Source organism: Burkholderia sp. AU18528 (genome assembly GCF_002223215.2).
GTDB classification, from domain to species: Bacteria; Pseudomonadota; Gammaproteobacteria; order Burkholderiales; family Burkholderiaceae; genus Burkholderia; species Burkholderia semiarida.
Window position 1 is genome coordinate 1141899 of record NZ_NKFC02000006.1, and the last position, 115343, is coordinate 1257241.

98 protein-coding genes and 1 pseudogene (2 of these 99 cut by a window edge) are annotated in these 115343 nt (G+C 66.5%); 71 read left to right on the forward strand and 28 right to left on the reverse strand.

The window, feature by feature from the left end:
• From CFB52_RS22010 to CFB52_RS22035, 6 genes are all read left to right on the forward strand, one after another.
• A protein-coding gene (locus CFB52_RS22010; protein ID WP_059574436.1) for an amino acid permease crosses the window boundary here: on the forward strand, window positions 1–843 show its 3' portion. 543 nt of this gene lie to the left of the window's left edge; the window shows 843 of its 1386 coding nt (coding positions 544–1386); its start codon lies off the left edge, out of view; its stop codon occupies window positions 841–843.
• A gap of 46 nt (window positions 844–889) precedes the next feature.
• On the forward strand, window positions 890–2092 hold the full coding sequence (locus tag CFB52_RS22015) for an amino acid aminotransferase (RefSeq protein ID WP_059574435.1): 1203 nt from the start codon (window positions 890–892) through the stop codon (window positions 2090–2092).
• A gap of 167 nt (window positions 2093–2259) precedes the next feature.
• Window positions 2260–2658 carry a DUF488 domain-containing protein gene (locus CFB52_RS22020; RefSeq protein ID WP_059574665.1) on the forward strand — a complete coding sequence of 133 codons (399 nt, stop codon included), beginning with the start codon at window positions 2260–2262 and terminating at the stop codon, window positions 2656–2658.
• A 118-nt stretch (window positions 2659–2776) separates the two neighbouring features.
• Window positions 2777–3067, forward strand: coding sequence for a DUF1488 domain-containing protein (locus CFB52_RS22025; RefSeq protein WP_059574434.1), 291 nt, complete (start codon window positions 2777–2779; stop codon window positions 3065–3067).
• 16 nt (window positions 3068–3083) lie between these two features.
• Window positions 3084–3323, forward strand: coding sequence for a hypothetical protein (locus CFB52_RS22030; protein ID WP_006479066.1), 240 nt, complete (start codon window positions 3084–3086; stop codon window positions 3321–3323).
• Between the two features lie 152 nt (window positions 3324–3475).
• Window positions 3476–3817 carry a metal ABC transporter ATPase gene (locus CFB52_RS22035; protein WP_099317427.1) on the forward strand — a complete coding sequence of 114 codons (342 nt, stop codon included), beginning with the start codon at window positions 3476–3478 and terminating at the stop codon, window positions 3815–3817.
• A gap of 28 nt (window positions 3818–3845) precedes the next feature.
• Here the strand turns inward: CFB52_RS22035 and CFB52_RS22040 are convergent, their stop codons facing one another.
• The 3 genes from CFB52_RS22040 to lhpI form a co-directional block, all read right to left on the reverse strand.
• Entirely contained in the window at window positions 3846–4625 is a 780-nt protein-coding gene (locus tag CFB52_RS22040) for a helix-turn-helix domain-containing protein (protein WP_059574432.1), read from the reverse strand.
• A 16-nt stretch (window positions 4626–4641) separates the two neighbouring features.
• Window positions 4642–5046, reverse strand: coding sequence for a response regulator transcription factor (locus CFB52_RS22045; protein ID WP_099317428.1), 405 nt, complete (start codon window positions 5044–5046; stop codon window positions 4642–4644).
• A 169-nt stretch (window positions 5047–5215) separates the two neighbouring features.
• On the reverse strand, window positions 5216–6151 hold the full coding sequence (lhpI, locus tag CFB52_RS22050) for a bifunctional Delta(1)-pyrroline-2-carboxylate/Delta(1)-piperideine-2-carboxylate reductase (RefSeq protein ID WP_099317909.1): 936 nt from the start codon (window positions 6149–6151) through the stop codon (window positions 5216–5218).
• Window positions 6152–6413: 262 nt separating this feature from the next.
• Here lhpI and CFB52_RS22055 point away from each other — a divergent pair, with 262 nt between their 5' ends.
• The 8 genes from CFB52_RS22055 (at window position 6414) to CFB52_RS22090 (ending at window position 15835) form a co-directional block, all read left to right on the forward strand.
• Window positions 6414–7151 (forward strand): FadR/GntR family transcriptional regulator, encoded by a 738-nt coding sequence (locus CFB52_RS22055; protein ID WP_099317429.1) that lies wholly within the window; start codon window positions 6414–6416, stop codon window positions 7149–7151.
• A gap of 127 nt (window positions 7152–7278) precedes the next feature.
• On the forward strand, window positions 7279–8400 hold the full coding sequence (locus tag CFB52_RS22060; protein WP_099317430.1) for a branched-chain amino acid ABC transporter substrate-binding protein: 1122 nt from the start codon (window positions 7279–7281) through the stop codon (window positions 8398–8400).
• Between the two features lie 58 nt (window positions 8401–8458).
• Window positions 8459–9466 (forward strand): trans-3-hydroxy-L-proline dehydratase, encoded by a 1008-nt coding sequence (lhpH, locus tag CFB52_RS22065; protein ID WP_099317431.1) that lies wholly within the window; start codon window positions 8459–8461, stop codon window positions 9464–9466.
• Window positions 9467–9660: 194 nt separating this feature from the next.
• Window positions 9661–12252: a penicillin-binding protein 1A gene (locus CFB52_RS22070; RefSeq protein WP_099317432.1), complete on the forward strand. Its 2592-nt coding sequence runs from the start codon at window positions 9661–9663 to the stop codon at window positions 12250–12252.
• A gap of 80 nt (window positions 12253–12332) precedes the next feature.
• Window positions 12333–13211, forward strand: a complete 879-nt coding sequence (locus tag CFB52_RS22075) for a PilZ domain-containing protein (protein WP_099317433.1) — start codon at window positions 12333–12335, stop codon at window positions 13209–13211.
• Window positions 13212–13435: 224 nt separating this feature from the next.
• Entirely contained in the window at window positions 13436–13765 is a 330-nt protein-coding gene (locus tag CFB52_RS22080) for a DUF4148 domain-containing protein (protein ID WP_027783001.1), read from the forward strand.
• Window positions 13766–14077: 312 nt separating this feature from the next.
• Complete coding sequence (locus CFB52_RS22085; protein ID WP_099317434.1) at window positions 14078–15286, forward strand: DUF4919 domain-containing protein; 1209 nt, start codon at window positions 14078–14080, stop codon at window positions 15284–15286.
• Between the two features lie 144 nt (window positions 15287–15430).
• Entirely contained in the window at window positions 15431–15835 is a 405-nt protein-coding gene (locus CFB52_RS22090; protein WP_099317435.1) for a lysozyme inhibitor LprI family protein, read from the forward strand.
• 66 nt (window positions 15836–15901) lie between these two features.
• Here CFB52_RS22090 and CFB52_RS22095 read toward each other — a convergent pair whose 3' ends face one another.
• Together CFB52_RS22095 and CFB52_RS22100 are read right to left on the reverse strand one after the other, a co-directional pair.
• Complete coding sequence (locus CFB52_RS22095; protein ID WP_006483707.1) at window positions 15902–16549, reverse strand: response regulator transcription factor; 648 nt, start codon at window positions 16547–16549, stop codon at window positions 15902–15904.
• Window positions 16546–18648: a PAS domain S-box protein gene (locus tag CFB52_RS22100; RefSeq protein WP_099317436.1), complete on the reverse strand. Its 2103-nt coding sequence runs from the start codon at window positions 18646–18648 to the stop codon at window positions 16546–16548. Before CFB52_RS22100 ends, CFB52_RS22095 begins: the two co-directional genes overlap by 4 nt.
• Before the next feature lie 318 nt (window positions 18649–18966).
• Between CFB52_RS22100 and CFB52_RS22105 the strand changes: the two genes are divergently transcribed.
• The 11 genes from CFB52_RS22105 to CFB52_RS22160 all read left to right on the forward strand — a co-directional run bounded on the left by CFB52_RS22105 (window position 18967) and on the right by CFB52_RS22160 (window position 39813).
• Window positions 18967–19437 (forward strand): universal stress protein, encoded by a 471-nt coding sequence (locus tag CFB52_RS22105; RefSeq protein WP_099317437.1) that lies wholly within the window; start codon window positions 18967–18969, stop codon window positions 19435–19437.
• A gap of 306 nt (window positions 19438–19743) precedes the next feature.
• Window positions 19744–20250 (forward strand): cupin domain-containing protein, encoded by a 507-nt coding sequence (locus CFB52_RS22110; RefSeq protein WP_059574422.1) that lies wholly within the window; start codon window positions 19744–19746, stop codon window positions 20248–20250.
• A 185-nt stretch (window positions 20251–20435) separates the two neighbouring features.
• Window positions 20436–21461, forward strand: a complete 1026-nt coding sequence (locus CFB52_RS22115) for a DedA family protein/thiosulfate sulfurtransferase GlpE (RefSeq protein WP_059639459.1) — start codon at window positions 20436–20438, stop codon at window positions 21459–21461.
• A 536-nt stretch (window positions 21462–21997) separates the two neighbouring features.
• Complete coding sequence (locus CFB52_RS22120; RefSeq protein WP_099317438.1) at window positions 21998–31303, forward strand: hemagglutinin repeat-containing protein; 9306 nt, start codon at window positions 21998–22000, stop codon at window positions 31301–31303.
• Between the two features lie 2 nt (window positions 31304–31305).
• Window positions 31306–31776, forward strand: coding sequence for an immunity 42 family protein (locus CFB52_RS22125; protein ID WP_099317439.1), 471 nt, complete (start codon window positions 31306–31308; stop codon window positions 31774–31776).
• 304 nt (window positions 31777–32080) lie between these two features.
• Window positions 32081–33520: a UbiA family prenyltransferase gene (locus CFB52_RS22130; RefSeq protein ID WP_099317440.1), complete on the forward strand. Its 1440-nt coding sequence runs from the start codon at window positions 32081–32083 to the stop codon at window positions 33518–33520.
• Window positions 33517–34725 carry a hypothetical protein gene (locus tag CFB52_RS22135; protein ID WP_306532420.1) on the forward strand — a complete coding sequence of 403 codons (1209 nt, stop codon included), beginning with the start codon at window positions 33517–33519 and terminating at the stop codon, window positions 34723–34725. Before CFB52_RS22130 ends, CFB52_RS22135 begins: the two co-directional genes overlap by 4 nt.
• Before the next feature lie 5 nt (window positions 34726–34730).
• Window positions 34731–35060, forward strand: a complete 330-nt coding sequence (locus tag CFB52_RS22140) for a small multidrug resistance protein (RefSeq protein WP_257220652.1) — start codon at window positions 34731–34733, stop codon at window positions 35058–35060.
• Window positions 35061–35140: 80 nt separating this feature from the next.
• Window positions 35141–36808, forward strand: coding sequence for a ShlB/FhaC/HecB family hemolysin secretion/activation protein (locus CFB52_RS22145; protein WP_373680975.1), 1668 nt, complete (start codon window positions 35141–35143; stop codon window positions 36806–36808).
• A gap of 463 nt (window positions 36809–37271) precedes the next feature.
• Complete coding sequence (locus CFB52_RS22155) at window positions 37272–38654, forward strand: amino acid permease (RefSeq protein ID WP_099317444.1); 1383 nt, start codon at window positions 37272–37274, stop codon at window positions 38652–38654.
• Between the two features lie 223 nt (window positions 38655–38877).
• Entirely contained in the window at window positions 38878–39813 is a 936-nt protein-coding gene (locus CFB52_RS22160) for a universal stress protein (RefSeq protein ID WP_099317445.1), read from the forward strand.
• A gap of 492 nt (window positions 39814–40305) precedes the next feature.
• Here CFB52_RS22160 and CFB52_RS22165 read toward each other — a convergent pair whose 3' ends face one another.
• Window positions 40306–40740: a hypothetical protein gene (locus tag CFB52_RS22165; RefSeq protein WP_059639465.1), complete on the reverse strand. Its 435-nt coding sequence runs from the start codon at window positions 40738–40740 to the stop codon at window positions 40306–40308.
• A gap of 545 nt (window positions 40741–41285) precedes the next feature.
• On the opposite strand from CFB52_RS22165, the gene CFB52_RS22170 reads away from it, so the two are divergent.
• Window positions 41286–41540, forward strand: a complete 255-nt coding sequence (locus CFB52_RS22170; protein WP_099317446.1) for a DUF3562 domain-containing protein — start codon at window positions 41286–41288, stop codon at window positions 41538–41540.
• Window positions 41541–41739: 199 nt separating this feature from the next.
• Complete coding sequence (locus tag CFB52_RS22175) at window positions 41740–43539, forward strand: methyl-accepting chemotaxis protein (protein WP_059639466.1); 1800 nt, start codon at window positions 41740–41742, stop codon at window positions 43537–43539.
• A gap of 51 nt (window positions 43540–43590) precedes the next feature.
• On the opposite strand, the gene CFB52_RS22180 is transcribed toward CFB52_RS22175, so the two are convergent.
• Entirely contained in the window at window positions 43591–44568 is a 978-nt protein-coding gene (locus CFB52_RS22180; RefSeq protein ID WP_099317447.1) for a sigma-54-dependent Fis family transcriptional regulator, read from the reverse strand.
• Between the two features lie 6 nt (window positions 44569–44574).
• Window positions 44575–44874 carry a hypothetical protein gene (locus CFB52_RS34310; protein ID WP_144029751.1) on the reverse strand — a complete coding sequence of 100 codons (300 nt, stop codon included), beginning with the start codon at window positions 44872–44874 and terminating at the stop codon, window positions 44575–44577.
• A 149-nt stretch (window positions 44875–45023) separates the two neighbouring features.
• On the opposite strand from CFB52_RS34310, the gene CFB52_RS22185 reads away from it, so the two are divergent.
• From CFB52_RS22185 to CFB52_RS22200, 4 genes are all read left to right on the forward strand, one after another.
• Window positions 45024–47006, forward strand: a complete 1983-nt coding sequence (locus CFB52_RS22185; RefSeq protein WP_099317448.1) for an ATP-binding protein — start codon at window positions 45024–45026, stop codon at window positions 47004–47006.
• A gap of 68 nt (window positions 47007–47074) precedes the next feature.
• A complete protein-coding gene (locus CFB52_RS22190; RefSeq protein ID WP_099317449.1) occupies window positions 47075–47485 on the forward strand; it encodes a BON domain-containing protein in 411 nt (136 codons plus the stop codon).
• An 80-nt stretch (window positions 47486–47565) separates the two neighbouring features.
• Window positions 47566–48111 (forward strand): hypothetical protein, encoded by a 546-nt coding sequence (locus CFB52_RS22195; RefSeq protein ID WP_059574409.1) that lies wholly within the window; start codon window positions 47566–47568, stop codon window positions 48109–48111.
• A 102-nt stretch (window positions 48112–48213) separates the two neighbouring features.
• Entirely contained in the window at window positions 48214–48789 is a 576-nt protein-coding gene (locus CFB52_RS22200) for a DUF4142 domain-containing protein (protein WP_306532422.1), read from the forward strand.
• Window positions 48790–48811: 22 nt separating this feature from the next.
• Here CFB52_RS22200 and CFB52_RS22205 read toward each other — a convergent pair whose 3' ends face one another.
• From CFB52_RS22205 to CFB52_RS22215, 3 genes are all read right to left on the reverse strand, one after another.
• Window positions 48812–49315, reverse strand: a complete 504-nt coding sequence (locus CFB52_RS22205) for a PRC-barrel domain-containing protein (protein WP_099317450.1) — start codon at window positions 49313–49315, stop codon at window positions 48812–48814.
• Window positions 49316–49415: 100 nt separating this feature from the next.
• On the reverse strand, window positions 49416–49847 hold the full coding sequence (locus CFB52_RS22210) for a CBS domain-containing protein (RefSeq protein WP_059574406.1): 432 nt from the start codon (window positions 49845–49847) through the stop codon (window positions 49416–49418).
• Window positions 49848–50193: 346 nt separating this feature from the next.
• Window positions 50194–50442, reverse strand: a complete 249-nt coding sequence (locus tag CFB52_RS22215; RefSeq protein WP_059574405.1) for a hypothetical protein — start codon at window positions 50440–50442, stop codon at window positions 50194–50196.
• Window positions 50443–50562: 120 nt separating this feature from the next.
• On the opposite strand from CFB52_RS22215, the gene CFB52_RS22220 reads away from it, so the two are divergent.
• The 6 genes from CFB52_RS22220 to CFB52_RS22245 all read left to right on the forward strand — a co-directional run bounded on the left by CFB52_RS22220 (window position 50563) and on the right by CFB52_RS22245 (window position 56641).
• Complete coding sequence (locus CFB52_RS22220; protein WP_059574404.1) at window positions 50563–50862, forward strand: hypothetical protein; 300 nt, start codon at window positions 50563–50565, stop codon at window positions 50860–50862.
• 81 nt (window positions 50863–50943) lie between these two features.
• Window positions 50944–51141: a hypothetical protein gene (locus tag CFB52_RS22225; protein WP_059574403.1), complete on the forward strand. Its 198-nt coding sequence runs from the start codon at window positions 50944–50946 to the stop codon at window positions 51139–51141.
• Between the two features lie 14 nt (window positions 51142–51155).
• Window positions 51156–51467: a hypothetical protein gene (locus tag CFB52_RS22230; protein WP_059574402.1), complete on the forward strand. Its 312-nt coding sequence runs from the start codon at window positions 51156–51158 to the stop codon at window positions 51465–51467.
• Window positions 51468–51649: 182 nt separating this feature from the next.
• Window positions 51650–52552, forward strand: a complete 903-nt coding sequence (locus tag CFB52_RS22235) for a MipA/OmpV family protein (RefSeq protein ID WP_180278238.1) — start codon at window positions 51650–51652, stop codon at window positions 52550–52552.
• Between the two features lie 97 nt (window positions 52553–52649).
• The gene (locus tag CFB52_RS22240) at window positions 52650–54344 is read left to right on the forward strand and encodes a VRR-NUC domain-containing protein (RefSeq protein WP_099317451.1); all 1695 of its coding nucleotides are present in this window, start codon (window positions 52650–52652) and stop codon (window positions 54342–54344) included.
• Complete coding sequence (locus CFB52_RS22245; protein WP_099317452.1) at window positions 54341–56641, forward strand: ATP-dependent DNA helicase; 2301 nt, start codon at window positions 54341–54343, stop codon at window positions 56639–56641. The genes CFB52_RS22240 and CFB52_RS22245 overlap by 4 nt, the downstream gene beginning before the upstream one ends.
• Before the next feature lie 18 nt (window positions 56642–56659).
• On the opposite strand, the gene CFB52_RS22250 is transcribed toward CFB52_RS22245, so the two are convergent.
• Complete coding sequence (locus CFB52_RS22250) at window positions 56660–57433, reverse strand: IclR family transcriptional regulator C-terminal domain-containing protein (RefSeq protein WP_059574399.1); 774 nt, start codon at window positions 57431–57433, stop codon at window positions 56660–56662.
• Between the two features lie 148 nt (window positions 57434–57581).
• Between CFB52_RS22250 and CFB52_RS22255 the strand changes: the two genes are divergently transcribed.
• Both CFB52_RS22255 and CFB52_RS34715 read left to right on the forward strand, forming a co-directional pair.
• Window positions 57582–57815, forward strand: a complete 234-nt coding sequence (locus tag CFB52_RS22255; RefSeq protein ID WP_099317453.1) for an AbrB/MazE/SpoVT family DNA-binding domain-containing protein — start codon at window positions 57582–57584, stop codon at window positions 57813–57815.
• A gap of 51 nt (window positions 57816–57866) precedes the next feature.
• Window positions 57867–58529 carry a hypothetical protein gene (locus CFB52_RS34715; protein WP_257220611.1) on the forward strand — a complete coding sequence of 221 codons (663 nt, stop codon included), beginning with the start codon at window positions 57867–57869 and terminating at the stop codon, window positions 58527–58529.
• A 56-nt stretch (window positions 58530–58585) separates the two neighbouring features.
• On the opposite strand, the gene CFB52_RS22265 is transcribed toward CFB52_RS34715, so the two are convergent.
• Together CFB52_RS22265 and shiA are read right to left on the reverse strand one after the other, a co-directional pair.
• The gene (locus CFB52_RS22265; RefSeq protein ID WP_060310952.1) at window positions 58586–59887 is read right to left on the reverse strand and encodes a UDP-N-acetylglucosamine 1-carboxyvinyltransferase; all 1302 of its coding nucleotides are present in this window, start codon (window positions 59885–59887) and stop codon (window positions 58586–58588) included.
• 216 nt (window positions 59888–60103) lie between these two features.
• The gene (shiA, locus tag CFB52_RS22270) at window positions 60104–61411 is read right to left on the reverse strand and encodes a shikimate transporter (RefSeq protein ID WP_099317454.1); all 1308 of its coding nucleotides are present in this window, start codon (window positions 61409–61411) and stop codon (window positions 60104–60106) included.
• Between the two features lie 357 nt (window positions 61412–61768).
• Here shiA and CFB52_RS22280 point away from each other — a divergent pair, with 357 nt between their 5' ends.
• Complete coding sequence (locus tag CFB52_RS22280) at window positions 61769–62896, forward strand: 4-hydroxyphenylpyruvate dioxygenase family protein (RefSeq protein WP_059574395.1); 1128 nt, start codon at window positions 61769–61771, stop codon at window positions 62894–62896.
• Window positions 62897–63054: 158 nt separating this feature from the next.
• On the opposite strand, the gene CFB52_RS22285 is transcribed toward CFB52_RS22280, so the two are convergent.
• The 3 genes from CFB52_RS22285 to CFB52_RS22295 all read right to left on the reverse strand — a co-directional run bounded on the left by CFB52_RS22285 (window position 63055) and on the right by CFB52_RS22295 (window position 65648).
• The gene (locus CFB52_RS22285) at window positions 63055–64395 is read right to left on the reverse strand and encodes a type II toxin-antitoxin system HipA family toxin (protein ID WP_099317455.1); all 1341 of its coding nucleotides are present in this window, start codon (window positions 64393–64395) and stop codon (window positions 63055–63057) included.
• A 2-nt stretch (window positions 64396–64397) separates the two neighbouring features.
• Window positions 64398–64805, reverse strand: a complete 408-nt coding sequence (locus tag CFB52_RS22290) for a helix-turn-helix domain-containing protein (protein WP_059574393.1) — start codon at window positions 64803–64805, stop codon at window positions 64398–64400.
• A 177-nt stretch (window positions 64806–64982) separates the two neighbouring features.
• Window positions 64983–65648, reverse strand: a complete 666-nt coding sequence (locus CFB52_RS22295; RefSeq protein ID WP_099317456.1) for a cation diffusion facilitator family transporter — start codon at window positions 65646–65648, stop codon at window positions 64983–64985.
• A 240-nt stretch (window positions 65649–65888) separates the two neighbouring features.
• Between CFB52_RS22295 and CFB52_RS22300 the strand changes: the two genes are divergently transcribed.
• From CFB52_RS22300 to CFB52_RS22335, 8 genes are all read left to right on the forward strand, one after another.
• Window positions 65889–66908, forward strand: a complete 1020-nt coding sequence (locus CFB52_RS22300; RefSeq protein WP_099317457.1) for a DNA-binding protein — start codon at window positions 65889–65891, stop codon at window positions 66906–66908.
• 169 nt (window positions 66909–67077) lie between these two features.
• Complete coding sequence (locus CFB52_RS22305) at window positions 67078–67698, forward strand: TetR/AcrR family transcriptional regulator (protein WP_060310946.1); 621 nt, start codon at window positions 67078–67080, stop codon at window positions 67696–67698.
• A gap of 233 nt (window positions 67699–67931) precedes the next feature.
• A complete protein-coding gene (locus CFB52_RS22310; RefSeq protein WP_099317458.1) occupies window positions 67932–68990 on the forward strand; it encodes an NADP-dependent oxidoreductase in 1059 nt (352 codons plus the stop codon).
• 90 nt (window positions 68991–69080) lie between these two features.
• Window positions 69081–69380 (forward strand): putative quinol monooxygenase, encoded by a 300-nt coding sequence (locus CFB52_RS22315; protein WP_060310945.1) that lies wholly within the window; start codon window positions 69081–69083, stop codon window positions 69378–69380.
• A 150-nt stretch (window positions 69381–69530) separates the two neighbouring features.
• Window positions 69531–69986 carry a (2Fe-2S)-binding protein gene (locus CFB52_RS22320; protein ID WP_099317459.1) on the forward strand — a complete coding sequence of 152 codons (456 nt, stop codon included), beginning with the start codon at window positions 69531–69533 and terminating at the stop codon, window positions 69984–69986.
• Window position 69987: 1 nt separating this feature from the next.
• Window positions 69988–72207, forward strand: a complete 2220-nt coding sequence (locus tag CFB52_RS22325; protein WP_099317460.1) for a xanthine dehydrogenase family protein molybdopterin-binding subunit — start codon at window positions 69988–69990, stop codon at window positions 72205–72207.
• Between the two features lie 14 nt (window positions 72208–72221).
• Complete coding sequence (locus CFB52_RS22330; protein ID WP_099317461.1) at window positions 72222–73526, forward strand: cytochrome c; 1305 nt, start codon at window positions 72222–72224, stop codon at window positions 73524–73526.
• A 153-nt stretch (window positions 73527–73679) separates the two neighbouring features.
• On the forward strand, window positions 73680–75125 hold the full coding sequence (locus CFB52_RS22335) for an NAD-dependent succinate-semialdehyde dehydrogenase (RefSeq protein ID WP_059574384.1): 1446 nt from the start codon (window positions 73680–73682) through the stop codon (window positions 75123–75125).
• A 167-nt stretch (window positions 75126–75292) separates the two neighbouring features.
• Here CFB52_RS22335 and CFB52_RS22340 read toward each other — a convergent pair whose 3' ends face one another.
• Both CFB52_RS22340 and CFB52_RS22345 read right to left on the reverse strand, forming a co-directional pair.
• Window positions 75293–76303 (reverse strand): patatin-like phospholipase family protein, encoded by a 1011-nt coding sequence (locus tag CFB52_RS22340; protein ID WP_059574383.1) that lies wholly within the window; start codon window positions 76301–76303, stop codon window positions 75293–75295.
• 138 nt (window positions 76304–76441) lie between these two features.
• Window positions 76442–76882 carry a hypothetical protein gene (locus CFB52_RS22345; protein WP_012340013.1) on the reverse strand — a complete coding sequence of 147 codons (441 nt, stop codon included), beginning with the start codon at window positions 76880–76882 and terminating at the stop codon, window positions 76442–76444.
• Between the two features lie 517 nt (window positions 76883–77399).
• Here CFB52_RS22345 and CFB52_RS22350 point away from each other — a divergent pair.
• From CFB52_RS22350 to CFB52_RS34720, 6 genes and pseudogenes are all read left to right on the forward strand, one after another.
• Window positions 77400–77978 (forward strand): DUF4337 domain-containing protein, encoded by a 579-nt coding sequence (locus tag CFB52_RS22350; RefSeq protein ID WP_099317462.1) that lies wholly within the window; start codon window positions 77400–77402, stop codon window positions 77976–77978.
• 212 nt (window positions 77979–78190) lie between these two features.
• Complete coding sequence (locus tag CFB52_RS22360; RefSeq protein ID WP_059578342.1) at window positions 78191–79591, forward strand: ISNCY family transposase; 1401 nt, start codon at window positions 78191–78193, stop codon at window positions 79589–79591.
• Between the two features lie 245 nt (window positions 79592–79836).
• A pseudogene (locus tag CFB52_RS22365) lies at window positions 79837–80298 on the forward strand (helix-turn-helix domain-containing protein); the annotation flags it as partial.
• Window positions 80299–80486: 188 nt separating this feature from the next.
• Window positions 80487–81683 carry a porin gene (locus CFB52_RS22370; protein WP_373680969.1) on the forward strand — a complete coding sequence of 399 codons (1197 nt, stop codon included), beginning with the start codon at window positions 80487–80489 and terminating at the stop codon, window positions 81681–81683.
• 417 nt (window positions 81684–82100) lie between these two features.
• Entirely contained in the window at window positions 82101–82592 is a 492-nt protein-coding gene (gene pal / locus CFB52_RS22380) for a peptidoglycan-associated lipoprotein Pal (RefSeq protein WP_099317464.1), read from the forward strand.
• Between the two features lie 133 nt (window positions 82593–82725).
• Complete coding sequence (locus CFB52_RS34720) at window positions 82726–82881, forward strand: hypothetical protein (protein WP_180278239.1); 156 nt, start codon at window positions 82726–82728, stop codon at window positions 82879–82881.
• A gap of 92 nt (window positions 82882–82973) precedes the next feature.
• Here the strand turns inward: CFB52_RS34720 and CFB52_RS22385 are convergent, their stop codons facing one another.
• Genes CFB52_RS22385 through CFB52_RS22395 form a run of 3 tightly spaced genes read right to left on the reverse strand, consistent with a single transcriptional unit; the run spans window position 82974 to window position 87804 of the window.
• A complete protein-coding gene (locus CFB52_RS22385) occupies window positions 82974–84236 on the reverse strand; it encodes a cytochrome c (RefSeq protein ID WP_099317465.1) in 1263 nt (420 codons plus the stop codon).
• Complete coding sequence (locus CFB52_RS22390; RefSeq protein WP_099317466.1) at window positions 84233–84931, reverse strand: (2Fe-2S)-binding protein; 699 nt, start codon at window positions 84929–84931, stop codon at window positions 84233–84235. The genes CFB52_RS22385 and CFB52_RS22390 overlap by 4 nt, the downstream gene beginning before the upstream one ends.
• A complete protein-coding gene (locus tag CFB52_RS22395; protein WP_099317467.1) occupies window positions 84928–87804 on the reverse strand; it encodes a xanthine dehydrogenase family protein molybdopterin-binding subunit in 2877 nt (958 codons plus the stop codon). The genes CFB52_RS22390 and CFB52_RS22395 overlap by 4 nt, the downstream gene beginning before the upstream one ends.
• Before the next feature lie 466 nt (window positions 87805–88270).
• On the opposite strand from CFB52_RS22395, the gene CFB52_RS22405 reads away from it, so the two are divergent.
• From CFB52_RS22405 to CFB52_RS22415, 3 genes are all read left to right on the forward strand, one after another.
• Window positions 88271–89821: a sensor domain-containing diguanylate cyclase gene (locus CFB52_RS22405; protein ID WP_060011379.1), complete on the forward strand. Its 1551-nt coding sequence runs from the start codon at window positions 88271–88273 to the stop codon at window positions 89819–89821.
• A 254-nt stretch (window positions 89822–90075) separates the two neighbouring features.
• Complete coding sequence (locus CFB52_RS22410) at window positions 90076–90351, forward strand: hypothetical protein (RefSeq protein ID WP_060310933.1); 276 nt, start codon at window positions 90076–90078, stop codon at window positions 90349–90351.
• Between the two features lie 243 nt (window positions 90352–90594).
• Window positions 90595–91629: a succinylglutamate desuccinylase/aspartoacylase family protein gene (locus tag CFB52_RS22415; protein WP_099317468.1), complete on the forward strand. Its 1035-nt coding sequence runs from the start codon at window positions 90595–90597 to the stop codon at window positions 91627–91629.
• Window positions 91630–91690: 61 nt separating this feature from the next.
• Here the strand turns inward: CFB52_RS22415 and CFB52_RS22420 are convergent, their stop codons facing one another.
• Window positions 91691–92758 (reverse strand): hypothetical protein, encoded by a 1068-nt coding sequence (locus CFB52_RS22420; RefSeq protein ID WP_373680976.1) that lies wholly within the window; start codon window positions 92756–92758, stop codon window positions 91691–91693.
• A gap of 171 nt (window positions 92759–92929) precedes the next feature.
• Between CFB52_RS22420 and CFB52_RS22425 the strand changes: the two genes are divergently transcribed.
• Entirely contained in the window at window positions 92930–93853 is a 924-nt protein-coding gene (locus tag CFB52_RS22425; RefSeq protein ID WP_099317470.1) for a recombination-associated protein RdgC, read from the forward strand.
• Here CFB52_RS22425 and CFB52_RS34315 read toward each other — a convergent pair.
• A complete protein-coding gene (locus CFB52_RS34315) occupies window positions 93832–94041 on the reverse strand; it encodes a hypothetical protein (RefSeq protein WP_144029752.1) in 210 nt (69 codons plus the stop codon). The genes CFB52_RS22425 and CFB52_RS34315 overlap by 22 nt on opposite strands.
• Before the next feature lie 295 nt (window positions 94042–94336).
• On the opposite strand from CFB52_RS34315, the gene CFB52_RS22430 reads away from it, so the two are divergent.
• The 6 genes from CFB52_RS22430 (at window position 94337) to CFB52_RS22455 (ending at window position 101211) form a co-directional block, all read left to right on the forward strand.
• Window positions 94337–94897, forward strand: a complete 561-nt coding sequence (locus CFB52_RS22430) for a GNAT family N-acetyltransferase (protein WP_059574368.1) — start codon at window positions 94337–94339, stop codon at window positions 94895–94897.
• A gap of 66 nt (window positions 94898–94963) precedes the next feature.
• Complete coding sequence (locus CFB52_RS22435; RefSeq protein WP_099317471.1) at window positions 94964–95914, forward strand: ABC transporter substrate-binding protein; 951 nt, start codon at window positions 94964–94966, stop codon at window positions 95912–95914.
• Between the two features lie 53 nt (window positions 95915–95967).
• Window positions 95968–97017, forward strand: coding sequence for an LLM class flavin-dependent oxidoreductase (locus tag CFB52_RS22440; protein ID WP_099317472.1), 1050 nt, complete (start codon window positions 95968–95970; stop codon window positions 97015–97017).
• 10 nt (window positions 97018–97027) lie between these two features.
• Window positions 97028–98383, forward strand: a complete 1356-nt coding sequence (locus tag CFB52_RS22445; RefSeq protein ID WP_099317473.1) for an LLM class flavin-dependent oxidoreductase — start codon at window positions 97028–97030, stop codon at window positions 98381–98383.
• Between the two features lie 61 nt (window positions 98384–98444).
• Window positions 98445–100244, forward strand: coding sequence for an amino acid ABC transporter permease/ATP-binding protein (locus CFB52_RS22450; protein WP_099317474.1), 1800 nt, complete (start codon window positions 98445–98447; stop codon window positions 100242–100244).
• Window positions 100245–100278: 34 nt separating this feature from the next.
• Window positions 100279–101211, forward strand: a complete 933-nt coding sequence (locus tag CFB52_RS22455; protein ID WP_099317475.1) for an ABC transporter substrate-binding protein — start codon at window positions 100279–100281, stop codon at window positions 101209–101211.
• A 75-nt stretch (window positions 101212–101286) separates the two neighbouring features.
• Here the strand turns inward: CFB52_RS22455 and CFB52_RS22460 are convergent, their stop codons facing one another.
• Together CFB52_RS22460 and CFB52_RS22465 are read right to left on the reverse strand one after the other, a co-directional pair.
• On the reverse strand, window positions 101287–102381 hold the full coding sequence (locus CFB52_RS22460; RefSeq protein ID WP_060310927.1) for an LLM class flavin-dependent oxidoreductase: 1095 nt from the start codon (window positions 102379–102381) through the stop codon (window positions 101287–101289).
• Between the two features lie 70 nt (window positions 102382–102451).
• Window positions 102452–103420, reverse strand: a complete 969-nt coding sequence (locus CFB52_RS22465; RefSeq protein WP_099317476.1) for an ABC transporter substrate-binding protein — start codon at window positions 103418–103420, stop codon at window positions 102452–102454.
• Window positions 103421–103710: 290 nt separating this feature from the next.
• Here CFB52_RS22465 and CFB52_RS22470 point away from each other — a divergent pair, with 290 nt between their 5' ends.
• The 3 genes from CFB52_RS22470 (at window position 103711) to CFB52_RS22480 (ending at window position 106943) form a co-directional block, all read left to right on the forward strand.
• Entirely contained in the window at window positions 103711–104628 is a 918-nt protein-coding gene (locus CFB52_RS22470) for a serine aminopeptidase domain-containing protein (protein WP_099317477.1), read from the forward strand.
• Entirely contained in the window at window positions 104625–105056 is a 432-nt protein-coding gene (locus tag CFB52_RS22475; protein WP_059574360.1) for a MarR family winged helix-turn-helix transcriptional regulator, read from the forward strand. The genes CFB52_RS22470 and CFB52_RS22475 overlap by 4 nt, the downstream gene beginning before the upstream one ends.
• A gap of 453 nt (window positions 105057–105509) precedes the next feature.
• Complete coding sequence (locus CFB52_RS22480) at window positions 105510–106943, forward strand: sialidase family protein (RefSeq protein ID WP_099317478.1); 1434 nt, start codon at window positions 105510–105512, stop codon at window positions 106941–106943.
• 60 nt (window positions 106944–107003) lie between these two features.
• On the opposite strand, the gene adhP is transcribed toward CFB52_RS22480, so the two are convergent.
• Window positions 107004–108032, reverse strand: a complete 1029-nt coding sequence (gene adhP / locus CFB52_RS22485; RefSeq protein ID WP_059574358.1) for an alcohol dehydrogenase AdhP — start codon at window positions 108030–108032, stop codon at window positions 107004–107006.
• 413 nt (window positions 108033–108445) lie between these two features.
• Between adhP and CFB52_RS22490 the strand changes: the two genes are divergently transcribed.
• The 3 genes from CFB52_RS22490 (at window position 108446) to otsA (ending at window position 112401) form a co-directional block, all read left to right on the forward strand.
• Window positions 108446–110530 (forward strand): TonB-dependent receptor, encoded by a 2085-nt coding sequence (locus CFB52_RS22490; RefSeq protein WP_257220612.1) that lies wholly within the window; start codon window positions 108446–108448, stop codon window positions 110528–110530.
• Between the two features lie 72 nt (window positions 110531–110602).
• Window positions 110603–110812: a hypothetical protein gene (locus tag CFB52_RS22495; protein ID WP_099317480.1), complete on the forward strand. Its 210-nt coding sequence runs from the start codon at window positions 110603–110605 to the stop codon at window positions 110810–110812.
• A gap of 182 nt (window positions 110813–110994) precedes the next feature.
• Window positions 110995–112401 (forward strand): alpha,alpha-trehalose-phosphate synthase (UDP-forming), encoded by a 1407-nt coding sequence (gene otsA / locus CFB52_RS22500; protein ID WP_059574355.1) that lies wholly within the window; start codon window positions 110995–110997, stop codon window positions 112399–112401.
• Window positions 112402–112526: 125 nt separating this feature from the next.
• Here the strand turns inward: otsA and ftsH are convergent, their stop codons facing one another.
• Complete coding sequence (gene ftsH / locus CFB52_RS22505) at window positions 112527–114503, reverse strand: ATP-dependent zinc metalloprotease FtsH (RefSeq protein ID WP_099317910.1); 1977 nt, start codon at window positions 114501–114503, stop codon at window positions 112527–112529.
• A 473-nt stretch (window positions 114504–114976) separates the two neighbouring features.
• On the opposite strand from ftsH, the gene CFB52_RS22515 reads away from it, so the two are divergent.
• A protein-coding gene (locus tag CFB52_RS22515; RefSeq protein WP_059574353.1) for an acid phosphatase crosses the window boundary here: on the forward strand, window positions 114977–115343 show its 5' end (the start). The gene runs 1298 nt beyond the window's last position; the window shows 367 of its 1665 coding nt (coding positions 1–367); it begins with the start codon at window positions 114977–114979; its stop codon lies beyond the right edge, outside the window.

Consider the following 115343-nt stretch of genomic DNA (forward strand, 5'->3'; position numbering starts at 1 on the left):
GAAGCGGGCATCGCGAACCTGTGGCGGCACGGCGGTTTCTTCCCGAACGGCGTATCGGGGCTCGTGATGTCGATGGCCGCGATCATGTTCTCGTTCGGCGGGCTGGAGCTGATCGGCATCACCGCGGCCGAGGCGGACGATCCGAAGCACAGCATTCCGCGCGCGACCAACCAGGTGATCTACCGGATCCTGATTTTCTACATCGGCGCGCTCGCCGTGCTGCTGTCGCTGTATCCGTGGGAAAAGGTCGTCACCGGCGGCAGCCCGTTCGTGCTGATCTTCCATGCGCTGAGCAGCAACGTGGTCGCGAACGTGCTGAACGTCGTGGTGCTGACGGCCGCGCTGTCGGTCTACAACAGCGGCGTGTACAGCAACAGCCGGATGCTGTTCGGCCTCGCGAAGCAGGGCAACGCGCCGAAGGTGCTGTGCTCGGTGAACAAGCGCGGCATTCCGCTCGCCGCGCTCGGCGCGTCGGCGCTCGCGACCGGCGTGTGCGTTCTGGTCAACTACTTCATGCCGGGCAAGGCGTTCGAGGTGCTGATGGGCCTCGTCGTGTCGGCGCTGATCATCAACTGGGCGATGATCACGCTGATCCACCTGAAGTTCCGCCAGGCCAAGCGTGCTGCCGGGGAAGAGACATCCTTCCGCAGTGTGGGCTATCCTTTCACGAATTACCTGTGCCTGGCATTCATGGCCGGCATTCTCGTCGTGATGTACCTGACGCCGGATCTCCGCCTGTCGGTGTACCTGATCCCGGTATGGCTCGCGGTGCTCGCGATCGGGTATCGCTTCCGTCAGAAGAATGCGGGCTTGGCGGTGCACGACGGCGTCTCCGCACGCTGACGCAGGCCACGACCGACCATTGTTCCAAACGAGACCGACTCAAGCCATGTTCGAACACATCGACGCGTACCCGGGCGACCCGATCCTGACGCTCAACGAGAATTTCCAGCAAGATCCGCGCGACCGGAAGGTCAACCTGAGCATCGGGATCTATTTCGACGCCGAAGGCCGGATCCCGGTGATGGGCGCCGTACGCGAAGCCGAAACCGCGCTGCAGCGCGACAGCGGCCCGAAGCCGTACCTGCCGATGGTCGGCCTGGCCGCGTATCGCGACGCCGTGCAATCGCTCGTGTTCGGCGCCGATCACCCGGCCCGCGCGGCCGGCCGCATCGCGACGCTGCAGACGCTCGGCGGCTCGGGCGCGCTGAAGGTCGGCGCCGATTTCCTGAAGCGCTATTTCCCGGATTCGCAGGTGTGGCTGAGCGATCCGAGCTGGGAAAACCACCGCTTCATCTTCGAGCGCGCCGGCTTCACGGTGAACACGTACCCGTACTACGACGAAGCGACGGGCGGCCTGAAGTTCGACGCGATGCTCGCGGCGATCGACGCGCTGCCGGCGCGCAGCATCGTGCTGCTGCACGCGTGCTGCCATAACCCGACCGGCGTCGATCTCGACGAAGGCCAGTGGGAGAAGCTGATCGACGTGATCGAGGCGCGCGGCCTGCTGCCGTTCGTCGACATGGCGTACCAGGGCTTCGGCGCGGGCCTCGATGCGGACGCGTTCGCGGTGCGCGAGCTGGCCCGCCGCGGCGTGCCGACGCTCGTCGCGAACTCGTTCTCGAAGAACTTCTCGCTGTACGGCGAGCGCGTGGGTGGCCTGAGCGTCGTCTGCGAGGACGCGGCCGCCGCCGACCGCGTGCTCGGCCAACTGGCCGGCGCCGTGCGCTCGAACTACAGCAACCCGCAGACCTACGGCGCGAAGGTCGTCGCGGCCGTGCTCGGCACGCCGGCGCTGCGCAAGCAGTGGGAAGAGGAACTGTCGGCGATGTGCCGCCGCATCGCGCGGATGCGCCAGTCGATCCACGACGGCCTGCGCGACCACGTGAGCGGCGAGGCACTCACGCGCTACGTGAAGCAGCGCGGGATGTTCACGTACACGGGCCTGACCGAGTCGCAGGTCGACGCGCTGCGCGAGGTGCACGGCGTGTACATCCTGCGCTCGGGCCGGATGTGCGTGGCGGGTCTGAACGACTCGAACGTCGGCATCGTCGCGGACGCGATCGGCAAGGTGCTGAAGAGCGGCGTCTGAACGCGGCGCGCCTCGGCGCGTCACGATGAAGAACCGGCTGTGTCCCGTCGCGGGAGCAGCCGGTTTTTCGTTGGGCGGCCGTCATGTGCGATGCCCGGCTGACGCGCGGGCGGGCGCGGCGGTACGATCACGGGATCGCATGTACGACCGAGGAGCAGAGAAACGACATGGGCATCCGGATCATCCAGCTCGGCACGCCGCGCGCGGCCGGCGAAGGCCTGCGGATCGGCACGGTGCGGCGGCCGCCGCGCGGCGTGCCGAAGGCGGAATTCGCGTCGCGCAACTACTATGATGTATGGTTGCCGACGCTGTCGCCGAGCCCCGAACTCGTCGCGCAGGCGCAGGCCGCCGAAACCGACGCCGAATGGAAGGCGTTCAAGCGCCACTTCCGCGCGGAGATGGCGCACGGCGATCCGGCGAAGGTGCTGGACCTGCTGGCCGCGCTGTCGGCGACCACCGCGTTCTCGATCGGGTGCTACTGCGACGACGAAAACCATTGCCACCGCAGCGTGCTGCGCGAGTTGCTCGCGGAGCGCGGCGCGACGATCGAGCCCGACGCGGGCTGAAGCGGGCGGAGGCGGCGTCGCGCGGCGGCGCGATCGTGCGGTGCGGCGAACCGGTTGACGTGGGTCAAGCGCGCGGCCGCGCGCGCCACTATGCTCTCGTCATGGAGCCATCACGACGATGACAGACCGACAGATGCACATTGCTTTCCCGTCCGAACCGCCGGAATACTGCGCGCGCGACCTGGTCGTCGCGTTTTCGGCGCTGGTCGACGGGCGTTGCGTCCAGTGCGCGGTCACGGCCGAGGCGCTGGAGGACCATTTCGGCGCGCGCTCGCTGCTCGAGCGCGATTTGCTGAGCGCATTCGACGCGCACCGCCCGGCCATCGAGGCGATGGCACGACGCATGCTCGAGGAAATCGGCGGCCGGCCGGTGCTGCTGCACAGCGGGCACTTCCGGCTCGAAGGCTGATACCGCAGGAGGGCGCATGACACTGCAGGGCAACATTCACGAACGCGACTGGTCGGTCGAAGTGGAGACGCGCCCGTGCGAATCGGGCGAGTTCCGCTGCCGCGTGTCGGTCGAGCACGGCGCCGGCGCCGCGCGGTTTCATCATACCTTCGAGCACAGCCACGCGTATCCGACGGAGCGCGAAGCGATGATCGAAGGGCTGCGGGCCGGCATGACGTGGATCGAGATGAAGGCGTCGCAGACCTTCAACGTATGAACGGTCCCGCGCCAGCCAGGCGCGGGCAGACTAACGGCCGGCCGCGATCGAACCATGCGCGCCGCGCCACGGGAAACACGTGCCCCCGCACGGCGATGCGGACGGCACTTGCAAGGCGGTCGACGAGCGGCGGCCCCGTCAGGAGACACGACATGGGCGTGGGCATGCAGATCGCCTGCCTGGGATTCACGGGTTCGGCGGCGGTCGAGGCCGAAGCCGGCGCGCAACTGGTGAGGCTCGAACGGTTTCGCGCATTGATCGACGGCTGCCACCTTGCGATCGAATTGCGCACGGCGGCCGATGGCGAGCGCGTGTACGACGTACGGGTTGACCTGGTGATGCACGACGCGGCGCTCAGGCCTTTGCCGCTGCCGCCATGCGTCGGCGCCGATGTGGACGATGCGCTGCGTCGCGCGTTCGCGCAGGCCGAGCACGCGCTGATCGCGTGGCAGCGGGGCGCCGCCATGGCGGCGCTGCGCGACACCATGCAATGACGTGGCGCCGGCGATCCGGCGCCCTGCGTCAGACCCGCGCGAGCGCTTGCGCGTCGATGATGCGCACGCGCTTGCCGCGCGTTTCGACGAGCGCTTCGCGATGGAACCGCGAGAACATCCGGCTGACGGTTTCGAGCTTCATCCCGAGATAGCAGCCGATTTCCTCGCGCGTCATCCGCAGGTTGAATTCGGTCGCCGAATAGCCGCGCGCCTCGAACCGCGACGACAGGTTCAGCAGGAAATGCGCGACGCGCTGCTCGGCCGACATCGTGCCGAGCAGCAGCATCTGGCTCGATTCGCGGACGATCTCGCTGCTCAGCATCTGGTAGAGAAAGTGCTGCATCGGCTTCATCTCGCGGCACGCGGCTTCGAGCGCGCCGAACGGGATGATGCACACCACGCTGTCCTCCAGCGCGATCGCGTCGCAGCAATGCTGGCCGCCGCCGATGCCGTCCATCCCGAGCGTTTCGCCGGCGATCTGGAAGCCGGTCACGTGCTCGCGGCCGTCGCGATGCATCATCACCGTCTTGAACGAACCCGCGCGCACCGCGTAGATGCTCTGGAACGGATCGTCGGTGCGAAACAGCGCGTCGCCCTGGCGGACCTGCCGCGTCGTGCAGATGATCGCGTCGAGGCGGCCGTATTCGGCGGGCGTCAGGTGCGGCGGCAGGCACATCGAGCGCATCGCGCAGGCCGAGCAGCGGGCCGCCGGATGTTTGGCGGCGTCGGCGCGCGCGGCCGGGCGCAGCGGGATCGTTGGCCGGGGTACGACGGACACGTCGGCGGCGAAGGCGGTGGCGGTGGACATGAGTCGCTCCGGCTCGTCAGGTGCGGCGCACGCGAGCGTGCACCAGGGATTCGATCACACGGCATGCGGCGTCGAATTCGACGGTCTTGTCGAAGAAGTAGTCGGCTCCCGCCGTCGCGCATGCCTCTCTGAATGCCGGTGCCGAGTGGTTCGTCAGCACGATCGTGACGATGCGCGGCGCGGCTTTCGACAGCATCCCGATCAGGTCGAGACCGCTGCCGTCCGCGAGCCGTACGTCGACGATCACCACGTCCGCGCCACTGCTGCGGATATGCGTCCACGCGTCCTGGCCGTCTTCCGCTTCGCCCACGACCGCAACCCCGCGGATCGCGCCGACGAGCAGCGCGATCCGCTGGCGAACGGCGATCGCATGATCGACGAGAAACACCCTGAGCAAGGCGGGTGACAGGCTGGCATTCATGCCGGCAGTATCGTGTTGCGCCGCCGAAATTGAAATCGGCCGAATTGGAAGTTCGTGTAGGCCGCTTCGACGCGGTGTAGGGCGTTTCCTACACCGCGTACGGGAAATCGCCGGTATGAATCCGACGAGGCGATGCCGCGCGAGCGGTGCGAACGGTCGCGCGGCCGGGTCAGCCGGCGCCGCGCGCGGCCAGTGCGTCGCGCGCGGTGCGGCAAGCGGCCAGGTCCCACGCGGCGCAGCCGACGCTCTTGAACAGCAGCGGGCCGCCGCGGGCGAAGGTGCCGTTCAGCACGTCGGCGAGCGATGCGACGTGCCGCCAGTCGACTTGCGCGACGATCAAGTCGCCGGCTTCGTGGCGCGCGCCGGCCGGATCGTCGACGACGAGCCGGCTGCCCCGCACCGTGTTCGCGTCGATCTCGGCGGCATCCGCGGTGAACGCGCCGACGCCGACCACGAGCCGGCCTTCGCGCGCGGCTTCGCGGTAGACGGGCGTGCGGCTCGTCGTCAGCGTGACGACCACGTCGATCGCGTCGGGAATCGCGTCGCCGTCGAGCGGCGCGAGGTGCGGCGCATGCGCGCGGTGGGCGGCGCAGAACGCGGCCGCGCTGTCCGCGCGCGTGCCGCGCACGTGAAGGCGCGCGTCCGGAAAGATCGCCGCGAGCGCTTCCGCATGATTGGCCGCCTGCTTGCCGGTGCCGATCAGCAGGATGTCGCGCGGCGCGGCGCCGTGCAGCGCGTGGATGCCGAGCGCGGTGATCGCCGCCGTGCGGCGGCCGGTGACGGTCGGGCCGTCGAGCGCGAAGCGCATTTCCCCGGTGGCGGCATCGTACGCGGTGACCTGGCCGAGGATCGTCGGCAACCCGCGTGCGCCGTTGCCGGGGCACACGGTCACGAGCTTGTGGCTCGCCAGGTCGTGCGCGCTCGACGGCATCGACAGCATCACGCCGCCGCCTTGTAGCGGCACGACCAGGCGTTCGGGGCTGACGATCTCGCCTGCCGCATACTCGACGACCGCTTGCCTGAGCGTGGCGAGCAGCGCCGGGTAGTCGAGCAGCGCGGCCGTGTCGGCCGCATCGAAAACGGGAATCGGGGAAAGGGCGGTCATCGTGTACATCGGGGGCGTCGGTGAGTGTGGTCGGCGGACGCATGCCGCGCCCGCCGCGGGTCTGCCGGATACCTGGGCACAGGGCAGTGGATCGAATCTATACCACTTGCTGGCGCGCCCGCAACCCAGAAAATAAAGCGCTTCGTGGATTTTGGTTCTAATATCTGGCCAGAAGGCTCGCCGATGCCGCGCTGCCCGCCCGCTCCGGTATAGTGCGAACCCATTCCAGATCCCACGCCCGCGAACGGGCAGGAGCCATACGATGATGTCCGCGCGCCCCGACTCACTCGAAGGCGGTTTCAGGCCGCTGCAGATCTACGAGCAGGTAGCCGAAAAGATCCGCGACGAGATTCGCGCCGGGCGCTACGCGGCCGAATCGCGGCTGCCGTCCGAGCGCGAGCTCGCGGCGCTGTTCCAGGTCGGCCGGCCGGCGGTGCGCGAAGCGCTCGGCGCGCTGCAGAACGAAGGTCTCGTCTTCACGAAGCGCAATTCGGGCACCTACGTCGTCGCGGCGCCGCTCGACGTGCTCGCGCGGCACGGCGACGCGCACACCGTGCTCGAGGCCGATTTCAGCCCGACGTCGACGCTCGACGTGCGGCTGATCCTGGAGCCCGCGATCGCGCGCCTCGCGGCCGCCCATGGCCGCGCCGACGCCGGCGCCGAGCGCTATCTCGCGCAGATGGAAACCATCACCGACATCGACGATCCGCACCAGCGCGCGCTGTGGAACGAGAGCGACCGGCTGTTCCACCGGCAGCTCGCGCTGATGACGGGCGACGCGCTGATCGTGAAGATCGCGGACGAGGTCGCGAAGACGATGGACCAGCCGCTGTGGAAGCGGCTGAAGGACGACGGCATCTACGACGCGGGCCGGATCCGGCTCTACGTGTCCGAACACCGGCTGATCTACGAGGCGATCGTGTCCGGCGATGCCGATGCGGCTGCGTTCTACGTCGAACAGCACATCCGCCGCGTGCGGCGCGACATCGCGCCGAAGTGACCGGCCCGCGCGCGCATCCGTTCTGGTCTTCAATATGACCAAAATGCCGACGATTATTTTTAAATTGCTTGCGATGTGACCACGCATGTCCTACATTGGTTTCACACAAAACCAATCAGGAGACATCATGCGACACCTCGTGACCGCGCTTTCGGTGGCCGTCGCCGCTGGCGCGCTGACTTCCGCGCATGCGCAGGAGGTCGTGATGATCGGCCATTCGGCGCCGCTCACGGGCCCGCAGGCCGCCAACGGCAAGGACAATGAAAACGGCGCGCGGCTGGCGGTCGACGAGCTCAACAAGGCTGGCGTGAAGGTCGGCGGAAAGACCGTGACCTTCAAACTGGTTTCCGAAGACGACCAGGCCGACCCGAAGGCTGGCGTGCAGGTCGCGCAGAACCTCGTCGACAAGGGCGTCGTCGCGGTGCTCGGGCCGTACAACTCGGGCGTCGCGATCCCCGCGTCGCGCGTGTATTCGAACGCCGGCGTGCCGATCCTGCCGGTCGCGTCGAACCCGGCGCTGACGAAGCAGGGCTTCAAGAACATCTTCCGGATCGGCGCGAGCGACGAGCAGCTCGGCGGCACGATGGCCACGTTCGCCGCGAAGACGCTGAACGCGAAAACCGCCGCCGTGATCGACGATCGCACCGCATACGGGCAGGGCGTCGCCGAGCAGTTCATGAACGTCGCGCAGGCGAACGGGATCAAGATCGTCGACCAGGAATACACGAATTCGTCGGCCACCGACTTCCTCGGCATTCTCACCAAGATCAAGGCCGCCAACCCCGACGTGATCTTCCTCGGCGGCTATGCGGCGCAGGGCGCGCCGATGGCCAAGCAGATGAAGCAGCGCGGCTTGCGGGCGAAGCTGCTCGGCGGTGACGGCATTTGTTCGGCCGACATGGGCAAGGTCGCGGGCGAGGCGGCGTCGATCGTCTACTGCGCGCAGGGCGGCGTCGCGCTCGAGAAGACGCCGGCCGGGCGCGCATTCCTGAAGAAGTACCACGACACCTATCACACCGATACGCAGGTCTACGGCGTCAATTACTACGACGGCGTGAAGCTGCTCGCCGACGCGATGGTCAAGGCCGGCACGACCACCGACAAGGCGAAGCTGAGCGCGCAGCTCGCCAAGTCGAACTACGCGGGCGTCGCCGGCACCTATTCGTTCGACGCGAACGGCGACCTGAAAGGCGCGCCGACCACCGTCTACGTGATCCGCAACGGCCTGCCGGAACCGTACGCGAAGTAATCCCGTCACCGGACGGCGGCCCGGCCGCCGTCCTTCGTTTCAACGCATCCAATTCGTCATGAAGATTTCCCGATCCCTTTCCACCGTCGAAGTGCATACCGGCGGCGAAGCGTTTCGCATCGTCACGAGCGGGCTGCCGCGGCTGCCCGGCGCGACGATCGTCCAGCGCCGCGCATGGCTCAAGGCGCATGCCGACGAAATCCGCCGCGCGCTGATGTTCGAACCGCGCGGCCATGCCGACATGTACGGCGGCTATCTGACCGAGCCCGTTTCGCCGAATGCCGATTTCGGCGTGATCTTCGTGCACAACGAAGGCTATAGCGACCATTGCGGACACGGTGTGATCGCGCTGTCGACAGCGGCCGTCGAGCTCGGCTGGGTGCAGCGCACGGTGCCCGAGACGCGGGTCGGCATCGACGCGCCGTGCGGCTTCATCGAGGCGTTCGTCCAGTGGGACGGCGAGCATGCGGGGCCGGTGCGCTTCGTCAACGTGCCGTCGTTCATCTGGCAACGCGACGTGTCGGTTCAGACGCCCTCGTTCGGCACCGTGACCGGCGACATCGCGTATGGCGGCGCGTTCTATTTCTATGTCGACGGCGCGCCATTCGACCTGCCGGTGCGCGAATCGGCGGTCGAAAAACTGATTCGCTTCGGCGCGGAAGTGAAGGCGGCCGCGAACGCGGCGTATCCGGTCGTGCATCCGGAGATCCCGGAAATCAACCATATCTACGGCACGATCATCGCGAACGCGCCGCGCCACGCGGGTTCGACGCAGGCGAACTGCTGCGTGTTCGCGGATCGTGAAGTCGACCGCTCGCCGACCGGCTCCGGCACCGGCGGGCGCGTCGCGCAGCTCTACCAGCGCGGGCTGCTCGCGGCGGGCGACACGCTCGTCAACGAATCGATCGTCGGCACGGTCTTCAAGGGGCGCGTGCTGCGCGAAACGACGGTCGGCGGCCTCCCGGCCGTGATCCCGGAAGTGGAAGGCAACGCGCATATCTGCGGGTTCGCGAACTGGATCGTCGACGAGCGCGATCCGCTCACGTACGGATTTCTCGTGCGCTGAGCCGCGGCGCCGGCCGCCCCCCATTGCGTGTCCCCGTTACGCCCCCTTCGCGCGGCGTTCAGGTCGTCGTACCAGGTTTGGCGCGTCGTTCCGGTTGCCGGGCACGCGCCTTTTTTGCGTGAGCGCCGCCGCAACACCGCGGCGCGTGTGCCGGCGCAAGGCCGCCGCGGGTCGGCCCGCGCGAGTTTGGTACGATGCAGCCTTTTCAGCCGAGCTCCACCCGCGTGAATCGCCGAAACGTGTCGTCAGTGCGTGCCTTGTGCGCCAGATGGGTCGCGCGCGCCCAACCCGTCGCAGCGGCCGCCGTCGCGCGGCTCAAGCCTCTCGCCGCCACCGCGTGGCGCCATGTCCGCCACCCGACGCGCCGTGGCGTACTGCTCTCGGCCGCCGCCGTGCCGGCGCTGTTCGCGCTGTACGTGGTCGTGCTCATCCCGTTCACGCCGGGCATCGGCGACATCCGCAAGGCGCGCGTCGACCAGCCCGCGCAGGTGCTGTCCGCCGACGGCAAGCTGCTGGCCGAATTCAAGCCGTCGAACCGCGAATGGGTGGCGCTCAAGCAGATCTCGCCGCACATGGTCGACGCGCTGATCGCGACCGAGGATCACCGCTTCTACGAACACCACGGACTCGACTGGAAGCGCACGGCGTCGGCCGCGCTCCATACGTTCTCGGGCAGCCGCCAGGGCGGCTCGACGATCACCCAGCAGCTCGCGCGCAACCTGTATCCGGACGAGATCGGCCGCGCGCCGACGCTCACGCGCAAGGTGAAGGAGGCGATCACCGCGCTGAAGATCGAGGCCGTCTACAGCAAGGACCAGATCCTCGAGACCTACCTGAACACGGTGCCGTTCCTGTACAACGCGTACGGCGTCGAGATGGCCGCGCGCACCTATTTCGACAAGTCGGCCGACGAACTCGACGTGCTCGACAGCGCGACGCTCGTCGGGATGCTGAAAGGCAACAGCTACTACAACCCGGTGCTGAACCCCGAGCGCGCGCTGCAGCGGCGCAACACGGTGCTCGGCCAGATGGTGAAGTACGGCAAGCTGTCGCCCGCGCAGTTCGCGCAGTTGCAACGCCGGCCGCTGCGCATCGACTTCGAGCGCCAGAAGGAGCCGCCGGGGCCGGCGCCGCATTTCGCGCAGCAGTTGCGCAAATGGCTGATCGCGTGGGCCGACCGCAACGACTACAACATCTACTCGGACGGGCTGATCGTCCGTACGACGATCGACTCGCGGCTCCAGCAGATGGCGACGCAGGCGCTCACGCTGCAGGGCAATCAACTGCAGGGTATCGCGAACAATGCATGGAGCGGCCGCGACGGCTGCGGCACCGACAACGAGGTGTTCCGCACCTTCATGCGCGAATCGGCCGAGTACAAGGCCGCGCAGGACGCCGGCAAGGACGACGCTGCGGCGATGAAGCTGCTCGCGTCCGACCGCGGCTTCCTGCACGCGCTGTGCAAGGCGAAGACCGACGTGCAGGCCGGCTTCCTCGCGATCGACCCGCGTGACGGGCAGATTCGCGCGTGGGTCGGCAGCCGCGACTTCACCCGCGAGCCGTTCGACCACGTCGCGCAGGCGCGGCGTCAGCCGGGCTCGACGTTCAAGCCGTTCGTCTATGGCGCCGCGTTCGCGAGCGGGATGAAGCCGGACGATACGTTCATCGACCAGCCGGTCGAGATCCCGTTGAAGGGCGGCGAGATCTGGCGGCCGAACGACGACGTGCCGCCGTCGGGCAAGCCGATGACGCTGCGCGACGCGGTTGCGCTGTCGCGCAACCGGATCACCGCGCAGGTGATGGAGAAGGTCGGGCCGGGCGCCGTCGCGCGGCTGGCGCGCGACATGGGCGTGCGCGAAAGCCCGCTCGAACGCGTGCCGTCGCTCGCGCTCGGCACGAGCCCCGTCACGCTGAAGGAAATGGTCGCGTCGTACGCGACGATCGCGAACGGCGGGCTGTACGTCGAGCCGCAGATGGTCACGCGCATCGAGAATCGCCAGGGCGACGTGCTCGCCGAGTACGCACCGGCGCCGCCCGAGCGCGCGCTCGACGCCGAAACCGACAAGATGCTGCTCGACGTGATGCGCGACGTCGTGACGCGCGGCACGGGCGGCAGCATCCGCACGCGCTTCGGGGTGCGCGGCGACGTGGCCGGCAAGACCGGCACGACGCAGGACAATGCGGACGGCTGGTTCATCCTGATGCAGCCGGGCCTCGTCGCCGGCGCGTGGGTCGGGTTCGACGACGGCCGCGTGACGCTGCGCAGCGATTACTGGGGGCAGGGCGCGCACAGCGCGCTGCCGATCGTCGGCGATTTCTTCCAGCGCGCGCAGCGCGCCCGCATCGTCGATACGAAGGCGAAATTCGATACCGAGCCGTCGCCGGGCTGGTTCGGCTCGCTGCGCGAGCGCGTGACCGACCTGTTCGATACGTGGTTCCCGTCCGAGCCGAAGAAGGCGTCCGCGCCGGTCAGGACGCCGCGCGTCGAACGCCCGGCCGAGACCGACGAAGGGGCGGCGTCGGAAGCGTCGGCCGCGTCGGCGCCGGATGCCGCGTCCGGCGGCATCGTCGAGGAATGGGTGCCGGCGTCGGAAGTAGCCGCGTCGGCCGCGGCGCTGTCGTCGGGCGCATCGCAGCCGCCGCAGCCTGCGCAGCCGCCCGCGGGCGCCAGTACGACGAGCGGAAGCGGCGCCGGTGTCGGCGCCGCCCCTTCGGCCGTGCCGGCCCCACCGCCGATCCCGGAGCCGGCGCCGGCCGCGCCTGACTCGACCGGCGCTTCGCAGTGACGAAGCCATTCAGATTCCGCGCGATGCTGCCGTAATCAAGTTGTCACGATAGCTCGCGCGGTCGCCCCCGCGCTTCTCCGATGCGACTTTCCACTGACTATGCCGCGCTCGCGCGCGACGACCTTTCCGTGGGCGTCCCGCTCGGCTTCGACCTCTACGACGCCGACGGCGCCGCGCTGCTGCCGGCCGGCACGACGCTGGCCGACCCGGCGCAGCACGCTTTCCTGTTCGACCATTTCCGCCCCGTGCGCCGACGCGACGCCGCCGACACCGATCCACGCGCGTCCGCGGCGACGGGCGCCCCCGCCACGCGCATGGGCTTGTCGGCGGGCGCCGCGATCGGCATCCGCCGGCGGGTCGGCACGACGCGCGCGCTGCAGCGGTGCCGGCTGATCGGCGTCGGCGCGTCGGGGGCGCTGTTCGTCGAGCCGCAGCCCGCCACCGCGCTCGAGTTCGCGCGCGGCGACGACGTCGAAGCGGTGGCGGTCGGCCGCGCCGCGGTGTCCCGTTTCGGCGCGACGGTCGAATCGGTGCAGGCGTCGGGCGCGGCGCCATTCATGATCCTGTCGCCGCCCGGTTTCGTCGACCGGCTGCGCACGCGCGCCGAGCCGCGCGTGCCGGTGCGCATCGCGGCCGGCTGCCGCGGCGCGGCGGACGAAGCGGAAAGCATCGGGGTGGTGCACGACATCAGCCTGAGCGGTCTGTCGATCGCCGTCGGCCGGGCGATCGCGGCACCCGGCGAGCCGTTGGGCGTGATGCTGCCGTACGAAACCGGCGGCCGTGTCGAGCGGCTGGCGCTCGCTGGCACGGTGCGGGCCGTGCATGCCGACCCGGCGGTGCCGGCGCTGACGCTGCACCATGCGGCGTTCGACGACATCGACGCCGCCGACCTGATTCGCCTCAAGGCACTGCTGTTCGACAGACAGATGGCGTCGGCGGATATCGAACGCCTGCGCTGACGCCCGGCCTGCGCATGGCCGTCACCGGATCGCGGTATTTGGTGTACGAACGTCGATAATCATCTGATGAATCGGCCTATTCCCGCGCGATTGTACGGTTTCGGTCAACAGTGAATTTGCGATTTAAGTATTTACCCTGATAGTTGAGCCTCCTAGACTTTCACTCATGCGCAACGACTCCGAGTCCGAAGCGCCTGACAAAACAATCCTGGAGGTAACGCATCATGAAATCGCTGATCAAGGCAGTTGCACTGGCCGCCCTGGTGGCCGCACCGGTCGTCTCGTTCGCCCAATCGAACCAGCAGCCGCTGACGCGCGCGCAAGTGCGCGCCGAACTGGTCCAGCTCGAAAAGGCCGGCTACAACCCGAACGACTGGATCAACTATCCGGAAAACATCCAGGCCGCCCAGGCCAAGATCGCGGCCGCGCAGAACGCCGGCGCGCAAGCCGACGCAACCGGCTATGGTTCGAACCCGGTCGCGACCTCGCAGTCGGGCCAGCGCGCGGTCGTGCCGGCCGTGAGCGACCGCTCGTCGGTGTACTTCGGTCACTGAGCCGGCTGTTGTCTCGCGGCCCTTGGGCGCCGTGGCGGAAGGCTTGTCGAGAAAGCCCGCACTCGTTTCGGTTTCGAGTGCGGGCTTTTTACATTGACTCGTCGAGACACGAAATTTAACGATGTCCGTAGCTGCATTGACGTCGACATGGGTTCGCGCGAATCCATATGCCGCACGGCCACGGCGCCGGTTTGCTTGTCCTGCCGAGGCGAATTCCCGACGACCGGCATCTCCGACAGGATCTCAGGCCAGCCGAACGATGGTAGATTCGGCCGTCGCCGATGAGAGCGGGTATGCCATTGGCGATAAAACATGAAAAACGGGGACCTCATGCGCTTGATAAGATTTTTCGTATCCGTATTGATTTGCCTTTCGGCCACGAGCGCATTTTCTCGGAATGCTTCTTCGCCTATCGATCTCCTGCAAGCGGAAAGACAACGGATCGGAAAGGACGCGCAGATCGACCTTCAGCAGTTCTCGCACGACACGCAGGCGATTGTCGCTCAGGCAAATGTACTGAACCAATCGGGAGAGAGTCAAAAGGCGCTCGAAAAATTGCTCGAGCTGAACAAGTACGCATCGCTGGACCGATACCCGGACTACACCGTCCAGGTCGTCTGTTTCAACGTTTACACAGGTTTGGCAAACGAGCGCGATGCAACTGCGTGCCGTAGGCGAGCGGCTGCCATGGCAGTGATCCTGTTGAAACTTTCAGGAGGTGGAAATACGCCCGACGATCCGGTTCGAATTGTCCGGGTTGGGGAAATCGGGGACTGGCTGCGCTTAAGATCGGCAAAGATGACCGATGTCCAGGCGATCCAGTATCAAGGTTCAAGTCTTCAAAAGGTGACCTTTACCACGCCTGCGGATAGCCACGTCGAGGTGGCCTATTTTCTGATGAATCCCCGGGAAGTCTTCGAGATCGATCAAACGGCCCGCGACATATTCCAGCCGCTGCCGGTTTCGGACACGGATGGGAAATACGCGGCGGCAATGAAGGAGGCACACGAGCGCCGGGCCAAATTCCTGTCCGATCAGAGTTTCAATTATCGTGAGTTGGTCCAGCTCGTTCAGGATTCACAGAAAGAGGCGATGCAGCTAGCGCAGCAAGGCGATGTGGAGGCTGCCTTGTCAAAGATTCGGGAAGTTGAAAGAATCCGCCCAATTCGCGATATTCCGATTTTCAGCCTCGTGTCGAATTACAGTGCCCTACTGGGAAAGGCGGGAGATGAAGGCGCACACGCAGATATGCGACTCTATCTGTTCGGCATTACGCAGGATATCGCGCACAGCGGAGACGGGTTGACGCCGGAGACCGCTATCCGCGTCATTGCGGTCAATGAAGAGTACTCGTGGTTGTCTGCAAAAAAGCTGCATGCGACCAGGCAGGCGCTGATCCGCAACGGGGACTCCCAATACGATGCGATTGAGGCAACGGACGCAAGCGGCCGGTCTCGAACCTACTACTTCGACGTGACGCCGTTCTTCGACCGTTACTTGCCGGTAGCGAACAAGCAGTAACCGCCGTCGTTGGGCGTACCCGCTGACAATCCGCCGCGCGTGCGCTAGCATCGCGGTCGATGTCGGCGCGGTGGCGCGGCCCATGCACACGGGCCGCGACAAGGCACCGGGTTCCACACTTCAACGAACAACAAAGGAGCATCCATGCGTGTCTTGACCGGTCTGCTGGGCTCGCTGGCGCTGGTGGCGGGCGTCGCCCATGCGCAGGCGAATTGCGCGGACGCGACGGATCAGGCGACGATGACGGCGTGTGCCGATCGCGCGTACAAGAAATCCGACGGGGAACTGAACCGGACGTACCGGGCCGTCACCGCGCGCCTGCGCGATGCGCAGCCGCTTGCCGACAAGCTCGTGAGCGCGCAGCGCGCGTGGATCGCGTACCGCGATGCGGAGTGCCGTTTCTCGAGCGCGAATGTCGAGGGCGGCAGTGCATACCCGATGGTCGTATCGACCTGTCTCGACGATCTGACGAAAGCGCGTACCGAAACGTTGAAGGGCTATCTCGCCTGCGAGGAGGGCGACCTCGCGTGCCCGGTGCCGGCGAAGTAACCGCCATGCGCGGGCCCGCCGAGGCCCGCGCCGCACCGGCTACACGTCGCCGTTACACGTCGTCCGTTACACGTCGTCCGTTTCGTCGAGCAGCTTGTGCCGCATCGCGTAACGCACGAGCGCCGCTTCATGCGGCATCTGCATCTTTTCGAGGATCCGGGTTTTGTAGGTGCTGACCGTCTTCGCGCTCACGCACAGCGCATTCGCGATCTCGGTCAGCGTCTGGCCCGCGGCGATTCGCCGGAACACGTCGAATTCGCGATCGGACAGCCGCTGGTGCGGCAGCGTCTCGGCCGGCTCGTTCAGGCTCTGCGCGAACTGCTCGGCCATCGCCAGGCTCACGTAGACGCCGCCCGACGCCACTTTCGTGACCGCGCCGACCAGCTCCGCGCTCGCGCTTTCCTTCGTCAGATAGCCGGACGCGCCCGCGCGGAACGCGCGCACCGCGTACTGCTGCTCCGCGTGCATCGTCAGCACGAGCACGCGCAGCGCGGGCTTCTCGTCCTTGATCTGCTTGATCAGCTCGACACCGTTGCGGCCCGGCATCGACAGGTCGAGCACGAGCACCTGCGCGGGCGTCGCACGCACCAGCGCAATCGTCGACGGGCCGTCGCAGGCCTCGCCGGCCACCTCGAATCCGGTGGCGTTCTGGAGGATGTGCCGCAGACCGTCGCGTACGAGCGTATGGTCGTCGGCGATGAGCACCTTGATCATGTGATGAGCGTGTCCTGTTGAACGGTGGCGAGCGGAAACGCGACGGTAATCGAGAAGCCGCGCGCGAGCGCGGTGTCGATCGTCACGGTGCCGCCCAGCATGTGTGCGCGTTCGCGAATGCCGATCAGGCCGAACGACTTGTCTTCGTGGGCCGCACCGCCGGGCGCCGCGCCGCGGCCGTTGTCCGCGACACGCAGCACGCAAAAGCCTTCCTCGACGTCGAGCCGCAACGCCACGCGCGTCGCATCCGCATGGCGCGCGACGTTCGTCAGCGCTTCCTGGACGATGCGGAACAGCGTGGTCGCGCCCGCGCTGGTGAACGTGAGGCCGCCCGTCTCGATGTGGCGCTCGACATCGATCCCGTAGCGGTTCGTGAAATCGTTCGCGAGCCATTCGATCGCGGGCACGAGGCCGAGATCGTCGAGCATCACCGGCCGCAGGTCGGCCGCGATGCGCCGCACCGACGCGACCGTCGCGTCGATCAGCCGCCGCATGCCTTGCAGGTGGGTCTGCACGCCATCGTCGGGGTGCGCGCGGCCGGGCGTGCGCAGTTGCTGCTCGACGACCGACAGGTCCATCTTCAGCGCGGTGAGCTGCTGCCCGAGGTCGTCGTGCAGCTCGCGCGCGATGCGCGTCTTCTCCTCTTCGCGTACGTTCTGCAGGTTCGCCGACAGTTCGCGCAATTCCTCGCGCGATCGCTTCAGCGCGTTCTCGGCCCGCAGCCGCTCGGTGATGTCGCGCAGCATCACCGTATAAAGCTTGCCCGACGCGTCGCGGATCTGCGAGATCGACGCTTCGATCGGGAATTCCTCACCGTTGGCGCGCAGCCCGAACAATACGCGCTGGCGGCCCATCTGCCGCTCGGACACGCCCGTCACGCCGAACTGGTCGACGTGTTTCGCGTGCGCGGCGCGGAACCGCTCCGGAATGAAGCGCGACAGCGGCGCACCGATCGCCTCCATCGCGGACACGCCGAACACCTGCTCGGCCATCGGATTGAAGATCACGACCGTCTGCTTCTCGTCGATCGTGATGATCGCTTCCATCGACGAGCGGATGATGCCCATCATCCGTGCCTCGTTGAGGAGGCCGCGGCTGCTCGCGCCGGCATCGGCGCGGCTGCGCAGCAGCGCATGGACGAGCGCCGCGAACCCGAACGACGCGATCAGCCCGGCGGCGAGCACGGTGCCGGCCGCACGCTGCGCGCCGGTCGCGCTCGGCCGGCCGTCCGCGGAATAGGCGAGCGTCAGCGCGGTGCCGCCGAAATTCAGCACGTCGGTGCGCCGCATCAGGTCGGGCGACGCCGACGCTTCGTCGGTCGTCGTCTCGACGCTGGCGATCGCGCGCGGATCGCCGCCGGCGCTCATCCACAGGTCGATCCCGCGTTCAGTATCGAGCGCGCGCTCGAGCAGGCGCCGCGGGCTCAACGCCGCGAACAGCACGCCGTCGGCGGCGGTTTCGCGCGCGCCGGACGGTCTGGCCGCCGCAAGCGACGAGGCCGTCGCGGGCAGGAACAGCGTCAACGTGCGGGCGTCGCGGGACGTATCGTCGTCGGCCGAATGAACGCCGAGCGCGATATCGCCGGTCCGCAGCGCATGCGCGAGCGGCGCCGCGTCGGACGCGCCGAAGCGCTCGACCGGCGCATTCGACGCGGGGGCGCTGAGCGTCGCTGCCGCGAGCGGGCCGGCCGGCGGCGGTTTCGTGCCGGCGAGGGCGCTGCGCGCCGCGGGCGTCAGCGGCGCATAGCCGATCTGCCGGACCGGCGAGCGGGCGCTGTCGAGATCGAGCGTCTCCGCATAGCGACGCCATTGCTCGGGCGTCATGGTCGGGACGAGGCCGAACGCGCCGCGCGCGCCTTCGAGCACCGCGACGCCGGTCTGCAGTTCGTGGCGCAGCATCGCGGTCACGTGCGCCGTGCGGCGTTCGAAACGCGTATGAACGGCGGCTTGCCACTGCTCGCGCACCAGCAGCGCGACGCCGAGCGACAACACCGCGCCCGCGCACAGCGCAACGACGCCGGCCGCGAGCGGCTGGCGTAACATGATCTGCAGGGGCGCGGGCCCTCGGGCGCCACGCGTCGGGGTTCCACTGGCGGTCATTCGATGGCCATTCTGTTGTTCGGGCTACCCAGGGCGCTCGGGCAGGGCGGCAAAACCGGAAAACCTCGCACCGGCTGCGTGCAACGACTATTTTGAAGATGAAATTGTGCGCGTTTTACACGTTTTTTGTAATGGGGTCGGTTGAAATCGCGGCAAACGGCGTGAAGCAGCGGCGCGCCGGCCGCGCTTGATGCGCGTCAACGCGCGTGGCGGCACGTGGGGCAGACTGTTCGGCAGGCAAGCCAGCGCTGGGCCGGCTTGCGGCAACGGCCCGTGGTCGCGCAACGCGCGATGCGTGCCCGGTCGGAGGGACGGACCATGTACAAGCGGATTTTCGTCGGGCTCGACGGCGGCCCGAGCGCGCGTCTCGCGCTGAACGAGGCGATCCGGATCGCGGCGGCGTCCGGCGGCGAAGTGACCTGTGCGTACGTCGTCGAACATCGGCCGCAGCTCGTCGACGTCGACGCAGGCTTCGCCGCCGAGCGCGACGGCGATATCGCGGCGACCGACGCCGCGACGCCGGTGCTCGACGACGCGAAAGCGGCGCTCGCGCAGCAGCATGTGCGGGGCACCGTGCGCGCGCTCGACGCGTATGGCGAGGACATCGCGGCGGTGCTGATGCGCACGGCGGCCGAAACCGACGCCGACCTGATCGTGATGGGCACGAGCGGCCGGCACGGCCTGCGCAGGCTGTTGCTCGGCAGCGTGGCGGAATCGCTGCTGCGCGCGGCCGACCGGCCCGTGCTGCTGGTGCGGCACGGCGAGGCGCGGGCGTCGGCGACCGCATAATCGACGGCGGTACGGTTGGCGATGCGGGCCGTGCATCTGCGGGCAGCGGGCTGCCTCGCGTGCCTGGCCGGATATCGGCACGATCCGCGTGCCGGGGCGGGCGGCCGGAAGTCTTGGCGGTGAGCGATTGAGCGTCGACGGTTGCGTCCCGGCACGCAGTTCTGGCAGCATCGGCCGGTGTCCGCTTGTTCGCCGCGCGCATGGCCGCGGCGATCGACGCACGGACATCCGGCGGCACCGGTCGCCTGAATCGGGACCGGACGGGCCGCCGAATGCCGGTTTCCAACCTTACCGACGTCATCCGCCATGCCGATTTCCGCGACTGACCTGATTCGCCAGTTCGACCTGCAGCCGCATCCCGAAGGCGGCTATTTCCGTGAAACCTACCGCGCGACCGATTCGGTCGTGCGCCCGGCCGATGGCGCGCGACGTGCCGCATCGACCGCGATCTACTATCTGCTGTGCGACGGCGCGTATTCGTCGTGGCATCGCATCCGCTCCGACGAGGTCTGGCATTTCTATGCGGGCGACCCGATCGAAGTGTGGGTACTCGACGCGCGCGACGGGCTGACGATCCACCGGCTCGGCAACCCGCTCACGCATCCCGGCACCGTGTTCCAGGCGGTCGTGCCGGCCGGAAGCTGGTTCGGCGCGCGCTGTGCATCGCCCGAGCATGTCGCGCTCGTCGGCTGCACGGTGGCGCCGGGGTTCGAATTCGCGGAATTCGAGCTCGCGGATGCGGCCGCGCTGGCGGCCGAGTTTCCCGACTACGCGGAACACGTCGCGCAGCTCGCGCCGCGCTCGGACGTGTGACTGTCACGGCCGAGTCACGCCGGGCGCGAAGCCCGTGCCGATGGTCGGTGTTCCGCGCGAGCGCGGCCAAACCCGTTTAGAATGCCCAGGATGCACCGGTCGGTCGCGGACATGCCGCGGCGGCCGTTGCGCCGCCGTACCGACGGCCCTGTCGCGCGGCCCGCATGTCTTCCAGGAGCGCCGCCGTGTGGCACTTTCCGATTGCTATTCCATCGTCGCTCGGCCCGTGGGCCGTCTTCGCGAGCGTGTTGATCACGCAGCTCGGCGTGCCGGTGCCGGCCGTGCCGATGCTGATTCTCGGCGGCACGATGGCGGCGATGGGGCAGGCGTCCTGGGCCAGCATGTTCGCGGCGGCGATCGGGGCGACGATGCTGGCCGATTCGCTGTGGTTCTTCATGGGCCGCACGCGCGGCCGGCGCCTGCTGAATGGCCTCGTGCGCTTCTCGCTGTCGCTCGACACGACGCTGCGCTTCGCGCGTAACGTATTCGAAAGGTACGGCGCGCCGCTGCTCGTGCTGTCGAAATTCCTGCCGGGTCTCGGCCTCGTGTCGGCGCCGCTGCTCGGCACGACCGCGATCGGCATTGGCGTGTTCCTGTTCTGGGATCTGGCCGGCGCGTCGCTGTGGGCGGCGTTCTGGCTGATCGGCGGCGCGGCCATTCACGACCAGATCGTCCAGTTCGTGCTGTGGGTACGCGCGAGCGGCGGCACGATCCTCGACGCGTTCCTCGCGATCTTCATCACGTTCCTGCTGTACCGCTGGGTGCGCCGCGTGCAGTTCCGCCGCTATCTCGCGCAGGTACGCATCTCGCCGCCGCAGCTCGTCGAGATGATGACGTCCGACGAACCGCCGCTGATCTTCGATGCGCGGCCGAAAGCGATTCGCGAACGCGAGCCGTACCGGATTGCCGGCGCGCTGCCGGTCGATCTCGATTCCCCGGACCTGCTCGACCCGGAAGTGCTGAAGCGGCCGATCGTCGTCTATTGCGTATGCCCGAACGAGGCCACGGCCAAGCGTCTGATCGCGAAGATGCAGCGCAAGAAGATGATCCACAACATCCGGGCGCTGAAGGGCGGCCTCGATGCGTGGGAAAAGCACGGTTATCCGGTCGAGCCGCTGCCCGCCGATCTGGATTCGTCGCGGTACTTCGTGCGGCCCGATCACGGTGGGCTGGAAGGCGAATATACGGTGCGGGCGACGTTGTCGAAGTGATGTAGCTGCGGTTGCATGCTTCGGCGCTCGAGAGCGCATATTGTCCTGTCTTGATTCGTGTATTTTCGACCAACGAATTTCACGGCACCATCGCCATTTATCTCGCAATGATTCGGCCGACCCTATCATGGGTATCTGGCCGCGATCGAACGATTGGCACTGTGTCTAAAATTGCGATGCGCTTATCCCAATAAAGTCGCTTCCATCTCATAATTAACACTCTGAAAACATTATAAAACATTAATTCTTGAGTGTTTTTTGAAAATTTCCAGTACTTGCAAAGAAAAAGCCGATGCTTTGCGTATCGCATTAATCATTTCTGACAATGCACGGGGATCGCTTCTGCTAGGATCGCGCAGTGGATGAGCGGGGCCATTGCGAGCGCTGTTTCTCAATCGCGACGCGCACGAGAGGCGTTGTCGCTCTGACTATCCGTTGCAAGCGCGTTAAAGATCAGACGGCGAATTAAGTTCGGTCCTATTTGCGCTGTATTCAAATAAGACTGCAAGTAGGGGCGCAGTGCGCGTCAACGAAGAATGAACAAGAAATGCTATCGGGTTGTATTCAATCGCGTGCGCGGCGTGATGATCGCCGTTCAGGAAAACGGTAGTTCACCGCGTGCGGTCGGGAATAAAGGCGTGAGCGCGCCGTCGGGCTTGGCGGGGTTGCGGATCGTTTGGCAACCGATCGCGATGGCGGCTGCATTATTGTTCGGTGTGCCGTTGTTCAGCTTTGCGCAAATCGCGCCGACTCCGGGCACGAGTACGCACGTGATTCAGACGCAGAACGGCATACCGCAAGTGAATATTGCCGCACCGTCTGGCGCCGGCGTGTCGGTGAACACGTACAACCAGTTCGATGTACAAAAACCGGGCGCGATCCTGAACAACTCGCCGACGATCGTGAACACGCAGCAGGCGGGGATGATCAACGGCAACCCGAACTTCGGTGCGGGCCAGTCTGCGCGGATCATCGTCAACCAGGTCAACAGCAATGCGCCGTCGCAACTGCGAGGGTACGTCGAGGTCGCGGGCAATCGTGCCGAAGTGATCCTGTCGAACAGTGCCGGTATTCAGGTTGACGGCGGCGGGTTCATCAATACGTCGAGAGCCGTTCTCACCACCGGCACGCCGTATTACGGCGCCGACGGCTCGCTCGGTGGCTTCAACGTGTCGCGCGGCCTGATTTCCGTCGGGGGTGCGGGACTGAATGTATCGAATGTCGATCAGGTCGACTTGATTTCGCGCGCGGTACAGGCCAATGCAGCCATTTACGCGAAGAACCTGAACGTCGTCGCGGGTGCGAACCAGGTCAACCACAGCACGCTGGCGGCGACACCAATCGTTGGCGACGGTGCGGCACCGGCGATCGCAATCGACGTGAGCCAACTTGGCGGTATGTACACGAACAGGGTCTTTCTCGTATCGAACGAATTCGGTGTTGGTGTCGCGAACGCCGGGACGATCGCGGCACAAGCGGGCGACCTGACGCTGCAATCGAACGGTCAGCTTGTACTGACTGGCAAGACGACCGCAAGCGGCAATCTCACGGCGGCCGCAAACAGCGTTCAAAACAGCGGCGCGACGTATGCGCAACAGAGCGCGAACGTTTCAGCAGCCGGTACGTTGTCGAACAGCGGCACGCTCGCTGCACAGCAAAATACGATGGTCAGCGCGGGCAGCATCAATTCGACCGGGACGCTCGGCGCGGGTGTCAATAACGATGGTTCCGTCGGTAAAAGCGGCGATCTGAATTTGTCGAGCGCCGGGAAATTGACGGCGAGCGGGCAGAACGTCGCGGGCGGGAGCGCGTCGATTTCAGGTGCTGCCGTGAGCCTCGCGGGTAGCCAGACGGTCGCGAACGGTAACGTGTCGCTGAACGCAAGCGCCGGGGACTTGACCCTCTCGAATGCAACAACGAGTGCGCAGGGCGCTCTCGATGTGAACGCAGCGGGTGCGTTGATCAACGATCACGGCACGCTGTCGAGCCAAGGCAATGCAACGTTGACCGCGGGCAGTATTTTGAACCAGGGTGGCAAGGTATCGGCGAAAGGTCCGCTGAACGTGCAGTCGAACGGCGCAATAGCGAATCACGGCGGCACGCTCGTTTCCGAAAATGCGATGCAGGTGCGCGGCGGTGCAATCGCGAACAACCAGGGCACGATTCAGAGCGCAGCCGGAATGAACATTTCGGGGAACTCGCTGGACAATAGTGCAGGCAGCGTTACGTCGCTGAATTCGGACGGTCTGTCCATTACGACGAAGGGGCAACTGACGAATGCGGCCGGTACGACCGCACTCGGTGCACAAGGCGGTGTCATCGGTGGTAACGGCGGCGTGGAGATTCAATCAGGCAGCGTCGTGAACCACGGCACGGTCAGTGCACAAACGAATCTGAACGTCGGCACGCAATCGCTCGACAACGGCAGCGGCACGTTGTCGGCTGCACAAAACGCGGTGATCAATGCGGGTGCGCAGTTGACGAACGGCTCGGGCAGCATTACGGCCGGACAATCCGCGACCGTGAATGCCGCGACGCTGAGCAACGATGCGGGTTCGGTACAGGCAGCGCAGTTGTCGCTCGGGGCGACGAATTTGTCGAACCGCGGCGGTACCATTACACAAACAGGGACTGGCGCAATGAATGTCGCCGTCTCGAACACACTCGATAATTCGAGCAACGGCGTTGTTCAGACCAACAGCACCGACCTGAACCTGACGCCCGCAACGCTGATCAATGACCACGGGAAAATCACTCACGCCGGAACCGGTGCGCTGTCGATTTCGACTGGCGCATTGTCGAACCAAGGTGGCGCGATCGCGACCAATGGCGCGTTGAGCCTGAAAGCGACAGCCGTATCGAATAGCGCAGGTACGCTGGCCGCGCAGCGACAGGCGGCGCTCGATGTGCAGTCGCTCGATAACCATGCGGGCGGCTACGTCGGTGCGGACAGCATTACGTTGAAGGCCCAGGGCACTGTCGATAACCGTGCGGGCACGCTCGAAGCGAACAATGGCGTTTCAGTGACGGCCGACAGTGTCGCTAACGACGGAGGCTCGCTTAAAAACGTGGGCACGAGCGCGTTGTCGGTCACGACGGCGAACGCGCTGACGAATACGGCGGGCGGCACCATTGGCGGCAACGGGGACGTCTCGGTGTCGGCACGCAGTGTCGATAATTCCGGCGGCTCACTTCTAGCAGGGCAAGCGCTTTCGGTGCAGTCGAACGGTACGATGGCGAATGCAGCCGGTCTTGTTCAGGCGAACGGGAATCTGTCGCTGCGAGCACAAGGCGCGGTCAACAACACTGCAGGGCAAATCGAAGCGAACGGCACGAATTCGACGCTCGCGCTGTCGGGAAGCAACGTCGACAACAGCGACGGACGTATCGCGAATATCGGCAGCGGTGCAACGACGATCGACGGCGGCGCGTCGATCACGAACACGAACGCGTCCGGCAAAGCGGGTGCGGGTACGATCGGCGGAAACGGCGATGTTACGCTGACCGCGCAAACCTTGACGAACGCTCAAGGTGGTCAGACGCTGTCCGGGCACGATCTGACGCTGAACGTTGCAAGCAACGTAGATAATACGAGCGGTGTGCTGTCAGCCGCGAACAACCTCAAGCTGAGCGCGGTAAATGCAGCGCTGTCGAATCGGGCCGGATCGATTCGTTCAAACGGCGTGCTGTCACTGAACACCGCATCGATCGACAACACGTCCGGCAAAATTGGTAACGACGCAGGCAGCGGCGGCGGTATTTCAATCCAGGCCGGCACGTTTGCCAACCAGAACGGCGTTATCGGCAGCGATCAGGACCTGACGTTGTCCGCAAGCGCGTTGAGCGGCGACGGGTCGATCGTAGCGGGCCGAAACGGTGCGGTGACGCTCGCGAGCGACTACACGCAGACCACGGCGAACAAGTTGCATGCCAACGGCGACCTCACGTTTTCCACGTCGGGTAAGCTGACGAACCAGGGCGTGCTGGACGCCAACGGCGCGCTGACGGTGAATGCCGCGAACGTGGAGAACCAAGCAGGCGCTGATCTGAATTCCAGCACGACGACGGTCAACGCGGACGGCGGCACGATCGATAATGCAGGTCGCATTGAAGGCGATACGGTCACCACCAACAGCGCGACGCTGAACAACGCCGCGACGATCATCGGCCGCGAAGTCACCGCCAATGCGAGCACGATCAACAATACCGGTGCAGCGGCGGTGATCGCCGCAGCCGAACGGGTGAATTTGTACGCGTCCAACCAGTTGTCGAACACGGGCGGCGCGAACGTCTTCAGTATTGGCGACATCAATATCGCCGCCAACGGTCAGCGTGACGCGAACGGGTTGCTCGCGAACCGTACGCAAAATGTCTTGAACGATCAGTCCGCGATGGAAGCGCAAGGCAGTATCGAACTTGCGGCTGGCACGTTCACGAACACGCGTCCGGCTCCGGAGGTGACCACCGAAACCACGAGCACGGCGAGCAAGCACGAAACCAAGCGTCAGAAATACATCGTTTGCGCGACGATGAACGCGGACCCGAACGGCGGGTGCTCGCAGGCAATGTGGGTCAACGGCTATAAGACGCCGCTCACGTCAACCTATAGCCCTTCGCAGGTTGTATCGGAAACGTCCGGACCGAGCGCGACTGACAAGGTGTTGGTCGTGAACGTGAACGGCAAGCAGCAGACGATTTACTACAACACGCTGACGACCAACGCGGACGGTACGGTTACGGTCAACTATTGGGATGCGTACGATCCGCACGTCAACTACGTTCCGGATACGGAATACACGACACGCAGCGACGGCCACAACGGTTATCAGCGTGTCGAAATCTGGCGAGACACGACGACCACGGTTCAGCAGGACAAGGTGAAGAGCCAGGCGCAACAGGCGCAACTTGTTGCTGGCAACAACATCGTGATGAAGAACGTCGGCACGATCAACAACGAATACAGCTCGATCGCGGCGGGCGGCTCGATCAAGATCGGCGATGCGGATGTGTCCGGCAGTGCAGGTTCAGGCAGCTACAGTGGCACCGTCGTGAACAACGTCGGGCGGACGCTGTATCAGTATCAGACCGACAACATCGTGTCGATGTACGCGTGGAACGAGGATACGACGCAGGATCGCGGCACGATCGTTCAGCCTCCGAAGGTGTATGCGCCGGTTGCCATTGGTGGAACAGGCGGCACGATCATCGCCAACCAGTCGGTAATCATCGACGCGAGGGATGTCAACAACCAGAACGTTGCAGCCCAGAATTCTTCGACTGGCGCGACTGGCGCTACGCTTGGAAATAATTCGGCCAATGAGGGCGTATCCGGTGGCAAGTTGACGCCAGTGGGTGCCGCAGGCGGGTCATCGACACCGGTTGGCGCACAGCAATCGGTCGCGAATGCGTCGGGCGCACTGCCGATCACGTTGCCGACAAGCGGTCTTTATTCGATTCACGACGCCCCGGGCCAGCCGTATCTGATCGTGACCGATCCGCGCCTGACGAGCTATACGAACTTCATTTCGAGCGACTACATGCTCGGCCAGTTGAACCTGAACCCGGCGAGCATCGAAAAGCGCCTGGGTGACGGGATGTACGAGCAGCAGATGGTGCGCAATCAGATCACGCAACTGACGGGCCGCACGTTCTTGCCGGGCTACGCGAGTGCCGAGGATGAATATCGCGCGCTGATGACGAACGGGGCGAACTACGCAAAAGAGTTCGGCCTGGTGCCGGGGATGGCGCTGACGGCCGCGCAGATGGACGCGCTGACGAGCGATATCGTATGGCTGGTCGATCAGACGGTAACGTTGCCGAACGGCAGCACGACGCACGTGCTGGCGCCTGTCGTCTACATGGCGCAGACGCATGCGAACGATCTGCAACCGACTGGCGCGTTGATCGCGGCGGACGATGTGGAAATTCATGCGACGGGTAGCGCGACGAATTCCGGCGTGATCAAGGGCGGCACGAAAACCGTGCTGACGGCGACGGACATTTTGAATCGTGGCGGTACGATTTCGAGCAGAGGCACGAACGGTACAACGGTCGTGTCGGCAAGCAATGATGTGGTGAATGCGTCAGGCCAGATTACCGGCAATCGGATTGCCGTGCTGGCGGGCCGCGATATCGTCAACACGACGTTGGTCGATACGGTTGGCGCAACCGGCACGTCGGGTGCGAGCAAGGTCAGCACGAGTCTGAGCGGCCAGCAAGGCACGATCGCGGCAACGGGTGGTCTTGCCGTTCAGGCTGGTCGCGACCTGACGCTGCATGGTGCAAATCTGTCGGCTGGCGGCGATGCGATGGCATTGGCCGGCCGTAACATCAACGTCGATACGGTTCAGTCGACCACAAACCAATCGATGCAATTGAACGATCAGCGGCATTGGGAAGAATCCACCACGAAAAATGTGGCGAGCGGCATTAAGGCAGACGGCAATCTCGTCATGCAGAGCGGTAACGATACGGTACTCAAAGGTGCGACCGTTTCAGCCGGCAAAGATTTGTCAGTGATGGCTGGCGGCAACCTCACCGCGACGACGGTCACTGATACCGCCAAAATCGATAACGTCGCGACCGACGGGCGCGCACGCAAGGAAATCGATCATGCCTACGACGAAACCGCTGTAGGCACGACCTTTTCGGCTGGTCGCAATGCAGCACTGTCGGCTGTCAACGTTGCTGATGAGACGAAAGGTAATGTCACGCTGACGGGGTCGTCGGTTACCTCGGGCGCCGACAGCGCGGCGCCGGGCGGTGTCACGATTACCGGCAGCGGTAACGTGACGATCAACGAAGGCCGCGAGGAACACGACAGCTATAGGAAGGTCCAGACGAAGCGCGGCAGTTTCGTGTCGGGTTCGACCACCAGGGAATCGCACGACACGCAAGCGAATATCGGTGTCGCAAGCACGGTTTCGGGCGACACCGTGAGGATTCAATCAGGCAAGGACATTACAGTTCAGGGCAGCAATGTAGTCGGCACCAGTGATGTCGATCTGAAGGCGGCGCGTGACGTCCGTATCACGACCTCGCACGACACGGTGAAGTCGGCCAACAGCTTCGAGAAAAAACAATCGGGTCTCATGTCGAATGGAGGCATGTCCGTGTCGATCGGTACGCGCTCGATGACGGATCAGCGGTATTCCACCGAAGTGTCGAATACCGGAAGCATGGTCGGTTCGCTGAACGGTAATCTGAATGTGGCCGCCGGGAACGATCTGCACGCGACCGGTAGCACATTGCACGCAGGTAACGACGTGTCGCTCGAAGGTAAGTCTGTGAAGATCGACTCGGCTTACGACACGATGAGCGAGGCGAAGCAGCAGCAATACCGACAGGCCGGCGTGACGGTCGGCGTGACAAGTCCCGTCATCGCATTGGCGCAGACCAGCAGGCAGATGGTTGATGCAGCCGGCAAGACCACGGGCGATGCGCGTTTGACCGCGCTTGCAGCAGCAACGACTGGCCTCGCTGCGAAGAACGCCTATTATGCAACGGGTGGCGGCGGTCCCGCTGCGCTCGGAAAAACAGTCGGCGTTAATATTTCCGTAGGCGCGAGCAAGAGCGACAATCAATCGCAATCGCAAGCTAGTACGGCAGTCGGTAGTACGGTATCGGCCGGCCGAAACGTATCAGTGAAGGCAACCGGCGCTGGTGCGGATAGCACCGTCGATGTGATCGGAAGCACGATTTCGGCTGGAGGGAACGTCAAGCTCGCCGCTGACGGCAATGTGAATCTGCAAGCGCCTGAAAGCACCAGCAGCCAATCGTTGAAGAATAGCGGTGGTAGTTTTGGTGTCGGGGTATCGATCGGTGGCGGCAAGCAGACCGGCATCGCATTTACGGCCGGCGTCGCGGGGAATCGCGGAAACAGCGATGGTAATTCGACCGCCTGGACGAATACGCACGTTGCGGCAGGCGACACGCTCACGATTCAATCCGGCGGCGATACGAACATCAAGGGGGCAGTCGCGTCCGGCAAGCAAGTCGTCGCGGACGTAGGCGGCAACCTGAACATAGAGAGCTTGCAGGACACCGACCATTACAATTCGAAGCAGCAAGGCGCAGGGGTGTCGGTTAGCGTGTGCGTTCCGCCGTTGTGTGCCGGACCGTCGAGTGTATCGGGCAACATCAGTCAGCAAAAGATGAACAGCGACTACGCGGCGGTTGCCGAACAGTCGGGCATCAAGGCTGGCAACGGTGGGTTCCAAGTCAACGTCAAAGGCAATACGGACCTGAAAGGCGGCTTGATCGCGAGTAACGACAAGGCTGTACAGAACGGTGTGAACAGCCTGACAACGGCCACGCTGACGACGAGCGATATCCGGAACCATGCGTCCTACGACGCGTCGTCGGTCGGAATGTCGGGCGGTTACGGCGGTGGCATCGGTAAGAACCAGAAAGGCACGGCCGATAACGTGAATCCGGTGGCAGGAACCGACTTGCCGAAGACCGGCAGCGGATTAGCAGTCGCGTCCCCTGTCGTGCTCGGTGCGTCAGATGATGCGAGTTCGGTCACACGTAGCGGGATCAGCGGCGGCTCGCTCAAGATCACCGATAACGTCAAGCAACAGCAGATAACGGGCAAAACCGCTGACGAAACGGCCGCCAGCGTCAATCGAGATACATCGAACGCGGGTGGCGCACTCGCGCCAATCTTCGACAAGGACAAGATTCAGGCTGGCTTCGACATCACGAGCCAGTTTGTGAATCAAGCTGGCACCTTCGTGGCCAACCGGGCAAAGGAAGCGGATGCGGCAAAAGCGGCGGCAAAAGATCCAAATCTCACGCCGGAGCAGCGAGCAGCGGCCCAACAACGTGCCGATCAGTTGGCCGCAGAGTGGGGACCGAGCGGCACGTATCGTCAGGTGTTGACCGCGCTTACGGTTGCGGCCGGTAGCAACGTAACGGGAGGTATGGGTCAACTCGCGCAAAATGCGACGATTGCATACGTGCAACAGTTGGGTGCGAATCAAGTCAAGCAAATCGCCGATGGCCTTGGTAGTGACGAGGCGCGCGCAGCACTTCATGCGATCGTGGGATGTGCTGGCGGGGCGGCCGGCGGTCAAGCGTGCGGCGCTGGCGCGATGGGGGCTGCAGCAAGCTCTGTGATCGGAAGCTTGATGGCTCCGACGACCAATATGTCTTCAGAGGAGCGTGAAGCTCGCGACAACCTCGTGTCGAGCTTGGTTGCCGGGGTTGCAGCGATATCGGGTCAGGATATCGCGACGGCGGCGGGGGCCGCCAAAATTGAGGGCGAAAACAATCAATTTTCGATTGCCCCAACAGGGCCGCTGCCACCATTGGGCGGATACTTTGGGTCGCCGCGCGGGAAAGACGACAGTGGTATTGTCGATAACCGGACCGAGCTTGATCCGACCGCGAAAACCGGTCCGTTGATTAATCCGGTGGCGGCTGGTAAGGCGATACTCGATGCGATTGCGGGAATTCTTCCAACTGACGTTGCAGGGTTGGTTGATACATGGATTGCATCGAAAGGCGAGGGAGACAATCGCCTGCCAATTCCCAAACCGGTGACTGCTGACAATGGTTTGCAGGTAAAATCGAATCCAAAACATACACCGGGGGCACCGGGAAATAATTGGAACGCCGGAACAGAGCCTCGCAATTCTCTAGATCTTTTCAACTCATCGGTTCCGGGCGATGGAGACGACCGCTATGCTATTGATTCAAACGGAAATATTCATCGGTTTACTGAGGATCGCAATGGGATATTTCATTGGACGGGATCGACCGGTGACGCTCAGGCAAAATTGAATGTATCGAAGATTCCAATCGAAGTGCGACGTGAACTTGGGTTTAAGGGGAAGTGACTATGATTTTTGGTGATCCGAACTGTTTTGCAATCTGGTTTGATCGTGTTGATTCGTGGTCAACGCCAGATTTTGAAAACGGATGCTTCGCATTTTTTATTGGAAAAACATTAATTTGCTCGCAAAATTCAACCCTTGGCGTTGACCTTCATCTGCTGTCGAAATTGCCTTGCCTGGGAAAATCTGTCGAAGATGATTATATTTTTAATGCGCCGATCGCTGAGGCTTATTCTGTCTTATATGAACGCGCGTTTCCGTCAGCAGATTCAGATGCCGAAAGCAGTGATTACACTCACTTAGTGTCTGCTCGCAGCCTGTTAGATGAGGGACATAACGTATTTCTCGTGGAGTCTGGATCAAAAGCACGCCTCATCTATGGCATGGATGGCAAGCCCGTAAGTGTCTTCGACGTATTTATCGATCGAGGGAAATTTCAGCGTATCATCCGCACCGCCACGACGTGGCGAGCATAGATATCGACAGCATAAGTGGCGCGACTTGGGGTGCCGTCGACCGATATGATTAGGCCATAAAAGGAGACAAGTTGTCAGAAAAGGCAGGATTGATTCATGCCGGTCTTGCGCTTCAGGATCTATCGAATTTATTTGATAGCTTGATGTTTGATGGCAAAAAGTCTTACGGAGATCCACGCTTCGGTCGGTAAAAATTTTCAGGTGACGATTGTAAAATTCCATCTGAATATGGGTTCGAGGAATGGTAGATAAAATCAAGATTATTAAACAGATGGTCCGATCTATTAAGGTCAATCCATAAAGAATGCGAGAGACCAAAAAACTTCCGCTCGTCGTTGATCTGGACGGCACGTTGACGGTTTCGGATACCTTGATGGAATCCGTGATCCGTGTCGTCAAGCGAAAGCCAGCAAACCTACTGCGCCTGCCTTTCTGGCTCGCGGGCGGTCGCGCCGCCTTCAAGGCCAAGGTCGCGGAGCATGCCGATTTGCGAGCGGAAACGCTTCCGTACCGCGAACCGCTAATCGACTACCTCACCCGTGAACGCGAGAACGGTCGAAAAATCGTCCTCGCAACTGCCGCACATTGTTCGATCGCTGAGCGTGTGAGCACGCATCTTGGCCTGTTCGATCGTGTCATCGCTACCAGTGGCGACACGAATGTCAAGGGGGAGGCGAAACTGGCCTGCATTCGCGAGCAGATCGGCGACGACTTCGTGTATGCGGGCGACAGCAAAGCTGACTTGCCGGTTTGGGCGGGCGCGAGAGGTGCCGTACTTGCTGGCGTTTCCTCTGATGTCGCCGCAGATGTCCGCGGCCACGTCCCCATCGAACACGAGTTCACGAATGTGCGTCCAACGTTCTTGACGTGGTGCAGGGCCCTGCGTGTCCACCAATGGCTAAAGAACCTGCTGCTGTTCGTCCCGCTGCTGACAGCCTTTGCATTTCTTGACGTCGACAAAGTCGGCGTGCTTGCACTGGCGTTCTTGTCAATGTCGCTTGGCGCGTCGGCAACCTACATCGGCAACGATCTTTGGGATCTGGACAGTGATCGCAGACATCCACGAAAGCGTGATCGTCCCTTTGCGAGCGCAGTGTTGTCGATCAGTCAAGGCATTGCATGCGCAGCGGTACTGCTGACATTGGCGTTTGCATTGGCGTTGGCGGTGTCGGCCGAATTCACCGGCATGTTCGCGCTCTATCTGTTCCTGACGACCGCGTACAGTTGGCGCTTGAAGTCGGTCGTACTACTCGATGTGGTCGTTCTGTCATTGCTGTACACGTACCGAATCGTCGCAGGAGCAGTTGCAGCGGAAATCATGGTGAGTCGATGGCTTCTTGCGTTCTCCGTGTTTGCTTTTCTCAGCCTCGCACTCGTGAAACGTTGCTCCGAATTGGTGTTCTTGCGCCAGAGTGACAAAAGCGCGACGGCAGGTCGGGATTATCGAGTGAGCGACCTCGAAGTCCTTTGGCCGTTTGGCATCGGTGCTTCCCTCGCTGCGGTGGTCGTATTCGGTCTGTTCATCAACGCCCCGGAAACGGTAGATCGTTACACAATTCCGCATCTTCTCTGGTTCGTGCAGATCGGATTGATCTACCTGTTCGGTCGTCTATGGATCGCAACGGTGCGTGGCGCGATGCACGACGATCCGATAGTCCATATTCTCGAGAATCGCGGTAGCTTCAGCATGCTTTGCGTCATGGTGGCGATCGTGCTGGCCGCTCACTTCTTGCCAGCTCCGTGAGCGGCACAGTTCCTATGACAGAAAAAAACCGAAACCGCGTGCTGGCGTTCTGCCGCTTCGCCATCGTCTATGTGCTGTTGTTTGTATGCGCCGGAAACATCACCAACAGCATGTTGCTGAAGTGGGGCTTTCGTGACGACCAGAAAGGGGATTTTGCAACCAGCTACAGCCTCGTCGGCATGATGAACGGCGAGGCACCGAAGCCGTATGTCTATCGCTCGTCGTTCCCGCGAGCCGCAAAATGGGTAGTCGAGCGGCTTGGCCAGGAAAAGCAGGAAAAGCTTTTCAAATCGATCAAACGGCATGATTCGCTGCGCAACGCCTATTTCACGAGTGTGCCGGACCAATATTGGACACCGATCGTGGCACTCGTCTACCACCTGACGTACATCGCGATCGTGTTGTCGACGCTGTTCGCGCTGTTGCTGGTCTACAGGCTAGCCAGGCTACACGGCCTGAACTTCGGGCAATCCGTTGGCTTTCTGGCGGCGTTCGGCTTCGTCTATCCGCTCACGTTTCAGCAGGGCGGCTATTACTACGACTTCTTCGAACTCCTCGGCGTACTCGGTGCGTGCTATTTCCTGCTGAAGAAGCGGATGCTGGCATGCACGTTGATGGTTTCCATCTTCTCCCTGAACAAGGAAACGTTCTTCCTTGTTCCGCTTGCGCTATTTTTCCTGCACGAGCGCGACGTTCCGGTACCGAAACGAGTTGGTTGGCTGGTGTTGCAACTTGTGATCTGCGTGGGCACTCGCCATTTCATCATGAGCGGCTACGACGCGAATGCTGGTGGTTTCGTCGAATTTCACGTATGGGATAACCTGAAATTCTGGCTTAATCCCTTGTCTTACCTGTCGTTCTACAACCTGATCGGTAAAGGCATCTTTACGCCAAGTCTCGAAAATCCGCTGATGCTTGTACCGCTTGCGGTGTTCTTCGGCTCGGCGTGGCGCGCGACGCCACATCGATACCGTATCTATTTTTTTGCGGCATTCCTGCCGGTATTGGTGTTGTTCTTCTTTTTCGGCTACCGCGATGAGGCGCGAAACTTTTCGGTCGTCTTTCCCGCCATCGTGCTGATCGCGCTCCATGGCGCAAATCGGTTCAATATGATTTTTGACGGGAATACGGGTGCATCCGATGACATCCGTACTAACACCACGCCCCGGCCGGATGTGACAGTCGTGACGGAGGCCGCGCGGTGAACTGGATGATCGTCGTCGCAAGTGGCTTTTTCGGCGGTCTCGCGAGCATCTTGCTCCGAGTTGCGGCGCTCAAGGGCATCGCACTTGGTGAGTCGAGCATGTTGCCATGGATCGCTCGCGGGGCGGCCATAGGTGCCTACGGTGTCGGCTTCCTCCTTTACGCACTCGCGCTGCGCAAAACAACGCTAAGCGTGGCGTATCCGGCGATGGTGGCGATTTCCATGCTCGTGGTGTTGTCGTTCACGGCTTTGCACGAACACCTGTTGCGGCCGATGCAGGTCGTCGGCGCTGTCGTCATCCTGATCGGGGTCTGGATGGTCACGCGGTACGCGTAATCGAGAGAATCAAATAAATGAAGCAAATCCGAGGGGGTAGCCTTGTCGCGGGGTCGTTGCTATTTGCTTCAACCTGTACGATGGCGCACTCGGTTCCGCTGGTTGGCAACGACCAACAGGCACGCCAGCAGGAAGAGGCCCGCGAGCGGGAACGAACCGTTTCCGCGCCAGCCGTTCGCTCGAGCGTCGCAGCGAGTGCAGGCTATCCAGCGCTTCCGGCCGAAACACCGTGCTTCCGCATTGACCGCTTCACGCTCGATGTTCCCGATTCGCTGCCGGATGGCTTGAAAACTCAGGGCGCATCCGCGTTGCCGATGGATCGTTTCGCATTCGCGCGCGAATGGCTCGAACACTACACGGGCCAATGTGTCGGCAAACAAGGGCTGGACGTTCTCGTCAAAGCATTGTCGCAAGACATTCTTTCGCGCGGGTACATCACGACACGCGTGCTGCTGCCCGAACAGGACCTGTCGACGGGCACATTGAACGTCTCGCTCATTCCCGGCGTGATTCGACGCGGGCGTTTCGCTGATGAAAAATTGCGTGGCACGTGGAAAACCGCGTTCCCAACACGCGACGGCGAACTGTTGAACTTGCGCGACCTTGAACAGGGTCTGGAGCAGATGAAGCGCGTTACGAGTCAAGACGTGTCGATGCAGATCGTTCCGGCCGACGTGCCGGGAGAAAGCGATGTCGTGCTCGACGTGAAGCGTGGCAAGCCGTGGACCGTCGTCGCATCGATCGACAACTCGGGCACGCGCGCGACCGGCAAGCTACAGGGCAACCTGTCTATCGGCATCGACAACCCACTCGGCCTGAACGACATCTTCAACGTCGGCGTGAGCCAAGACCTTGAACTTGGCGACAAGCGCCTTGGTTCGCACGGCTGGAACGGTTTCTATTCGATCCCATGGGGCTATTGGACCGCGACGTTGTCGGCCTACACGAACACGTACTATCAGCAAATCGCCGGCGTGAATCAAACGTTCGTTGCAAGCGGCAATTCAAAGACGATCGATTTCAAGCTTGCCCGAGTGCTGGCGCGTAGCCAGAACGATGTTTTCGGTGGCTACGTCCGCTTGTCCAGGCGCTTCGGCCAGAGCTTCATCGAAGATACGGAAATCCCGCAGCAGCGGCGCAACAACACGTTCACGGAATTGGGCCTGACCGACCGTCACTACTTCGACGGGGCGCAGTTCGACGGCACGCTGGCATACCGACAGGGCGTCGGAGGCTTGGGTGCGCACGACGACATTCTTGCTGCCGGTGGCGGTCCGACTTACCGCTTCAAGATGGCGGTACTCGATGCGAACCTGTCCGTGCCGTTCGCGATCGCGAAGCAGCCGTTCCGCTACGTGACGAGCATCCACGGCCAATATACCGGGAACTCGCTGTACTACATCGACGATTTGACGATTGGCAGCAGGTACACCGTTCGCGGGTTCGACGGCGAAACGATGCTGGCGGCGGCACGCGGACTTTACTGGCGCAATGAGTTGCAGATGCCGATCGGACAGACCGGACAGGCGATTTACGCGGGATTGGATTACGGCCGTGTGTGGGGACCGCAACCGGTTGCTCTGGTCGGTACGCAGATGGCTGGGGCGATGATCGGCGTGAAGGGCAGTGTAGCAACGCGCTTCGGCGGCTATGGCTACGACCTGTTCGCAGGAACCCCGGTGTACAAGCCGTCCGGACTTCCGACCGCGCGCGTGACAGTCGGATTTCAAGTAACGGCGCAGTTTTGAGCGGGATCGTGATACCGTCTTGATCTGCGTTGTATTTGGCCATGGCGAAATACGACAGCAACCGAGGCAGGAAGATAGATTTTCTCAAAATCGCCTGGCGTGAAACTACCGATCCTCCCTATAATCCCGCCTGCATATTCCGTGCGCGAGATTGCGCACATTCGACGCGCGTTCGTTCGCGCCGAAAACGATGCCCCCCGTTTGCCGCTCGTCACGCGCACAGCCGCGTCAGGCGGTCGACCCAGGGTGTATTCCGTGAAAGGCTATCCGTATTTCCAGATTGCTCTGGCAAATTCGGATAATCCGCAGCAATTCCAACCGAATTGACACGGCGTCCACGTCGTTTCTCATTCAGAAATCGACACCAGGGATTATTTCGTTTTCGGCTCAAAAATCGGCATGACCGGGCGCGCATTGCCATCGACACAATGACGGCGCCCCTCGTGGCTGCCAGGAGACGAATTTGAAACAACCAGAAGACCAGTTGCACCGCGGGCTGGAAGAACGGCACATCAACCTGATGGCGCTCGGTGCGACGATCGGCGTCGGCCTGTTCCTCGGCTCGGCCACCGCGATCCGCACGGCCGGCCCGGCCATCCTGCTGACCTATCTGCTCGGCGGCCTCGCGATCTTCCTGATCATGCGCGCGCTCGGCGAAATGGCGATCACCAACCCGGTCGCCGGCGCCTTCAGCCGCTATGCGCGCGACTACCTCGGCCCGTTCGCCGGTTACCTGACCGGCTGGACCTACTGGTTCGTGTGGATCGTCACCTGCATGGCGGAAATCACGGCGGTCGGCGTCTACATGCACATGTGGGTCCCGGGCGTGCCGAACTGGATCTGGGCGCTCGCGGCGTTGCTGGCGATGGGCTCGGTGAACTTCATCGCGGTCAAACTGTATGGTGAATTCGAATTCTGGTTCGCGCTGATCAAGATCGTCACGATCGTGCTGATGATCATCGGCGGCGGCTTGATGATCGCGTTCGGCATCGGCAACGGCGGTATCGCGACCGGCATCTCGAATCTGTGGTCGCACGGCGGATTCATGCCGAATGGAATCCATGGCGTGATCGCCGCGCTGCCGATCGTGATGTTCGCGTATCTCGGCGTGGAGATGCTCGGCCTCACGGCCGGCGAGGCGCGCAACCCGGAGAAGTCGCTGACGAAAGCCGTGAATTCGGTGTTCTGGCGCGTGCTGATTTTCTACATCGGCGCGCTGTTCGTGATCATGTCGCTCTATCCATGGGACCAGATCGGCACGCAGGGCAGCCCGTTCGTGATGACGTTCTCGCGGCTCGGCATTCCCGCCGCCGCCGGCATCATCAACTTCGTCGTGCTGACCGCGGCGCTGTCGTCGTGCAACAGCGGCCTGTTCAGCACCGCGCGGATGCTCTATAACCTCGCGCAGCAGGGCCAGGCGCCGACCGCCCTCGGTCGCGTGAACCGCAGCGGCGTGCCCGTGTACGGCGTGGCCGTGTCGGTCGCGCTGCTGCTGATCGGCGTGTTGCTCAACTATCTCGCGCCGCAGCACGTGTTCACGTGGCTCACGTCGGTGTCGACGTTCGGCGCGATATGGACGTGGTGCGTGATCCTGATCGCGCAGATGCGTTTTCGTCGCACGCTGTCGGCCGACAGGGTCGCGCGCCTGCCGATCCGCGTGCCGTTCTATCCGCTCGGTTCGTTCGTCGCGCTCGGCTTTCTCGCGCTGGTCGTCGTGCTGATGGCGCTCACGCCCGACACGCGCGTCGCGCTCGTGATCGGGCCGGTGTGGATCGCGCTGCTCGGCATCGCGTACGCGCTGTTGCATGCGAACCGTCCGGCCGAGTCGATGCCGACGAAGTCGTAAGCCGCGCGGGGAGGATGCCGCGCGACCGTTCGCGATCATTGATCGCGATCATGCACGCGCGGGCCGGACGGCCTATGCTGAACGAACGCATTGCTTGTCCGCGCTTCGCGTGGCACCGCGCCGGTCCCCGCGACCGCGGCGGCAGTCCGGCCGCCGCGTGCCGCTACCGCGCGAAGCGCCCGTCGTCGTTCAGCGACGACGTGCACGCACGGAGGCCTTCGCCATGCAGCCTGCCCAGCCCATCCCGACGCTCGCGCGGATCGCACTGGCCGTCGATTCGACGCCCGAATCGTTGACCGCCGCGCGTTACGTGCGCACGCTGCTGCGTCCCGGCATGCGATTGCGCATCATTTGCGCGGTCGACAATCCGCGTCTCGTGCTGCCCGACATTCCGCGCATCGACGCGCTACTCACCTCCGCGCGCGAGGACATGATGCGCGAAGCGCAGGCTACCGGCGAGCGGATCGCGGCGCTGTTCGACGACAGCGACATCGAAGTCGAACTGGCGGTCATCGATACGTCGGTCACGGGCGGCTCGGTAGCGGACGCGCTGGTGAACGATACGTCGACGTGGCATGCGGACGTGCTGGTGATCGGCGCGAATCCGCATCACGGGCTGTTGCGGCTCGTCGAAGGCGCGATGTCGGACATGCTGACGAAACGCGCGCGCTGCGCGCTGCTGATCGTGCCGGGCACCTATGGACGGCCTTCGGACGGCACGCTGCAGCGGCTGATGTTCGCGGTCGACGGCAGCGAGCCGTCGCGGCACGCGGTGCGCGTCGGCCTCGGCTTCGCGGCGCCGACGACGTTGCTGTATGCGGCGTACGTGATCGATCGCGCGGTTCGTCTGACGGATGTCGTGCCGGTACGCGCGCTCGAGGATGCGTACCGCGCGGAGGGCGAGGATGCGCTCGCGAAGGTCGGCCCGCTGTTCCATGCGACGGGCAATCCAACCAAGCGCGCCATCGTCGAAACGCGTCCGACCAGCGACGACGTGGCCCATGCGCTGATGCGCGATGCCGTGCACTGGCGGGCGGAGCTGCTGGTGGTCGGCACGCATGGCCGTCGCGGCATCGCCGCGTGGCTGATCGGCAGCGTCGCGCGGCGGGTCGCGCATCTCGCGGAAGTGCCCGTGCTGCTGGTGCGCGGCGCGGACTGAGTCGCGCATCGTGGCGGTGGAAGCGGTTCTGGATTGACTTGCATCAGAAACGCCGCGCATATCGCGTGAGACAGTGATGGAACATCCGGCGCCGCGGTCGCTCTGCCGCGCCTGCATGCGAGTGGCGATCACGGTCGCACGCGCCGCCGTCACATGTCACATCGTTTCAGGAGTCGCGCCACGTATTTGTCCGGCGCGTCATCCGACCGGGAACTCTCTGGCACGAGGGTAGGCAACCGACGGTTGCCTTGGAGGACGGGCGGGGTGGAAGTCACCCCGTCCGCTTTCCGCGTGGCCCCGTCGAATTCACTTCCCCGAACGAATGGTTTGAAACGCGGCTGCGTCGAGCGGCGCGTTGTCGCGCGCGGTCACCTCGATACGGATCGCGTCGAGCATGGCGGATGCACGGCGCGACGCCGGCGTGGCGGCCGGGTCGTGACGCGCGCGCAACCATTGCACGGCCCCGTGCCGTGCATCGGTTACGTGCGCGGATCAGAGGGTACGAAGAATCGATCGCAGGTCGTGCCGGCGGCCCGCGCCGCGTCGTACCCGCCCATGCGGACGCACGACATGCAGCGGCGCGCATGCGCTGCACGTGCGGCTGCGCAAACGATTCGCATGCGGCCAGCCCGGGCGCGCCTTGCGACGCGGCTCCGATGCGGCCGGCGCGTCGGCCGCGTTTCGCGCACACAGTGCCGCGGCGAACCGCTGCAATGCGAGGACCGAGCCCGCGACGCTCTGATACTTTTCGCGGCCGATCTGTCCGTCCAGCGTGACGAGCAATCCGGCCTCGCGTGCGAGCGCGAGCAAGGTGTCGAGGTCGTCGGACGGACGGTTGCCGGCCGACGCGGCCCGGTCGGGCAGGGCGCGCGCGTTGCCCGACGTGCGCCGCTGGCCGTCCCGGCCCGGTAAGTTGCGATGTGCCATGGTTGGTCTCCTGCGCGGAACCCCGCGTGCCGGCTCGGTGGCCGGCTGAGCGATGTTCCGGTATGAACGCCTGGTTCATGTGATCAGTATCGTGTGGCGGCGGCGCGCTGCCAAGCGGTGCGTGCTGAAGTCGTTGTCAGGAAATGGCGCGACACGTATCGGAATCCGCTGACACACGTGGCGGCCGACCGGCCGATTCGGCGCGTTCGTTCGACGAATGGACGGTACGCGCGCGGCGCGGCTTGACGCATGATTTCGGCCGGTCTAAGTTCGCGTCTGCACCGGCGTCGCATGGCGTTCCACCTGCCGTCCGTCACCAGTGCCGCGCCCCGGGGTGGCGTGGCAGGGTTTCCGGTGTCGTTCGCAGGCCATGTGCCCCCGCGAACTTCGCGGGGCCGGTCCGGAAACGGATCGGCGCGGCGGCACGCAACGTGCCGTTGATCGCGCGCAAACACGCGTCGGCGCATCGTACGCCGCGCGTCCATCCAGTCTTAAGCTTCCAGTACCGTCATCCGTTTCGTTCCTCGACCGCCAGGAGTCCGTCGATGTCCAAGGACAATTTGCTCGATTCACTGAAGGAAGCCGCCGAACGGTGCGCGATCGGCGCGGATCAGCTGCGTGCGATGCTCGACGACGAAGTGCGCGCGCTGTCGTCGGGCGCGCGCGTGCACGACTACATCCACGTATTCGCGATCCGCCATCTGCGTGAGCGGATGCGCCAGAAGGACGACCTCGACCGTGACACGCGCGCCGATGCGGCGCCCGCGGACACCGATCCGCGGCCGAGCCGTCGGCTGTAGCGGATGGCGGCCGGTTGGGGGCCAGGCGCACGGCGCGCCCGTCGCGCCAGCCATCCTGACGGTCCGCCGACAGTCGCCGGCGCCTTTCGTCATATGTTTCACTGAATCGTCACGACGACCTCAAGAAAGTGGTGCGATTTGCCGTTTACCCGGTGAATTCGTCCACCGGGCGTTCGCCCGCTCTTACCGAGTCGTTGCCATGTTTTCGTCCATTCGCGCCCGCATTCTCGCCGCGTGCGTCTCCATCGTCGTATTCGCGCTCGTCGCCACGACCCTGATCAACTATTTCATCGCACGCTCGTACAACGACGACGCGATCGACCGCAACCTGGTCTCAGTCGCGAGCGGCCACGTGGTGGGGATCGCCGACTGGGTCGCGACCCGCAGCCGGATGATCGCGTCGCTGCAGGATGCCGCGCTGACGCCCGATCCGCTGCCGGTGTTCAAGCAGATGGCCGCGGCCGGCGGCTTCACGAACGTCTATGCCGGCTATGCGGACAAGGCGTTCCACTTCTCCGACCCGACCGGCATCCCGCCCGACTACGACCCGACCGGCCGCCCGTGGTACAAGCAGGCCGCGCAGGCCGGCAAGCCGGTCGTCACGCCGCCGTACGTCGATGCCGGCACCGGCAACCTCGTCGTCACGTTCGCGGTGCCGATCCTGCGCGACGGCGCGCTGAAGGGCGTGGTCGCCGCGGACCTGTCGATGGACAGCGTGATCGCCAACGTCAAGTCGATCCGCCCGACGCCGGCGAGCTTCGGGATGCTGATCGACAGCAGCGGCCACGTCGTCGCGCACCCGGATGCGAAGCTCACGCTGAAGCCGGTCGCCGACGTATCGCCCGAACTCGGTTCGCTGGGCGTCGCATCGATCGCGGCGGCGAACGCGCCGGTCGAGGTCGGCGTCGGCGGCGACGCGAAGCTGGTGCGCGCGAAACCCGTGCCGGGCACCGACTGGTACGCGCTGGTGCTGCTCGACAAGGCCGAAGCGACGGCCGGCATGCGTTCGCTGCTGACCGCGTCGCTGATTACGCTGATCGTGATCGTCGGCGTGGCGTCGCTGATCATCGGCGCGATCACCACGACGGCATTCCGCCGCCTGTCGCAGGTGCGCCAGGCGATGGCCGCGATCGGCTCGGGCGCCGGCGACCTGACGCAGCGCCTGCCGGCCGCCGGCCGCGACGAAGTGGCCGACATCGCGCGCTCGTTCAACAGCTTCGTCGACAAGCTGAACGACGTGATGCGCCAGATCCGCGACGCGAGCGAATCGGTGCGCACGGCCGCGAACGAGATCGCGGCCGGCAACCAGGACCTGTCGTCGCGGACCGAATCGGCGGCGGCGAGCCTCGAGCAAACCGCGGCGTCGATGGAAGAGATCACCGCGACCGTCGGTCAGTCGGCCGCCGCCGCCAGCCAGGCCGACGAACGCGCAGCGGCCGCGTCGCGGATCGCGTCGCACGGCGGCGTGGTCGTGTCGGACGTCGTCGCGACGATGGGGAAGATCGAGGAAGCGTCGGGCCGGATCGGCGACATCATCGGCGTGATCGACGGGATCGCGTTCCAGACCAACATCCTCGCGCTGAACGCGGCCGTCGAAGCGGCGCGGGCGGGGGAGCAGGGCCGCGGCTTCGCGGTCGTCGCGCAGGAAGTGCGCAGCCTCGCGCAACGCAGCGCGCAGGCCGCGCGCGAAGTGAAGGTGCTGGTGGAATCGACGGTTGCGAGCGTGTCGGCCGGGTCCGGGCAGGTACGCCAGGCCGGCGACACGATGCGCGAGATCGTGTCCAACGTGGCGAACGTGACGACCATCATCTCCGAGATCACGCACGCGGCGAACGAGCAGACACGCGGTATCCAGGAAGTGAACCGCGCGGTCAGCCAGCTCGACGAAATGGTGCAGCAGAACGCGGCGCTCGTCGAACAGTCGACGGCGGCGGCCACCGCGCTGCAGTCCCAGGCGAATGCGCTGGCGACGACGGTCGGGCAGTTCAAGGTCGCCTGACGCGCCCCGTGGCCGGGTGGCTCGCGGCCCGCGCCATGCGGGCCGCGCCGCTCAAGAGCCGCCCTGGTCGCGCATCAGCGCGAGCCGGTTGTAGAGCGTCTTCAGGCTGATGCCGAGCGCCTTGGCCGTGCGCGGCTTGTTGCCATCGAAGTGACGCAACGTCTCCGCGATGAAGCGTTGCTGCACATGGTGCAGCGTCGCGCCGAGCGGCAGCGCCATCGCGCCTTCCGACGTGCTGGCGGCCGCCGGCAGCGGCTGCTTCGGCAGGGCGACGTCGATGCCTTCGTCCGACAGGATGTATGCACGCTCGATCGTATTGTGCAGTTCACGCACGTTGCCGGGCCACGAATATGCGCGCAACGCGACGATCGCCGCGTCGGTCAGCCGCTTGTGCGCGCGATGCCGCGCGTTCAGCGTGTCGACGAATTCCTGCGCGATCGTCTCGACGTCGCCGTCGCGCTGGCGCAGCGGCGGCACGTAGATCGCGAACGCGGCGAGCCGGTAGAACAGGTCCTCGCGCAACCGGCCGTCGCGCACCGCGTCGGCCGGATTGTGACGGGTGGCCGAAACGAACCGCACGTCGAGCGGAATCGATTCGGTGCCGCCCACGCGCACGATCGTGTTCGACTCGATCGCCCGCAGCAGCTTCACCTGCAGCGCCGCGGGCATTTCCGCGACCTCGTCGAGCAGCAGCGTGCCGCCGCGCGCGGCTTCGAAGAAGCCTTCACGCTGCGTGATCGCACCGGTAAAGCTGCCTTTCTCGTGCCCGAACAGATGCGCCTCGGCCAGGTCGGGCGGAATCGCGCCGCAGTTCATCGGCACGAACGGACCGTCGCGTCGCGCGCTCAGATCGTGCAGCCGCCGCGCGACGATATCCTTGCCGACCCCGCTTTCGCCGGCAATCATCACGCTCGCGCGGGTCGGCGCGATTTTCTCGATGCGGGCGAGCAGCGTGCGCATCGCGGCGGACCGGCCGGACAGCCGGCGACCGTCTGCGCGCTGCTTCGCCCGGTTGGCGGATTCACCCATAGGCGTTCACGGGCCGTTTTGAAAAACGGCATCGCACGTTCCGTTGATTGCAATATTTATCATCGACAGCGAAACGACCGCGAAGGTGCCGCCGAATAGAAAATTCCAATGTGCGCGGCGTGAGTGAAAGCAACAGGCCATCGGGTTTGTCGCCGGCCCCGGCGTGATGACGCATTCGGTCAGGACCAGCGCTTTTTTACAGAAACCCGATGAAAAAAGCGGCCGGCGACATATCGCGGCGGCGCGCCCGGCGAACCCGCCCGCCACCGGCCCGGTCGCACCGGGCGCCGGCGCGGGGCCGGCCATCGGCTGCCGCGGGCCGCGAATGCGCCGCCACCCGGGTACGTTCTTTGCTGACGCCCTCAAGCTCGCCCCGGCGCGTTCGACGGCATGCCGGATGGCCGAAAGGCGGCATTCCCCCCGCACGACGGGAGCCGGCGCGATGCAAGGATGCAATGAGGACTCTGACCCGTGAGCTGTTCCGGCAGGGTGCATGGGTCGTACTGGCCGTCGGGCTCGCGTCCGCGCTGCAGGCGTGGGCGATCCGGGCTGTCGGCGAGCACGCGCCATTTGCGCCGCTGCCTTTTTATGCCGGCGTGGCGGCTGCCGCATGGCTGACGTCGTTCGGCGGCGGTCTGGTCGCGACCGTCGCCAGCATCGGCGTGATCGCCGCATGGTGGTGGCGCGCCGCGCCGCTGGCGACGCTGCTCGCGCAAGCCGGCACGTTCGTCGCGATCGGCTTCGTCGAATGCGTGCTGGTGGCGGCCGTGAAGCCGCTGCTCGCGAACGATCGTCCGCGCGCGTTCGACGCCGCCCGCGGCGAGCCGCACCCGCCGCACCGCGAGCCTTCCACCGGCGCGGGCGTGCGCGACGACGGACTGCTGCGTCAGGTGGTCGATGCGTCGCCCGATGCGATCGTCGGGATCGACGCCGCGCGCCGCATCACCAGCTGGAATCCGGCCGCGGCACGAATCTTCGGCATCGATGCGGCGCAGGCGAGCGGACGCGACATCGTCACGATGATCGCGCCGCGCTGGTTGCGCCGGCATGCGGTGCCGGCGTCGTTCGCGGACCTGCGCGCGCCGGTCGGCCCGCTCGACGTACTCTGCGTGCGCCACGACGGCGGCCGGTTTCGCGCCACCTTCGCCGCTTCGCCTATCGTCGATGCAGAGGGCCATTGCGCGGGCCTGTCGCTGATGCTGCGCGAAGCGGGCGAACGCCGCCGCAGCGAGCGCCGCGACCTGCGTTCGCTGCGTGGCGCTCGCGACGCGCGCGTGCAGGCCGATGCGTCGAACCGGCTGAAGGACGAGCTGCTGGCCACGGTCTCGCACGAACTGCGCACGCCGCTGAACGTGATCTACGGCTGGGTCGAGGTACTGCGCAACGCCGACGGGCAGGGCTTCGCGCAACAGGCGGTCGATGCGATCGACCGCAGCGCGCGGTCGCTGTCGCACATGGTCGCCGATCTGCTCGACGCGTCGTCCCTCGCGACCGGCCGGCTGCGCCTCGAACGCGTGCCGGTCGATCTCGTGCGGATCGTGCGCGACGCGGCGCGCGAACTCGACGCGACGGCGCAGGCAAACGGGCTCGTGCTGTCGACCGAGTACGCGATGCCAGCCTGCGTGATTCCGGCGGACGGCGAACGCCTGCGCCAGGTCCTGTCGAACCTGCTGTCGAACGCGATCAAGTTCACGCCGCCGGGCGGCCGCATCAACGTGTCGCTGACGCGCGCGGGCGAACGCGTACGGTTGTCGGTCGCCGACACCGGGCAAGGTATCGCGCCGGAACGCCTGCCGCATCTGTTCGAGACGTTCAGCCGGCCGGAAGGCGCGTTCACGTCGCCGAAGCGCGGCCTCGGGCTCGGCCTGTCGATCGTGCGCAACATCGTGCAGCTGCACGGCGGCGACGTCGTCGCGACGAGCGCGGGCGCCGGGCGCGGAACGACCGTCACGGTGACGCTGCCGGCCGGCTGGGATGCCGACGATCCGGTGGAGCGGCCGGCGCGCGCGAAGGGCATGGCCAATACGGTCGCACTCGACGGTCAGCGCGTGCTGGTGGTCGACGACGACGCGACGTCGCGCACCAGCCTCGCGGCCGCGCTCGAAACGATGGGCGCGCAGGTATCGACCGCGCGTTCGGGGCACGACGCGCTCGACGCGGTGGCACGGCAGCCGCCGAGCGTCGTGCTGTCGGATCTCGCGATGCCGGACGGCGATGGCTACTGGCTGCTGGACCGGATCCGGCGCCTGCCGAACGGCGGCGGGCATCTGCCGGTCGTCGCGGTGACCGCGCACGCCGGCAAGACCGACCGGCGCCGCGTGATGGCCGCCGGGTTCGATGCGTATCTGTGCAAGCCGGTCGACATGCCCACGCTCGCGAGCGTGATCGTCGATGTCGCCCCGGACGACGCGGGCGACGCGAAGCCGCGCGAGCGGTGACGGCCAATACACGGGCGCGGCTATCCGGCCGCCTGACCGCCCCGGCCGCATACGAAAAAGGAGGCACGATGGACGCAACGGAAAGCACGCGGCGCGACGGCACGGGCGGCAAGCCGGCACGCACGCGACGCAGGACGCCGATCGGGCGGATCGCGAGCATACTGATGTTGTCGTGTGCATGGATCGCGACGCCCCGCTACGCATCGGCCGAGGAGGGCACGCGTGCGAAGCTGGCGAGCCAGGCGTCGGCCGTCGGGGGCCAGATCCGCGACGCGACGCTCGCGTCCCGCGTCAGGGCCGCGCTCGTCGCCGAACGCGGCCTGGCTTCCGGCGACATCGACGTGCAGGTTCACGACCGCGTGGTCGAATTGACGGGCAACGTGCCCGACGAGCGACAACGCGCGGCCGCGGTCCGCGTCGCGCACGACGTCAGCGGCGTGAGCGGCGTGCGCGACAAGCTGCAGCTCCGCCGGAAGTAATGTGATGCGCGGGCCAGCGCCGGGCCGATCGGGCGTCGCGCGCCCGCGACCCTGCGCGTCACCGGGCAGGAGGGTTCGACATGGACACCATCATCGCAGGCCGTTTCTCGCGGCTCGAGCAGGCGGAACGCTGCGCGGAGCAACTGCGCGGCCACGCCATCCATCGGGACGACGTGAAGGTCTTCTTTCTCAATCCACCCGGGCAGCACGCGCTGTTCTGGCTCGGCGGCGACGTCTATGCGGACTCCGCCGCGCGGCCGGGCGGCCTCGGCGCGCTGGAAGGCGTGGCCATCGGCGCGGTCGTCGGGCTCGCCGGGGCCGCGGTGCTCCATCTGGGCGGGCTTCATTCCCCGCTCGCGTGGATCGGCGTGCCGCTCGTCGGCGCCTATGTCGGCGCGTTGTGCGGCGCGCTCGGCCGGATGCGCGGCGATGCACCGGAGGGACATGGCGCACTGAAGCAATGCGAAAACGGCGTCGTGCTGGCCGCGCACGTGACGCGGCGCACGATCGCGTTCGCGGAGCGGACGATGCTCGCCGCCGGCGCGCTGTCGGTGGAGCGCACCGAGGGCGCATGGCACAACGGCGCGTGGACCGATTTCTTCACGTCGGCCCATCGTCCCGCGTGACGGGAAGCCGCGCGGCCGGCCCCGCTTCGTCGCCCGACATCGGAGGCCCGGATGAATAAAACGAACCGGACGAAACAACGCGGGCGTCGGCCGGTAGTCATCATGCTGATGGCCGCCGCCGGTGTCGGGACGTTCGCGCTGTCGGACGCGCAGGCGCCGCCCGCTTCGTCCGCGCAGGTCGCGCCGGGCGTCATCCGGCCGGGCTCGACCGCCGACGAGGCCGGCATGACGCAGCGGCCGGCCGGCATCGACGCCGAGTTCGTCGACAAGGCCGGCATGATCGGCAAGGTGCAACGACAGGCCGGCCAGCTCGCGCTCGATCGATCGTCGAACGCGGACGTGAAAGCCTTCGCCCGCCGGATGGTCGACGATCACGCGCGTATCGCAGACGAATTGCGGCATCTCGGCGCGCAGAAGGGCGTGCCGGTCCAGACGCGGATGCTCGTGGATCCGGAGGTGACGGCATTGCGAGCGAAGGACGGGCACGCATTCGATACGGCGTACGTGGCGCTGGCCGGGCCCCGCGCGCAGGAAGCGGCGGTCCGGCTCTACGAAACCGAGGCGAAAGACGGTCGCGACCCGCAGCTTCGCGCGTTCGCGGCCCGCACGCTGCCGACGTTGAACGCGCACCTGGGCGCCGCGCGGCAACTCGCGAAGACGGTGGCCACCGCGCACTGACCCGCATTGCGGCGGGTGCGCTTCAGTGCTGCCGTGTGCCGTCTTCAGGGCCGCCGGGGGATGCCTCGTACGGCGGCGAATCGAGCGCCGTTTCGCCTTCCTCGATCAGCCAGTAAGGCGAGCTGCCGTAGTACGCATGCAGCGCTTCGGCCCATTCGGGGTCGGCCATCGCGGGCCATCGGCTCTTGTCGAAGCCGGGCGCCTCGCGCACGCGCGCGGTGTCGACCGGCAGCACGAAGCATTGGCGCTCGGCGTCGAGAACGAGCGCGTTCCACGGCACCGCGAGCAGCTTGTCGCCAATCCCGAGCAAGCCGCCCGACGACACGACCGCGTACGCGATCCGTCCCGCGCGTACGTCGAGCATGATGTGGCTCACCTTGCCGATGTCGTCGCCGTCCATCGTCAGCACGCGATCGTCTTCGAGCGTGCGCGCGGCCATCACGTCGGGCCCCGGCCCGCCGGCGGCCGTGCGCGGGTTCGAGCCGACGATGCGCGCGGCGTCGCGCGACGGTTTGTCCGTTGTCATCGAAACCTCCTGGTCGAAGCGGCGCCGCGGTCCGCGCGCAAATTCATCGCGCGGTACGGCGCCGGGGGAGCGGGGCGCGCGGAATGATGAAGGATGCCGGTCAGCGGCGGCGCGGCAGCGATACGTCCTCGAGCGTATTGGCCAGCTCGTCGCGCGCCGGGCCGCCCGCGCGCGTCGCGATGTCGCCGAGCGACACCATGCCGACCAGCTTCCGGCTGCGATCGAGCACCGGCAGCCGGTGCAACTGCACGTCGGCCATCCGCTGCTGAATGTCGCCGACGCCGTCGTCTTCCACGCACCACTGCACGGGTCTGGACGCCACCGCGTGCACCGGCGTATCGGGCGAATGACCGTGCGACAGCGCCCGCACCGCCAGATCGCGGTCGGTCACGATCGCGACGAGCTCGGTGCCCTCGCACACGGGCAGCACGCCGATGTCGAAGCGCTGCATCAATTCGGCCGCACGGCGAATCGTGTCGGTCGGTGCGACGCATACTACGTCGCGCGACATGATCTCGTTGACGCGATACATGAACGTCTCCTTCGTGAGCGGATCGAGGCGGGAGCAGGCCGCGTGCCGCGCGCGATGCGCGCACGCGGGGCCCGGACGGCCGGAGGACGGAGAAATTTGCCAGCCCGCTTGTACATCTTCCACGGCGGCCGCCGCCTCGCGGCAGGGGCATCAACGCGGGACGTCAGTGGCCAATCCCCGTCATCGTGACGATCGCCAGCACCACCGCGCTTTCGATCGCGGCCAGTGCCGCGACGCCGGCCGCGCCACTGATTTCATGCCATCTGCGTTCAAGGACTTTCATCGAATCGCTCCTGATTTCGCCGGCCCGCGCATGCGCTGCCGCACCGCGGGCCGGGTGCCGCCGTCAGCCGTGATCGGGTGGCGGTGAAGGGACGTGCGGCGCGCGACGTTCGTGCTCGCCGGACGGCTTGGCGGGGTCGATACGGGTCGCACCGCCGACGGCGGGCGGATCGCTGGCCGGGAACGTCTCCTCGAGCCCTTCGTCGATGCGCTCCTCCGTCTTGTCTTCGGACGGCGGGCGCGACGTGGCGAGCCGGAGCACTCCGGCAACCGGTGACACGGCGTCGCGGCGGCCGGTGGCGTGAACGATCATGGTCGGACCTCCTTGTCGATGAGAAGCGCAAGCGGCGTACCCGCGGCGCACGCGGCACGGCGCTTGCAAGCCGGCCAGGACGGCCGGGCACGCGTCCGGTCTGGACGAGAGGACATCGCGATGAATGCAGCCAGGGAAAGGATACGTTACGACGCGAACGTATGCGGCGGCGATTTCGGCCACGTGCGCGAGCGTTTCGATACGTGGAAGCGCGAATCGCGGGTCTACCGGCCGGAGCGGCGCATGTTCGACGGCAAGGACGAAGTGCGCGAGCTGAACGACGTCGTCTACGACAGCCCGGAGCGGGCCCAGCAGGCGCTGGTCGCGCAATGCGAACCGTCCGACCCGTTCGCGCTCGCCGTGCAACTGTCCGCCGAGGGGCGCACGATGTGGCTCGTCATGGCCGCTTACGACGATTGAACGGAACAGCGCGAGAGCGGGCACGGCGCTTGCGGGGCTCGCCTCGCCATCGAGATGCGCGCGCCGTCGCGCAGGAGTGACATGAAGACGCCATCCATGCTGCACCGCCCCGAACCGACGACACCCGACGTCGAACCGGATCCGCCGCCGCCCGGGCACGACGACCCGGTCGACCCGCCCGTGCCCGACGGGCTGCCGCAGGGCGACCCGCCGTCGAACCCGCCGCCGATGCGGATGCCGCCCGGGGCAGTGCGCCACCACCGGCCGCGCGAACACTGAAAAGGAGGACCGTCATGGACATTCACGTGCAATCGCCAGACAAGCGCGCGATCGCTCAGGTACTGGGCCGCTATTTCGAATCGCGTTCGCTGCACTATCACATCGAGGAATTGCCGGGCGGCGTGCTGCAGATCGGCTTTCGCGCGAGCGGCCGCCCGGTCGCCGTGACCGTTTCGTTCGACGATGTCGCGTACGACACCTTTACGCACTGGGACGCCAGCCAGAAGCAGTTGGCGCTCGGCCGGCTCGCCGACGGTTTCTCCCGGATGATGTCGACGCGCAGTCCGGCCGCGCTCGCCGGCGACTATCACGTCGAGCGTTTCTGATTCCGCAATCATCCGCCGGCTCATGCCGGCTTCCGGCAAAGTGCCCGCATACAGCGGGCGCTTTGCGTCTGTGCGCGCGTCGCGTAGGATGTCCATTAATTCAGCGCATGCTACGTTCGCGCCGCAGGCTGCGTGCCGTTGCAGCCGACGAAGCGCGACGCGCTTTCCCTCAGGTTCCTTTCATGCAACCGACGGAGACCGCCTTGACCCCTGTTGCTCGCCTGTTGCTGTCCCCCGGCGCACGCCGGTTCGTATCCAGCCTGTCGGCATTCGCGGCGCTCGCCGCCGCCGGCGCCCGCGACGCGTCGGCCCAGACGCCTTCGCCGCTCGGCGAATGGCAATACACGGCGGGCGTGCCGCTGCGCAAACTCTTCAATCCGAATATCCCGACCTGGCAGGTCAGCGTCGGCGCCGCGATGACGCTGCAGCCGCGCTATGCGGGCTCCGACCGCTATCGCGTGATGGGCGGCCCGAATTTCGATATCCGCTATCGCGACCTGTTCTTCCTGTCGACCGGCGAGGGGCTCGGCGCGAACGTGCTGCGCGGGCCGAACTGGCGCGTGAGTTTGTCGGTCGGCTATGACCTCGGGCGCCGTTCGGCCGATGATCTCGGCCATCTGAACGGTCTCGACAACATCAATGCGGCGCCCGTGATGAAGCTCGCGGCCGACTACGTGGTCTCGAAGGATTTCCCGCTCGTGCTGCGCGCGGACGTGCGGCGCAGCATCGGCGGGTCGAACGGCTGGACCGGCGATTTTTCCGCGTACATGCCGATGCCCGGCAGCAACGAACACTTCTTCTGGTTCGCGGGGCCCACCGTGTCGTTCGCCGATTCCCGCTACATGAACAGCTGGTTCGGCGTGAACCAGGGGGCGGCGGCGCGCTCGGGGCTGCCGGCCTATTCGTCCGGGGCCGGGATCAAGTCGGCCGGCGTGGGCGTGACGATGGTGTGGTTCGTGAACAAGCACTGGTTCGTCACGATGGACGGCGCGCTCGAGCAGCTCGTCGGCCGCGCGGCGCGCAGCCCGATCACGCAGCAGTCGACCAACGGCGTGTTCGACATGTCGGTGAATTACCAGTTCTGACCGAAGCCGGGGCAGCGGAACGGCGATACCGTATGCGGCATTGCCTGTCACATTTGCTATGATTGCGACCTGTACAAACGTACAGTGATCGATCCCCGTGACGCCTGCTTCGCCGACGCCTCCGGCGTTTTACTATCTGACCAATTTCGAACGCGCGCTGGCCTGGCTCGGCGAGCGTTACGACGACCTGTTCGACGCGCACGAGCATGCGTTCGTCCGGCAGTTCGCGGCGCTGCCGCAGGCGTCGCGCGCGCTGCTCGTGCGGATGCTGATGCGCAATGGCTCGGATTTCCGCGCGAGCAAGCTCGTGTACGACGAGATCGGCTGCACGCTCGACGCCGCCGCGCCGCTCGTCGCGCTCGGCTGGGTCGATCCGGCGCCCGCGCTCACGCTCGACGAGCTGTTCGCGCTGTCGACCAAGGCCGATCTGCTGCGCATCTTTCCGTCGCTCGCCGCGCATGCTGGCGAGCGCAAGGCCGACTGGCTCGAACGGCTGAGGCCCGCGCACGACGTCGCGCAAACGCTCGACGCGTGGTGCGCGCAGGCCGACGACCGCGTGCTGCGCGTGACGGTCGGCCCGCTGTGCGAACGGCTGCGGCTGATGTTCTTCGGCAATCTGCATCAAGACTGGAGCGAGTTCGTGCTCGCAGATCTCGGCGTATTCCAGTACGAAAGCGTGCCGATCGCGCCGTCGTCGCGCGCGTTCCAGCAGCGTGGCGACGTCGATGCATATCTCGCGCTGCAGATGTGCCGCGACGCGCTCGACGCATGGCCCGACGATCTGCCGTTCGACGATCTGATCCGCGCGCTGGACGCGGTCGACTGTGCGCAGCCGTGGCTCGCGACGCGCCGCGCGAAGCTGCTGTTCGCGCTGGGCCAGGCATGCGAACGCCGTGCCGACTGGTGCGCCGCGCTCGACGCGTACACGCGCAGCGCATGGCCCGGCAGCCGCCATCGGCGCATCCGCGTACTCGAACGCTGCGGGCGCGACGGCGACGCGCTCGCGCTGGCGCTCGACGCGCGCGGCGGCTTCGAGAGCGACGAGGAGCGCCAGCGCGTCGAGCGCATGCTGCCGCGCCTGCAGCGCCGCGCCGGCCAGCGGGTCGAACGCGCGGCCGCCGCCGCGGCGGTCCCGCGCGAGACGCTCGTGCTCGCGCGTCCCGACGCCTCCGTCAGCGTCGAATTCGCGGTGCGCGACCATCTCGCGCAGCCGGCGTCGCCGGTCCACTACGTCGAAAACACGCTGATCAATTCGCTGTTCGGGCTGCTGTGCTGGGAACCCGTGTTCGCGGCGGTGCCCGGCGCGTTCTTTCACCCGTTCCAGCGCGGCCCGGCCGACCTGCACGCGCCCGATTTCGCCGCGCGTCGCGCGGCGGCCTTCGACGCGTGCTTCGCGCAGCTCGATTCGGGCGCGTACCGCGACACGATCCGTCGGCATTTCGCGACGAAGGCCGGCGTGCAGTCGCCGTTCGTGTTCTGGGGCGTGCTGACCGACGCGTTGCTCGACGAAGCGCTCGCGTGCCTGCCGCCCGAGCACCTGCGGCTGTGGTTCACGCGCCTGCTCGCGGATATCCGCGGCAACCGGTCCGGCTTGCCCGATCTCGTGCGCTTCTGGCCCGACGAACGACGCTACGAGCTGATCGAGGTGAAGGGCCCCGGCGACCGGCTGCAGGACAACCAGACGCGCTGGCTCGCCTACTGCCTCGCGCACCGCATGCCGGTGCGCGTCGTCGACGTCGAGTGGGCCGGCGAGGGCGTCGCGCACGCCGAGGCGGCGGGGTTGTCCGCATGAGCTACGTCGTCGCGGTGCGGGCGATGTGCGAGTTCACCGCGCGGCGCGGCGATCTCGACCTGCGCTTCACGCCCGCGCCGACCGCGCTCGAAGGCATCGCCGGCCACGGCGCGGTCACGTCGAAGCGCGGCGCGCGCTACGAAACCGAGATCGCGCTGACGGGCACGTGGGGCATGCTCACCGTGCGCGGCCGCGCGGACGGCTACGATCCCGTGGCGAACCGGCTCGAGGAAATCAAGACCTACCGCGGCAGCCTTGATGCGATGCCGGCCAACCACCGCGCGCTGCACTGGGCGCAGGCGAAGGTCTATGCGCACCTGATGTGCGCTGCGCGCGATCTGAAGGAAATCGACGTCGCGCTCGTGTATTTCGACATCGTCTCCGAGCGCGAGACCGTGTTGACGGAAACGCTCGATGCCGGCGCGCTCGCGACGTTCTTCGCCGAGCAGTGCGCGTGCTTCGTCGGCTGGGCCGAACGCGAGACGGCCCATCGCGCCGCGCGCGACGCGGCGCTGCGCGCGCTCGCGTTTCCACATGGGCAGTTCCGCAGCGGCCAGCGCGAGCTGGCGGTGGCCGTCTATCGCGCGGCACGCGACGAACGCTGCCTGATGGCGCAGGCGCCGACCGGCATCGGCAAGACGCTCGGCACCGTGTTTCCGTTGCTGAAGGCCTGCGGCGAGGGCGAACTCGATCATGTATTTTTCCTGACTGCGAAAACACCCGGCCGCGCGCTCGCGCTCGAAGCGGCGACGACGCTCGGCGCCGGCACGCCCGCTTTGCCGCTGCGTGTGCTAGAACTCGTCGCGCGCGACAAGGCGTGCGAGCATCCGGACAACGCGTGCCACGGCGAATCGTGCCCGCTCGCGAAGGGCTTCTACGACCGGCTGCCGGCCGCGCGCGATGCGGCGATCGAGGCCGGGCTGCTCGATCGCGAGACCGTGCGCGCCGCCGCGCTCGCGCACGACGTCTGTTCGTACTACCTGGCGCAGGAGCTCGCGCGCTGGTCGGACATGATGATCGGCGATTACAACTACTACTACGACGGCAGCGCGATGCTGCATACGCTCGCGCAGCAGAACCAGTGGCGCGTCGGCGTGCTCGTGGACGAAGCGCACAACCTGCTCGACCGCGCCCGCAAGATGTACAGCGCGTCGCTCGATCCATTCGCGTTCGCGGCCGCGCGCGAAGCCGCGCCCGCCGCACTGCGCAAGGCATTCGACCGGCTCGCCCGCGCGTGGGGGACGCTCAATCGCGCGCAGGCGGAGCGCTATGCCGCCTATCCCGAGGTGCCGGGCCCGATCGTGTCGGCCGTGCAGAACCTCGTCGCGGCGATCGGCGAACACCTGACCGACGCGCCTCGCGCGAACGGCGACGCGCTGCTGCGTTTTCATTTCGAGGCGATCCAGTTCGGCGTGCTGGCCGAGGCGTTCGACAGCGCGTCGATCTTCGACGCGACGCTGCATGGCGAACCGATGCCGCGCCAACCGGCGCTCGACGGCGTCGCGACGGCCGGCCGCCGGCGCCGTGTCCAGTCGACGCTGTGCGTGCGCAACGTGATCCCGGCCGGCTTCCTCGCGCCGCGCTACGAAGCCGCGCGCGCGACCGTGCTGTTCTCGGGCACGCTGAGCCCGTTCCATTTCTATCGCGACACGCTCGGGCTGCCAGGCGATACCGGCTGGCTCGACGTCGACGGGCCGTTCCGCGCCGAACAACTGACGGTGCGCGTCGCGAGCCACGTGTCGACGCGCTGGCGCGACCGCGATCGTTCGCTCGAACCAATCGCCGACCTGATCGCCGCGCAATACGCGGCACGGCCCGGCAACTATCTCGGCTTCCTGAGCAGCTTCGACTACCTCGGGCGTGTGGTCGCGCTGATGCAGACGCGCCATCCGGACGTCCCCGTGTGGGCGCAGGTGGCCGGCATGGCCGAAAGCGAGCGCGACGCGTTTCTCGCGCGCTTCGACGCGGGCGGACGCGGCGTCGGCTTCGCGGTGCTGGGCGGCGCGTTCTCGGAAGGCGTCGACCTGGTCGGCGAGCGGTTGATCGGCGCGTTCATCGCGACGCTCGGGCTGCCGCAGGTCAACGACATCAACGAGCAGATGCGGCGCGCGATGGACGCGCGCTTCGGCAACGGTTACGACTACATGTACCTGTATCCGGGGCTGCAGAAGGTCGTGCAGGCGGCCGGGCGCGTGATCCGCACCGAGCACGACGAGGGCGTCGTGCATCTGATCGACGACCGTTACCGGCGGCGCGAAGTGCGCGATCTGCTGCCGCGGTGGTGGCGGATCGGGTGACGGCGGCGGCACCGGCTGCTACAGCACGTTGAGCATCGCGAGCGCGGCTTCCTGCAGATGCGGCAGCACGCGCCGCACGGCCGCGTCGGTCGTCTCCGCGCCGATCGGCATGTTCGTGCTCAGCGCGGCGACGACTTCGCCGTGACGGTTCTTCAGCGGCACCGCGATCCCGCGTACGCCGACCTGCAATTGCTGCTCGATCGCCGCGTAGCCGGCTTCGCGCGCCCGGTCGACCTGTTCGAGCAGCCGCGCCTTGTTGGTGATCGTGTGCGGCGTGAACGGCGCCAGCTCGGTCTCGTCGAGCCACGCGCGCACGGCTTCGCGATCGGGATGATGGGCGAGCAGGACGACACCGGGCGACGTCAGCGGCGCCGGCACACGCGCGCCGAGCACGAAGCCCGTCGTCATCACGCGCGACACGCCGTTGCGCGCGATGAACACGAGCTCCCAGCCGTCGAGCACGCTGACGTACGCCGATTCGTTCAGCGACGCGCTCAACTGCTGCAGATAAGGCTGGACCGTGCGCGGCAGGCGCGCCGAATCGAAATACGACCAGCCGACCCGCAGCACGCGCGGCGTGAGGCCATACAGCTTGCCGTCGGTGTACACGTAGCCGAGCGATTCCAGCGTCAGCAGGTAGCGCCGCGCGGCCGTGCGCGTGAGGCCGGTGCGCGCGGCGGCTTGCGTGGGCGTCATGCGCGCGTGCTGGCTGTCGAAGGCCTCCAGGATCATCAGGCCTTTTTCGAGGCCGGCAATCCAGTCGCGTCGGTCGAGGTCGGGCTTTTTCGTCATCACGGGTGGGCGGTGGCGCGCGGTGTTCGCGCGGGAGTGGGCGATTATCGCGCGAGTTGTGGGGGAGCGGGAGGTCGGTTGATCCGCCATCCTTGCCCGTGGGATAGGGGCCGATATAGAGTCGGCGACATCCATTCAAGGAGGACGTATGCGGGTTGCAAAGTGGGGGAATAGTCTGGCCGTGCGCCTTCCGGCCGGTCTGGTCGACGCGTTGGGGCTACGTGAAGGCGACGAAGTCGAAATAGTCGTTCACCATGCCGGTGCTTTGGCCGCGAGCCGCCACGCGAGCCCCGAAGCGCTTCTGCTGCCGTTGAGGCGTTTCAGAGGCAAGCTGCCGGGCGATTTCAGGTTCAGGCGGAACGACGCAAACGAGCCGGATTGAGTCGACCCATTCAAGCGCCGGAACGCGCCTGCGGCGCCGCCCAGCTTACTTGTGTTCGTGCCAGAGCGCGGCAATGCGCCATCGGGCGTCGATCACGCACCACTGCTCAACGAAATCGAAGCGGGAATCGATTGCCTGATCGATCCGTACCGATCCGATGCCCGTTATCGTCGCGCACCGTCCGCGCGTAACGATTTGCATGGTTTCGTCCCGATATGCGATAGCCGGTCTGTCCGGTGTGCGTTCGGCCGCTACGACGCGCATTCGCGCAAGAAATTGCGCTTTCGGGCGAATGCGAGCTTCGTGCCGGACAAAGAAATGCGGGCTCGCGACGAAATCGAGTTGTTCGACATCGGCGTGACGATACGCGTCGATCCAGACGTCGCGCATCTGCGCCAGGGTGAATCGGGGTTCCATAGGCTGTGCATTTTCGTGCTGGAGGGAGGATGTGCGGTTTTTTGCACTTTCCGCCGGATCAGGAAAGCAGGCTATGGCCGGGCTCACGTTTCGGCAATTGGACGGGTCCGAATCTGGTTTTCCGCGAGCGGGAAAAGCCGGCGGGTCGCGGGAGTAGACGTCCCGATGACGCATCGTCAGGCTGACGCCGACTACGGGAAAAGGCGTGAAGCAGCACGCAGCGTGCTGACGCGGACTGATGGCAACCGATGGCAGAACGCCGCGCGGCCGCGCATGGAAACGGCCGATACGGCATGAAAAGCGGACGAACCGGATGCGACGCGGCCGTTGCGCGCGCCGCATCCGTCACGACCTTACTCGCTGCTCGTCCACTCGACGTTCGCACCGACCGAACGCAGGTTTTCGACGAAATGCGGATGTGCGCGGCGAATCGGCAGCGCGTTCATGATTTCCGAGCGGCCTTCGATGCTCGCGGCCACCATCAGCAGCGCGATCGCGACGCGAATGATGTACGGGCTCTCGACGCGCGCCGGCGTCAGTTGCAGCCCGCCGAACGTGATCAGCCGGTGCGGATCGGACAGCAGCACGTGCGCGCCGAACTTCGACAGTTCGCCGGACCAGCCGAGCGCGCCGTCGTAGACCTTGTTCCAGAACATCGCGCTGCCTTCCGCGCGTACGCCGAGCGCGATGAAGATCGGCAGCAGGTCGACCGGCAGGTACGGCCACGGCGCGGCCTCGACCTTGGTCAGGATGTTCTGCGTGAACGGCCGGCGCACGCGCAGCGGGCCGTCGCGCTCCGCGCGCGACCAGCCGTCGCGGTGCGTGACGGTGACGCCGAATTTCGCGAACGTGCGGTCGATCAGCGGGAAATGCTCGGGCGACGAGTTGCGCACCGTGATGTCGCCGCCCGTGATCGCGCCGAGCGCGAGGAACGTCGCGATCTCGTGGAAATCCTCGGCGAAGCGGAACTCGCCGCCGCCGAGCTTGCCGCCGCCCGTCACGCACAGCCGCGACGTGCCGATCCCCTCGATCGCGACGCCGATCATCGCGAGGAACTGGCAGAACTCCTGCACGTGCGGCTCGGATGCCGCGTTCATCAGCGTCGACGTGCCGTTCGCGGCCGTCGCGCACAGCGCGAAGTTCTCGGTGGTCGTCACCGACGCGTAGTCGAGCCAGTGATCGTTGGCCGTCAGCGGGCCGTCGGTACGGACGATCAGCGAATCGGGCGTGCGTTCGATGTGCGCGCCGAACCGCTCGAACACCTCGACGTGCGGATCGATCTCGCGCACGCCGAGCGTGCAGCCTTTCACGTCGTTCTCGAGGCGCGCGACGCCGAAGCGCGCGAGCAGCGGCGGAATCAGCATGATCGACGAACGCATCGCCTCGGGCAGCCGGTGGACCGCCGGATCGAACGTCGTGTTGCGATGGTGAAGCTCGAGCAGACCCGTCGTGAAATCGACCGACACGTCGCTGCCGAGCGTGCGGAAGATGTCGAGGATCTTGCGCACGTCGGTGATGTCGGGCACGCCGACGAGGCGCAGCGGCTGATCGGTCAACAGGGTGGCGCACAGAATCGGCAGGACGGCGTTCTTGTTCGCGGACGGCTTGATGTCCCCGCGCAGCGGAGTGCCGCCGTGGACGATGAGATTCGACATGATATGGGGGCGTATCGGTGACTGACGTAGGCCCATATGATGCCATTGGTCGGCACGCGGCGTGGAATGTTCGCAGGGGAAAAGGGGAATCGGCGCGCGTAACTGACAGTGTTTGACGTCGCGCCCGTGAAGCAGCAGGTCGAATGCCGGCCGGCATGGCCGAATGACCAGCCGCGTGGCCGACCGCGGACGGCGACCGGCCACGCGCTCATCGCGTCATTGCGCCGCCCGCATCCGTGCGGCGACCACCAGCGAGATCAGGCAGCCGGCCGCCAGATAGCCGGCGACGAGGTGCCACGAACCGCCGGCCACGCTGACGAGGCCGACCGCGATGAACGGCGTGAACCCGCCGCCGACGACGCTCGCGAACTGGTAGCCGACGCCCGCGCCGCTGTAGCGGTACTCGGCGCCGAACAGCTCGGTGAACAGCGGTTGCTGGACGCTCACGACCATGTCGTGCGCGGCGTTCGCCAGCAGGATCGAGAAGATCACGATCCACGCGATCGACCGCGCTTCCAGTGCGAGGAAGAACGGCACCGCGGACGCAACGCCCATCAGCGCGCCAATCAGATAGATGCGGCGCAGGCCGTAGCGGTCGGCCAGCCACGCGAAGCAGGGGATCGTCACGCAGCTCACCGCGCCCACCAGCAGGCCGATGTTCAGGAACAGGTCGCGCGACATGCCGAGGTTCGTCGTCGAATAACTGAGCGCGAACGCGGTGACGATATACATCGTGAACAGTTCGGCGAGCCGCAGCGCGACGATCAGCAGGAACGCCTTCGGATGGCGCGTCAGCGCTTCCAGCACCGGCAGGCGCAGCTTGCGGTTGCCGTGCTCGACCTTCTCGACGAATTCCTGCGATTCGTCCATGTTCTTGCGCACCCACAGCCCGATCAGCACCAGCACGATGCTGAACACGAACGGCAGGCGCCAGCCCCACGACTTGAACGCGGCCTCGCCGAGCGTATGGCTCAGGATCGATACGATGCCGGTGGCCAGCACGAGCCCGACGCCGTAGCCGACCTGCACGCCGCTGCTGTAGAACGCCTTCTTCTGCTTCGGCGCGCTTTCGACGGCCATCAGCGCCGCGCCGCCCCATTCGCCGCCGACCGCGAAACCCTGGATCGCGCGCATCAGCACCAGCAGCACGGGCGCCCACCAGCCGATCGTCGAGAACGTCGGCAGCAGGCCGATCGCGACGGTCGACAGCCCCATCAGCATCACGGTCAGCACGAGCATCCGCTTGCGGCCGAGCCGGTCGCCGTAGTGGCCGAACACGATGCCGCCGAGCGGCCGGAACAGGAAGCCGACGCCGAAGGTGGCGAACGCCGCGAGCGTGCCCATCGTCGGGCTGACTTTCGGGAAGAACTCCGAATTGAACACCAGCGCGGCGACGATCCCGTACAGCAGGAAGTCGTACCAGTCGACGACGGCGCCGACGAAGCTGCCGATCGCGGCCTTGCGGGCCTGGTTGCGCGCACGGGCGCCGGCGGCGGCGTCGAGCGTGTCGAAGGTGGGGGTCATGGCGATGTCTCCTGGCACGGCGCATCGTGGAATCGTGGCGGCGCCGCGTCCGATGCTGCATTGAAGTCGATGAGTGAACGCAGAATAGGGCGCGCGCCGCACGGCGGCAATCGGCCAATCGGATAAATTGCGCGATTATCGTTCAAGTCCGTGCGATTATCGAACGATTTTCGGGTTTGCACTAGGCGGCGCGACGATATCCCGTTCGGCCGGGGTGTGCCGCCGTGAACGATCTGGTTAAAATCTGCAGCATCGACAACTCGCCCGTCCGGAGCGCACGTGCGGCCGCCACCTCGGCCGCGCATGCCGCGCGCGACAGGCACGCTACCCCATCGACGCATGTCCCCGGAGACTGGAATGCCCGGCAATTCCCACCCCCTGTCCAGCGATACGCCGCCCGTCGCCGATCCGGCCGCCAATCCGCTCGGGATGGCCGGCCTCGAATTCGTCGAATTCGCGGCGCCCGTGCCGGACGCACTCGCGCAACGCTTCGAGCAGCTCGGATTCAAGGCGATCGCGCGGCACGTCAGCAAGAACGTCACGCTGTATCGGCAGGGGCAGATGCATTTCCTGATCAACGCCGAGCCCGATTCGTTCGCCGCGCGCTATGCGGAGGAATACGGGATGGGCGTCTGCGCGATCGGGTTGCGCGTGGCGAACGCCCGGCGCGCGTTCGAGCGTGCGATCCAGCTCGGTGCGTGGGCGTTCGAGGGCGAAAAGGTCGGCGTCGGCGAACTCAAGATTCCGGCGATCCAGGGCATCGGCGATTCGCACCTGTATTTCGTCGACCGCTGGCGCGGGCGGGATGGCCAGCGCGGCGGCGTCGGCGACATCTCGATCTTCGACATCGATTTCCGGCCGATCGACATCGCGACCGCCCATACCGATCTCGATTGCGCCGGCGTCGGCCTGCAGCAGGTCGACCACTTCACGCAAACCGTCGGCGCGGGCCGCATGCAGGAGTGGCTCGATTTCTACCACGACCTGCTGCATTTTCGCGAGATCCACCAGATCGACGCGCATTGGCATGTGTCGGAGGAATCGCGCGTGATGGTGTCGCCGTGCGGCGCGGTGCGGATTCCCGTGTACGAGGAAGGCACGCGGCGCACCGAGCTGATGCATGCGTACCTGCCCGACCATCCGGGCGAGGGCGTCCAGCACGTCGCACTGGCGACCGACGACATCCTGTCGTGCGTCGATGCGCTGCGTGCGAACGGCGTCGAGTTCATCGAGCCGCCCGCACGCTATTACGACGACGTCGATGCGCGGCTGCCCGGGCACGGCGTCGATCTCGATGCGCTGCGCCGCCGCGCGGTGCTGGTCGATGGCGAGATCGGCCGCGACGGCGTGCCGAGGCTGTTCTTCCAGACCTTCGTCAAGCGCCGGCCCGGCGAGATCTTCTTCGAGATCGTGCAGCGCAAGGGGCATCACGGGTTCGGCGAGGGCAACCTCGCGGCACTCGCCCGCGCGCGCGACGCGGGCTGAACGATCAAACGCCGGCGGCCGGCGCGCGGTCCGGCGCGGGGGCGCTCGATGCCGTATCGGCGACGGCGTCACGGCTTCCGTTCCGTCGGGGCTGCCCGTCGATCCAGGGCTGACGTGTTGCCGCGAAGGCCGACAGCCCGTCGCGGCCCGTCGGTGTGTCACGCCGAATCGGCCGCCGCGAGCTTGCGGCTGTGCCGACGCATGCCGGCGAAAATCGCATCCGCGACGTCCGCCGGAAAATCCGCCGGGATCTGCGCGGCGGCTTCGGCAATCGCGGGTTCCGTGCGGGCGGCGACGGCCGCCATCGCGGCGCGCACGTCGTCTTCGGTCAGGCCCACGCGCCGGCCCTGCGCGATCCAGTGGCGCGGCTGGACTTCACCGATCACGTAATGCCGGTTCTTCCCGCAGACGGCCATCGCGAGGCGTGCGCGGCGCGGCGGAATCTGGTTGCGGCGCGTACCGATGATCGGATGCGCGGACAGCACGTCGTACAGCGGCGTGCTGCGATACGCATTGCCGGGCAGGTGCGCGATGCTGAAGTTCTTCGCGTGGCCGTCGATCGCGGCCAGCACCCAGAACACGAGCTGCGCGACGAAGAAATTCATCCGGTCGCGGACCGCATCGGCCGAATTCGCGAGGATGCCCATGATCGTCTCGATGCCGGGGCCGCCGTCCGACTCGTATTTCGCCCCCGACGGCGTGCCGGTCGCCTGGCACATGTCCTCCTGCGGCAGTCGCAGGATCCACGAGCCGTCGCGCGACGGACGCCGGTCGAAGCGCTCGACGATCAGCGCCTTCTGGTCGTCGAACCGGCCGATCTCGCACGGCGCGACCGACAGGCCGTACGCGGCGACGAGCTTCGAACACAGCCATTCGTTTTCGACGGACGTGCGCATGTCGGCCTGCATGTTGCCGACGCGCCCGAGCGGCAGCTTGAAGATGTGGGTCGTCGGCGTGCTGCCCGACGGGCGCAGCCAGCGGTTTCCCTGACGCAGCAGCGCGGTTTTTTCCTGCGCGCCGGCAATCGACAGGCGCAGATCGCTTTCCGGCTCCGCGTGGCCGGGCAGCGGCGCGGCGGTCGCGTGGCGCAGCACGTCGGCAACGGCTGCATCGTCGAGCGTCGCGCCTTCGATCGCCTCGAGATCGGCGGGCGTCTCGTCGGGCGGCAGCATCTGGATCGCGCCGACGCAATCGCGGCCGACCGACGCGAGCAATTCGAACGGCGCCGTCGATCCGAGCCGATAACGCTGCGCGATGCGGCGGCGGATCGGCTCGCTGTCGGGCAGCAGGTTGTCGAAGTAGTCGGCCACGATCGCGCCCTGGTGCGGCTGGTTGCCGGGCGTAAAGGGCAGCGACAGCGACAGTGGCCGGCCCTGGGGATCGTCGAGCCAGTCCGGCAGGTACACGAGACGCTCGACCCCGCGCCGGATTTCCCAATAGCCGACTGGAATGCCGTTCATCCACAGGTCGAGCCGATCATGGCGGGCGCGTGCAGCCATCGTCACCAGTCCTCCCGCTTCGACACGCGTGGCCTGGCCCGAGTCGTCGCTGCCGGGCGCTTCCGCGCCGCGTCGGCCGCGGCCCCGGCCGGGGATTGCGCGGCCGTGGTGCCGCGCTTGCTCGCGGCCGGCTTGCGGCGCGCCGGCGGCTCGGCATCGGAAGCCGGATCGGCCGCTTCCGCCCGCGCATCCCGTTCGTCCAGGCTGAGCATCATGCGAACGCCGAGCGCGTTCAACACCTTCAAAAGCCGTTCGATACTGGCCGCCGACGGGTTGGCTTCGAGCTGCGCATAGGATTGCTGGGTGATGCCGAGGCGCGCGGCCAGTTGCGCCTGCGTGAGCCCCGCGGATTTGCGGAAGCCGACGAGTATCGGACGCAACTGGGTCAAGGTCTGGACAGGAAAGGCCATCGGGCGCTCCGCGAGATGACAGGCAATCGTTTGTAATCGGAAAATACAGTCTATGGCATGTATTGCAAAAATACAAATGATAGCCTGTATTGACAAAAAACAAACGATAACCTGTTACAGGGAGCCTGATCGGGCAGGCAACGACACGAATCGGCCGTCAGGCGATACCTGCGGCGTTCACGATCCGCGCGTCGAGCGATTCGCCCAATCGGCCCATGCCGGCCACTGCATCCAGCCGCGCCGGATGAATCCGGCGCCCGTGCGGATCACGAGCGCGCCGATCGCGAGCGCGGCCAGATCGTCGAGCCGGCCGAAGCCGACCAGCGCCGCACTCATCGCGAGCGCCGCGAGCAACGACGACAACGCATCGGTTCGCACGTGCCAGCCGCTCGCCTCGAGCAGCGCGGAGCCGGTCTCGCGCGCCTTGCGCAGCATCCAGTACGACAGCACGGCCTTGCCGGCGAGCGTGACGGCAACCAGCGCGAATGCGGTCGCGCCCGGCTGCACGACGGGCGGCGTATCGAACCCGGTCAGCGCATGCCAGATCATCCGCCCGCCGGTCGCGGCCAGCAACGCGCCGAGGCCCGCGAGCGCGAGCGGCTCGTAGGTCGGGCGGCGCGCCGGCGGCAGGCGCGCGTCGAGCCGGCAGGCGACGAGGATCAGCGCATCGGCCGCGAGATCGATCGCCGCATGCACGACGTCCGCGAGCAAACCCGACGAATGCGCGGACCATGCCGCCGCCGTCTCGACGGCGAGCAGCAGGAGGTTGATCGCGAGGCTGACGGCAAGGGCGCGGGACGTGGCCGCGTAGACGTGGGGCGTGGCGCGCGACGGGCGCTGCATGGCGGATCGCTTGTCGGGATCGGGGACGGCTTCGAACGTTACCGGCCTACGGTGGCACGCCGATGACACGCCGAACGAACGCGCCGAGCGAGGAATCCGGCCTTCCTGACGCACCAGATGAATCGCATGGATTCATGTGATCTCGACATTATAGAAATAATGTCAAATCACATCGCTCGATTGATTGGATATTTAACGGTTTACGTTATATTATCAACTAAATTCTCGACCAAACCTGCCATGTCCGATCTCGCTGCCGACGAACCTCGCCTGACCGCCGAAATCGAGCGGCTCAAGGCCGCCTTCCCGAAAACGCGCGAGTTGTACCGCGAAGTGTGTGCGCTGCTGTTCTTCCGCTTCGGTATCACGCCGACGGCGAACCGCCTGTATCAACTCGTTCGCAAGGGCAGCATGAGCACGCCGACGGCCGTCCTCGGCGAGTTCTGGGCCGAGTTGCGGGAAAAGAGCCGCGTGCGCATCGAGCATCCCGACCTGCCGGCCGATTTGCAGGCAGCGGCCGGCGAACTGGTCGCTGCGCTATGGAACCGGTCGAGCGCCGACGCGGCCGCCGCACTCGATGCACTGCGCGCGGAAGTCGAGACCGAGCGGGCAAACGCGCAAGCGGAAGTCGCGACGCTGCGGGCCGAACTGGTCCGCACCGAAACCGCGCTGGAGCAACGCACGGCCGCCTTGTTGGCCGCGCAGGTCCGCATTCAGGAACTGGAGCAGGCGAGGGCGGCGGACGATGCATCGCGGCAAGCGATGCAAGCGGATATCGAACGCCTGAAGGCCGACAACACGGAAGGCGACCGCGCGCTCGCGCAGGCCCGCGCGGATTTCACCGCCCAGCTCGACAGGTTGCGCGACGATGCCAGCCGGGCCGAAGAGCGGCTGCGCGCGTCGGAGAAGCGGGCGCTTCAGGAAATCGATCGCGAGCGGCTCGCGGCCGCGCGATTGCAAAAGGAACTCGACGCAGCGACATCGCGCGCGGAACAACGCGACTCGCAGCAGCGAAAGGAAATGGCGGCGCTACAGGCCCAACTCGGCGATGCGCTGCATCGCTGCGGCGTGCTTCAGGGGCAACTCGACGGCGCACTGGCGACCGGCGCGGCGCGCGGCCACGAACTCGACGCGCTGAGGCGCGAGATGGCAGCGCTCGTGCGCCGGCCGCCGTTGCGCGGCGTCAAGACCGTCCCGGCCGCCGAGCGCAGCGAGCGGCGGGCGCGCACCAGAAAGCGCGCCGACGAAGCGCCGCGCTGACATCGAAACCGGGTCGCCGATATGACGCGCCACCCGCAGACGGACGAACGAGCGAGGAGAACGCCGGCCGGGGCATTGGGCGCGCGACGGGGATCGGGTAAAGTGCCGCTCAACATGCCGGCTCGACGTTACTAGACGACCGGTCTAATCGTTGCTACCATACGCCATCATGAATGCATCTTCAGGCGCCGAAGTCCGCCAGCACATCCTGAACATCGCGAAGCCGATCATGCTCCACAAGGGCTTTTCGGCGGTCGGTCTGAACGAGATTCTCGCCGCGGCGGGCATCCCGAAGGGCTCGTTCTACCATTACTTCGGCTCGAAAGAGGCATTCGGCGAAGCGTTGCTCGAATCGTATTTCGAAGGCTATCTCGCGCATCTCGACAAGCTGTTCAAGCAGCAGTCCGGCACGGGCGCCGAGCGCCTGATGACGTACTGGGGCAACTGGCTGCACACGCAGTGCGCGGACGATCCGGAAGGCAAGTGCCTCGCGGTCAAGCTCGGCGCCGAAGTGTCGGACCTGTCGGAAGCGATGCGCGCGGTACTGCGGCGCGGCACCAGTCAGATCATCGAGCGGCTCGCGGGCGGCATCGAGGCCGGGCTGGCCGACGGTTCGCTGAGCGGCGTCGACGATCCGTCGCACGCAGCAGCGATCCTGTACGAGCTGTGGCTGGGCGCGACACTGCTGGAAAAGATTCACCGCAACCGCAAACCGCTCGAGAGGGCGATGATCGAAACGCGGCGCATGCTGAATCTGCCGCCGGCCGCGTCCGACGGCGCGCAGTCGTAATTCCGGCGCGCATGGCGCGCCTTGTTTTTGCCTTGGTTATAGACGACTGGTCTACTCAATCATTCATGACGAACGCTACACGCCGCGTTACGCTGTCCCGATCTTTCCCACCGCCTGCCTGCGACCGCCGCGGCCACACCGCCGATGCCGTCGGGGGCGCGCACTTCCTGCTGGTCCATCCCTGATCCGATCGTGCCCACGACGCACGTTCATTCCTGTTGACGGAGGCTCACATGCCGCAAAGCAAGACCGCAAACCGCCAGATCGTCCTGAATTCGCGCCCGGTCGGCGCACCGACACCGGACAACTTCCGCGCCGAAACCGGCGACGTGCCGGTGCCCGGCGCCGGCCAGGTGCTGCTGCGCACCGTCTGGCTGTCGCTGGACCCGTACATGCGCGGCCGGATGAGCGACGCGCCGTCCTATGCACCGCCGGCCGAAATCGGCCAGCCGATGGTCGGCGGCACGGTCAGCCGCGTGGTGTCGTCGAATCTGCCGGCGTTTCGCGAAGGCGATCTCGTCGTCGCCGGCGCAGGCTGGCAGGACTATGCGCTGTCGGACGGGCGCGACCTGATCCCGCTCGGCCGCGATTTCGCGCACCCGTCGTACGCGCTCGGCGTGCTCGGCATGCCGGGCTTCACCGCCTACACGGGCCTGCTGAAGATCGGCGAGCCGAAGGCCGGCGAAACCGTGGTCGTCGCGGCCGCGAGCGGCGCGGTCGGCGCGGTGGTCGGCCAGATCGCGAAGCTGAAGGGCTGCCGCGTGGTCGGCGTCGCAGGCGGCGCCGACAAGTGCGCGTACGTGACCGGTACGCTCGGCTTCGACGCATGCGTCGACCACCACGATCCGGCGTTTGCCGCGAAGCTGAAGGATGCGTGCCCGAACGGCATCGACATCTATTTCGAGAACGTCGGCGGCGCCGTGTTCGACGCGGTGTGGCCGCTGCTGAACGACCATGCGCGCGTGCCCGTCTGCGGAATCATCGCGCATTACAACGACGCGGCCTACGACGACAAGGCCGTGTCGACCGGCCGTGACCGCGTGCCGGCGCTGATGGGCGCGATCCTGCGCAAGCGCATCCGCGTGCAGGGCTTCATCATCCTCGATCACTATGCGACCGGCTATGCGCCGTTCCTGAAGGACATGACCGAATGGGTCGCGCAGGGCAAGGTGAAGACGCGCGAGGACGTCGTTCCCGATCTCGCCGACGCGCCGCAAGCACTGATCGGCCTGCTCGCCGGCAAGAATTTCGGCAAGGTCGTCGTGCGCGTCGGCCCGGACGAGCTGGCCTGATCCCGCCGCACGGCGACATACCCGCTGCACGCTGGCGCCGCGAGACGCCGGCTTGTGGCATGCTCGTTTCCGTTTTCAAAGGAGTGAAAAATGGCGCTTCACGTGATCGCTTCGCTGTTCCTGAAACCCGAACACGCGCAGGCCGCCGAGGCCGAACTGCGCAGCATGGTCGCGAAGACGCGCACCGAGCCGGGCAACCGCCGCTACGACCTGTTCCGCGAGCAGGACGGATCGCCGAACCTGCATCTGTACGAGATCTACGACGACCAGGCGGCATTCGACGCGCACCTCGCGAGCCCGTATTTCGGCGAATTCCGCACGAAGTCGGCCGAGTGGTTCACCGCACCGCCGGTGATCAAGGTGCTGTCGGCCATCGACGTGGCCGACTAACGACGCAAGCAAGCAACACCGCCGCGGCTCGCCCGCACCCGGGCCGCGGGGGCACCCGTTGCGCACGACGCAACGGCGATGACGACGACCCTGCGGCGCAGCGCGCCTCGTTCGCGCCGCTTCCCCAAATACAACGGCCCCGGAGGCTGAATGATCACCCTCAACATCAACGGCGAAACCCGCTCGGTCGACGCCCCCGACGACATGCCCTTGCTCTGGGTACTGCGCGACGTCGTCGGCCTCACCGGCACCAAGTTCGGCTGCGGCATCGCGCAATGCGGCGCGTGCACCGTGCATCTCGACGGTGTGGCCGCACGTTCGTGCGTGCTGCCGGTCGCGGCCGTCGCCGGCCGCAAGATCACGACGATCGAGGCCGTCGGCGCGACGCCGGCCGGCCACAAGGTCCAGCAGGCGTGGCGCGAGCTCGACGTCGTCCAGTGCGGCTACTGCCAGTCGGGGCAGGTGATGGCCGCCACCGCGCTGATCGCATCGAACCCGAACCCGACCGATGCGGATATCGACGCGGCGATGGCCGGCAACATCTGCCGCTGCGGCACGTACCACCGGATTCGCGCGGCCGTCAAACAAGCCGCAAAAGGAGCCTGACATGTCACGCGGACTGATCGAAGCAGGTCGGGCCGGCGCGAGCGTGTCGCGCCGGTCGTTTCTGAAACTCGGCATGTCGCTCGGCGCCGCCGCCGGCGGCGGCTTGCTGCTCGGCTTCAGCCTGCCGGCGGCCGGTGACGATACACGTCGCTCGGTGATCGGCGGCGACGCCGCCGAACCCGCGCCGCCCGGCGTGTTCGCGCCGAACGCGTTCGTGCAGATCGACCGCGCCGGCAAGGTCACGCTGGTGATGCCGAAGGTCGAGATGGGGCAGGGTGTCTATACGGCGCTGCCGATGCTGATCGCGGAAGAGCTCGAAGTGCCGCTGTCGAGCGTGACGCTCGATCATGCGCCGCCCAACGAGAAACTGTTCCTCGACCCGCTGCTCGGCGGCCAGCTCACCGGCGGCTCGACGTCGGTGCGCTACGCGTGGGAGCCGCTGCGCCGCGCGGGCGCCACCGCGCGCACGCTGCTGGTCTCGGCGGCCGCGAAGCAATGGAGCGTCGATCCGGCGAGCTGCCGCGCGGCGAACGGCGAAGTGCAGCATCCGCCGAGCGGGCGGCGCGCATCGTACGGCCAGTTGGCCGACGCGGCGGCGAAGCTCCCGGTGCCGAAGGACGTCGTGCTGAAGCAGCCGGCGGATTTCAAGCTGATCGGCACGCCCGCGAAGCGCCTCGATTCGCCGGAGAAGGTCGACGGCACCGCGCAGTTCGGGCTCGACGTGCGCCTGCCCGGGATGCTGTACGCGGTGATCGTGAACAGCCCGGTGTTCGGCGGCACGGTTGCGAGCGTTGACGACACGGCCGCGAAGAAGATCCCCGGCGTGCGCCAGGTCGTGCGCGTCGACAACGCGGTCGCGGTGGTCGGCGATCACACGTGGGCCGCGAAGCGCGGCGCATCGGCGCTCGTCGTGAAGTGGAACGAAGGGGCGGGCGCGAAGGTGTCGACGAAGGATCTGTTCGCGGATCTCGCGCAGGCGGCGGCGAACGGCAAGGGCGCGGTCGCGCGCAAGGAAGGCGACGTCGGCAAGGCGTTCGCGAACGCGAAGACGCGCGTCGATGCCGTCTACGAACAGCCGCTGCTCGCCCACGCGACGATGGAGCCGGTGAACTGCACGGTGCACGTGCGCGGCGACGGCTGCGACATCTGGGTCGGCACGCAGGTGCCGACCCGCGCACGCGACACGGCGCAACAGTTGACCGGGCTGTCGCCCGACAAGATCGTCGTGCACAACCATCTGCTCGGCGGCGGATTCGGCCGACGGCTCGAAACCGACATGATCGGCCAGGCCGTGAAGGTCGGCAAACAGGTCAATGCCCCGGTGAAGGTGATCTGGACGCGCGAGGAGGACGTTCAGCACGACATGTACCGGCCGTGCTACTACGACAAGATCTCCGCCGGCCTCGACGCGAACGGCAAGCCGGTTGCGTGGCAGCACCGGATCGTCGGCTCGTCGATCCTCGCGCGCTTCGCGCCGCCCGCGGTCAAGGACGGCGTCGATCCCGACGCGGTCGAGGTTGCGGCCGAGCTGCCGTACGACCTGCCGAACCAGCTCGTCGACTACGTGCGCCAGGAGCCGCGCCACGTGCCGACCGCGTTCTGGCGCGGCGTCGGGCCGACGCGCAGCACGTTCGTCGTCGAAAGCTTCATCGACGAACTGGCCGCGCAGACCAAGACCGACCCGGTGCAGTACCGCCGCGCGCTGCTCGACAAGTCGCCGCGCGCCCGCAACGTACTCGACGTCGCGACGAAGGCGGCCGGCTGGGGCGCGTCGCTGCCGAAGGGGCAGGGGCGCGGCGTATCGGTGATGCATGCGTTCGGCAGCTTCTTCTCGATCGTCATCGACGTCGCGGTGGACGGCGGCGAGGTGCAGGTCAAGCGCGCCGTGTGCGCGGTCGATTGCGGGATGGTCGTGAATCCGAACACGATCGAGGCGCAGGTGCAGGGCGGCATCATCTTCGGGATCACGGGCGCGCTGTACGGCGAGATCACGATCGAGGACGGCCGCGTCGTGCAGAGCAACTTCACCGACTACCGGATGATGCGAATCAACGAGGTGCCGCCGATCGAAGTCCATCTGGTGAAGAGCGGCGAGGCGCCGGGCGGGATCGGCGAGCCGGGCACGGCCGCGACCGCGGCGGCGCTGTCGAACGCGATCTTTGCGGCCACCGGCACGCGGCTGCGCAAGCTGCCGGTCGGCAACCAGCTGAAAACGGCCTGAGGGGAGGGACGACCATGCGACATCTCACCTTGAACCTGAAGGCGCTGCGCGCGTCGCTGCTCGCGCTGTCCGCACTGCTGGCCGGCACGGCCACGCATGCCGCGCAAACGGCGCCCGCCGACAGCGCGCTCGTCGCCCGCGGCGCGTATCTCGCGAAAGCCGGCGACTGCGTCGCGTGCCATACCGCGCCGCGCGGCACGCCGTTCGCGGGCGGCCTGAAGATGGTCACGCCGATGGGCGCGATCTACACGACCAACATCACGCCCGATCCGGATACGGGCATCGGCGGCTATACCGAAGCCGATTTCGCCAGCGCGTTGCGCAAGGGCGTCGCGAAGGACGGCCACAACCTGTATCCGGCGATGCCGTATCCGTCGTATGCGAAGCTGAAGGACGACGACGTGAAGGCGCTGTATGCATACTTCATGCACGGCGTCGAACCGGTGAAGCAGGCGAACCGGCCGTCCGACATCCCGTGGCCGCTCAACATGCGCTGGCCGCTCGCGTTGTGGAACATGGTGTTCCTCGATTCCACACCGTACGCGGACAAGCCGGCGAAGGATGCGGTGTGGAATCGCGGCGCGTATCTCGTGCAGGGGCTCGGGCACTGCGGGTCGTGCCACACGCCGCGCGGCGTCGGCTTCCAGGAGAAGGCGCTCGACGAAAGCGGCGCGGCGTTCCTGTCGGGCGCGTCGATCGACAACTGGTTCGCGTCGAACCTGACCGGCGAGCACAACACCGGGCTTGGCCGCTGGAACGAGGCGGACGTCGCGCAGTTCCTGAAGACCGGCGCGAATCAGCACGCGACCGCATTCGGCTCGATGGTGAGCGTGGTCAACCACAGCACGCAGGAACTGACCGACGACGATCTGGCCGCGATCTCGCGCTACCTGAAATCGCTGCCGGCGGCAGGCGGCACGGGCGCGCCACCGTACCGCTATGATCCGAAGGCGACGCAGGTCGCGCTGGGCCGGCCGGCAGCCGATCCGGGCGCGAAGGTGTATAACGCTTACTGCCTGCATTGCCACGGGGTGGACGGGCGCGGCTATGCACCGTTGCTCGCGCCGCTCGCCGGCAATCCGAACGTGCTGGAGGCGGACGCATCGTCGCTGATCAACGTGACGTTGAACGGCAGCGACACGCTCGTGATCGGTGGCGTGCCGTCCGCGTATCCGATGCCGGCGTTCTCGAATCAGTTGAACGACCAGCAGATCGCCGACGTGCTGACGTTCATGCGCGCCGGCTGGAACAACGGCGCGCCGGCCGTGCAGGCGGCGGACGTCGCGAAACTCCGCAAGGCGACGGCGGCCGCGCACTGAGCGCGGGGCGCCGCGAAACGAGGGCGGGCCGGCGTGCCTGCCGTCGCCGCCGCCGGGTGCGTGCCTGCCCTGGCGGCATGGCTTTTTCTGTCAACCGGCGCGCGGCCGTTCGCGGCGGCGCGCGTTTTATCGACGCAATGTAGGGGTGTCTGGATGGCTAACGTGACTTATACGGATACGCAACTGCTGATCGACGGCGAGTGGGTCGACGCCGCGAGCGGCAGGACGATCGACGTCGTGAACCCGGCGACCGGCAAGCCGATCGGCAAGGTGGCCCACGCGGGCATCGCCGATCTCGACCGCGCGCTCGCCGCCGCCCAGCGCGGCTTCGAAGCATGGCGCAAGGTGCCCGCGCACGAGCGCGCGGCGACGATGCGCAAGGCGGCCGCGCTGGTGCGCGAGCGCGCGGACACGATCGCGCAGTTGATGACGCAGGAGCAGGGCAAGCCGCTCACCGAAGCGCGCGTCGAAGTGCTGTCGGCGGCCGACATCATCGAATGGTTCGCGGACGAGGGCCGCCGCGTGTACGGCCGGATCGTGCCGCCGCGCAACCTCGGCGCGCAGCAGACGGTCGTGAAGGAGCCGGTCGGCCCGGTCGCGGCGTTCACGCCGTGGAATTTCCCGGTCAACCAGGTCGTGCGCAAGCTGAGCGCCGCGCTCGCGACCGGCTGCTCGTTCCTCGTGAAGGCGCCGGAGGAAACCCCGGCGTCGCCGGCCGCGCTGCTGCGCGCGTTCGTCGATGCGGGCGTGCCCGCGGGCGTGATCGGCCTCGTGTACGGCGATCCGGCTGAAATCTCGTCGTACCTGATTCCGCACCCGGTGATCCGCAAGGTCACGTTCACGGGTTCGACGCCGGTCGGCAAGCAACTGGCCGCGCTCGCGGGCCAGCACATGAAGCGCGCGACGATGGAACTGGGCGGCCACGCACCGGTGATCGTCGCCGAGGATGCGGACGTCGCGCTCGCGGTGAAGGCCGCCGGCGGTGCGAAATTCCGCAACGCGGGGCAGGTCTGCATTTCGCCGACGCGCTTTCTCGTGCACAACAGCATCCGCGACGAATTCACGCGCGCGCTGGTCAAGCATGCGGAAGGACTGAAGGTGGGCAACGGCCTCGACGAAGGCACGACGCTCGGCGCGCTCGCGAACCCGCGGCGCCTGAGCGCGATGGCGTCGGTCGTCGACAACGCGCGCAAGGTCGGCGCGAGCATCGAAACCGGCGGCGAGCGGATCGGTGCGGAAGGCAACTTCTTCGCACCGACCGTGATCGCGAACGTGCCGCTCGAAGCGGACGTGTTCAACAACGAGCCGTTCGGCCCGGTCGCGGCGATCCGCGGTTTCGACAAGCTCGAGGATGCGATCGCCGAGGCGAACCGTTTGCCGTTCGGGCTGGCCGGCTACGCGTTCACGCGTTCGTTCGCGAACGTGCATCTGCTGACGCAACGCCTCGAAGTCGGGATGCTGTGGATCAACCAGCCGGCGACGCCGTGGCCGGAAATGCCGTTCGGCGGCGTGAAGGATTCGGGCTACGGGTCGGAAGGCGGGCCGGAAGCGCTCGAGCCGTATCTCGTCACGAAGTCGGTGACGGTGATGGCCGTCTGAGGGTGGTCTGATGGCAGGTTGGCCGCGTGCGTGCCGCCATTTGCGGTCCGCACGCGGCTGGCGTTGCCGAGCGCCGGGCGTTCTGCCCGGCCTCGTTGTTTCTGATTCGTTCGCCGTCGGCACCTGCAGCGCCTGCTGCTCACGAAAGCCCGGCTATCGACGAGCGATCAGCGCCAGAATTGCTCCACCCACTGGCACACACGTTGCCACTCGGCGGTTCTCATGTACGCCTGGGTTTCCTTCTCCAGTTCCGGCGCCTTTTGCCAGTCATCGAGGGCGACGGCTTGACCGAGCACGAAATTGCCGCGCTGGTAATGGGCGTTCAGTATCTGCCCGGCCTGTTGTGCGGCGATCGCCGCCGTCGTATCCATCGTCAGCCCGAGCAGGGCTGCTGCCGGTACGCGCCCGCTTTCGAGCGGCCACAGCCATTTCGAAACGCCCCAGGTCAACGGGTTGACGACAGCGTCCGGGGGAATGCCCACGGGGCTGGTTCCGGTGCCGAGCGACAACAGGCGCACATCGTCCAGACTGCCTGCGCGAGTGCTGGCCAGCGCCTCGGCAATGGCGGATACGGAAGGATTGTTCGCAAACACGCCGCCATCGGCGAAATAGCCAAGCCCGGCGATTTCGTACGGCGGGAAATACGTCGGCGCAGCCGACGTGGCAAGTGCGGCATCGAACAGGCTGACGTTACGATAGGCGTTGCCGTTTCCGTTGGAGAAGGTGCACGGAGCCCAGCTCTTGGTGGGCGGATCCCACAGGCGCGCCGAGTTGATTGCGACGAAGCGGGACAGATCCGCCAGCTTGCCGCTGCCGACCAGCGACTTGGCGATCTCCTGTAGCCCGGTGTTGACATACTGGCATTGGAACACGCCCGGACCAGCCAGGACCGTGCCTTGTTCGAGTGCTTGCGTGTGTTGTTCGAGTGCTTGCTTTTGCGCCAGCCACGCACCGTTTTCCCGAAAGATCACCGAGCCCTTCGTCCTGTAGATATCGACGATCTCGGAAATGGATACACCGCGGGCGAGCCCCAGGGCGATCAGGCCGCCCGTGGATGTGCCGGCAAAGCCGTCGGCGCTCGCGATGATCCGGCTGCGCCGGTCGAGGTCCTGGATGAGCAGGGCGGTGATCAATCCCCGGATACCGCCGCCATCGCAACTGAGAATCTTGAAGGTCATTGCGTTTCCCTTTTTGATCGTGGGATGAATGCGAATGGCGCAACCCGGCGGGCATCCCGCCGGTGTCGCCGGGGGATGCGCCGCTTCCTGCGCCGTGTCGCCGCCGGAAATTCAAGCCAGCGGGCGAAGCGTCGTGCGTTATTGCTCGTCGAACCTCACATCGAGCACGGTGTAGGCATCCCACGCATACAAATACGCGTTGTCCTTGGAATAGAGCGACAGTTTCTGGTGGTTGAAATCGGAAATCAAAATCGAGCCCTGGCGCGTCCATCCGCGCGCGCCTATCCAGTTATAGAAACCAACGTAGGCGTTATTGCTGACGGACATATATCGGCTGGTGCCGAGGATCCGATAATACGTCACGCCGTTATAAGGGTACTGTTCGAGCGTCAACGCTTTCGCGGCGGAATCGACGAGAACGGCCCATTCGCCGCTGTTTTGGCCAAGCCAGCCCAACTGCACGCCGTCGTGATAGAGCGCCATTTTGAATGTATCGACCTCAATGGCAGAAACAGGGGCAGTATTGGCGAATTCTGCAAAGGTCCCGTGTGGCTGATTTTCAATCGGATTGAGACTCATTTTTTTTCACCTTGAAGAGGTTGGATGCTTCCCCGCGCCTTCGAGAACAGCACCATGCGCTTCGGACGCATGGCGCGCCGGCATCGTCAAAGGCCGCGATTCCGGCGAATTTTGTGGTGATCCAATCCGGCTGGGCGATGGCAGATCGACCATGATGGCGCCGGACAACGCCAGCGGTCACGGCCGAGACGGCGGGACACGCCGCAGCATTGGTTTATTGAATGCCGGGCATTCAATTTCCTTCTATTGGGGTGATTGTCTCGAGTGTCGCCGCTACATTTTCGATTGACTTGGCACCAGTGATTTATAGGAAATGAAATGACGGATGACAAGGTTGGTGAAAGAGGCGAATTTAATCGAAATTAAAACAATTCCGATCGAATTGCATATATTTGAAACATTCCTGTCCGGCCATCATGGATGGTTTCGCATGCGTCGGATGTCAGGCGTGGCGTTTAACGTTAGCCAAACGGCCAGCCGGCGACAAATTCATTCAACTTTTGCGGGTTTGCTACGAATGTCTGAAGAATACGAAGTTCATGGCCCTCACGACCATGCGGTGGAACATCACGAGTCTCATGGTGGCGATCGAGGTACGTCGCGCATTGCAGTGCTGACGGCCGTGCTTGCGTGCTTCGGCGCGATATCGGCCTATCAGAGCGGTGCCGACGAGAGCCTCGCGCTGCTCTACAAGAGTGACGCCGCGATCAGGAAAACCGAGGCTGCAAATCAGTGGGCCTACTACCAGGCGAAGGGTGACAAGCAGAATCTCGCCGAACTCGGTGCGGCGTTGAGCCCGGAGACATCGCCGCAGCGAAAGCGGTTCGAGACGGATGCCGCGAGATACCGTGCCGACAAGGAACCGATCCGGGCACGCGCCGAGGCGCTCGAAAAGGAAGTCGAGAAGAATAACGCGGCGAGCGAGGAGCGGATGCACCGGCACCATCGATGGTCGCAGGCGACGACCGTCATCCAGATCTCGATTGCACTGGCAGCTATCACGATCCTCACGCGGCGATCATGGATGCAGGGGCTGTCGATCGGCGTAGCCGCGATCGGCATCGTGGTGGCGGGGTTGGCGTTCTTTGGGGTTTGATTGACTGAGAGGCCGTCGGGCTGCAGTCGTATCGATACAGACCAGTGGTTGTGATTTTACATAACGTGAATTATCACCCAAATAAGTGTAAGAGCAAAGTAGTAATGTCGCATCTGGGCAAAGTTGAAATGTCGTAGTTCGAGGGTTTCGGCGCATGCTGGCGGCGGTTCGAACTGCCGGAGCGCATCGTGGGCCAACCTGGACTGATCACCATGAGCATGCGGGAGCTGGATCGTCTGAAGGTCGTGGAAGCCGTGATCGAGCAGCGTCTGATGCCTTGGCGAGCCGCGGAGCGACTTGGGATCAGTCGACGGCAGATTGAACGGCTGGTCGCCCGGTATCGCGCCGCTGGCCCGGTCGGGCTGGTTTCGCAGCGTCGTGGCCACGCCAGCAACCATCAGTTGCCTGAGGATCTCGCTCATCGCGCCTTGAGCCTGATTCGTGAGCGCTACGCCGATTTTGGGCCGACGCTGGCCTGCGAGAAGCTCTGGGAGTGCCATGGGCTGCAGTTGTCGAAGGAAACGGTCAGAAGGCTGATGACAGACGCTGGGCTCTGGATTCCGCGCCGGCAACGGCCGCCCAAGGTCTACCAGCCGCGAGCGCGCCGGGCCTGCCTGGGCGAACTGATCCAGATCGACGGTAGCGATCATCGATGGTTCGAGGAACGGGCGCCGGCCTGCACGCTGCTGGTGTACGTCGACGACGCGACGAGCCGGTTGATGCATCTGCACTTTACGGCGACCGAATCGACCTTCAGCTACTTCGAGGCCACGCGGGCGTATCTGGAGCGTTACGGCAAGCCGGTGGCGTTCTATAGCGACAAGTACAGCGTGTTCCGCAGCGCAACCGCGGGCAAGACCGGCAGCAGCGTGACGCAGTTTGGCCGGGCCATGTATGAATTGAACATCGACACGTTCTGCGCGAACAGCAGCTCGGCCAAGGGACGTGTCGAGCGAGCACACCTGACGCTGCAGGACCGGCTGGTCAAGGAGATGCGATTGCGCGGCATCAGCACGGTGGCCGACGCCAATGCTTATGTGCCCTCCTTCATCGTCATGTATAACGCGCGCTTCGCCAAGCCACCGCGCAGCGACTTCAATGCGCACCGGCCGCTGCGAGGTGACGAGAATCTGGACCAATTGCTGACCTGGCGCGAAACGCGCCGAGTTTCGAAGTCGCTGACGGTGCTGTACGACCGGGTGCTGTATCTGTTGGACGATACGCTCGAGAATCGGAAGCTGATTCATCGCTACATCGACGTCTGGGAGTACCCGGATGGCCGGGTCGAAATACGGACCGATGGCGAGGTATTGCGATGTCGCCTTTACGACAAGCTGGCAGAGGTCGATCAAGGCGCGATCATCGAGCACAAGCGTCTGAGTCACGCACTGCAGGTGGCTGAAGCGGTTCAGGCGCAGCGTGATAACCGGCGGATCTCGGGTTCCCCGTCGCGAGCCAATCGAGGGCTACCGGTACGAGCCAAGGCATCGTTACCCGGTGCCAAGAAACAGCGTGCGTTCACGGAAGCTGATATCGAAGCAGCCATCTTGCAGGTCGCTTCACAAACACATCAATCTGAATCGAATCGGCGGTCTGCGAAGGCCCGCGGGTGAACGTAAGCGCCCTGCTGCTTCAGGCCTGGCACTTCAACGCTGAAGGATGGAAAGCCGATGAAACATGCGACATCTGTATTTAGCTCGCGCTACGACATCTGAATCCGGGTATGACACAGATTGTAGTAGCTTTTTAGAAATGTCGTGTTCTAGCCATTTAGAAATGTCGCGTTTGGACCTCGGTAAGCTTGCCGGCTCCCCGTCAGATCATGGAGCCGGCGATGCACCGAACCGCATTGGTGACATTGAACATGCGAGAACTCGACCGTCTGAAGGCAATCCAGGCCGTAGTGGATTTGGGCCTGAAGCCTGGCCGCGCGGCCGAACGCCTGGGCCTGACGGTCCGGCAGATCGAGCGGCTGGTGATTCGATACCGGGAGTCTGGCGCGGTGGGCCTGACCTCGCGCAAGCGTGGCGGTCCTGGCAACCGGCGGCTGGATGCGGAGTTGGCCCAGCGGGTCCTGACGATCATCCGGGATCGCTACGCCGATTTCGGGCCGACACTGGCGTGCGAGAAGCTCCGGGAATGCCACGGCATCCAGCTCGCCAAGGAAACGGTACGGCGGCTGATGACGGAAGCTGGTTTGTGGGTGCCACGCCGGCAACGGCCGCCCAAGGTCTATCAGCCGCGAGCGCGCCGGGCCTGCGTGGGCGAACTGATCCAGATCGACGGTAGCGATCATCGATGGTTCGAGGAACGGGCGCCGCCCCCGCACGCCCCTCCCCGACTGCCTCCGTGCAGCCGACGCATCGCAATTCCAAGCGATTCCGCAGAGGACCTTTCCTGTGCAACGTCTTAATCGACCGCCGCACGATCTCCAATAATGGCCGCTCGATCCATCGGCCGTCAGGCCGCTCCCACACAACAACAAAAACACCTATGCATTCCTGCACAATGAACCCGCATGCCGGCGCACGCATCGCGGGGACCGTCATTGCCGCCTGCCTGACCGGCTTCGTGCCGGATGTCGCGCTTGCGCAGAGCAGCGTGACGCTGTACGGCCTGATCGACACGTCGATCACCTACTCGAGCAACCAGCGCACGCGCGGCGCCGGCTCGCCCGGCGGCGGCAGCGTCGCGATGACGAGCGGCGCGCTGAACGCGTCGCGCTGGGGGCTGCACGGCCGCGAGAATCTCGGCGGCGGAATGGCTGCGGTCTTCACGCTCGAGAACGGCTTCTCCGGCACCACCGGCAAGCTGTCGCAGAAAGGCGTCGACCTGTTCGGCCGCCAGGCGTGGATCGGCGTGGGTTCGGAGACGGCCGGCACGCTGTCCTTCGGCCGCCAGTACGACCTGATCCTCGATTTCGTGACGCCGCTCGGCGCGGCCGGCCCCGGCTGGGGCGGCAACCTCGCGGTCCACCCGTACGACAACGACGATTCGAACCGCAACCTGCGCATCAACAACGCGGTGAAGTACACGAGCCCGACGGTTCGCGGGCTCAGGTTCGGCGCAATGATCGGTTTCTCGAACACGGCCGGCCAGTTCTCCAACAACGCGGTGTGGAGCACGGGCGTGTCGTATGCGAACGGGCCGCTGAAGCTCGGCGCCGGCTACCTGAAGATCAGCCGCGACCGCAACGCATCGAACCCTGACGGCGCACTGAGCACCGTCGACGGCTCGGCGACGGTCACGGGCGGCAACCAGCAGATCTGGGCGATGGCGGGCCGTTATGCGTTCGGGCCGCACTCGGTCGGCGTCGCATGGTCGCATTCGACCACCGACGGCGTGACGGGCGTGCTCCAGGGCGGCAACATCGCCCCGCTGAAAGGCGAATCGCTGGTGTTCGACAATTTTTCGATCGACGGACGCTACTTCGTCACGCGGGCGTTGACCGTCGCCGCCGCGTACACGTACACGATGGGTCGCTTCGATACGCGCACGGGCCAGACGCGCCCGAAATGGAACCAGGTCGTCGCGCAGGCCGACTATGCGCTGTCCAAGCGCACGGATGCGTATCTCGAAGGCACCTATCAGCGCGTGAGCGGCGGCAACGGCAACCCCGCGTTCAACGCGACGGTCTGGACCTTGACGCCTTCCGCGAACAGCAACCAGGCCGTCGTCGCGCTGGGGCTGCGGCACAAGTTTTGACGACGCGGCGTGCGCCGCCGTGTCACGCTGCCGACCGGCTGCATCGGGCGAGCGCTTCCCGCATCACCCAAGCGCCATGACCGCCACCGACGAGGCCGCGCCCCGTGCGCGGCCTTTTTCGCTGTGGCAGGCGCTGCTTACCGCGCACCGCCCACGGAAGCAAGAATGCCTCCCGGCTGTCGCGTTTGCGCAAAAAATGCGAAGAAACTGGTCGCGTTGTGACATTTTTCCTAATCTGTTTGCAGCGACGCCGCGATCCGGCGTTCCGGTCGCAACATTCTTTCATCTGGCGCACCATCGGCTTACGAATCCGCATCGCGGCAGCGAAGCCGGACATTTCGCGCCATGGCGGCCGGACGGCTGCGTGCGAACGGCACGCGCCCCGCTTTCAACGCAGTCAACCGCTGGAGAAGAACGATGAGCAAAATGAACCGAATTGCGGTCCTGGCAACTTTCGTCCTGCTGGCCGGTTGCCACCACGCGGCGAAAACGCCCGAGAATGCCGGCGCGGCGCCGACGCCCTCGAGCGAAGCCGTCGCGACGGTGACGGCCGACGATCTGAACAATCCGAACAGCCCGCTCGCCAAGCGCAGCATCTACTTCGATTTCGACCAGTACTCAGTGAAGCCCGAATTCCAGTCGCTGCTGCAGGCGCATGCCGACTATCTGCGCAGCCATCCCGCGCGGCGTGTGCTGATCCAGGGCAACACCGACGAGCGCGGCACGTCGGAATACAACCTCGCGCTCGGCCAGCGCCGCTCGCAGGCCGTGGCGAGCGCGCTCGAAACGCTCGGCGTGCAGGCGACGCAACTCGAGGCGGTTAGCCTCGGCAAGGAAAAGCCGGTCGCGCTCGGCCACGACGAGGAAGCGTGGGCGCAGAACCGCCGCGCCGATCTCGTCTATCGTTGATCCAGGCGCCGCCGCCGCGGCGATACGCGAAAAGCATGGAATAAACGCTTCGCCGAAACGTCTTGTCATCGCGCAGGCGCGCGGTTCCCATGAGCCGCCTTTCCCGTGGCCTGCGCGCTGCAAGGAGATTGCAATGAAATCGGCAACGCTGGCTGCGACGCTGATCGCGGCGCTGGTGCTCATGCTGTCGGCGGGCTGTACGTCGTCGGGCAGCGGCGTCTCGCAAGGACCGGGCATGAGCCGGTACGGCGGCTCGGGAGGCAGCGGAGGTAGTGGCGGCGGCTACTGACGCGCCGCCGGACTGGCTTGAACGGGGCGTCACGCGCAAACGCGGCCGGCACTCGGCCGCGTCGCGCGCGACGCCCTGTTTCGTCGTCCGATTTATCGCCGCATCGCCTTCACGTCGGCCGGCGTGACGCTCGCGGGCTGGCCGCCCCACGTCGCGCGCAGATAGTTCGCGAGCTGCGCGAGTTCGTCGTCGCTCAGCGTGCGCGCGAAAGCCGGCATCGGCTGCAGGTTCTCGAAGCCGGCGAACTTCTGCTCGTCGATGCCGTCGAGCATCGCGACCAGCAGGTTGCGCGGGTCGTCCTGGCGCACCGTCGAGTTGCCGTTCATCGGCACCGCCACGTGCGGCTTGCCTTCGCCGTTGAAGCCGTGACAGCCCGCACAGACCGCGAGATACACCGAGCGGCCGGCGGCAAGCTGCGCGGTATCGGCCGACACCGGCTTCACCGGTTGCGACGCGGGCGGCGTATCGCCGAGCAGGTACACCGACAGCGCGCGCAGGTCGTCCTTCGTCAGGTACTGCGTGCTCAGGTGCACGACCGGATACATCTCGCCGAATGCCGAGCCTTGCGGCGCGATGCCGACGCCGAAGAACGTCTGCAGGTCGGCGCCCGTCCAGCCGCGCGCGGCGAGGCCGCCCGGCGTGATGTCGGGCGCGGCCACGCGGCCGAGCGCGGCCCCCGCGAACGGCTTCGCCCCGTCGAGCTGGCCCGTGAACGCACGCGGCGTGTGGCATTCCGCGCAATGGCCGAGCGCGCCCGCGAGATAGCGGCCGCGCCGCCAGTCGGCGGATTGCCCGGCCGACGCATCCGGCAGGCTGTCCTTCAGGAACAGCATGTCCCAGAAGACCATGCCGAAGCGCAGGTTGTACGGGAACTTCAGGTCGTGCACGCGGTTTTCCTGCGCGACCGGCTTCACCGTCTTCAGGTACGCGTACATCGCATCGGCGTCGGCGCGCGTGAGCTGCCGGTACGACGTGTACGGCATCGACGGATACAGGCGCTTGCCCGGCGCCTTGCCGTCGTGCAGCGCGGCGTAGAAGTCGTCCGCGCTCCAGTCGCCGATTCCGTGTTCCTTGTCGGGCGTGATGTTCGAGCCGTAGAACGTGCCGAACGGCGATTCGAGCGCCGCGCCGCCGGCGAATGGCGCGCCGTCCTTCGCGGTGTGGCACGCCGCGCAGTCGGCAGCCTTGACGAGATAGCGGCCGCGCGCGACCGCATCGGCGCCGGGCGCGCCGGACGCCGCATTCGACGCCGGCGCGTCGTGGCCGCCGCAGGCGGCGAGCAGCAGCGCGCAGATCGCGGCGAGCGCGGGCAGGCCCGCGGCCCGCGCGACACGATGAGCGAGAGTGCGTTTCATGCGGAGTCCTTCACGAGTCCCGGTGTCGTCAGCACCACGTCCTTGACGGCTTCGTAGTAGCGGACGTAGCCCGTGCAGCGGCAGAGGTGCGCATCGAGCGCGTCGGTGATCGTGCGTTCCACGTCGGCCTTCGCGACCGGCTCGCGCTTCAGGCGTTCGATCAGCACGGTCGCCGCGTTGACGAAGCCGGGCGTGCAATAGCCGCACTGGAAGCTGAAGTGCTCGAGGAACTTCTGCTGGATCGGCGACAGCTCGACGACCTCGCCCGCCTCGTTGCGCTTCGCGTGGCCTTCGATCGTGCGGATCGAACGGCCATGGAAGAAGTGCGCGCCGGTGATGCAGGTGCGCATTTCCTCGCTCGTGCCGTCCGGCTGGTCGACGATCACGACGCACGCGTGGCAGATGCCCTGCCCGCAGCCGAGCCGCGAACCGGTGAGGCCCACGTACTCGTGCAGGAACTCGATCATCATCAGCCCTTCCGGCACCTGCATCGGGCCGACGGCGTTGCCGTTGATCCTGACCGACAGCGGCTTCTGCTGGAACCGAACGAGCGGACGTTCGACGGCAGCCGGTGCCGGTGCAGCCGGCGTGGCGGGAACGGACGCCGGGGCGGCCGAAGCCGCCGCCGGCACGGAAGCGCCGGTCGCAGCCGCGCTGGCGCTCGCGGCCGAAGCCGCGGTTTGGGCGGTCGTCATGCGAGCACCTCCTGAATCTTTTGCGGGGTCACCGGCAAGTCGGTGAAACGATGGCCGATCGCGTGCGCGATGCCGTTCACGATCGCGCCGACGACGGGGATCATCACCACTTCGGCGACACCCTTCGGCGGATCGGTCTCGGACAGCGGCGGCAGCACCTCGCCCGTTTGCGTCCAGACGGCGACGTCGGACGCGCGCGGCAACCGGTAACGGTTGAAGTTCCACGTGCCGTTGCCGGGGCCGTCCTCGTAGAGCGGCAGGTACTCGTGCAGCGCATGGCCGATGCCCATCGCGAGACCGCCCTGCAACTGGCCCGACACGAGTTGCGGCGAAATCTGGTTGCCGCATTCCATGATCGAGTGATGCGTGAGCAGTTCGACCTTGCCGGTCGCTTCGTGCACGGCCAGCTCGACGAGCGTGCCGACCGCCGTGTAGTACGTGACGGCCGCGTTGTTGCGGCTCGTCGGCGGGATGAACACGCGCTTGCGGTCCAGCACGCGGTAGCCGTTCGCGGTCGGCGGCAGCGTGCCGCGCAACGCGGTCGCGCCGGCCGGGGCGGCGGTGCCCGGGATCGGGCCGTCGTCGCCCGTCTTCGGCGCGCCGACACGCAGCGACAGCCCGTCGATCGGCAGATGCTCGACCGTGCCGCCCACCTCGAACTCGGCGTCGGTCCACTGCCAGCGGTTGAACACGTGCACGACGGCGCCGGTCGGCAGGCCGAGCGCATGCGCCTGCTTCGCGAGCTGCTCGAACGTCAGCGGCTCGAGGCCGTCGGCGGTCAGCTTGCCGTCGACCCAGCGCGCATCCTCGATGCGGATCGTGTACGGCGCGGCCTGGCCGCCGCCGAGGCCGCGCGTCCAGATCGACATCGCGGCCGGCCACAGCCCGTAGCGGAACACGGCGCGCGCGGCTTCGCGCGTGCTGTGCGTGAAGTAGTACGCCGAGTTCGTCGCGCTCGACGGCGATGCATAGCCCGGCGACCAGCGCGGGTTCGCGCTCAGGCGATCCTGGTCGGCCTGCGACATCAGATACGGATCGCCGCTCGTCTCGATCGGCAGGTCCGGCCATTCGGTCAGCGCCACGCGGACGTCGGTCGCCGGGCGGCCGAGCCATTTCGCGACCGCGACGGCCTGCGACGTCGACATCCCGGTGCCGATCTCGGCCGCCGTATGCTGCAGAGACACCTTGCCGTGCTCGTCGAATTCGACTTTCGCGAACGACGCTTCCGCGCCCGTGCCGAAATCCTTCTGCACGCACGCGAAGCCGACGCCGTAGCGCTTGCCCGGATGCGCGGCCTCGAATTCGGCCTTGCGCGCGGCACGGCGCGTCCACAGCGGATGCTGCTTCGCCCGTTCGAGCACTTCGTCGACGCGCAGCGCACCGGCGGGAATCGCGCCCTGCGTGTTCTTCATCCCCGAACGCAGCGCGTTGCGCAGCCGAAAGTCGATCGGGTCGATGTTCAGTTGCGCGGCGATCTCGTCGATCGCCATCTCGGTCGCGGCCATGCTCTGCAGCGTGCCGTAGCCGCGTGCGGAACCGGCATCGATCGCGCGCGACGCGATCGCGACGGCCGCGAGATCGCTCTTCGGGAAGTAGTAGATCGATTGCGCGGCCGTGGCACCGACCATCGCGACCGACGGCGAGAAGTTCGAGCGCCCGCCGCCGTTCGCCTCGAAATCGCCCTTGAACGACTGCAGCAGGCCGGTGTTGCGATCGACCGCGATCCGGTAATGCATCTTGAACGCGTGACGCTTCAACGAGGTCTGGAACTGCTCGTAGCGGTCGTTCGCGAAACGCACCGGGCGGCCGTCCGCGTACAGCGCGCAGACGAGGCCGTAGAACGGCACGTTGAAGTGATCCTTCGAGCCGTAGCCGACCGTATAGCACGGATGCACGAACAGCTTCTTCACCGGGAAGCGGCATTTCGCGACCATCGCGGCCGCGTTCTCCGACACCTCGAGCGGCGACTGGGTCGGCACGACGAGGTGCAGCGCTTGCGTTGCAGCGTCGTACCAGCAGTTCGCGTTGTCGGGTTCGAGCGCGGCTGTATCGACCGACTGCGTGTTGTATTCGCGGTCGAACACGAGCCACTCGGCGGGCGGATGATCGAGTTCGGCACCGATCTGCCCGGCGAGGAACATGCCCTGCTCGTCGAGCTTGCCGTGCGCCTTGCCGTCCGGCCAGACCGGCAGGTGCTTGCGCATCATGCTCGGGAAGATCGGCGCGTCCTTCAGGCTCGAATAGACGTCGTCGTCATAGGCTGTCTTGCCGCCCACGCGCACATAGCGGAAGGTGCCCCACGGATCGCGTTCGAGCGGGCCCGTGACCGCGCCGTAGCGAATCACGTCGTCGCGAAACTTCAGCGCGTTCTTCGCGAAACGGAAGCGCGCGAAGTCGTGATAGATCAGGATCGCGACCGCATGGCCGAGATACGCAGGCGTCTTGCCGGCCGGCAACAGCATGTCGTCGCCGTAGAACGCCGGGAACGCGACGCCGTCGCGCGCGAGATCGTCGGCCGTGACGACGCGGTCCGGTTTCAGCTCATCGCCGAGCAGCGACAGGTCGAAGCCTTCGTACGTGCGGTCGGCCTGCGTGACGCGCAGGATCAGCGCGTGCGACTGCTGCTGCGGCCAGTGCGGCATGTCGGCGGCGCGCACGTCACGGGCGAACACTTTCGAGCCCGTGACCTTCGCGATGCCGTCGATGCGAAATTGGGGGATGCCGGTGACACTATCCCATTTGACGGGGGTGAGGAGTTTTTCTTCGAAGAGCGCCGCGAACGCGCGGCTGCCGATGGGCGCGACATACACAGCGACACCCGCCAGCACGCTGGCTTTCAGAAAACCCCGCCGTGACAGGCCGTGGTTTTTCATTTGGGGGGAACCTCCTGAGGCGGCTCGGACGGCGATCGGGTGTCGCGGCGTTCGGAGCGGCGCGCATTCTGGCATTGTTTTTGATATATCGCCTATAGTATTTCCCGCATGAAATACTTATTGAATTTCTTATAACGGGTTTCAGCCGGCCGCGGCGGGCAGTCGCGGGGGCGATTCCCATGCCGTTTGCGTGCGGCTCGATACCGTTGTGCCGGCCTCGCCAGTTTCCGCGTGGCAGCCGCACATCGTTCCGTTCGCAACGATGCCGCCTCCGCGCCGCCGAATCCGCGGGCCGCTCGCAACCGGGGTTGACGACTCGTGCTCGCAGCGATGCGCCGGGGCTGCCGGCTGCCCCGCACCGCCGGTTTTTCATGGTAATGTCGTGCGCATCCGGCTAGGCCGGGCCTCCGCCACGTGCCGTGCGGGCGCCGCCAGCCATCGAGACATCGTGTCGAGGTCGACAACCATGGCAGTCAGGGCATCTCTCCTGAACTCCGTTCTCGCCACTCCCCCCTCCGGTAATCACCGCGTGACGGCCGCGCTGCGTCCGTCGATGCTCGTGACGCTGTTCGAGGACGTGCGCCCGATGGCGCTGTCCGGGCTCGCGAGCGGCTTCGTCGCGGCCGTTGCGCTGATCCGGCTGCAGCAGCTGTGGTGCCTCGCGTGGCTCGTCGTCGACGTCGGTCTGCTCATTGCGCGCCTGTCGATCGTACGGGCCTACACGGTGCGGCGCGACGCCGGCGACGATCGCACCGAATACTGGGCGAGTCGTTATGCGCCGGTGTCGCTCGTCGCGTGCTTCGTGCTCGGCCTCGGCGTGATGGGCTGCGTACAGGCCGCCGACGTCGAGCTCGGCACGCTGTCCGTGATGGTCGCGGGCGGCGTGTTCGGCGGGATCGCATCGCGCAATTCGGCGCTGCCGCGGCTCGCGATGACGCAGGTCGTGCTCGGCGTGCTGCCGATCGGCGTCGGCGCGCTGCTGGCCCCGCGGCCGGGCGCGTGGCTGCTGGTGCCGCCGATCGCGATCTATCTCGCGGCGATGCGCACGGTCGTGCAGCGCCACTACCGCGTGCTCGTCGCGCTGATCGCCGCGCGCCAGCGCAACGCCGAACTCGTCGCGCGCTTCGACGCCGCCCTCACCTACATGCCGCACGGCCTGTGCATGATCGACGGCGACAGCCGCGTGATCGTGGTGAACCGGCGCACCGCGCAACTGTTCGGCTCGGCGCGCGAGGTCATGCTCGATACGCCGCTGCCGGCCGTCGTCGCCGCGCTCGGCGCGAACGCGGCGACCGATCCCGCCGGCGCCGGCCTCGCCGCGCAATGTGCCGCGTGGCTGAGCCGCGCCGAGCCCGTGCCGCTCGACATCGCGCTCGCCGACGGGCGCCAGCTTGAACTGACGCGCCACCGGGTACCTGACGGCAACGCGGTGATCATCGTCGAGGACGTCACCGCGCGCCGCCAGACCGAACAGCACATCCGCCACCTCGCGCGGCACGACGCGCTGACGGGGTTGCCGAATCGCCACGAACTGCATGCGGAGCTCAAGCGGATGCTCGCGCGCCGGCCGCGGCTGCCGAGCCCCGCGTTCGCCGTCATGTATCTCGACCTCGACGGCTTCAAGTCGATCAACGACCGCTTCGGCCACCAGGCCGGCGACGAAGTGCTCACGCAGGTCGCCGAGCGGCTCGGCAAGACGTTGCCGCGCGGCGAGCTCGCGGCGCGCATCGGCGGCGACGAGTTCGTCGTCGCGATCGACGACACGACGATGGACGCGTGCTCGATCCTCGCCGCGCGGATCATCCGGCAGATTTCGGCGCCGTACGTGCTGTCGATCGGCGAGACCGTCTGCATCGGCATCAGCATCGGCATCGCGCTCGACGACGGGCACGGCTCGCCCGACGAGCTGATCCGGCAGGCCGACAGCGCGCTGTACGACGCGAAGTCGGCCGGCAAGGGCATCTACTGCTTCTATTCGAGCGGCAGCCGCCGCGTGGCGCCGGTTGCCGCAAGCTGAGCCGATCGCGCGCCGCGCCGCGCATTCCTTTTTCCTACCCGCCTCATCTTCCCGACGATTCAATTCCGAAACGCTTTGCCGGGTCGCGCGTGGCGCCGCGCGCTCGCATGTCACGTGACGTGTTCCGTAACATCGCCGTCCGGCACGCAGCACGATGACGGCAGAAGCCCGCACGATCGTGGCCGGGAGCGGCGTTTCGCGACTGGCACTCTTATTGCTCCTTGATACGGAAAGAACGTTTCAGGGAGCCCAACATGAATACCGTCGACGTCCTCGCACGAACCGAAATCATCGACGAACAGGCGGTGATCGACGGCGCATCGCTGATCCGCCGGCTCGTGTCCGACCGCCGGATGCCGGCCGCATACGAAGCCGCATGCGTCGACAATCCGCCGCTTACGCTGTACGGCGCGTTTCGCCAGGGCGTCGCCGATTACGCCGCGCGGCGCGCGAATCCGTATCGCGCCGGCAGCCGTTTCTGGGCGCTGTGGGAAGAAGGACGTCTCGAAGCTGAAACATCCGGCCGGTAAGCCGGTTGCACGCGCCGGCCCTGTCGCGACAAGGGCCCGGCGCGACATCCGGCGCATGAACCGGCCGGCTGGCGCGCCGGCATGCGTTCATCGCTGCAACATCGCGCGCGGTCGCGCGTATCGGCACCGCAACGCACGACAACGCGCCCGTCCGCCGTCACGCGCACCTGGTTGAGCCCGCCCGCCGCGCGTTGCCGCTTTCCCCTATAAGATGGCAGATTCCGTTCATCGAACGATACCGCCATGACCGCCTCTTCCTCTTCCCGAAATCCCATTCACTGCGAAATCGATCTCGACGCACAAGGCAAGCATGCGGGCTACCTGCGGCTGCCGCACTCCGTGCACCGCTCCGCATATGGCTGGCTGCCGATCCCGATCGCGTCGATCCGCAACGGCGACGGCCCGGTCGCACTCGTGATGGCCGGCAATCACGGCGACGAGTACGAAGGCCAGATCATCGTGTCGCAACTGATGCGCGAGATCGAGCCGGAGATGGTCAGCGGCCAGTTGATCCTGCTGCCGATGGCCAATTTCCCGGCGGCGGATGCGGGCCTGCGCGTGTCGCCGCTCGACGGGGGCAACCTGAACCGCAGCTTCCCCGGCGATCCGACCGGCACGCCGACGCAGATGATCGCCCACTACATCGAACACGCGCTGCTGTCGCGCGCGCAATATCTGGTCGACCTGCATTCGGGCGGCAGCTCGCTGCTGTACCAGGGCGGCAACATGCTCGCGATCGATCCGCTCGACGCGGACGAAGCCGAGAAGCTCAACGGGCTGCTGGTCGCGTTCGGGTTGCAGAATGCGCTGCTGCACGCGCCGAATCCCGTGCATTCGGCGTCGGCCGCGCGTCGGCAAGGCGCGATCTCGATCGTGACCGAACTCGGCGGCGCCGGCATGGCCGACCCGTCGCTGATCCGGCTCGGCCGCCACGGGCTGCTGCATTACCTCGGCTATATCGGGCTGCTGCACGGCGCGCTCGTGCCCGACGCGCCGCCGACCGTCACGCGCTTCATGCGCGTCGACGGCGATCGCCATTTCGTTTATGCGTACGAGCGCGGGCTGTATGAACCGCTCGTCGAACTCGGCGACCAGGTGAAGGCCGGGCAGCCGGCCGCGTGGGTGCACTTCCCCGATACGCCGTTGCGGGAACCGGTGCTGCATCGGTTCAACGGCGACGGCGAAGTGGTGTGCAAGCGTGTGCCCGCGCAGGTGCTGCGCGGGGATTGTCTGTTTCAGTTGGCGGAGTTGTCGACGCCGCCGCGGGTCATCCGGTGATGAACCCGACCGACGCGTTCACGACCGTCGTACGCCGATGCCGGTACGTACACTCGGGCCGTCAGTCGGATGACACCGGCGTCTCGTTGCCCTGTGCAACGCCGCATTGATGGCAATGCGGGAAGAAGAAGAAATTCCGGCCGCCGCATTCGCATACATTGAAAAGCCGCAATCCACAATGCACGCAAAACGTGGAGTCGTCGCCGCCGAGATTCCATTGTTTGTCGCATGACGGGCAACGCTTTTTCTCGAGCGACCGAACGGCTTTTTCGTATCCGATCGTGCGCGCGCGTTCGCCCTGATCCTGCTGCAATTCGAGCCGCTTGCGTTCGGCATAGCGCTGAAAGGCCTTCATCATGTAAAGACCGGCGAATACCGTGAGCACGATGCCGACCAGGACCCGGACATAGCCGCCGAAATTCGGCAAGTACGGAACCAGTTCAATGAAAAACGCACTCAACGCAAACAGGCCGAAACCGTACACGAACGGCCAATAACGCGCCTTGCGGTAGCGGATGAACAGCCAGGTCGCGACCAGCAGGATCGGTAACGTCAGCGCAAGCCGCAGCCCGAACACTTGCATCTCGTAGCGCCGGGTCGCCTCGTCGAAGCGACGTTCGGCTGCTGCGTCCGCTTCGGCGATTTGCGTGTCGACGTGCGTCAGTTGCGATGCCAATGCCCGTTGCTGATCACCGACCGCATCGATCTGATGCTGCCAGTTGACCACGCCTGCCTGGAGGGTATCCAGCTTGCGCGTCCTCGCCACAATGTCCGGGTCCGTCGCACCGTCTCCCGTCACCGCGCGGGTGGCCAGCCAGTTGCGGAAACTTTCCTTCTCGGCCGCGTACTCCTTCGCGGCGCGGCCGCGCGCCACTTCCATCGTGTCGACCTTCTCGGCAAGCGCGTCGCGCTGCGCCTGCAGTTGACGGCGCGCCGCGTCCAGCCGCGCTTTTACCGGCGCATCGGCGAATTGCTCGACGACCGGCGGCCCGCCGCTCGGCGCGAACGCCATGTCGCGGATCACGAGGCTGCCGAGCATGTTCAGAAAGACCGCGAAAACGATCGCAATCGCCCAGGAGGCGAGCCGCAGGAGCCGCGCCGGGCTGGTCAGGCCGTCGCCGGAAGTCATCATTGTTTTTACCCGCTTGTTGGAATGGCTTCCATTGTCGTCAATCTTGATGCAACCGTCGATCGTCTCTATTTCGATGGCGGATAGTCACCTCGACACGGGCATCGACGGTCCGCAACTGACCTGCAACTCTCCGCGTCAGCTAGAATGACGCGCTTTGCCCGTCCTCCCATGTGGTTCAAGAACCTTCAGCTTCATCGTCTTCCGGCCCCTTGGGCCGTCACGCCCGACCAGATGGAAAAATGGCTGGCGCCCTACGCGTTCCAGCCCGGCAGCAGCGTCGAAATGCAGCGCGTCGGATGGGCGTCGCCGCGTGACGACGGCGCGCTCGTCTATTCGATCAACCGGCAGATGCTGCTGGTGTTTCGCGCCGAAAAGAAGCTGCTCCCGGCGTCGGTCGTCAATCAGGTCACCAAGGCGCGTGCGCTCGAGGTCGAGGAGCAGCAGGGCTTCAAGGTAGGCCGCAAACAACTGCGCGAACTCAAGGAGCAGGTGACCGACGAACTGCTGCCGCGCGCGTTCAGCATTCGCCGCGATACCCGTGTGTGGATCGACACGGCGAACGGCTGGCTCGTCATCGATGCGGCGGCACAAGCGCTTGCCGACGACGTTCGCAGCCTGCTCGTCAAGTCGATCGATCAACTGCCACTCGCCGGTGTTCAGGTGGCGCGCTCCCCGGTCGCCGCGATGACGGACTGGCTGCTGTCCGGCGAGGCGCCGGGCGGATTCACCGTCGACCAGGACGCCGAGTTGCGTTCGACCGGCGAAGGCGGCGCCACGGTGCGATACGTCGGCCACGCGCTGGAAGCGAGCGACATGCGCCGGCACATCGAAGCCGGCAAACAGTGCATGCGCCTCGCGATGACCTGGGATGAGCGAATCTCGTTCGTGCTGACACCGTCGCTGACGATCAAGCGTGTCACGCCGCTCGACGTGATCAAGGAGGCGGCGGATCCCACCGCGCAGAATGACGACGAGCGCTTCGACTCGGACTTCACGCTGATGACGGGTGAACTGGCGCGGATGCTGACCGGTCTCGTCGATATTCTGGGTGGCGAACAGCACGACGCGATTCAGCAGGCGGCAGCGGCCTGAACGCCGTCGTTGTCGCGAATCGTCGCCCACGACGGCAGGGATTCGCGATGACGCGACCATTCGAGGAGGTCCGTCGCCACGCTGGCGGCGGGCCGCGACCGGCCGCTCGCGACCCTGACGAGCCAGCCGCGAATCGGCATGGCCCGTCGGCCATCGAAATGACAACGCTCCCAATCCTCGGCGATCATCTACGTCGTACACACCTCGAACGGGCACCGCCCCCACCACGCCCGTTCGTCGACCCCACTCCCCCTGCAAGCCTTCTTCCACCGCCCGCGAAATCCTTATCGAAATTGCTTCGTTCGCCTTTCCCGGCCGCGCCGCTAACGTGTTCAAAACGGCGGCGGCGCGCCGAATGCCTCGCACGCAGCACGACAGCCGCCGCCATCACGACAACCGCGTCGCGATAACGGAACAGACCGGACGGGCCGCGTGCCCGCACCCCGCCGGGAACATCCGCATCGCGCGCCATTCGCGATGCCCATGGCCACGAACGACCGCATCATCGACACGACGCCGCTCGACGTCCGCGCGCAGCCGCTGATCGACGCGCTGATCGACGAATATTCGACCCGTTACGACGCGTACCGCCCGGACAGCCGAGCGTCGGCCCGCGACGAACTCGCACGCTACCCGGCCGAACTGTTCGCGCCGCCCGAAGGCGCGTTCGTGCTCTTGCTGCGCGACGGCGAGACGATCGGCGGCGGCGCGTTCAAGCGCTACGACGCGCAAACCGCCGAACTGAAACGCATCTGGACGCGCACCGACCTGCGCCGCCAGGGCCTCGCGCGGCGCATCGTCGAAGCGCTCGAACTGCGCGCCGTGCAACAGGGCTATCGCCGCCTCTACCTGACCACCGGCTTTCGCCAGCCCGAAGCGTGGGCGCTGTACGACCGCACCGGCTATACGCGGCTGTTCGATTCGTCGATCGATCCCGAAGCGTATTTCCACCTGCGCTTCGGCAAGGATCTCGTCGATCCGTCGCGCACGTCGACGCTCACCGACTTGTGGGCGCCCGTGCCCGAAGCGGCGCTACCGCGCTGAGCGCACGGCGTCCCGCATTTCACCTCGCCCATTCCGCCTTCCACGCTTCCACGACAGGACGCTTTCATGCATCGAGCCGTATCGCTTTCCTCCCGTGCCGCGCACACACTGGCCGCCGCGCTGATCGGCCTGACCGCCTTCGCCGCCGCCACGGCCGCCGCCGCGACGTTCGACCTGAGCCCCGAGCAGCGCGGCCGGCCGCGTGGCACAGCCGATGCGGCAGTCGAGCGCGCGGTGCCCGCGTCGTTCAAGTTCGCCGAGCCCGGCACGCTGACGATCGGCATCGCACCGAGCCTGCCGCCGATCAGCTCGTATGCGACCGACGCGCGCACGGTGGTCGGCTTCGACGCCGATATTGGCCAGCTCGTGTCCGACAGCCTCGGCCGCAAGCTGAAAATCGTCGCGCTCGCATGGGCCGACTGGCCGCTGGCGCTCGAATCGGGGAAAGTCGACGCGGTGATCTCGAACGTGACCGTCACCGAGGAGCGCAAGCAGAAGTTCGATTTCTCGACCTATCGCAAGGATCAGGTCGGCTTCTACGTGCGCAACGACAGCAAGATCCAGGCGATCCGCGAGCCGAAGGACGTCGCCGGGCTGCGCATCGTGACCGATGCCGGCACCAACCAGGAAAAGATCCTGCTCGCGTGGGATCGCGAAAACGTCGCGCACGGGCTGAAACCGGTGCAGATCCAGTACTACGACGACCAGGCGATGCGCATCGTCGCCGTGCAGTCGGGCCGCGCCGACGCGGTGTTCAGCGTGAACTCGGTGCTCGCGTATCAAAGCGCGCAGCAAGGCAAGACGCGGCTCGTCGGTGCGATCAGCGGCGGCTGGCCGCGCACGGCCGACATCGCGATCGCGACGCGCCGCGGCAGCGGCCTCGCCGATCCGCTGACCGTCGCGCTGAACGGGCGGATCAAAAGCGGCCGCTACCGGCAAGTGCTCGATCGCTGGAACCTCGCATCCGAAGCGATCGACCAGTCGCGCACGAATCCGCCCGGGCTGCCGAAGAGCTGAGCGCCGCGCGCCCGCAACCGTCCATCCACGCTCACGCAGGAACGTCGCTCACCATGTCTTATTCGCTTTCGCTGCTGGACAAGAGTCCGATTGCCGACGGCGCGACCGCCGCCGATGCGTTGCGCTTCACCACGACGCTCGCGCAACGCGCGGAACAGCTCGGCTACGCGCGCTTCTGGGTCGCCGAGCATCACGGCACGCCGGGTTTCGCCAGCTCGGCGCCGGAGATCGTCGTCGCGCACCTGCTCGCGCACACGTCGCGCATCCGTATCGGCTCCGGCGGCGTGATGCTGCAGCACTACAGCCCGTTCAAGGTGGCCGAGACATTCAAGCTGCTGGCCGCGCTCGCGCCGGGCCGCGTCGATCTCGGCATCGGCAAGGCGCCCGGCGGGCTGCCGCTGACCACGCGCGCGCTGCAGTGGTTCCACGACAAGGCGCGCAAGCCCGATTTCGCGGGGCAGCTCGCGGCGCTCGACGCGTTCCTCGGCTGGGGCGTGGCCGAAGATCATCCGCTCGCCGGCGCGGTGGCGATGCCGGCGCCGCCGCAGTTGCCCGAACGCATCCTGCTCGGCGGCTCGCCGGACAGCGGCGCGCTCGCCGCACGCAACGGCTGGCGCTTCTGCTACGCGGGCCATTTCAACGGCGACGACGCGAATCTCGAACGCTCGCTCGACGCGTACCGCGGCGCGGGCGGCGAGAAGCCGCTCGTCGCACTGTACGCGGTCGCCGCGCCGACGCGCGACGAGGCCGAGCAACTGATCGGGCCGCTGAAGATTTTCAAGCTGCAGTTCGCGGGCGGCCAGAGCTTCAACCTCGCCAGTGCACAGGCGGCCGCGGAATTCGCGCGGCAAAGCGGCGCGTCCGACTACCGGATCGACGAGTTGCGCCCGACGGTACTCGCCGATACGCCCGAGCGCATCCACCGCGCGCTCGACGCATTGAGCCGGCGGCTCGACGTCGATGCGTTCGTGATCGATTCGCCGGTCACCGACTACGCGGCGCGGCTCGCGTCGGTCGAATGGCTGGGCGGCGCGCTGTCCACCACCCCGTTGCAGGCGGCCCTCACGGCCGACCGCTCCCTCTCCCCCGACCAGAACGCATGACGCTCCCATCATGACGACCCGACGATCGATCCCCTTCGGCCTGATGCTGCAAGGCGCAGGCAGCCACATGAACGCATGGCGGCATCCGAGCAACCCGCCGGATGCCAGCATCAACCTCGACTTCGCGATCGGCGTCGCGCGCAAGGCGGAAGCCGCCGGCATCGCGTTCGCGTTCGTCGCGGACGGCCTCTACATCAACGAGAAGTCGATCCCGCACTTCCTGAACCGCTTCGAGCCCCTGACGGTGCTGTCGGCGCTCGCGGTCGCGACGAAGAAAATCGGGCTCGCGGGCACGATCTCGACGTCGTACAGCGAGCCGTTCACGGTCGCGCGCCAGCTCGCGTCGCTCGACGCGATCAGCGGCGGGCGCGCGGGCTGGAACGTCGTGACGACGCCGCTCGAAGGCACCGCGAAGAATTACGGCAAGGCGCATCCCGATCACGAACTGCGCTACGAGATCGCCGACGAATATCTCGAGGTCGTGCAGGGGCTGTGGGACAGTTGGGACGACGATGCCTTCGTGCGCGACCGCGCGACCGGCCGCTTCTTCGATCGCGACAAGCTGCATACGCTCGATCATCACGGGCGCTTCTTCCAGGTCGCGGGCCCGCTGAACATCCAGCGCTCGCCGCAGGGGCAGCCGGTGATCTTCCAGGCCGGCTCGTCCGACACCGGCATCGGTCTCGCGGGCAAATACGCGGATGCCGTGTTCACGCATTCGCCGTCGATCGAGGAAACGGCCGCGTTCACGCGGCGCGTGAAACAGAGCGCGATCGAGCACGGGCGGCAGGCCGACGACGTGAAGATCTTCCCCGGCGTCGGGCCGATCGTCGGCCGCACGGCCGCCGAAGCGGAGGACAAATACCAGGCGATCCGCGACCTGCTGACGATCGACGAGGCGCTCGCGTACCTCGGCCGCTATTTCGATCACCACGATTTCACGCAGTACGCGCTCGACGCCCCGTTCCCGGAACTCGGCGAGCTCGGCCGCAATAGCTTCCGCTCGACCACCGACCGGATCAAGGCCGATGCGAAGCGCAAGGGCTTGTCGCTGCGCGAGACGGCGCTCGCGGTCGCGACGCCGCGCCCGAACTTCATCGGCACGGCGGAGCACGTCGCCGACGAGCTGATCCGCTGGCACGACGCAGGCGCCGGCGACGGCTTCATCCTCGGCTTTCCGGTGCAGGCGCAGGGCGTCGACGATTTCATCGAGCTCGTGATCCCGGTGCTCGACGCGCGCGGCCGCTACAGCCGCGACCTGCCCGGCGCCACGCTGCGCGACCACCTCGGCCTGCCGCGCAAGGCGAGCCGCTACGCGACGCCCGGCGCCGCCGCCCAGGAAACGGCCGCCGTAGCGCACGCCTGACGCGCCGCGCCGCCCGTGCGCGGCGCGCCCGCCGATCGACCGATTCGAGGATGCCAACGACATGAGCGACACGACCCACCTCGGCGGCGCGTTGCCGCCGCTCTCTTCCCCCGGCGCACGCGAGCCCGGCACGCGTTTGCGGATCGTGCCCGCGCGCCACCGGTCGCGCACGGCCGGCACCGTGCTCGCGCTCGCGCTCATCGCGATCACGCTGCATTCGATCCTCGGCAACCCGCAATGGGGCTGGCCGGTGTTCGCCGAATGGTTCCTGTCGCCGCCGGTGCTGTCGGGGCTCGCGCGCACGCTGGTGCTGACGCTGCTCGGCGCGGTGTTCGGCTTCGTGCTCGGCGCGTTCGTCGCGCTGGCGCGGCTGTCGCGTTCCCGCCTGCTGTCCGCCAGCGCGTGGACCTTCGTGTGGCTGTTCCGCTCGATTCCGCTGATCGTGCTGCTGCTGATCCTGAACAACCTCGGCTACCTGTACGAGCACGTGCGGCTCGGTGTGCCGTTCACCGACATCGTATGGTTCGACACGCCGACGACCGACCTGATCAGCCCGTTCCTCGCGGCCGTGCTCGGCCTCACGCTGAACCACGCGGCGTTTTCCGCGGAAGTGATCCGTGGCGGCATTCTCGCGGTCGACCAGGGGCAGCTCGAAGCCGCCGCCGCGCTCGGTCTGCCGCGCGGCCGCCAGACCTCGCGGATCGTGCTGCCGCAGGCGATGCGCGCGATCCTGCCGACCGCGTTCAACGACCTGATCACGCTCGCGAAAGGCACGTCGATGGTGTACGTGCTCGCGATGCCCGAGCTGTTCTACACGGTGCAGGTGATCTATCGCCGCAACCTCGAAGTGATTCCGCTGCTGATGGTCGCGACCGTCTGGTACCTGATCATCCTGACCGTGCTGTCCGCGATCCAGGTGCAGGTCGAGCGGCACTATGCACGCGGCGCGCTGCGCAATCCGCCGCCGTCGGTGGTCACGTTCGCGCTCGCGCGCCTCGGCGGGCTGTGGCGGCGTGTCGCGTCGCGCCGCGCGGCGGCGATCGCTCGTGCACACAGCAATGCCGGCACGCATGCCGATACCGCTGCGGCCGTCTCGCGCACCGGCGGCGAAGTGGCCGTGCATGGCGTGTCGAAGCAGTTCGGCATGCAGCGCGTGCTCGACAACGTGTCGTTCGTCGCGCCGCGCGGCAGCGTGACCGTGATCGTCGGGCCGTCGGGCTCCGGCAAATCGACGCTGCTGCGCACGATCAACCATCTCGAACGCGTCGACGACGGTTTCATCGACATCGACGGCGAACTGATCGGCTATCGCCGCGACGGCGACGTGCTGCACGAGCTGAAGGAGCGCGACGTGCTGAAGCGGCGCACGGCCGTCGGCATGGTGTTCCAGAACTTCAACCTGTTCCCGCACCTGACGGTGCTCGAGAACCTGATCGAAGCGCCGGTCGCCGTCGCTGGCGTGACGCGCGATGCGGCCGAGCACACCGCGCGTACGCTGCTCGCACGGGTCGGCCTCGCGGACAAGGCCGACGCGTACCCGCGCCAGTTGTCCGGCGGCCAGCAGCAACGCGTCGCGATCGCGCGGGCGCTGGCGTTGCGTCCGAAGGTGCTGCTGTTCGACGAGCCGACGTCGGCGCTCGATCCCGAACTCGTCAACGAAGTGCTCGACGTGATCAAGGAGCTCGCGCGCTCGGGCACGACGCTCGTGATCGTCACGCACGAGATCGGCTTCGCGCGCGAAGTCGCGGACCACGTGCTGTTCATGGAGCGCGGGCGCATCGTCGAGGCCGGGCCGCCCGCCGTCGTGCTCGACGCGCCGGCGCATGCGCGCACCCGCGCGTTCCTGTCGCGGGTGCTGTGATGCGCGCCGCTCCCGACTCGCGAGGTGCCGCACGATGACCGATCGACGCCAGTTCATCGTGGCCGCGCTGGCCGCGGCATCGGGCCTGCCGTGGCATGCGGCGCGCGCGGCGGCCGCCACGGCCGACCTCGACCCGCGCCAGGCCGGCCGCCTGCGCGCCAGCCCCGACGACGCGGCCATCCGTGCGGCCAGCGGCTACCGCTGGGTGCGCGACGGCGCGTTCACGGTCGCGATTTCACCGCACGCGCCGCCCGTGTCGACCTATGCAACCGACGCGCGCACCGTGGTCGGCGCCGATCCGGACTATGCGCAATTGGTCGCGGACACACTCGGCCGCACGCTCGTGCTGGTGCCGATCGCGTGGGCCGACTGGCCGCTCGGGCTGACGTCCGGCAAATACGATGCGGTGATCTCGAACGTCGGCGTGACCGAGAAGCGCAAGGAGAAATACGATTTCACGACCTACCGGCTCGGGCTGCACGGCTTCTACGTGCGCACCGGCAGCCCGATCGCGAAGATCGCGGAGCCGAAGGACGTCGCGGGTTTGCGCATCATCACCGGCGCCGGCACGAGCCAGGAGCGCATCCTGCTCGAATGGAGCAAGCGCAACGTCGCGCAGGGGTTGAAGCCGGCCGAGCTGCTCTATTTCGACGACGATGCGACCGCGCGCGTCGCGCTGCTGTCGGGCCGGGCCGATGCGGAGCTAAACCCGAACGCATCGCTCGCGTACGAGGCCGCGCGCACGGGCAAGATCCGCCGCGTCGGCGTCGTCAATGCGGGCTGGCCGGCGAATGCGGACGTCGCGATCGCGACGCGTCGCGGCAGCGGGCTCGCGCCCGCGCTGACGCTCGCGACCAACGCGCTGATCGGCAACGGCCGCTACGGGCAGGCGCTCGCGCGCTGGGGTTTGCAGAGCGAGGCGATCGCGCGGGCGGAGACCAATCCGCCGGGGTTGCCGTCGTTCTGAGCGTTTCGTTCAAAACCATCGCCCCGGCATGTCGTCACGGACATACCGGGGCGATTCGATTGACTTGTCGTTCCCCTACGCGGGCACCGCGGACCGAGAGCGATCGAGTTCCGCAATGTGCGCGTGAATCGCCGGGATCAGGTCGCGCCCGTAGGCCAGCGCATCGTCGAGCGGATCGAAACCGCGAATCAGGAACGTCGAGACGCCGAGCCGGTAATACGCGCCCAGCGCTCGCGCAACCTGTTCCGGCGTGCCGACCAGCGCGGTCGAGTTCCAGCGTGCGCCGGTCAGGTTCGCGACACCCATCCACAGCCGCTCGTCGAGCACGTCGCCCTGCGCGGCGGCCGCCATCAGCCGCTGCGAGCCCGCATTCTGCGGCGCGTGGCCGTCGATCGGCTGGCCGTTCGCGAGCCGCGCCGCACGCACGCGCTCGCGGATCGCCTCCGCTTTCTCCCACGCGGCCGCCTCGGTATCGGCTACGATCGGCCGGAACGACACGCTGATGCGCGGCACACGCCCGAACGGCGCGGCGGCGGCCCGCACGCGCGCGATCTGCTCGCGCACCGCGTCGAGCGGCTCGCCCCATGTCATGTAGACATCCGCATGCTCGCCCGCGACCGCGAGCGCAGCCGGCGACGAGCCGCCGAAATAGATCGGCACATGCGGTCGTTGCGCGCCCTTCACGACCGGCGACGCACCGCGCAGCCGATAGAACGGGCCGTCGTGATCGACCGGCGCATCGGCCAGCCAGATCCGTTTCAGCACGTCGAGATATTCGCCGGTGCGGCGGTAGCGCGCATCGTGCGGCACGAAATCGCCGTCGCGCTGCAGGTCCGCATCATCGCCGCCCGACACCACGTTCAGCGCGAGCCTTCCACCGCTGAACACGTCGAGTGTCGCGATCTGCCGCGCGGCCGCCGACGGCACGATCACGCCCGGCCGGTGCGCGAGCAGCAGGCGGATGCGTTCGGTGGCGGCGGCCGCGAACGACGCGACGATGAAGCCGTCCGCCGCGTTGCTGAAATGGCCGATCAGGATCTGGTCGAAACCGGCGGCCTCGTGCGCCCGCGCGAAGCGGCGCACGTAGTCGGGCTGGACGGCCGCGCCGCCCGGTACGTCGACCTCCGCGCCGGGTGTCGCGGTGATCATGCCGATGATGTCGACTGGCATGTCGGGATGTCCTTGGGTATGTCGATCAGGAATCGCGGGAATCGCTGCAATCGTGACGCGGGCCGCCCGGTCACTGCGCGGCGGCCGTCTTTTGCGCGGGCGCGGCGAACGCGCCCGCATACGAGCGGTCGAGCAGCTTCGACGTGTCGTACGCGGCCGGAATCACGCCGGCCTTGTACAGGAAATCGGCCGTGTTCTGCGCATCCTTCGCGGCCGTTTCGTCGACCGGGCCGACGCGCTGTTTCGCGTTGTCGAGCCAGCGATACGCGACGTCGGGTTCGAGCTTCGCGCGCTTCGCCCACAGGTCCGCGTACTCGCGCGGATGAGTGTCGACCCACTGGCGCGCCACCACCACGCGCCGCAGGAAATCGGTGATCTCGGCGCGCTTGCCCGACGCGGCCTGCTCGTTCGCGGCGACGAAGCTCAGCGCCGGCATCAGCCCTTGCGCGGTCGCCACGGGGCGCGCGCCTTGCCGCAATGCGAGCGTGCTGACGAACGGCTCCCACAGCGACACCGCGTCGACCGAACCGTTCGCGAGCGCGTTGGTCGCGTCGATCGGCATCAGGTACGCGTACTTCACCGAATCGGCGCGCAGGCCCGCGTGTTCGAGCGCGCGCAGCACGAGCTGCTGGCTCCAGGCGCCGCGCCATACCGCGATGGTCTTGCCCTGCAGGTCGGCCACGGTACGCACCGGCGAGTGCTTCGGCACGAGGATCGCGACGCCGTCGAGGCTCTGCCGCGATACCGCGACGACCTTGACCGGCGCGCCGCGCGCGGCCAGCGTGAGCAGCGCGGAATCGCCGAGGAAGCCGAGGTCGATCGCGTTGCCGTTCAGGCTTTCGGCCACCGGCGCGGCGGCCTGGAAGTGCTTCCACTCGATCGTGTAAGGCAGGTCCTTCAGCACGCCGGACGCCTCCATCGACGCCTGGATGTTGAAGTAGTTCTGTTCACCCACGCGCAGCGTGACGGTGTCTTTGGCGATGCCCGGCTGCGCGGCGAGCGCCAGCAAGAGCGCCATGACGATTCGGCTCGGCAACATGATCTCCCGGAAGGTTGGCGGGCGGCCTTGCGACGGCGACGCCCTATGGTCCGCCGTGCGAAACCGCCGGCGCAACGGATGGAACCGGTGAAGATACGTCGATCTACTTCATGACACAAACGCAATATTCTTCTATGCAAAGATGCAAATATTTTATGAATTACGCGTGCATGCCCGGGGCTCGCCGCACCCCCCCTGAAGTTCGAATGATTCCTCGATAGATATTTCGTGCACGAAATAAATCCCGCACTATATTTCGCATACGAAACAACTGCCCGAACGAGGACGCCATGACCGCCCGACCCATCGAGTTTTCCGCCGCCGACGGCTATGTGCTGCACGGCACGCTGTGGTCGCCGCATGCGCCGCCGCGCGCGCTGGTGCTGATCCATCCGGCGACGGCCGTGCCCGAGCGGCTGTATGCGGGCTTCGCGCGCTTCCTGACCGAGCGCGGTTTCGCGGCGCTGACGTACGACTATCGCGGCATCGGCGCATCGCGGCCCGCGCGTCTGGGCGCGCTGCACGCCCGCATGCGCGACTGGATGGAGCTCGACGTCGGCGCGGCGACCGCTTGGGCCCGGCAGACGCATGAAGGGCTGCCGCTGCTGGCGGTCGGCCATAGCGTCGGCGGACATGCGATCGGGCTGTCCGGCGCGACGACGCATCTGCGCGCGGCCGTGCTGGTCGCCGCGCACGCGGGCAGCACGCGGCTGATCGCGCCGGCGGCCGAACGCCTGAAGGTGCGGCTGATCCTGCGCGTGCTCGGCCCGCTGACGTCCGCGCTGCTCGGCTACGTGCCCGGCAGGCGGCTCGGGCTCGGCGAGGATCTGCCGGCCGGCGTGTTCCGCGAATGGAGCCGCTGGACGACGCTGCCGCACTACTTCTTCGACGATCCGACGCTCGGCGCGGCCGAGCGCTTCTCGAAGCAGCGCTTGCCGATCCTCGCGCTCGGCTTCGACGACGATCCGTGGGCGAATCCGGCCGCGATCGGCCTGCTGGTAAGCTATCTGACCCGCGCGAAGGTCGAACGCCGCCAGATCGATCCGCGCGCGGCGGGCAGCGGCCCGGTCGGGCACATGGGCTTCTTTCGGAGCCGGCCCGGCGCCGTGCTGTGGCCCGACGTCGCCGACTGGCTCGCGCAGGCGCTCGACACGCCGCGCACCGCGGGCCGCCCCTCCCTTTCCATTGCAGCCGGGAACCCAGCTTGAGCGAAGACCGACGACTGTTTTTCCTGTTGAACATCGGCCAGCGGCGCGTGCAGCGCTGGATCGACCGCAAGGCCGAAACCGACACGCGCGCGAGTGCCGCGCAGGCCGGCGCGCTGTTCTGCCTCGCGAAGCAGGACGGCGCGCTGATCGGCGAAGTCGGCGCCGCGCTGCAGCTCGCGCCGTCCGCGATGACGGGGCTCGCCGACCGGATGGCGAAGGCCGGCCTCATCACGCGCCATGCCGATTCGGACGACGGCCGCGCGACGCGGCTATACCTGACCGACGCAGGCCACGCGGCCCTCAAGCGTGCGCGCGTGCTGCTGCGCGAACTCAACGGCAAGCTCTGCGACGGGTTTTCCGATGACGAACTCGACGTCGTCGCCCGCTGGCTGCATGCATTGCAGGAGCGGTTTCCGGCGGAGCGCTGAACGGCGCTTCACACGCGCGCGACCGGCTCGTGCCGGCATCGATCGCAAGCGATTGCGATTCGCGTTTTCGATTCGATTTTCATGCCGCCGCAACGGCAAATCTTGCGTGCCGGACGCCCGCTTCCGGCAACGCTTTCCGGCTACGTCCTGTTACAAAAAACCGCCTGTCGCGCGACATTCGAATCGCCTACATTGCAATCCACTTCGACACATTCGTCGCATGCCCGGACTGGCTTTCCCGACGGGTCGACATCGCAGACACAGCCGACAAGCAAGGAAAACGAAGAGGAGTCTTGACCGAAGCGCTGGCGGCATCCAGCGCACGCGGATCGCGATGGCTGAAACGGCATGCTGAACGGCACGTAACGACGCGTGCGGCACGACCGGTCGCACCGGTTCGCGTCGTCTCGTCGTGCCCCGCCATCGCCTCCGCACCTCACCGAGGAGTCGTCCATGCGACGCATGATCGTGTCCCATCCGCTTGTTACCCGCCTGTCCGCCGCGATTGCGCTGGCCGCCGCCGCCGCGGCGCACGCCGAGCCCGTCGTCGTGTCCGGGCCGAGCCCGTTCGCCGCGTGCACCATCGGCGGCCCGGGCACCAACTACGTGAATGCAGAAGTCGAACCGTGGCTCGCGGTCAATCCGGCGAACCCGAACAACATGATCGGCGTGTGGCAGCAGGACCGCTGGTCGAACGGCGGCGCCCACGGGCTCGTCGCCGGCTATACGTTCGACGCCGGCGCGACCTGGGCGCGCACGCCGCAGCCGTTCAGCGCCTGCGCGCCGGGCGGGCTCAAGTACGAACGCGCGTCCGATCCATGGGTCTCGTTCGGGCCGGACGGCACCGCGTACTCGGTGTCGATCTCGTTCAACCAGTCGAACAACGGCAACGCGGTGGGCGCGTCGGTGTCGACCGACGGCGGACAGACGTGGAGCAGCCCGGCCGTGCTGATCGCGAACGACGAGCCGACGACGCAGTTCTTCAACGACAAGGAATCGGTGACGGCCAACCCGGTGAAGGCCGGCACCGCATACGCGGTATGGGACCGTCTCGAACTGCCGAACGGCAACCCGTACGCGAACCTGCACACGCAGGCGTACCGCGGGCCCACGCTGTTCTCGAAGACGACCGACGGCGGCAAGACGTGGAGCGCCGCGAAGGTCATCGTCAACGTGCCGTCGCGCCAGCAGACGATCGGCAACCAGATCGTCGTCGATCCGAAGAGCGGCACGCTCTACGATTTCTTCGACCTGATCCAGCCGCCGTTCGGCAAGGTCGCGTTCGTCAAGTCGACCGACGACGGCGCGACGTGGACCAAGCCGCGGATCATCGCGGGGCTGCAGACGGTCGGCGTCACGGATCCGAACACCGGCGAACCCGTGCGCACCGGCGACATCATTCCGGAACCCGCGATCGACCCGGCATCGGGCCAGCTCTACGTCGTGTGGCAGGACAGCCGCTTCAATGGCGGCACGTACGACGAGATCGCGATATCGACGTCGAAGGATGGCGGCGCGACGTGGAGCGCCCCGCAACAGGTGAACACGCCGACCGGGCGCCCCGCATTCAATCCGTCGGTGCGCGTCGACAATGCGGGGGCGGTCATGGTCACGTACTACGACTTCCGCGACCTGCAGGCGGGCAACACGACGACGCTGCCGACCGGCTTCTGGCGCAAGATCTCGCACGACGGCGGCGCCACGTTCGCCGACGAGCGGCGCGTCGGCGGCCCGTTCGACATGAAGCTCGCGCCCAACGCCGGCGGGTTCTTCATCGGCGACTACCAGGGGCTCGACGTCATGCCGTCGTCGTCGTTCCATCCGTTCTTCGTGCAGACGAGCGCGGGCAACCTGACGAACCGCACCGACGTGTTCTTCGCGCCGTGATGCGCGGATGACCGTCACGCCGCCGCGACGCGATGCGTCGCACGGCGGCGTGCGCGGGCATCAATGCATGTCGGTGAGCACGATGCGCCCGTCGACCTTCCCTTCCCGGAGCTTCGCGAACACGTCGTTGATGTTGCCGAGCCGATCGCGATGGATATGCGCGCGCACCAGGCCGTCCGCCGCGAAATCGAGCGACTCCTGCAGATCGCGGCGCGTACCGACGATCGACCCGCGCACGGTGATGCCGTTCAGCACGGTCGAGAAGATCGGCAGCGGGAAATCGCCGGGCGGCAGCCCGTTGAGCGCCACCGTACCGCCGCGCCGGACCATCCCGAGCGCCTGCGCGAACGCGCCGCGCGACACGGCCGTGACCAGCACGCCGTGCGCGCCGCCGATTTCCTTCTGGATCACTTTCGCGGGATCGTCGACCGACGCATCGATCGTCAGATGCGCACCCAGTTGCCGCGCCAGCGCGAGCTTGTCGGGTGAAATGTCGATCGCGGCGACGTGCAGGCCCATCGCACGCGCATACTGCACGGCCACGTGCCCGAGGCCGCCGATGCCGGAGATCGCGAGCCACTGGCCCGGGCGCGTATCGGTGACGCGAATGCCCTTGTAGACCGTGACGCCCGCGCACAGGATCGGCGCGATCTCGTCGAACGCCACCTGCGCGGGCAACTGGCCGACGTAATCGGGATCGGCCAGCACGTATTCGGCGTAGCTGCCGTTCACCGAATAGCCGGTGTTCTGCTGGCCATGGCACAGCGTTTCCCAGCCCGTGCAGCAGTACTCGCAATGGCCGCAGGCCGTGTAGAGCCACGGCACGCCGACGCGATCGCCCTCGCGCACGTGCGTGACGCCCGCGCCGACCGCCGCGACGATCCCCACGCCTTCGTGGCCGGGGATGAACGGCAGCGACGGCTTGACGGGCCAGTCGCCGTCGGCCGCGTGCAGATCGGTATGGCAGACGCCCGACGCCTTGATGTTGACGAGAATCTGGCCGGGCCCTGGCGTCGGGACCGGCACCTCCTCGATACGCAACGGCTCGCCGAACGCGTGTACCACGGCCGCTTTCATGGTCTGGGTCATGCGTTGCTCCTGTCTGGTCGATGAGCGACCCAGTATCCGGTTTCGGAATCGGAGCGCGTTGATACGCGTCAACGCATTGGAACGGATGCAGCGGTCGACGCGGCTTCGCCACGATCGGCGTCGTTTGACGCGCAAGCGCGAGCCGCCGATTGCACGCCGCCCGCTGTTCCCGCCGCGCCTTCACCGTTCCAACGGAAAGCCGACGAGATCCCGTCATCCGGCTTGGAATTTGACATGATATAACATATCATTTCGCGTGCTCGTCCATCTGAGGCCGTTCCAGTCAGGTGGCCGCGCGTCGCCGAGCCATGTTCCAACGGGTCACTGCGCGTCACTGACGCAACAATATATCGTATCTATCCGTGGCCCGCATCGCTCGTTATCCGATCCCGATTCCAACCGATTCACCGACCATGCGCGACCTCCCTCGCTTACCGCTTCGCCCGCTGTCGTCCCTGTCGCTGATGCTGTTCGCCGCCGTCGCCCACGCGCAGACCGATGCGCCCGCCGCACCCGGCACGCCAGCCGCCTCATCGTCGCCGCTCGCGCCGATCTTCGTGACCGCGAACCCGCTCGGCGACGCCGAACCGATCGCACGGACCGTTCAGCTTTCCGGCGATGCGCTGACGCGCCGCCAGGCCGATTCGCTCGGCGAAACGCTCGACGGACTGCCCGGCGTGTCGACCACCACCTACGGGCCAATGGTCGGCCGTCCGATCATCCGCGGGATGGACGGCGACCGGATCCGCCTGCTGCAGAACGGCGTCGCGGCGTATGACGCGTCGTCGCTGTCGTACGACCACGCGGTGCCGCAGGATCCGCTGTCGATCGAGCGCGTCGAGATCGTGCGCGGCCCGGCCGCGCTGCTGTACGGCGGCAATGCGGTGGGCGGCGTGGTCAACACGATCGACAACCGGATTCCGCGCGAAGCGATCCAGGGCGTGACCGGCGCGCTCGACGCGCGCTATGGCGGCGCGAATTCCGTGCGCGCCGGCGCCGCGCAGGTCGAAGGCGGCAACGGCCGCTTCGCGTTCCACGTCGACGCATTCGATCGCGAAACGAGCAAGCTGCGGATTCCCGGCTACGCACGCAGCAGCCAGCAACGCGCGATCGACGGCCCCGATACGCCGCAGCCGGAAGGCAACGTGCCGAACAGCGACGGCCGCGTGCACGGCGGTGCGGTCGGCGCGTCGTACACGTGGGCGGACGGTTTCGCGGGCCTGTCGTACAGCGGCTACGAATCGAACTACGGCTCCGTCGCGGAGAGCGACGTGCGGCTGCGGATGCGCCAGGAACGCCTCGCGCTCGCATCCGAGGTGCGCAACCTGAGCGGGCCGTTCACGAAGCTGAAATTCGATTTCGCCTACACCGACTATCGCCACAAGGAGGTCGACAACGGCGAGACCGCGACCACCTTCCGCAATCGCGGCTACGAGGCGCGCATCGAGGCGCGCCATCGCAAGATCGGGCCGTTCGAAGGCGCGATCGGCGTGCAGTTCGGCCAGAACACGTTCTCGGCGCTGGGCGACGAAATGCTCGTGCCGTCCACGCGCACCAACAGCGTCGCGCTGTTCGGCCTCGAGGAATGGCAGGTCGTTCCGGCGCTGAAGCTGAGCCTCGGCGGCCGCTTCGAGCACGTGAAGGTCGATCCCGATCCGGCCGGCGTGGAGAAATTCGCGCTCGCGCAGCCACGCGACTTCAACGCGGGCAGCCTGTCGGCCGGCGCGCTGTTCTCGCTGACGCCCGTATGGTCGGTCGCGGCGAACGTCGCGTACACCGAACGCGCGCCGACGTTCTACGAGCTGTATTCGAACGGCCCGCACGATGCGACCGGCCAGTTCCTGATCGGCAACCCGAACGCGTCGAAGGAAAAGGCCGTGTCGACCGACCTGTCGCTGCGCTATGCGAGCGGGCCGAACCGCGGCAGCGTCGGCGTGTTCTACAACCGCTTCTCGAACTATCTGACCGAATACAACACCGGCCGCGTGGTGGACGACGACGGCGAACCGGTCGCACCCGGCACCGACGGCTCGCTCAACGAGGCGATCTATCGCGGCGTGCGCGCCGAGTTCTACGGCATCGAGCTGGACGGCAAGTGGCGTGCATTCGCGCGGCGCGGCCATACCGTCGATCTCGAACTGACGGCCGACTACACGCACGCGCGCAACGTCGATACGGGTCAGCCGTTGCCGCGCATCGCGCCGCTGCGCGCGACGCTGGCAGCCGACTACGGCTACGGCCCGTTCGGCGCGCGTGCGCAAGTCACGCACGCGTGGTCGCAGCATCGCGTGCCCGACAACGACTTCTCCACCGACGGCTACACGTCGCTCGGCGTGATGCTGACGTACAAGTTCCGCGTCGGGCCTACGCACTGGCTCGCGTACCTGCGCGGCGACAACCTGACGAACCAGGAGATTCGCTACGCGACGTCGGTCGTGCGCGGCTTCGCCCCGCAAGGCGGCCGCAGCGTGATGGCCGGACTGCGCACCACGTTCTGACCTTCGTACGGCCCGCGGCGCCCGCTGCGGGCGAACACGACGCGCTTCGAGGGGAATCTCACGATCGCGCAGATGGACGAGACGACGCAGCGGAACGCGGCGCGGCAGCGCGGCGTCGTCGGCCGGTACGCGCCGCGGAGGCTTGCGCACACTGCGTTCGCCGTGCGGCGCAAGTTTCGGTCCCGCTCGGGCATCGCCCGTTACCGTATCGCTGCCATGGATACCGCGCGGCAGGCGCGCCCGCCCCGTCCGTCGACACGGACTTTTAAAACGCACGAATGACGAGTATCCTAAAAAAAGCACTTTTCGACCGGGCGGCGAATCGCGTGCCCTGACTCCCGTCCGATCGCCATGCGGCCCCGTCGTATCGCGCACCGCGTATCGCGCACCGCGCGCCGACGGTGGCGTCTGCCTCTCGCGCCTAGGCCGCACGAACCTTCCCCCAACAATCGTCAGGAGAGCTGGTGAGCCGACTCGTCGTCGTATCCAATCGCATCGCGGACCCTCGTAAAGCCGCGGCCGGCGGCCTCGCCGTCGCCGTGAAGGACAGCCTGCAGGAAACCGGCGGCGTCTGGTTCGGCTGGAGCGGCAGGCTACGCGGCGGCGACGATCAGCCCACGCATGGTGACGACGTGCAGGTCCAGAACGTCGGCGGCATTCAGCTCGCGACGGTCGATCTCGATCCGCAGGACTACGACGCTTACTACCTCGGCTACTCGAACAACGTGCTGTGGCCGGTGTTTCACTACCGGCTCGATCTCGCGCAGTTCGACCGGCGCTTCGCCGACGGCTACCGGCGCGTGAACCAGTTGTTCGCGCGCAAGCTGCGCACACTGCTGCGGCCCGACGACGTGATCTGGGTGCACGACTATCAGCTGATTCCGCTCGCCGCCGAGCTGCGCGCGATGGGCTGCACGAATCCGATCGGCTTCTTCCTGCACATTCCGATGCCGCCGCCGCCGATCATGGCCGCGATCCCGGAACACGAATGGCTGATGCGCTCGCTGTTCGCGTACGACCTCGTCGGCTTCCAGACCGAATCGGATCTGCTCCACTTCGAGCATTACGTCGAGGCGGAAGCCGGCGCGGCGCGGCTGCCGGACGGACGGCTGCGGGCATTCGGCCGCACGCTGTCGGCCGGCGCGTTCCCGATCGGCATCAACGTCGACGAGTTCGAGTCGCTCGCGCGCGATCGCGACGGCCTCGACATGTTCGAGCGCATGCGCGACGAATATTCGCGGCGCCAGTTGCTGGTCGGCGTCGACCGGCTCGATTACACGAAAGGGCTGCCGCAGCGCGTGCATGCATTCCGCGAGCTGCTCGAACAGTATCCGGAGAACCGCGACCGCGCGACGCTGATCCAGATCGCCGCGCCGAGCCGCGAGGATCTCGGCGCGTACGACGACCTGCGGCGCGAGATGGACAGCCTGTGCGGCGCGATCAACGGCGACTACGGCGAACTCGAATGGATGCCGATGCGCTACATTCACCGCACCGTCGCGCGCAAGCGCCTGCCGGGCCTTTACCGCGCGAGCCGGGTCGCGCTCGTCACGCCGCTGCGCGACGGGATGAATCTCGTCGCGAAAGAGTTCCTCGCGGCGCAGGACGCGGCCGACCCGGGCGTGCTCGTGCTGTCGCGTTTCGCGGGTGCGGCCGAACAACTGAAGTCGGCGCTGCTCGTCAATCCGTACGACACGCAAGGCACCGCACAAGCGATCCAGCGCGCGCTCACGATGCCGCTCGAAGAGCGTCGCCAGCGTCACGCGGCGCTGATGGCGATCATGCGCAAGACCGACGTGCACTGGTGGCGCACGCGCTTTCTCGAAGCGCTCACCGAAGCGGCCGAAGTGGCGGCCGCGACCGAATCCTGACGCGCCGACGCGCGCTCACGCCCGTGCCGCCGCGCATGCGAGCCCGACGCCGCTCGACCGATACGTGCGCGTCGCTCATGGCGACTCCGTGGCGGGAAAGAACGAAAAGAAAACGCGCGACGGCTTCATCGATCGGTTTCGTGCGGCCGGCCGTACGCGACGAAATCGCGCTCGACCGCCGACGCCTGCTCCGTTTCGATCGCACCGCCGCGCGCGCTCGTTTCGTCGCCGGGTAATACCGGCGTGGCCGACGACGGTTCGATGCGCCCGTCGATCAGCGCCTGCAGCACATCGCGTTCGAGCACCTCGCATTGCAACAGCCGTCGCGCGATGCGTTCGAGCGCGTCGCGACGTTCGCCGAGCGTCGCCGCGACCCGCGCATGCGCATCGGCCAGCAGCGTGCGCACCTCGTCGTCGATCATCCGCGCGGTGTGCTCGCTGCAGCGGCCGTCGCCCGCATGCCATGCGCCGGGCAACGCCTGGCGCGCGTCGCCGTCGTCGAACGTCGCGAGCCCGATCTTCTCGCTCATTCCATACTGCATGACCATGTGGCGCGCCATCGCGGTCGCGCGTTCGAGATCGTTCTGCGCGCCGGTCGACACATCGCCGAACACGAGTTCTTCCGCCACGCGCCCGCCGAGCAGCGCGTCGATCCGGTCGAGCAGCTCGCTGCGGCGCAGGACGTAGCGATCCTCGGTGGGCACCTGCTGCGTGTAGCCGAGTGCGGCGACGCCGCGCGGAATGATCGACACCTTCTTCACCGGGTCGCAATGCGCGCGGCTTTCCGCGACGAGCGCATGGCCGGCTTCGTGATACGCGATGGTCAGCTTCTCCTGCTCGTTCATCACGCGGCTCTTGCGCTCGAGGCCCGTCAGCGCGCGGTCGATCGCCTCGTCGAAGTCGGCCATGCCGACTGCCGGCTTGCCGAGTTCGGCCGCATGCAGCGCGGCCTCGTTGACGACGTTCGCGAGATCGGCGCCGACGAAGCCCGGCGTGCGCGACGCGAGCTCGCCGAGATCGACGTCGGCCGCGAGCTTCACGCGCTTCACGTGCACGCCGAGAATCTGGCGGCGGCCGTTCACGTCGGGCCGGTCGATCGCGATGTGGCGATCGAAACGCCCCGGCCTCAGCAGTGCAGGATCGAGGATCTCGGGCCGGTTCGTCGCGGCCATGATGATCACGCCGGAGCCGGCCTGGAAACCGTCCATCTCGACCAGCAACTGGTTGAGCGTCTGTTCGCGTTCGTCGTTGCCCGACATCGGGCCGACGCCGCGCACCTTGCCGAGCGCATCGAGCTCGTCGACGAACACGATGCACGGCGCCTTCTGCTGCGCCTGCTCGAACAGGTCGCGCACGCGCGCGGCGCCCACGCCGACGAACATCTCGACGAACGCCGAGCCGCTGATCGAGAAGAACGGCACGGCCGCCTCGCCCGCCACCGCGCGCGCGAGCAGCGTCTTGCCCGTACCCGGGGCGCCGACGACGAGCACGCCTTTCGGAATCTTGCCGCCGAGCCGCTGGTAGCGATCGGGGTTGCGCAGGAACGCGACGAGCTGCTGCAGTTCGGCCTTCGCTTCGTCGATGCCGGCGATGTCGTCGAACGTGATGCCGGTTTCCTGCTGCACGTACACGCGCGCGCGGCTCTTGCCCATGCCGGTGAAGTCCTGCAGCCCGCCGCGCTTGCGCAGCATCATGTTCCATACGAAGACGAGCAGCATCAGCGGCAGCAGCCACGACGCGAGGGATGTGATCCAGCCTGTGTCGGGCGTGCCGTGATAACGGATGCCGGCGGCGGTCAGCGTGTCGATCAGGTGCTCGTCGGTCACGCGGCTGGTCGTGAAGCGCCACGGCGCGCCGGCCTGCCGCACCACCGCGGCGTCGGACGCAGGCAGGATCGTGCCGGCCTGCGGCATCTTCAGCGTGCCCGAGATCGACGCCGGGCCGACCTCGAGATCGTCGACGAGCCGCGCCGCGACGAGCCGGTGGAAATCGCTGTATGCAATCGGCGCGGACGTCGGGCGCAGCATCAGCAACTGCGCGGCGAACAGCACGAAGAAGCCCGCCGCGATCAGCAATCCCGGGTAGTCGAATTTCCTGTCCATGGCATCGGGCCGGCCCTGCCTGCTGCGCGGCGTGCGCTCACGCCGGCACGCGCGCGCATCCGGTATGCGGCCGCGGCAGCCATGCGAAAACGGCATGCATCCGCGCCATCGTCGCCTCGCTGTGTCGCGTCGTTCGTCGCATCGATCCCGCCTCGGCAACCCCATCGGCCGGCGTCGCCGGGCGGTCCTCGCCCGGGCGGCACGCCGCGACGCACCGCCCCTGGTTCAAGTCTAGTTCGCGCACGGACGTCGCGCATCGCTCGTCGCGCGAGCGTCGAATCGTCAGACGAACGGCTTTCATCCGCCCCCTTGCCGCGTTATAGTCGCGTGCATGACATTTTCGTGACAGCCGCAGTGCGCCGCCTCGCACGATGCCGGCCGTTGCATTTTTTCGCCCTGCGTCGCGGCAGTCCGCGCGATGCAGGCGCGCATCGAACGACAACACCCACCCGCCCACCCGAGGAGCCCACGACGTGAACGACACCCCCGATCGCCCCGACGACCTTCCCGCCGATCCCGACCGCCGCCGTGTGCTCGGCGGCCTCGCCGCGATCGGCGCCGGTGTCGCGCTCTCCGGCTGCGAAACCACCGCGGGCAACGCGCCGCGTTCGGCCGCCGACCTGCGCATCGACGAAGCGTTGCGCCAGCGCGTGCGCCACATCGTCGTGATCTATGCGGAAAACCGCAGCTTCGCGAACCTGTACGGCGATTTCCCCGGCGTGCGCTACCCGCTGAGCGAAGTGCGCCCCGAGCACGCGCAGCAACTCGATCGCGACGGCAAGACGCCGCTGCCGGTGCTGCCGAAGATCTGGGGCGGGCTCGTGCCGCAGGCGCAGGAAG

Bases quoted from the DNA above. Each gene is read 5' to 3' on its own strand.
- CFB52_RS22075 (WP_099317433.1), top strand. From the start codon at position 12,333: ATGCGACTTTCCACTGACTATGCCGCGCTCGCGCGCGACGACCTTTCC.
- CFB52_RS22220 (WP_059574404.1), top strand. From the start codon at position 50,563: ATGAATGCAGCCAGGGAAAGGATACGTTACGACGCGAACGTATGCGGC.
- CFB52_RS22440 (WP_099317472.1), top strand. From the start codon at position 95,968: ATGTCTTATTCGCTTTCGCTGCTGGACAAGAGTCCGATTGCCGACGGC.
- CFB52_RS22340 (WP_059574383.1), bottom strand. From the start codon at position 76,303: ATGACCTTCAAGATTCTCAGTTGCGATGGCGGCGGTATCCGGGGATTG.
- CFB52_RS22280 (WP_059574395.1), top strand. From the start codon at position 61,769: ATGCCCGGCAATTCCCACCCCCTGTCCAGCGATACGCCGCCCGTCGCC.
- CFB52_RS22250 (WP_059574399.1), bottom strand. From the start codon at position 57,433: ATGACGAAAAAGCCCGACCTCGACCGACGCGACTGGATTGCCGGCCTC.
- CFB52_RS22460 (WP_060310927.1), bottom strand. From the start codon at position 102,381: ATGCCAGTCGACATCATCGGCATGATCACCGCGACACCCGGCGCGGAG.
- CFB52_RS22100 (WP_099317436.1), bottom strand. From the start codon at position 18,648: ATGACCGCCAGTGGAACCCCGACGCGTGGCGCCCGAGGGCCCGCGCCC.
- CFB52_RS22295 (WP_099317456.1), bottom strand. From the start codon at position 65,648: ATGCAGCGCCCGTCGCGCGCCACGCCCCACGTCTACGCGGCCACGTCC.
- CFB52_RS22130 (WP_099317440.1), top strand. From the start codon at position 32,081: ATGCGAGAGACCAAAAAACTTCCGCTCGTCGTTGATCTGGACGGCACG.
- CFB52_RS22200 (WP_306532422.1), top strand. From the start codon at position 48,214: ATGCTGATGGCCGCCGCCGGTGTCGGGACGTTCGCGCTGTCGGACGCG.
- CFB52_RS22060 (WP_099317430.1), top strand. From the start codon at position 7,279: ATGCGACACCTCGTGACCGCGCTTTCGGTGGCCGTCGCCGCTGGCGCG.
- CFB52_RS34310 (WP_144029751.1), bottom strand. From the start codon at position 44,874: ATGGCCGGCCCCGCGCCGGCGCCCGGTGCGACCGGGCCGGTGGCGGGC.
- CFB52_RS22410 (WP_060310933.1), top strand. From the start codon at position 90,076: ATGAATACCGTCGACGTCCTCGCACGAACCGAAATCATCGACGAACAG.
- CFB52_RS22495 (WP_099317480.1), top strand. From the start codon at position 110,603: ATGGACGAGACGACGCAGCGGAACGCGGCGCGGCAGCGCGGCGTCGTC.
- CFB52_RS22470 (WP_099317477.1), top strand. From the start codon at position 103,711: ATGACCGCCCGACCCATCGAGTTTTCCGCCGCCGACGGCTATGTGCTG.
- CFB52_RS22305 (WP_060310946.1), top strand. From the start codon at position 67,078: ATGAATGCATCTTCAGGCGCCGAAGTCCGCCAGCACATCCTGAACATC.
- lhpI (WP_099317909.1), bottom strand. From the start codon at position 6,151: ATGACCGCCCTTTCCCCGATTCCCGTTTTCGATGCGGCCGACACGGCC.
- CFB52_RS22120 (WP_099317438.1), top strand. From the start codon at position 21,998: ATGAACAAGAAATGCTATCGGGTTGTATTCAATCGCGTGCGCGGCGTG.
- CFB52_RS22285 (WP_099317455.1), bottom strand. From the start codon at position 64,395: ATGGCTGCACGCGCCCGCCATGATCGGCTCGACCTGTGGATGAACGGC.
- CFB52_RS22265 (WP_060310952.1), bottom strand. From the start codon at position 59,887: ATGTCGAATCTCATCGTCCACGGCGGCACTCCGCTGCGCGGGGACATC.
- CFB52_RS22105 (WP_099317437.1), top strand. From the start codon at position 18,967: ATGTACAAGCGGATTTTCGTCGGGCTCGACGGCGGCCCGAGCGCGCGT.
- CFB52_RS22210 (WP_059574406.1), bottom strand. From the start codon at position 49,847: ATGTATCGCGTCAACGAGATCATGTCGCGCGACGTAGTATGCGTCGCA.
- CFB52_RS22025 (WP_059574434.1), top strand. From the start codon at position 2,777: ATGACAGACCGACAGATGCACATTGCTTTCCCGTCCGAACCGCCGGAA.
- CFB52_RS22385 (WP_099317465.1), bottom strand. From the start codon at position 84,236: ATGAAACGCACTCTCGCTCATCGTGTCGCGCGGGCCGCGGGCCTGCCC.
- CFB52_RS22360 (WP_059578342.1), top strand. From the start codon at position 78,191: ATGAGCATGCGGGAGCTGGATCGTCTGAAGGTCGTGGAAGCCGTGATC.
- CFB52_RS22345 (WP_012340013.1), bottom strand. From the start codon at position 76,882: ATGAGTCTCAATCCGATTGAAAATCAGCCACACGGGACCTTTGCAGAA.
- CFB52_RS22085 (WP_099317434.1), top strand. From the start codon at position 14,078: ATGAAAAACGGGGACCTCATGCGCTTGATAAGATTTTTCGTATCCGTA.
- CFB52_RS22095 (WP_006483707.1), bottom strand. From the start codon at position 16,549: ATGATCAAGGTGCTCATCGCCGACGACCATACGCTCGTACGCGACGGT.
- CFB52_RS22395 (WP_099317467.1), bottom strand. From the start codon at position 87,804: ATGAAAAACCACGGCCTGTCACGGCGGGGTTTTCTGAAAGCCAGCGTG.
- CFB52_RS22290 (WP_059574393.1), bottom strand. From the start codon at position 64,805: ATGGCCTTTCCTGTCCAGACCTTGACCCAGTTGCGTCCGATACTCGTC.
- CFB52_RS22245 (WP_099317452.1), top strand. From the start codon at position 54,341: ATGAGCTACGTCGTCGCGGTGCGGGCGATGTGCGAGTTCACCGCGCGG.
- CFB52_RS22350 (WP_099317462.1), top strand. From the start codon at position 77,400: ATGTCTGAAGAATACGAAGTTCATGGCCCTCACGACCATGCGGTGGAA.
- CFB52_RS22040 (WP_059574432.1), bottom strand. From the start codon at position 4,625: ATGTCCACCGCCACCGCCTTCGCCGCCGACGTGTCCGTCGTACCCCGG.
- shiA (WP_099317454.1), bottom strand. From the start codon at position 61,411: ATGACCCCCACCTTCGACACGCTCGACGCCGCCGCCGGCGCCCGTGCG.
- CFB52_RS22205 (WP_099317450.1), bottom strand. From the start codon at position 49,315: ATGACAACGGACAAACCGTCGCGCGACGCCGCGCGCATCGTCGGCTCG.
- CFB52_RS22195 (WP_059574409.1), top strand. From the start codon at position 47,566: ATGGACACCATCATCGCAGGCCGTTTCTCGCGGCTCGAGCAGGCGGAA.
- CFB52_RS34315 (WP_144029752.1), bottom strand. From the start codon at position 94,041: ATGATCGCCGAGGATTGGGAGCGTTGTCATTTCGATGGCCGACGGGCC.
- CFB52_RS22230 (WP_059574402.1), top strand. From the start codon at position 51,156: ATGGACATTCACGTGCAATCGCCAGACAAGCGCGCGATCGCTCAGGTA.
- CFB52_RS22300 (WP_099317457.1), top strand. From the start codon at position 65,889: ATGTCCGATCTCGCTGCCGACGAACCTCGCCTGACCGCCGAAATCGAG.
- CFB52_RS22310 (WP_099317458.1), top strand. From the start codon at position 67,932: ATGCCGCAAAGCAAGACCGCAAACCGCCAGATCGTCCTGAATTCGCGC.
- CFB52_RS22435 (WP_099317471.1), top strand. From the start codon at position 94,964: ATGCATCGAGCCGTATCGCTTTCCTCCCGTGCCGCGCACACACTGGCC.
- CFB52_RS22165 (WP_059639465.1), bottom strand. From the start codon at position 40,740: ATGGCACATCGCAACTTACCGGGCCGGGACGGCCAGCGGCGCACGTCG.
- CFB52_RS22145 (WP_373680975.1), top strand. From the start codon at position 35,141: ATGGCGCACTCGGTTCCGCTGGTTGGCAACGACCAACAGGCACGCCAG.
- CFB52_RS22030 (WP_006479066.1), top strand. From the start codon at position 3,084: ATGACACTGCAGGGCAACATTCACGAACGCGACTGGTCGGTCGAAGTG.
- CFB52_RS22090 (WP_099317435.1), top strand. From the start codon at position 15,431: ATGCGTGTCTTGACCGGTCTGCTGGGCTCGCTGGCGCTGGTGGCGGGC.
- CFB52_RS22430 (WP_059574368.1), top strand. From the start codon at position 94,337: ATGGCCACGAACGACCGCATCATCGACACGACGCCGCTCGACGTCCGC.
- CFB52_RS22425 (WP_099317470.1), top strand. From the start codon at position 92,930: ATGTGGTTCAAGAACCTTCAGCTTCATCGTCTTCCGGCCCCTTGGGCC.
- CFB52_RS22160 (WP_099317445.1), top strand. From the start codon at position 38,878: ATGCAGCCTGCCCAGCCCATCCCGACGCTCGCGCGGATCGCACTGGCC.
- adhP (WP_059574358.1), bottom strand. From the start codon at position 108,032: ATGACCCAGACCATGAAAGCGGCCGTGGTACACGCGTTCGGCGAGCCG.
- CFB52_RS22110 (WP_059574422.1), top strand. From the start codon at position 19,744: ATGCCGATTTCCGCGACTGACCTGATTCGCCAGTTCGACCTGCAGCCG.
- CFB52_RS22015 (WP_059574435.1), top strand. From the start codon at position 890: ATGTTCGAACACATCGACGCGTACCCGGGCGACCCGATCCTGACGCTC.
- CFB52_RS22445 (WP_099317473.1), top strand. From the start codon at position 97,028: ATGACGACCCGACGATCGATCCCCTTCGGCCTGATGCTGCAAGGCGCA.
- CFB52_RS22225 (WP_059574403.1), top strand. From the start codon at position 50,944: ATGAAGACGCCATCCATGCTGCACCGCCCCGAACCGACGACACCCGAC.
- CFB52_RS22480 (WP_099317478.1), top strand. From the start codon at position 105,510: ATGCGACGCATGATCGTGTCCCATCCGCTTGTTACCCGCCTGTCCGCC.
- CFB52_RS22035 (WP_099317427.1), top strand. From the start codon at position 3,476: ATGGGCGTGGGCATGCAGATCGCCTGCCTGGGATTCACGGGTTCGGCG.
- CFB52_RS22190 (WP_099317449.1), top strand. From the start codon at position 47,075: ATGGACGCAACGGAAAGCACGCGGCGCGACGGCACGGGCGGCAAGCCG.
- CFB52_RS22070 (WP_099317432.1), top strand. From the start codon at position 9,661: ATGCAGCCTTTTCAGCCGAGCTCCACCCGCGTGAATCGCCGAAACGTG.
- CFB52_RS22415 (WP_099317468.1), top strand. From the start codon at position 90,595: ATGACCGCCTCTTCCTCTTCCCGAAATCCCATTCACTGCGAAATCGAT.
- pal (WP_099317464.1), top strand. From the start codon at position 82,101: ATGAGCAAAATGAACCGAATTGCGGTCCTGGCAACTTTCGTCCTGCTG.
- CFB52_RS22215 (WP_059574405.1), bottom strand. From the start codon at position 50,442: ATGATCGTTCACGCCACCGGCCGCCGCGACGCCGTGTCACCGGTTGCC.
- CFB52_RS34720 (WP_180278239.1), top strand. From the start codon at position 82,726: ATGAAATCGGCAACGCTGGCTGCGACGCTGATCGCGGCGCTGGTGCTC.
- lhpH (WP_099317431.1), top strand. From the start codon at position 8,459: ATGAAGATTTCCCGATCCCTTTCCACCGTCGAAGTGCATACCGGCGGC.
- CFB52_RS22125 (WP_099317439.1), top strand. From the start codon at position 31,306: ATGATTTTTGGTGATCCGAACTGTTTTGCAATCTGGTTTGATCGTGTT.
- CFB52_RS22420 (WP_373680976.1), bottom strand. From the start codon at position 92,758: ATGACTTCCGGCGACGGCCTGACCAGCCCGGCGCGGCTCCTGCGGCTC.
- CFB52_RS22325 (WP_099317460.1), top strand. From the start codon at position 69,988: ATGTCACGCGGACTGATCGAAGCAGGTCGGGCCGGCGCGAGCGTGTCG.
- CFB52_RS22390 (WP_099317466.1), bottom strand. From the start codon at position 84,931: ATGACGACCGCCCAAACCGCGGCTTCGGCCGCGAGCGCCAGCGCGGCT.
- CFB52_RS22080 (WP_027783001.1), top strand. From the start codon at position 13,436: ATGAAATCGCTGATCAAGGCAGTTGCACTGGCCGCCCTGGTGGCCGCA.
- CFB52_RS22320 (WP_099317459.1), top strand. From the start codon at position 69,531: ATGATCACCCTCAACATCAACGGCGAAACCCGCTCGGTCGACGCCCCC.
- CFB52_RS22020 (WP_059574665.1), top strand. From the start codon at position 2,260: ATGGGCATCCGGATCATCCAGCTCGGCACGCCGCGCGCGGCCGGCGAA.
- CFB52_RS22185 (WP_099317448.1), top strand. From the start codon at position 45,024: ATGAGGACTCTGACCCGTGAGCTGTTCCGGCAGGGTGCATGGGTCGTA.
- CFB52_RS22175 (WP_059639466.1), top strand. From the start codon at position 41,740: ATGTTTTCGTCCATTCGCGCCCGCATTCTCGCCGCGTGCGTCTCCATC.
- CFB52_RS22180 (WP_099317447.1), bottom strand. From the start codon at position 44,568: ATGGGTGAATCCGCCAACCGGGCGAAGCAGCGCGCAGACGGTCGCCGG.
- CFB52_RS22330 (WP_099317461.1), top strand. From the start codon at position 72,222: ATGCGACATCTCACCTTGAACCTGAAGGCGCTGCGCGCGTCGCTGCTC.
- CFB52_RS22405 (WP_060011379.1), top strand. From the start codon at position 88,271: ATGGCAGTCAGGGCATCTCTCCTGAACTCCGTTCTCGCCACTCCCCCC.
- CFB52_RS22490 (WP_257220612.1), top strand. From the start codon at position 108,446: ATGCGCGACCTCCCTCGCTTACCGCTTCGCCCGCTGTCGTCCCTGTCG.
- CFB52_RS22335 (WP_059574384.1), top strand. From the start codon at position 73,680: ATGGCTAACGTGACTTATACGGATACGCAACTGCTGATCGACGGCGAG.
- CFB52_RS22170 (WP_099317446.1), top strand. From the start codon at position 41,286: ATGTCCAAGGACAATTTGCTCGATTCACTGAAGGAAGCCGCCGAACGG.
- CFB52_RS22465 (WP_099317476.1), bottom strand. From the start codon at position 103,420: ATGTTGCCGAGCCGAATCGTCATGGCGCTCTTGCTGGCGCTCGCCGCG.
- CFB52_RS22315 (WP_060310945.1), top strand. From the start codon at position 69,081: ATGGCGCTTCACGTGATCGCTTCGCTGTTCCTGAAACCCGAACACGCG.
- CFB52_RS22055 (WP_099317429.1), top strand. From the start codon at position 6,414: ATGATGTCCGCGCGCCCCGACTCACTCGAAGGCGGTTTCAGGCCGCTG.
- CFB52_RS22450 (WP_099317474.1), top strand. From the start codon at position 98,445: ATGAGCGACACGACCCACCTCGGCGGCGCGTTGCCGCCGCTCTCTTCC.
- CFB52_RS22235 (WP_180278238.1), top strand. From the start codon at position 51,650: ATGCAACCGACGGAGACCGCCTTGACCCCTGTTGCTCGCCTGTTGCTG.
- CFB52_RS22370 (WP_373680969.1), top strand. From the start codon at position 80,487: ATGAACCCGCATGCCGGCGCACGCATCGCGGGGACCGTCATTGCCGCC.
- CFB52_RS22140 (WP_257220652.1), top strand. From the start codon at position 34,731: ATGATCGTCGTCGCAAGTGGCTTTTTCGGCGGTCTCGCGAGCATCTTG.
- ftsH (WP_099317910.1), bottom strand. From the start codon at position 114,503: ATGGACAGGAAATTCGACTACCCGGGATTGCTGATCGCGGCGGGCTTC.
- CFB52_RS22255 (WP_099317453.1), top strand. From the start codon at position 57,582: ATGCGGGTTGCAAAGTGGGGGAATAGTCTGGCCGTGCGCCTTCCGGCC.
- CFB52_RS22045 (WP_099317428.1), bottom strand. From the start codon at position 5,046: ATGAATGCCAGCCTGTCACCCGCCTTGCTCAGGGTGTTTCTCGTCGAT.
- CFB52_RS22455 (WP_099317475.1), top strand. From the start codon at position 100,279: ATGACCGATCGACGCCAGTTCATCGTGGCCGCGCTGGCCGCGGCATCG.